The 115,343-nt window shown below is 69.5% G+C and carries 98 protein-coding genes, 1 tRNA gene and 1 pseudogene (2 of these 100 cut by a window edge); 33 read left to right on the forward strand and 67 right to left on the reverse strand.

The window, feature by feature from the left end:
* From PFX91_RS00490 to PFX91_RS00525, 8 genes are all read left to right on the forward strand, one after another.
* Positions 1-31, forward strand: the 3' portion of a protein-coding gene (locus PFX91_RS00490; protein WP_285728586.1) for a C40 family peptidase. The gene continues 971 nt to the left of window position 1, outside the view; only the last 31 of its 1,002 coding nucleotides appear in the window; the start codon falls outside the window, past its left edge; the stop codon is at positions 29-31.
* Between the two features lie 463 nt (positions 32-494).
* Complete coding sequence (locus PFX91_RS00495) at positions 495-1,535, forward strand: C40 family peptidase (RefSeq protein ID WP_285728588.1); 1,041 nt, start codon at positions 495-497, stop codon at positions 1,533-1,535.
* A gap of 168 nt (positions 1,536-1,703) precedes the next feature.
* The gene (locus tag PFX91_RS00500; protein ID WP_285728589.1) at positions 1,704-2,867 is read left to right on the forward strand and encodes a glycosyltransferase family 4 protein; all 1,164 of its coding nucleotides are present in this window, start codon (positions 1,704-1,706) and stop codon (positions 2,865-2,867) included.
* 219 nt (positions 2,868-3,086) lie between these two features.
* Entirely contained in the window at positions 3,087-6,803 is a 3,717-nt protein-coding gene (locus PFX91_RS00505) for a nitrate reductase subunit alpha (protein ID WP_285728591.1), read from the forward strand.
* Positions 6,803-8,521 carry a nitrate reductase subunit beta gene (gene narH, locus PFX91_RS00510; RefSeq protein WP_285728593.1) on the forward strand — a complete coding sequence of 573 codons (1,719 nt, stop codon included), beginning with the start codon at positions 6,803-6,805 and terminating at the stop codon, positions 8,519-8,521. The genes PFX91_RS00505 and narH overlap by 1 nt, the downstream gene beginning before the upstream one ends.
* Entirely contained in the window at positions 8,518-9,177 is a 660-nt protein-coding gene (narJ, locus tag PFX91_RS00515; protein ID WP_285728594.1) for a nitrate reductase molybdenum cofactor assembly chaperone, read from the forward strand. The genes narH and narJ overlap by 4 nt, the downstream gene beginning before the upstream one ends.
* Complete coding sequence (gene narI / locus PFX91_RS00520) at positions 9,174-9,917, forward strand: respiratory nitrate reductase subunit gamma (RefSeq protein WP_285728597.1); 744 nt, start codon at positions 9,174-9,176, stop codon at positions 9,915-9,917. The genes narJ and narI overlap by 4 nt, the downstream gene beginning before the upstream one ends.
* 49 nt (positions 9,918-9,966) lie before the next feature.
* Positions 9,967-11,169: an MFS transporter gene (locus PFX91_RS00525; protein ID WP_285728599.1), complete on the forward strand. Its 1,203-nt coding sequence runs from the start codon at positions 9,967-9,969 to the stop codon at positions 11,167-11,169.
* 79 nt (positions 11,170-11,248) lie between these two features.
* Here the strand turns inward: PFX91_RS00525 and PFX91_RS00530 are convergent, their stop codons facing one another.
* From PFX91_RS00530 to PFX91_RS00585, 12 genes are all read right to left on the reverse strand, one after another.
* A complete protein-coding gene (locus PFX91_RS00530) occupies positions 11,249-12,574 on the reverse strand; it encodes a L,D-transpeptidase (protein ID WP_285728600.1) in 1,326 nt (441 codons plus the stop codon).
* Positions 12,575-12,778: 204 nt separating this feature from the next.
* Positions 12,779-13,204, reverse strand: a complete 426-nt coding sequence (locus PFX91_RS00535) for a cytochrome c oxidase subunit 4 (RefSeq protein WP_285728601.1) — start codon at positions 13,202-13,204, stop codon at positions 12,779-12,781.
* Positions 13,205-13,210: 6 nt separating this feature from the next.
* Positions 13,211-14,884 (reverse strand): aa3-type cytochrome oxidase subunit I, encoded by a 1,674-nt coding sequence (ctaD, locus tag PFX91_RS00540; protein ID WP_285728603.1) that lies wholly within the window; start codon positions 14,882-14,884, stop codon positions 13,211-13,213.
* Positions 14,884-15,852 carry an aa3-type cytochrome oxidase subunit II gene (ctaC, locus tag PFX91_RS00545; RefSeq protein ID WP_502888220.1) on the reverse strand — a complete coding sequence of 323 codons (969 nt, stop codon included), beginning with the start codon at positions 15,850-15,852 and terminating at the stop codon, positions 14,884-14,886. The genes ctaD and ctaC overlap by 1 nt, the downstream gene beginning before the upstream one ends.
* A gap of 901 nt (positions 15,853-16,753) precedes the next feature.
* A complete protein-coding gene (gene rpsD, locus PFX91_RS00550) occupies positions 16,754-17,365 on the reverse strand; it encodes a 30S ribosomal protein S4 (protein ID WP_285728604.1) in 612 nt (203 codons plus the stop codon).
* 369 nt (positions 17,366-17,734) lie between these two features.
* Entirely contained in the window at positions 17,735-18,706 is a 972-nt protein-coding gene (locus PFX91_RS00555; protein ID WP_285728605.1) for a carbohydrate kinase family protein, read from the reverse strand.
* A 246-nt stretch (positions 18,707-18,952) separates the two neighbouring features.
* On the reverse strand, positions 18,953-19,300 hold the full coding sequence (locus tag PFX91_RS00560) for a HesB/IscA family protein (protein ID WP_285728606.1): 348 nt from the start codon (positions 19,298-19,300) through the stop codon (positions 18,953-18,955).
* A 344-nt stretch (positions 19,301-19,644) separates the two neighbouring features.
* Positions 19,645-20,493, reverse strand: coding sequence for an ABC transporter ATP-binding protein (locus PFX91_RS00565; protein WP_285728608.1), 849 nt, complete (start codon positions 20,491-20,493; stop codon positions 19,645-19,647).
* The gene (locus PFX91_RS00570; protein WP_285728609.1) at positions 20,486-21,352 is read right to left on the reverse strand and encodes an ABC transporter ATP-binding protein; all 867 of its coding nucleotides are present in this window, start codon (positions 21,350-21,352) and stop codon (positions 20,486-20,488) included. The genes PFX91_RS00565 and PFX91_RS00570 overlap by 8 nt, the downstream gene beginning before the upstream one ends.
* Positions 21,342-22,331, reverse strand: a complete 990-nt coding sequence (locus PFX91_RS00575) for a branched-chain amino acid ABC transporter permease (RefSeq protein ID WP_285728610.1) — start codon at positions 22,329-22,331, stop codon at positions 21,342-21,344. Before PFX91_RS00575 ends, PFX91_RS00570 begins: the two co-directional genes overlap by 11 nt.
* A 12-nt stretch (positions 22,332-22,343) precedes the next feature.
* Positions 22,344-23,903, reverse strand: coding sequence for a branched-chain amino acid ABC transporter permease (locus PFX91_RS00580; protein ID WP_285728612.1), 1,560 nt, complete (start codon positions 23,901-23,903; stop codon positions 22,344-22,346).
* 388 nt (positions 23,904-24,291) lie between these two features.
* Positions 24,292-24,870: an ANTAR domain-containing response regulator gene (locus PFX91_RS00585; protein ID WP_285728952.1), complete on the reverse strand. Its 579-nt coding sequence runs from the start codon at positions 24,868-24,870 to the stop codon at positions 24,292-24,294.
* A gap of 145 nt (positions 24,871-25,015) precedes the next feature.
* Here PFX91_RS00585 and PFX91_RS00590 point away from each other — a divergent pair.
* From PFX91_RS00590 to PFX91_RS00600, 3 genes are all read left to right on the forward strand, one after another.
* Positions 25,016-25,098 (forward strand) — tRNA-Leu (locus tag PFX91_RS00590).
* A gap of 119 nt (positions 25,099-25,217) precedes the next feature.
* Positions 25,218-26,003, forward strand: coding sequence for a transcriptional regulator (locus PFX91_RS00595; RefSeq protein WP_285728614.1), 786 nt, complete (start codon positions 25,218-25,220; stop codon positions 26,001-26,003).
* Between the two features lie 212 nt (positions 26,004-26,215).
* Entirely contained in the window at positions 26,216-27,175 is a 960-nt protein-coding gene (locus PFX91_RS00600; RefSeq protein ID WP_285728615.1) for a DUF1266 domain-containing protein, read from the forward strand.
* A 107-nt stretch (positions 27,176-27,282) separates the two neighbouring features.
* Here PFX91_RS00600 and pyk read toward each other — a convergent pair whose 3' ends face one another.
* A complete protein-coding gene (pyk, locus tag PFX91_RS00605) occupies positions 27,283-28,716 on the reverse strand; it encodes a pyruvate kinase (RefSeq protein ID WP_285728617.1) in 1,434 nt (477 codons plus the stop codon).
* Positions 28,717-28,878: 162 nt separating this feature from the next.
* On the opposite strand from pyk, the gene PFX91_RS00610 reads away from it, so the two are divergent.
* Positions 28,879-29,589, forward strand: coding sequence for a maleylpyruvate isomerase family mycothiol-dependent enzyme (locus PFX91_RS00610; protein ID WP_285728619.1), 711 nt, complete (start codon positions 28,879-28,881; stop codon positions 29,587-29,589).
* Positions 29,590-29,697: 108 nt separating this feature from the next.
* On the opposite strand, the gene PFX91_RS00615 is transcribed toward PFX91_RS00610, so the two are convergent.
* The 4 genes from PFX91_RS00615 to gltB form a co-directional block, all read right to left on the reverse strand.
* Positions 29,698-30,597, reverse strand: a complete 900-nt coding sequence (locus PFX91_RS00615; RefSeq protein ID WP_285728954.1) for a prenyltransferase — start codon at positions 30,595-30,597, stop codon at positions 29,698-29,700.
* A 74-nt stretch (positions 30,598-30,671) separates the two neighbouring features.
* Complete coding sequence (locus PFX91_RS00620) at positions 30,672-31,055, reverse strand: DUF2784 domain-containing protein (protein WP_285728620.1); 384 nt, start codon at positions 31,053-31,055, stop codon at positions 30,672-30,674.
* Between the two features lie 202 nt (positions 31,056-31,257).
* Positions 31,258-32,712: a glutamate synthase subunit beta gene (locus tag PFX91_RS00625; RefSeq protein WP_285728621.1), complete on the reverse strand. Its 1,455-nt coding sequence runs from the start codon at positions 32,710-32,712 to the stop codon at positions 31,258-31,260.
* Between the two features lie 31 nt (positions 32,713-32,743).
* Positions 32,744-37,348 (reverse strand): glutamate synthase large subunit, encoded by a 4,605-nt coding sequence (gene gltB / locus PFX91_RS00630; protein ID WP_285728622.1) that lies wholly within the window; start codon positions 37,346-37,348, stop codon positions 32,744-32,746.
* 491 nt (positions 37,349-37,839) lie between these two features.
* On the opposite strand from gltB, the gene PFX91_RS00635 reads away from it, so the two are divergent.
* The gene (locus tag PFX91_RS00635) at positions 37,840-39,516 is read left to right on the forward strand and encodes a bis-aminopropyl spermidine synthase family protein (RefSeq protein ID WP_285728623.1); all 1,677 of its coding nucleotides are present in this window, start codon (positions 37,840-37,842) and stop codon (positions 39,514-39,516) included.
* Between the two features lie 60 nt (positions 39,517-39,576).
* Here PFX91_RS00635 and PFX91_RS00640 read toward each other — a convergent pair whose 3' ends face one another.
* The 14 genes from PFX91_RS00640 to hisI form a co-directional block, all read right to left on the reverse strand.
* Positions 39,577-40,557, reverse strand: coding sequence for a hypothetical protein (locus PFX91_RS00640; protein ID WP_285728624.1), 981 nt, complete (start codon positions 40,555-40,557; stop codon positions 39,577-39,579).
* A 146-nt stretch (positions 40,558-40,703) separates the two neighbouring features.
* On the reverse strand, positions 40,704-41,915 hold the full coding sequence (locus PFX91_RS00645; RefSeq protein WP_285728625.1) for a hypothetical protein: 1,212 nt from the start codon (positions 41,913-41,915) through the stop codon (positions 40,704-40,706).
* 97 nt (positions 41,916-42,012) lie between these two features.
* Positions 42,013-43,122: a prolipoprotein diacylglyceryl transferase gene (gene lgt / locus PFX91_RS00650; RefSeq protein ID WP_285728626.1), complete on the reverse strand. Its 1,110-nt coding sequence runs from the start codon at positions 43,120-43,122 to the stop codon at positions 42,013-42,015.
* Between the two features lie 55 nt (positions 43,123-43,177).
* On the reverse strand, positions 43,178-44,155 hold the full coding sequence (locus tag PFX91_RS00655; RefSeq protein ID WP_285728627.1) for a DsbA family protein: 978 nt from the start codon (positions 44,153-44,155) through the stop codon (positions 43,178-43,180).
* Positions 44,156-44,197: 42 nt separating this feature from the next.
* Positions 44,198-44,710, reverse strand: a complete 513-nt coding sequence (locus PFX91_RS00660; RefSeq protein WP_285728628.1) for a MauE/DoxX family redox-associated membrane protein — start codon at positions 44,708-44,710, stop codon at positions 44,198-44,200.
* 311 nt (positions 44,711-45,021) lie between these two features.
* The gene (gene trpA, locus PFX91_RS00665; RefSeq protein WP_285728630.1) at positions 45,022-45,840 is read right to left on the reverse strand and encodes a tryptophan synthase subunit alpha; all 819 of its coding nucleotides are present in this window, start codon (positions 45,838-45,840) and stop codon (positions 45,022-45,024) included.
* The gene (gene trpB / locus PFX91_RS00670; RefSeq protein WP_285728631.1) at positions 45,837-47,054 is read right to left on the reverse strand and encodes a tryptophan synthase subunit beta; all 1,218 of its coding nucleotides are present in this window, start codon (positions 47,052-47,054) and stop codon (positions 45,837-45,839) included. The genes trpA and trpB overlap by 4 nt, the downstream gene beginning before the upstream one ends.
* Before the next feature lie 230 nt (positions 47,055-47,284).
* Complete coding sequence (gene trpC, locus PFX91_RS00675; protein ID WP_285728632.1) at positions 47,285-48,091, reverse strand: indole-3-glycerol phosphate synthase TrpC; 807 nt, start codon at positions 48,089-48,091, stop codon at positions 47,285-47,287.
* 198 nt (positions 48,092-48,289) lie between these two features.
* Positions 48,290-48,706: a CD225/dispanin family protein gene (locus PFX91_RS00680; protein WP_285728633.1), complete on the reverse strand. Its 417-nt coding sequence runs from the start codon at positions 48,704-48,706 to the stop codon at positions 48,290-48,292.
* Positions 48,707-48,801: 95 nt separating this feature from the next.
* On the reverse strand, positions 48,802-49,314 hold the full coding sequence (locus PFX91_RS00685) for a DUF2752 domain-containing protein (RefSeq protein WP_502888221.1): 513 nt from the start codon (positions 49,312-49,314) through the stop codon (positions 48,802-48,804).
* Positions 49,315-49,402: 88 nt separating this feature from the next.
* Positions 49,403-49,744, reverse strand: a complete 342-nt coding sequence (locus PFX91_RS00690) for a CD225/dispanin family protein (protein ID WP_285728634.1) — start codon at positions 49,742-49,744, stop codon at positions 49,403-49,405.
* A 271-nt stretch (positions 49,745-50,015) separates the two neighbouring features.
* Positions 50,016-50,282, reverse strand: coding sequence for an HGxxPAAW family protein (locus PFX91_RS00695; RefSeq protein WP_285728635.1), 267 nt, complete (start codon positions 50,280-50,282; stop codon positions 50,016-50,018).
* Positions 50,282-50,989 (reverse strand): Trp biosynthesis-associated membrane protein, encoded by a 708-nt coding sequence (locus tag PFX91_RS00700; protein WP_285728636.1) that lies wholly within the window; start codon positions 50,987-50,989, stop codon positions 50,282-50,284. The genes PFX91_RS00695 and PFX91_RS00700 overlap by 1 nt, the downstream gene beginning before the upstream one ends.
* Positions 50,986-51,330, reverse strand: coding sequence for a phosphoribosyl-AMP cyclohydrolase (hisI, locus tag PFX91_RS00705; RefSeq protein ID WP_285728637.1), 345 nt, complete (start codon positions 51,328-51,330; stop codon positions 50,986-50,988). Before hisI ends, PFX91_RS00700 begins: the two co-directional genes overlap by 4 nt.
* Before the next feature lie 193 nt (positions 51,331-51,523).
* On the opposite strand from hisI, the gene PFX91_RS00710 reads away from it, so the two are divergent.
* On the forward strand, positions 51,524-52,519 hold the full coding sequence (locus tag PFX91_RS00710; protein WP_285728638.1) for a phosphoheptose isomerase family protein: 996 nt from the start codon (positions 51,524-51,526) through the stop codon (positions 52,517-52,519).
* A gap of 30 nt (positions 52,520-52,549) precedes the next feature.
* Here PFX91_RS00710 and PFX91_RS00715 read toward each other — a convergent pair whose 3' ends face one another.
* The 9 genes from PFX91_RS00715 to hisD all read right to left on the reverse strand — a co-directional run bounded on the left by PFX91_RS00715 (position 52,550) and on the right by hisD (position 62,315).
* On the reverse strand, positions 52,550-54,397 hold the full coding sequence (locus PFX91_RS00715; RefSeq protein ID WP_285728639.1) for an ABC transporter ATP-binding protein: 1,848 nt from the start codon (positions 54,395-54,397) through the stop codon (positions 52,550-52,552).
* A complete protein-coding gene (locus tag PFX91_RS00720; RefSeq protein WP_285728642.1) occupies positions 54,394-56,394 on the reverse strand; it encodes an ABC transporter ATP-binding protein in 2,001 nt (666 codons plus the stop codon). The genes PFX91_RS00715 and PFX91_RS00720 overlap by 4 nt, the downstream gene beginning before the upstream one ends.
* Positions 56,395-56,747: 353 nt before the next feature.
* Positions 56,748-57,521, reverse strand: coding sequence for an imidazole glycerol phosphate synthase subunit HisF (gene hisF, locus PFX91_RS00725; protein WP_285728644.1), 774 nt, complete (start codon positions 57,519-57,521; stop codon positions 56,748-56,750).
* Positions 57,518-58,279 carry a bifunctional 1-(5-phosphoribosyl)-5-((5-phosphoribosylamino)methylideneamino)imidazole-4-carboxamide isomerase/phosphoribosylanthranilate isomerase PriA gene (gene priA, locus PFX91_RS00730; RefSeq protein WP_285728645.1) on the reverse strand — a complete coding sequence of 254 codons (762 nt, stop codon included), beginning with the start codon at positions 58,277-58,279 and terminating at the stop codon, positions 57,518-57,520. The genes hisF and priA overlap by 4 nt, the downstream gene beginning before the upstream one ends.
* A 48-nt stretch (positions 58,280-58,327) precedes the next feature.
* Positions 58,328-58,990, reverse strand: coding sequence for an imidazole glycerol phosphate synthase subunit HisH (gene hisH, locus PFX91_RS00735; RefSeq protein WP_285728646.1), 663 nt, complete (start codon positions 58,988-58,990; stop codon positions 58,328-58,330).
* A gap of 15 nt (positions 58,991-59,005) precedes the next feature.
* Complete coding sequence (locus PFX91_RS00740; RefSeq protein WP_285728649.1) at positions 59,006-59,167, reverse strand: CG2302 family histidine operon protein; 162 nt, start codon at positions 59,165-59,167, stop codon at positions 59,006-59,008.
* Between the two features lie 2 nt (positions 59,168-59,169).
* A complete protein-coding gene (gene hisB, locus PFX91_RS00745; protein WP_285728651.1) occupies positions 59,170-59,763 on the reverse strand; it encodes an imidazoleglycerol-phosphate dehydratase HisB in 594 nt (197 codons plus the stop codon).
* A gap of 65 nt (positions 59,764-59,828) precedes the next feature.
* Entirely contained in the window at positions 59,829-60,911 is a 1,083-nt protein-coding gene (locus tag PFX91_RS00750; protein ID WP_285728653.1) for a histidinol-phosphate transaminase, read from the reverse strand.
* Between the two features lie 108 nt (positions 60,912-61,019).
* Positions 61,020-62,315, reverse strand: coding sequence for a histidinol dehydrogenase (gene hisD, locus PFX91_RS00755; protein ID WP_502888222.1), 1,296 nt, complete (start codon positions 62,313-62,315; stop codon positions 61,020-61,022).
* Between the two features lie 248 nt (positions 62,316-62,563).
* Here hisD and PFX91_RS00760 point away from each other — a divergent pair, with 248 nt between their 5' ends.
* The 4 genes from PFX91_RS00760 (at position 62,564) to PFX91_RS00775 (ending at position 66,729) form a co-directional block, all read left to right on the forward strand.
* Positions 62,564-63,124 (forward strand): ferritin, encoded by a 561-nt coding sequence (locus tag PFX91_RS00760; protein ID WP_285728654.1) that lies wholly within the window; start codon positions 62,564-62,566, stop codon positions 63,122-63,124.
* A gap of 181 nt (positions 63,125-63,305) precedes the next feature.
* A complete protein-coding gene (locus PFX91_RS00765) occupies positions 63,306-64,079 on the forward strand; it encodes an LON peptidase substrate-binding domain-containing protein (RefSeq protein WP_285728655.1) in 774 nt (257 codons plus the stop codon).
* Between the two features lie 208 nt (positions 64,080-64,287).
* Entirely contained in the window at positions 64,288-64,767 is a 480-nt protein-coding gene (gene ybaK / locus PFX91_RS00770) for a Cys-tRNA(Pro) deacylase (protein WP_285728656.1), read from the forward strand.
* Positions 64,768-64,860: 93 nt separating this feature from the next.
* A complete protein-coding gene (locus tag PFX91_RS00775; protein ID WP_285728657.1) occupies positions 64,861-66,729 on the forward strand; it encodes an AMP-dependent synthetase/ligase in 1,869 nt (622 codons plus the stop codon).
* A 7-nt stretch (positions 66,730-66,736) separates the two neighbouring features.
* Here PFX91_RS00775 and PFX91_RS00780 read toward each other — a convergent pair whose 3' ends face one another.
* On the reverse strand, positions 66,737-67,438 hold the full coding sequence (locus PFX91_RS00780; protein WP_285728660.1) for a hypothetical protein: 702 nt from the start codon (positions 67,436-67,438) through the stop codon (positions 66,737-66,739).
* Between the two features lie 79 nt (positions 67,439-67,517).
* On the opposite strand from PFX91_RS00780, the gene PFX91_RS00785 reads away from it, so the two are divergent.
* Positions 67,518-68,057: a DinB family protein gene (locus PFX91_RS00785; protein ID WP_285728661.1), complete on the forward strand. Its 540-nt coding sequence runs from the start codon at positions 67,518-67,520 to the stop codon at positions 68,055-68,057.
* Positions 68,058-68,124: 67 nt separating this feature from the next.
* On the opposite strand, the gene dnaE is transcribed toward PFX91_RS00785, so the two are convergent.
* From dnaE to PFX91_RS00805, 4 genes and pseudogenes are all read right to left on the reverse strand, one after another.
* The gene (dnaE, locus tag PFX91_RS00790) at positions 68,125-71,685 is read right to left on the reverse strand and encodes a DNA polymerase III subunit alpha (RefSeq protein ID WP_285728662.1); all 3,561 of its coding nucleotides are present in this window, start codon (positions 71,683-71,685) and stop codon (positions 68,125-68,127) included.
* Between the two features lie 248 nt (positions 71,686-71,933).
* Positions 71,934-73,130, reverse strand: coding sequence for a globin domain-containing protein (locus PFX91_RS00795; protein ID WP_285728663.1), 1,197 nt, complete (start codon positions 73,128-73,130; stop codon positions 71,934-71,936).
* Between the two features lie 180 nt (positions 73,131-73,310).
* A complete protein-coding gene (locus PFX91_RS00800) occupies positions 73,311-73,751 on the reverse strand; it encodes an RrF2 family transcriptional regulator (protein WP_285728665.1) in 441 nt (146 codons plus the stop codon).
* Positions 73,752-73,839: 88 nt separating this feature from the next.
* Positions 73,840-75,476, reverse strand: a pseudogene (locus PFX91_RS00805) (MFS transporter).
* Between the two features lie 368 nt (positions 75,477-75,844).
* On the opposite strand from PFX91_RS00805, the gene panB reads away from it, so the two are divergent.
* A complete protein-coding gene (gene panB / locus PFX91_RS00810; RefSeq protein ID WP_285728667.1) occupies positions 75,845-76,696 on the forward strand; it encodes a 3-methyl-2-oxobutanoate hydroxymethyltransferase in 852 nt (283 codons plus the stop codon).
* Positions 76,697-76,919: 223 nt separating this feature from the next.
* Positions 76,920-77,960, forward strand: coding sequence for an LLM class F420-dependent oxidoreductase (locus tag PFX91_RS00815; protein WP_285728668.1), 1,041 nt, complete (start codon positions 76,920-76,922; stop codon positions 77,958-77,960).
* Between the two features lie 75 nt (positions 77,961-78,035).
* On the opposite strand, the gene npdG is transcribed toward PFX91_RS00815, so the two are convergent.
* Together npdG and PFX91_RS00825 are read right to left on the reverse strand one after the other, a co-directional pair.
* Positions 78,036-78,731: an NADPH-dependent F420 reductase gene (gene npdG, locus PFX91_RS00820; RefSeq protein ID WP_285728670.1), complete on the reverse strand. Its 696-nt coding sequence runs from the start codon at positions 78,729-78,731 to the stop codon at positions 78,036-78,038.
* Positions 78,732-78,803: 72 nt separating this feature from the next.
* A complete protein-coding gene (locus PFX91_RS00825; RefSeq protein WP_285728672.1) occupies positions 78,804-78,995 on the reverse strand; it encodes a hypothetical protein in 192 nt (63 codons plus the stop codon).
* Positions 78,996-79,139: 144 nt separating this feature from the next.
* On the opposite strand from PFX91_RS00825, the gene map reads away from it, so the two are divergent.
* From map to PFX91_RS00860, 7 genes are all read left to right on the forward strand, one after another.
* On the forward strand, positions 79,140-79,991 hold the full coding sequence (gene map, locus PFX91_RS00830) for a type I methionyl aminopeptidase (RefSeq protein WP_285728674.1): 852 nt from the start codon (positions 79,140-79,142) through the stop codon (positions 79,989-79,991).
* Positions 79,992-80,073: 82 nt separating this feature from the next.
* Entirely contained in the window at positions 80,074-80,907 is an 834-nt protein-coding gene (locus tag PFX91_RS00835; RefSeq protein WP_285728675.1) for a M55 family metallopeptidase, read from the forward strand.
* 189 nt (positions 80,908-81,096) lie between these two features.
* Complete coding sequence (locus tag PFX91_RS00840; RefSeq protein ID WP_285728677.1) at positions 81,097-82,476, forward strand: M20/M25/M40 family metallo-hydrolase; 1,380 nt, start codon at positions 81,097-81,099, stop codon at positions 82,474-82,476.
* Positions 82,477-82,577: 101 nt separating this feature from the next.
* A complete protein-coding gene (locus tag PFX91_RS00845) occupies positions 82,578-83,555 on the forward strand; it encodes a S66 peptidase family protein (protein WP_285728957.1) in 978 nt (325 codons plus the stop codon).
* 200 nt (positions 83,556-83,755) lie between these two features.
* Positions 83,756-85,726: an acyl-CoA dehydrogenase family protein gene (locus PFX91_RS00850; RefSeq protein WP_285728678.1), complete on the forward strand. Its 1,971-nt coding sequence runs from the start codon at positions 83,756-83,758 to the stop codon at positions 85,724-85,726.
* A 128-nt stretch (positions 85,727-85,854) separates the two neighbouring features.
* The gene (locus PFX91_RS00855; protein ID WP_285728680.1) at positions 85,855-87,132 is read left to right on the forward strand and encodes an MFS transporter; all 1,278 of its coding nucleotides are present in this window, start codon (positions 85,855-85,857) and stop codon (positions 87,130-87,132) included.
* Between the two features lie 50 nt (positions 87,133-87,182).
* On the forward strand, positions 87,183-88,511 hold the full coding sequence (locus PFX91_RS00860; protein ID WP_285728681.1) for a GH1 family beta-glucosidase: 1,329 nt from the start codon (positions 87,183-87,185) through the stop codon (positions 88,509-88,511).
* Positions 88,512-88,546: 35 nt separating this feature from the next.
* On the opposite strand, the gene PFX91_RS00865 is transcribed toward PFX91_RS00860, so the two are convergent.
* Positions 88,547-89,110, reverse strand: a complete 564-nt coding sequence (locus PFX91_RS00865; protein ID WP_285728683.1) for a hypothetical protein — start codon at positions 89,108-89,110, stop codon at positions 88,547-88,549.
* A gap of 263 nt (positions 89,111-89,373) precedes the next feature.
* On the opposite strand from PFX91_RS00865, the gene PFX91_RS00870 reads away from it, so the two are divergent.
* Positions 89,374-89,838, forward strand: coding sequence for a hypothetical protein (locus PFX91_RS00870; RefSeq protein WP_285728685.1), 465 nt, complete (start codon positions 89,374-89,376; stop codon positions 89,836-89,838).
* A 50-nt stretch (positions 89,839-89,888) separates the two neighbouring features.
* Positions 89,889-90,398, forward strand: coding sequence for a hypothetical protein (locus tag PFX91_RS00875; RefSeq protein ID WP_285728687.1), 510 nt, complete (start codon positions 89,889-89,891; stop codon positions 90,396-90,398).
* 31 nt (positions 90,399-90,429) lie between these two features.
* On the opposite strand, the gene PFX91_RS00880 is transcribed toward PFX91_RS00875, so the two are convergent.
* From PFX91_RS00880 to PFX91_RS00925, 10 genes are all read right to left on the reverse strand, one after another.
* A complete protein-coding gene (locus PFX91_RS00880; protein WP_285728688.1) occupies positions 90,430-91,719 on the reverse strand; it encodes a thymidine phosphorylase in 1,290 nt (429 codons plus the stop codon).
* Positions 91,720-91,826: 107 nt separating this feature from the next.
* On the reverse strand, positions 91,827-92,255 hold the full coding sequence (locus PFX91_RS00885) for a cytidine deaminase (protein WP_285728690.1): 429 nt from the start codon (positions 92,253-92,255) through the stop codon (positions 91,827-91,829).
* Complete coding sequence (locus tag PFX91_RS00890; protein WP_285728691.1) at positions 92,234-93,496, reverse strand: ABC transporter permease; 1,263 nt, start codon at positions 93,494-93,496, stop codon at positions 92,234-92,236. The genes PFX91_RS00885 and PFX91_RS00890 overlap by 22 nt, the downstream gene beginning before the upstream one ends.
* Positions 93,493-95,061: an ABC transporter permease gene (locus PFX91_RS00895; protein ID WP_285728692.1), complete on the reverse strand. Its 1,569-nt coding sequence runs from the start codon at positions 95,059-95,061 to the stop codon at positions 93,493-93,495. The genes PFX91_RS00890 and PFX91_RS00895 overlap by 4 nt, the downstream gene beginning before the upstream one ends.
* Positions 95,054-96,631 (reverse strand): ABC transporter ATP-binding protein, encoded by a 1,578-nt coding sequence (locus tag PFX91_RS00900; RefSeq protein WP_285728694.1) that lies wholly within the window; start codon positions 96,629-96,631, stop codon positions 95,054-95,056. Before PFX91_RS00900 ends, PFX91_RS00895 begins: the two co-directional genes overlap by 8 nt.
* A gap of 180 nt (positions 96,632-96,811) precedes the next feature.
* Entirely contained in the window at positions 96,812-97,861 is a 1,050-nt protein-coding gene (locus PFX91_RS00905; protein ID WP_285728696.1) for a BMP family lipoprotein, read from the reverse strand.
* A gap of 300 nt (positions 97,862-98,161) precedes the next feature.
* Positions 98,162-98,944, reverse strand: a complete 783-nt coding sequence (locus PFX91_RS00910; RefSeq protein ID WP_285728697.1) for an alpha/beta fold hydrolase — start codon at positions 98,942-98,944, stop codon at positions 98,162-98,164.
* A gap of 136 nt (positions 98,945-99,080) precedes the next feature.
* Positions 99,081-99,425, reverse strand: coding sequence for a biotin/lipoyl-containing protein (locus PFX91_RS00915; protein ID WP_285728698.1), 345 nt, complete (start codon positions 99,423-99,425; stop codon positions 99,081-99,083).
* A 6-nt stretch (positions 99,426-99,431) separates the two neighbouring features.
* Entirely contained in the window at positions 99,432-100,451 is a 1,020-nt protein-coding gene (locus PFX91_RS00920; protein ID WP_502888223.1) for an alpha-ketoacid dehydrogenase subunit beta, read from the reverse strand.
* On the reverse strand, positions 100,448-101,485 hold the full coding sequence (locus PFX91_RS00925) for a thiamine pyrophosphate-dependent dehydrogenase E1 component subunit alpha (protein ID WP_285728699.1): 1,038 nt from the start codon (positions 101,483-101,485) through the stop codon (positions 100,448-100,450). Before PFX91_RS00925 ends, PFX91_RS00920 begins: the two co-directional genes overlap by 4 nt.
* A 722-nt stretch (positions 101,486-102,207) precedes the next feature.
* Here PFX91_RS00925 and PFX91_RS00930 point away from each other — a divergent pair.
* Entirely contained in the window at positions 102,208-102,699 is a 492-nt protein-coding gene (locus tag PFX91_RS00930) for an Lrp/AsnC family transcriptional regulator (protein WP_285728700.1), read from the forward strand.
* 6 nt (positions 102,700-102,705) lie between these two features.
* On the opposite strand, the gene PFX91_RS00935 is transcribed toward PFX91_RS00930, so the two are convergent.
* From PFX91_RS00935 to deoC, 5 genes are all read right to left on the reverse strand, one after another.
* Positions 102,706-104,376, reverse strand: a complete 1,671-nt coding sequence (locus tag PFX91_RS00935; RefSeq protein WP_285728701.1) for a phospho-sugar mutase — start codon at positions 104,374-104,376, stop codon at positions 102,706-102,708.
* Between the two features lie 12 nt (positions 104,377-104,388).
* Positions 104,389-105,186, reverse strand: a complete 798-nt coding sequence (locus PFX91_RS00940) for a purine-nucleoside phosphorylase (RefSeq protein ID WP_285728702.1) — start codon at positions 105,184-105,186, stop codon at positions 104,389-104,391.
* Positions 105,187-105,615: 429 nt separating this feature from the next.
* Positions 105,616-106,560, reverse strand: a complete 945-nt coding sequence (locus tag PFX91_RS00945; RefSeq protein WP_285728703.1) for an aldehyde dehydrogenase family protein — start codon at positions 106,558-106,560, stop codon at positions 105,616-105,618.
* Positions 106,553-107,983, reverse strand: coding sequence for an aldehyde dehydrogenase family protein (locus PFX91_RS00950; protein WP_285728704.1), 1,431 nt, complete (start codon positions 107,981-107,983; stop codon positions 106,553-106,555). Before PFX91_RS00950 ends, PFX91_RS00945 begins: the two co-directional genes overlap by 8 nt.
* A gap of 6 nt (positions 107,984-107,989) precedes the next feature.
* The gene (gene deoC / locus PFX91_RS00955) at positions 107,990-108,937 is read right to left on the reverse strand and encodes a deoxyribose-phosphate aldolase (protein ID WP_285728705.1); all 948 of its coding nucleotides are present in this window, start codon (positions 108,935-108,937) and stop codon (positions 107,990-107,992) included.
* Positions 108,938-109,296: 359 nt separating this feature from the next.
* Here deoC and PFX91_RS00960 point away from each other — a divergent pair, with 359 nt between their 5' ends.
* Both PFX91_RS00960 and PFX91_RS00965 read left to right on the forward strand, forming a co-directional pair.
* Positions 109,297-110,016: a GNAT family N-acetyltransferase gene (locus tag PFX91_RS00960; protein WP_285728706.1), complete on the forward strand. Its 720-nt coding sequence runs from the start codon at positions 109,297-109,299 to the stop codon at positions 110,014-110,016.
* Positions 110,017-110,050: 34 nt separating this feature from the next.
* Entirely contained in the window at positions 110,051-110,737 is a 687-nt protein-coding gene (locus PFX91_RS00965) for a hypothetical protein (protein ID WP_285728707.1), read from the forward strand.
* Here the strand turns inward: PFX91_RS00965 and PFX91_RS00970 are convergent.
* The 4 genes from PFX91_RS00970 to PFX91_RS00985 form a co-directional block, all read right to left on the reverse strand.
* A complete protein-coding gene (locus PFX91_RS00970; RefSeq protein WP_285728708.1) occupies positions 110,715-112,022 on the reverse strand; it encodes a heparan-alpha-glucosaminide N-acetyltransferase domain-containing protein in 1,308 nt (435 codons plus the stop codon). The two genes, PFX91_RS00965 and PFX91_RS00970, sit on opposite strands and share 23 nt — an antisense overlap.
* 127 nt (positions 112,023-112,149) lie before the next feature.
* Positions 112,150-114,141: an acetoacetate--CoA ligase gene (locus PFX91_RS00975; RefSeq protein WP_285728709.1), complete on the reverse strand. Its 1,992-nt coding sequence runs from the start codon at positions 114,139-114,141 to the stop codon at positions 112,150-112,152.
* A gap of 308 nt (positions 114,142-114,449) precedes the next feature.
* Complete coding sequence (locus PFX91_RS00980) at positions 114,450-115,121, reverse strand: HAD family hydrolase (RefSeq protein ID WP_285728710.1); 672 nt, start codon at positions 115,119-115,121, stop codon at positions 114,450-114,452.
* A gap of 42 nt (positions 115,122-115,163) precedes the next feature.
* Positions 115,164-115,343 carry the end of a DUF4126 domain-containing protein gene (locus PFX91_RS00985; protein ID WP_285728711.1) on the reverse strand. The gene runs 504 nt beyond the window's last position, so only the last 180 of its 684 coding nucleotides appear in the window; its start codon lies beyond the right edge, outside the window; it ends in the stop codon at positions 115,164-115,166.

Below are 115,343 nucleotides of genomic sequence, written 5' to 3' on the forward strand. Positions count from 1 at the left end.
GGGGCAGTTCGAGTTCGCCGTACGCCCCTAGCGGCGGGCGCCCGGAACGGGCTCCCGTCGGACCCTCGCTTCGTCTTGGGCCGTCCCGGGGGCGAGGGCATTCCGGCTCCGCGCGCCCCGCGATCGAGCGTGGCGTCCACCACCCGTCCCGCGTTCTCGGAAGGCCGTCAGCCGTCGGTTGACGGCCTTCGTGCTGTTAAGGACACCCGAGCGGTTTTCGGACACACCGCACCTGCCGGTGGAACATCACGAAAAGGTTGAGAGTGGCCTGGCGCATGCACTAATGTTCATCGCCGAGCGTGGTCGTTCCTCTTCACCGCCCCCTGGTGGTGACGGCCGCGCCCGGGTCCACCGATCCCGTTCCCGGGCCATGGGCCCTCGCTTCCTCGAGCCGCACCACCCCGCCCCCGGGCCCGCGGCCCGAGACCTCCACCCCCACCCGGTGCATCCCTTGCTCCCGTACGACCGGGGACGAGGAGAGAAAGGTGCTACACGTGTTCGCATCCCGCCACAGCGGGCGTCGCACAGCGGTCGTCGCCTCCCTCACCGCCGTTGTCCTCCTCCTGCCCTGCGCAGTGGCCCACGCCGACCCCACGGCCGAGGAGGTCCGCGAGGAGATCGAACGCCTCGAGGAGGAGTACATCTCCCTCAACGGGACCTACAACGAGGCCAAGGAGATCCACGAGGCCGCCGAGGAGAAGCTCGAGGAGGTCCTGGAGGAGGTCGAGGCGGCCCGGGAGAAGGTCGAGGAACTCGGCCTGGGCGCACGCCGACTCGCCAGCTCCACCTACACCGGTGTCGACCTGACCTCGTTCCACCAGCTGCTCGGCTCCACGGGGCCCGAGGACGCCCTGGCCCACCAGGCCGACCTGGACTTCCTGGCGGGACAGCACGACAGCGGCCTCGAACAGTACATGGCGGAGCTGGAGAACCTCGAAACGTTGGAGGCCGAGGCCACCGCGACCGAGGAGGAGGCGGCCGAGGCCCTGGAAGAGGCCGAGGAGGCGGCCGAGGCGGCTGAGGAGGCCATCAGCGAGCAGGAGGCGATCCTGGAGGAGCTGACCGCCGAGGAACAGGCCGCGGCCACCGAGAACATCGGCCAGACCAGCGGCGGCGCCAGCGGCGGCAGTGGTGGCGGCGGTGGCGGTGGCAGCTACACCGGCCCCGCCTCCGGCAACGCACGGGTCGCGCTGGACTTCGCCTACCAGCAGGTCGGCAAACCCTACGTCTGGGGAGGCACCGGCCCCAACGGCTACGACTGCTCCGGACTGACCCAGGCCGCCTGGGGCGCCGCCGGCGTGAGTCTGCCGCGCACCACCTACCAGCAGGTCAACGTCGGCCAACGCGTCTCCTGGGAGAACAAGCAGCCCGGTGACCTGTTGTTCTTCTACCCCGGAGGCAGCGGCCCCGACCACGTGGGCATCTACGCGGGGAACAACATCATGGTGCACGCCTCCACCTCGTCCCGCCCCATCGGCGAGGTCACTCTGAGCGACTACTACCGCGCCAACTTCGTCACCGCCGTACGCCCCTGAGCGACGGACGGCCCAGGTGCCCCGCGACGCCCACCGTCGCGGGGCGCCGTCGTCCTCGGGGCCGGTACCGTGCCTCGGCGGCAGAGGCCACGCGGCCCCGTTCGTAGGCACCCTCACGGTGTGTCGCACGAGCGGGCACGTCCACGGCCGAGTCCTAGACTTCCCCTTGTGTCGCGAACCCTGATCATCACCAACGACTTCCCTCCCAGGCCCGGAGGCATCGAGTCCTTCGTCCACGAGATGGCGCTGCGCCGCCCCGCGGGGTCGGTCGTGGTCTACTGCTCCTCTCCCTCCCCCGCCGACGCCGCCGCCGATCCGCACTTCGACCTGCGTCAACCCTTTCCGGTGGTGCGCGACGCCGCGCGCGTCCTGCTGCCCACCCCCCGCGTGGCCGCTCGGGCTCGCGCCATCGCCGAACTGGAGGGCTGTGACTCCGTCGTCTACGGCGCCGCCGCCCCCCTCGGTCTGTTGGCCGGCGAACTGGGGCGACGTGGCCCGATCAAGCGACAGGTCGCCATCAGCCACGGTCACGAGACCTGGTGGGCGGCGCTGCCCGGCTCCCGGGAGGCGTTGCGCCGTATCGGCCGGGACACCGACGCCCTCACCTATCTGGGCGAGTACACCAGAAGTCGCATGGCCCGGGCCCTGACCCCCGACGCCGCCTCGCGCATGCGTCAGCTCGCCCCCGGGGTGGACGCCGAGCAGTTCCGCCCCGACTGCGGTGGTGAGCGGATCCGGCGACGTCATGGGCTGGGCGACCGTCCCGTGGTGGTGTGCGTGTCCCGCCTCGTGCCGCGTAAGGGACAGGACATGTTGATCCGTGCCTGGCCGCGGATCCTGGCCGACGTACCCGACGCCGCCCTGCTCATCGTCGGCGACGGCCCCGACCGCCGTCGGCTGCGTTCCGCCGCGCGGGGCATGGACTCCGTCGTCTTCACGGGACCGGTGCCCCGCGAGGAACTGCCCCTCCACTACGACGCGGGGGACGTGTTCGCCATGCCCTGCCGCACCCGGTTGGCAGGTCTGGAGGCCGAAGGGCTGGGGATCGTCTACCTGGAGGCCTCGGCCTGCGGCCTGCCCGTGGTGGCGGGCGACTCCGGCGGCGCCCCCGACGCGGTCCTGGACGGCCGGACCGGCCTGGTCGTGGACGGTTCCCTGCCCGGACCCACGGCGCGAGCCGTCATCCGGCTGTTGAAGGACCCCGAGCGCGCCGCCCGGATGGGCGCACACGGCCGGGAGTGGGTGACCCGGAACTGGAGCTGGGAGCGTGCCTCCGAGCGTCTGGACGACCTCCTGAACACTCCCCGCGGCCGGAAGGAGCGGGACGCCTGACGCCACACGAGGGACCTTCGGATCAAGGAGTTCGGCCCGAAGGTCCTTGTCGTCCCCCCTGCTCTACGTGATGGACTCGGACCACAGGTGATCCGGCCTACGGTCGACACCCGCGACCTTTGACTACAGTGGGTAGCGGACCATGCACATTGAGAGCATGTCGGTCGAGGCGCCGTCACCGGCCGTACCCGGCACCCTCGCTCACCGGAAGGGCTTCCCGTGGCAGACGAACCGACTTCCCGAAACGACCCGACCCACCAGAGCACCCCCGGCCTCGACGGCGCCCTCACCGAGGCGCTGCTGCGCACACGCAGGTACCTGCGTCCCCGCCAGGTCTCGTCCGACCTTCGCACACTGCACCAGATCGGGGGACGCGACTCCGACGCCTTCTACCGGGACCGGTGGAGCCATGACAAGGTGGTGCGTTCCACCCACGGGGTCAACTGCACGGGTTCCTGTTCGTGGAAGGTCTACGTCAAGGACGGGATCATCACCTGGGAGGGACAACAGACCGACTACCCGTCGGTGGGTCCCGACCGTCCGGAGTACGAGCCGCGCGGCTGCCCGCGGGGAGCGGCCTTCTCCTGGTACACCTACTCACCGACCCGGGTGCGCTATCCCTATGTGCGCGGTCTGCTGCTGGAGATGTACCGCGAGGCCAAACGGCGTACCGGCGACCCCGTCCTGGCCTGGGCCGACATCGTCTCCGACCCCGAGCGTTCCCGCCGCTACAAGGCGGCTCGCGGCAAGGGCGGTCTGGTGCGGACCTCCTGGGAGGAGGCCGTGGAGATGGCCGCCGCCGCCCATGTGCACACCGTCAAGGAGTTCGGTCCCGACCGCGTCGCCGGGTTCTCCCCGATCCCCGCCATGTCGATGGTCTCTCAGGCGGCGGGCTCCCGGTTCTACTCGCTGATCGGTGGAACGATGCTGTCGTTCTACGACTGGTACGCCGACCTGCCGGTGGCCTCGCCCCAGGTGTTCGGCGACCAGACCGACGTGCCCGAGTCCGGGGACTGGTGGGACGCCGGTTACCTCATCATGTGGGGCTCCAACGTGCCCGTGACCCGCACGCCCGACGCCCACTGGATGGTCGAGGCACGCTACCGCGGACAGAAGGTGGTCGTGGTCTCCCCGGACTACGCCGACAGCACCAAGTTCGCCGACGAGTGGCTGCCCGCCCGCCCCGGTACGGACGGTGCCCTCGCCATGGCGATGGGCCACGTCGTGCTCAGGGAGTTCTTCGTCGACCGGAGCACGCCCTACTTCGACGACTACGTCAAGCGCTACACCGACCTGCCGTTCCTGGTCCGCCTGGACCGGCAGGGCGACTCCTACCGGCCCGGCAAGTTCCTCACCTGCGCGGACCTGGGCGGCACGGAGGACAACGCCGCCTTCAAGACCGTGCTGCTGGACGAGCACACCGGCGAACCCACCGTGCCGAACGGCTCCCTCGGCTTCCGCTACGGCGAGGAGGGCAAGGGCCGGTGGAACCTCGACCTGGGCGACACCGCTCCGCTGCTCAGCCTCCACACACCCGACGGCGAAGCGGTCACCGTCGAACTGCCCCGCTTCGACGACCTCACAGGCGCCGCCGAACCGCTGTACCGGGGCGTTCCGGTCCGCCGCGTCGGCGAGCACCTCGTCACCACGGTCTTCGACCTCCTGCTCGCCCAGTACGGCGTCCCCCGCGACGGGCTCCCCGGCACCTGGCCGAGCGGATACGACGACGCCACCCAGCCCTGCACGCCGGCGTGGCAGGAGCCGATCACCGGGGTCTCCGCCGAACGGGCCGAACGCATCGGACGGGAGTTCGCGGCCAACGCCGAGGAGTCCCGAGGCCGTTCCATGATCATCATGGGAGCCGGCACCAACCATTGGTTCCACTCCGACACGATCTACCGGGCGTTCCTGACCCTGACGACACTGACCGGTTGCCAGGGGGTCAACGGAGGGGGGTGGGCGCACTACGTGGGGCAGGAGAAGGTACGGCCCCTCACCGGCTACAACCAGGTGGCCGCCGCGCTGGACTGGTCACGTCCACCGCGACAGATGATCCAGACCGCCTACTGGTACCTGCACACCGACCAGTTCCGCTACGACCCCTTCGGCGCCGACGCCCTGGCCACGGCCAACGGTCGGGGAACGTTCTCGGGAAAGTCCACGGCGGACGTGATCGCCCAGTCCGCGCGGCTGGGCTGGATGCCCTCCTACCCGACCTTCGACCGCAACCCGTTGTGCCTGGCCGAGGAAGCGGAACGTGCCGGGCTGCCGGTGTCCGAGTACGTTCCACGGGAGCTGAAGGCCGGACGGCTGCGATTCGCCTGCGAGGATCCCGACTCCCCGGAGAACTTCCCCCGGGTCCTGACCGTATGGCGCGCCAACCTGCTCGGCAGCTCGGGCAAGGGCAACGAGTACTTCCTCAAGCACCTGTTGGGCACCGACTCCTCCGTACGGGCCCAGGAGGCACCGCCCCGGGCACGCTCCGCCGACGTCGTCTGGCACGACGAGGCGCCGACCGGCAAACTCGACCTGCTCTTGTCGCTGGACTTTCGGATGACCAGCACCACGGTCTTCTCCGACATCGTGCTGCCCGCCGCCACCTGGTACGAAAAACACGACCTCAACACCACCGACATGCACCCCTTCGTGCACCCCTTCAACCCGGCCATCGCCCCTCCTTGGCAGAGCCGCACCGACTTCGACGCCTTCACCGCCCTCGGGCGCGCGTTCAGCCGACTGGCCGTCGACCACCTCGGCGTGCGCAGGGACGTCGTGGCGGTCCCCCTCACCCACGACACCCCCGACGAACTGGCCACCCCGCACGGACGGGTCCGCGACTGGAAGACCGGAGAATGCGAACCGGTGCCCGGCCTCACCATGCCCAAGCTGGTGGAGGTGGAGCGCGACTACACCGCCATCGCGGACAAGATGGGAGCCCTCGGCCCCCTGCTGGACAGGCTCGGCGCGACGACGAAGGGCGTGACCTTCGACGTCGGAGGGGAGGTGGACCGACTCGGGCGCGAGAACGGGACCGTGCGCGGCGGCGTCGCCGACGGACGCCCCTCCCTGGCCCGGGCCACCCACATGTGCGAGGCCATCCTGGCACTGTCGGGCACCACCAACGGCCGTCTGGCCGCCCAGGGGTTTCGTACCCTGGAGGAGCGCACCGGCAGCCGCCTGGCCGACCTCGCCGCCGAACACGAGGGCAGGCGGATCACCTTCGCCGACATCCAGGCCGCCCCCGTCCCCGTCCTCACCTCACCGGAGTGGTCCGGAAGCGAGAGCGGGGGGCGCCGCTACTCCCCCTTCACCATCAACGTGGAGCGCCACAAGCCCTGGCACACCCTCACCGGGCGTCAGCACTTCTTCCTCGACCACGACTGGATGGCCGAGATCGGTGAGAACCTGCCCGTCTACCGGCCGCCCCTGAACATGCACGCGCTCTTCGCCGAGCCCCCGATCGGCGAGGTCGGTGAACTGGGCGTGACCGTGCGCTACCTGACCCCGCACAACAAGTGGTCGATCCACTCCGAGTACCAGGACAACCTGTTGATGCTGAGCCTGTCACGAGGCGGACCGACGATCTGGATGAGCGTCGAGGACGCCGCCAAGGTGGGGGTGTCCGACAACGACTGGATCGAGGCGGTCAACCGCAACGGCGTCATCGTGGCCCGAGCCATCGTCTCCCACCGGATGCCGGAGGGAACGGTCTACATGTACCACGCCCAGGACCGGCTCATCGACGTGCCGCGGTCGGAGACCTCCGGCAGGCGTGGCGGCATCCACAACTCCGCCACCCGCCTGCTCATCAAGCCCAGTCATCTCATCGGCGGCTACGCCCAACTCTCCTTCGCCTTCAACTACCTCGGTCCCACCGGAAACCAGCGCGACGAGGTCACCATGATCCGCCGCCGCTCCCAGGAGGTGCAGTACTGATGCGTGTCATGGCCCAGATGGCGATGGTGATGAACCTCGACAAGTGCATCGGCTGTCACACCTGCTCCGTCACGTGCAAGCAGGCCTGGACCAACCGCTCCGGGATGGAGTACGTGTGGTTCAACAACGTCGAGACGCGCCCCGGACAGGGATACCCCCGTACCTACGAGGACCAGGATCGTTGGGAGGGCGGCTGGGAGCTGAACCGACGGGGAAGGCTCACCCTGAAGGCCGGCAACCGCCTCAAGAACCTGCTGACCATCTTCTCCAGCCCCAACATGCCCTCCATCCAGGACTACTACGAGCCCTGGAGCTACGACTACGAGACCCTGACCGACGCCCCGTTGCAGGAGCACACCCCCGTCGCCCGCCCCCGATCCCTCATCAGCGGCGAGGAGACCGACATCTCCTGGAGCGCCAACTGGGACGACAGTCTCGCCGGGGCGCCCGAACTGGCCCCCGACGACCCGGTGCTACAGAAGGTCTCGGACAAGATCAGGCTCGAGTTCGAGCAGACCTTCATGTTCTACCTCCCACGCATCTGCGAGCACTGCCTCAACCCCTCCTGCGCCGCCTCCTGTCCCTCCGGAGCCATCTACAAGCGCAGTGAGGACGGCATCGTCCTGGTCGACCAGGATCGCTGTCGTGGCTGGCGCAAGTGCGTGACCGGATGCCCCTACAAGAAGGTCTACTTCAACCACCGCACCGGCAAGGCCGAGAAATGCACCTTCTGCTTCCCTCGGGTCGAGGTCGGTCTGCCCACCGTGTGCGCCGAGACCTGCGTGGGCCGGCTGCGCTACATCGGACTGGTGCTCTACGACGCCGACGCGGTCCTGGAGGCCGCCTCGGTCCAGGACGAGCACCGGCTGCTCGACGCCCAACGAAGCGTCCTGCTGGACCCCGACGACCCCCACGTCGTCCGTGAGGCGGAGCGCGCGGGCATCCCCCACGACTGGATCGAGGCCGCGCAACGCTCTCCCCTCTGGTCACTGATCAACCGCTACCGGGTGGCGCTGCCGTTGCACCCGGAGTACCGCACCATGCCGATGGTCTGGTACATCCCGCCGCTGTCACCCGTGGTCGACGCGGTCGCCGACACCGGTGAGGACGCCGAGGCGGGCGACAACCTCTTCGCCGCCATCGACAGCCTGCGCATCCCGGTGGAGTACCTGGCCGAACTGTTCACCGCCGGAGACACCGTGCCGGTCACCGACGTGCTCAAACGCCTGGCCGCCATGCGTTCCTACATGCGCGACATCAACCTGGGCCGCGAACCCGACGGGAGCATCCCCCAGGCGGTCGGCATGACGGAGGAGGAGGTCTACGACATGTACCGGCTCCTGGCTCTGGCCAAGTACGAGGAGCGCTACGTCATTCCGCCCGCCCACGCGGAGCAGGCGCACGGCCTCGAGGAACTCGCCACCGAATGCAGCCTGGACTACGAGGGCGGTCCGGGCATGGGCGGATGGGGCCCCTTCGGAGAGGGATCGGGAGGAGCCACCCCGATCGCCGTGGAGAACTTCCAGGCACTCAAACAGCGTCAGACCGCCAACACCTTCACCGATCCGGGGGACAAGAGCCGGCGCGTCAACCTCCTCAACTGGGACGGCAAGGGCAGACCCGAAGGTCTCTTCCCACCTCGACCAGGCCAGGACCGCGGCGCCCCCGAACTCATGGACGGCACCGACCCCGACGCCGAGACGGACCCCAAGCCATGAGCCGCCTGCTCCGCGCCCTGCGCCGCCACCCCCTCTCCGAGGACCAGCGCGCGCTCACCCACCGCATCGCCGCACTCGTCCTGGACTACCCCGACGAACGGCTCCTGGCCGACCTGCCACTGCTGCGCACGGCCACGAACGAGCTTCCCGACACCGTGCGCGGCGAGCTCGGCGGCGTCCTCGACCACCTCCGACGGACCCCCGGACGACGACTGGCCGAGGACTACGTCGCCACCTTCGACCTGCGCCGACGCTGCTGCCTGCACCTGACCTACTACTCCTACGGCGACACCCGCAAACGCGGAGCCGCGCTCCTGGGCTTCAGCGGTGCCTACCGCGCGTCCGGTTTCGAGATCGGCACCGGTGAACTCCCCGACCACCTGTGCGTCCTGCTGGAGTTCTCCGCCACCGTCGACCTTCGGGCCGGAACACGTCTGCTGGTACAGCACAGGGCCGGTCTGGAGTTGCTCCATCTGGCCCTGCGCGACGCCGGCTCCCCCTACGCGGGGGCCCTGACCGCGGTGAGCGCCACACTTCCTCCGCTCACCGAACGCCTGCGCGACGCCGTCGTCCGTCTGGCCGCCGAAGGCCCGCCGGACGAGGAGGTCGGTCTGGAACCCTTCGCCCTCGTGGACCACACAAAGGTGCGTACATGACCAGCACACTCGACACGACGCTGTGGGTCGTCATCCCCTACATCTGCCTCGCGGTGTTCGCCGTGGGCCACTACTGGCGCTACCGCTACGACAAGTTCGGATGGACGACCCTGTCCTCCCAGCTCTACGAGAGTCGTCTGCTGCGTTGGGGGAGCCCGCTCTTCCACTTCGGCATCCTCGCGGTCTTCCTCGGCCACGTCCTGGGCCTGGGCATACCCAAGAGCTGGACCGAGGCCGTCGGCGTCTCCGACGGGGCGTACCACGTCATGGCCGTGGCCATCGGAGCCGTCGCGGGATTCTGCACCCTGGTGGGAATGGCCATCCTCATCTACCGGCGACGCACCGTCGGCCCGGTCTTCAGCGCCACGACCCGCATGGACAAGTTCATGTACCTCGCCCTGGCCGTGGTGATCGTCCTGGGACTGGCCAACACCGTGGTCGGGAACATCATCAGCCACTACGACTACCGCGAAAGCGTCTCGGTGTGGTTCCGGGGCCTGTTCCTCCTCGATCCGCACCCCGAACTCATGGCCGGGGCCCCTCTGAGCTTCCAGGCCCACGGTCTCACCGCGTTCCTGCTCTTCGCCCTGTGGCCCTTCACGCGCCTGGTGCACGTCTTCAGTGCCCCCATCGGTTACCTGTGGCGTCCCTACGTCCTCTACCGCGGCCGGGACGGACTTCCCGCGGGGCGACCGCGCCGTCGGGGCTGGGATCCCGTCGGCGAGGAATACCGCAGATGACCAGGCGCCGAGGACACGTGGTGCGACGAACCGACCCTGGAGATCGACCGTGACGAGAAGCACAGCGGAGAGCCCGGTCACCGAACGCGGAGCCACGGCCAACCTCGCCCTGGCCACGGCCGCGTTCGCCCTGACGTTCTGGGCGTGGAACCTGGTGGGGCCACTGGCCCCGACCTACAGCGAGCGGCTGGATCTCGGTCCGACCGAGACCTCTCTCCTGATCGCCTTCCCCGTGCTCATCGGGGCGGTGGGCCGCATCCCCGTCGGCGCCCTCACCGACCGTTACGGCGGCCGGCTGATGATGAGCCTCATCTGCTTCGCGAGCATCGTCCCGGTCCTGCTCATCGGCTTCCTCGGGACCTCGTTCACGGCCCTGCTGGTGTTCGGCTTCCTACTCGGCATCGCGGGAACCTCCTTCGCGGTGGGGATCCCGTTCGTGAGCGCCTGGCACTCCCCGCAGCGCCGCGGACTGGCCACCGGTGTCTTCGGCGCCGGCATGGGGGGCACCGCACTGTCGGCGTTCCTCACCCCCGCTCTGGCGGGGGTCCTCGGGGTCACCGGGGTACACGTGGCCCTGGCCGTGGCCCTGGCCGCGATGGGAGTGATCATGTACGTGTTCAGCCGCGACGCGCCCGGCTGGAGTCCCGACTCCGCACCGGTCCCGCCACGTATCCGCGGAGCACTGCGCCTCAAGGCGACCTGGCAGAACATGGGGCTGTACGCGGTCGCCTTCGGAGGCTTCGTGGCCTTCTCCACCTACCTGCCGACCCTGCTGCACACGGCCTACGAGTACGCCCAGACCGAGGCGGGCCTGCGCACCGCCGGATTCTCACTGGTGGCGGTCTTCACACGCCCTCTGGGCGGGGCGCTCTCGGACAGGGTCGGCCCCGTACGGGTCTGTGTGGTCTCCTTCGTCGGCACGACGGTGCTGGCCCTCGCCCTGGCGTTCCAGCCCCCCGCGGAGTTCACCGCCGGAACGGTCTTCGTCCTGATGGCGGCGGCCCTGGGCCTTGGCACCGGCGGCGTCTTCGCCCTGGTCGCCCGACTCGTCGAACCCGCGCGGGTGGGGACCGTGACGGGGCTGGTCGGTGCCGCCGGAGGGCTGGGCGGCTACTTCCCTCCCATCCTCATGGGCGTCACGTTGCAGCTGACCGGCGCCTACACCATCGGCTTCGTGCTCTTGGCCCTCTGCGCGCTCGTCGCGGCGGTCTACACCGCACGTGCCTTCCCCCACGTCACCAGGGGAGGATGACGCGTACAGCCACGGCCCCGAAGGGCCGGCCTCCTGCCCCGGCCGGAGAGAGGAGGCGAAGGCTCCGGTACGGAGAAGGTCAAAGGCCCTCTCCGTGCACCGGACCGGGCGTCCCCGAGCCGTCGGTCACCTGCGGCTCGCCCGTGGCACTGGCCGCCAACCACTCCTCCCAGGAGCGCTGGTAGAAACCCCACCCGTTGTCCCACTCCAGTTCACGGTCGGTCCCGGTGGTCTCCAGCACATCGCCCATCAACACGTGGTCGTAGAACCACCGGGCCTCCTCCACCGACATGTTCGTGCACCCGTTGGAGACGTCGGCCGAACCGATCTGGTCGTTCCAGGGCGCGGCATGGGTGAACTCACCGCTGTGGGAGGTACGCACCGCCCAGTCCACCTCGAGCTTGTAGTAGTCGGGTGAGTCCTCGGGGATGCCGACGGTGGCCGCGTCCATCACCAGTGACTCGTACTTCTCCATCGTCAGGTGCACGCCGGAGGTGGTGGTGTTGAAACGCTTGTCGGCCGTGCCGTTGCTGACCGGGATGGTGCGCACCGGCTCCCCGTCGATCTCCACCCTCATCTCGTGGTCGGGCACGTGCATGGTGGCGATCATCCGGCGGCCCACCTCGAAGTCGATACGGTGTCGACCGACACCGTAGACGCCCTCGGAGGCCTCCACTCCGTCCAACCGCAGGTCGACTCTGACCTTCTGGTAGGGCTGCCAGTACTCACGGGGACGGAACACCGCCATCTGGTCGCTCACCCAGTTCCAGGCGCCCTCGACCTCATGGTCGGAGGTGACCTCCATGGAGTTCTCGACCTGGGTCTTGTTCTGCACGGGCAGGTCGAAGTTGACGATGACGGGCATGCCCACACCCACGGTGTCCCCGGAGGCGGGGAAGTTGGAGACCAGTTCCAGACGCCGTCCGGGCACCGCCCGCAAGGTCTCGAACTCCACGGCGGCCTCGGACTCCACACCGTCCTCGTCCTCCGCGGTGGCGTGCACGGTGACCGACGAGCCCGGGGCCATGTTCCAGTCGCTCACCCACGCGGTGCCGTCCTCACTCAGGGTCCCCTCCAGCTCGTCGCCGGCCTCCCCTTCCGAGACGACCTGTTCCGTCCCGGCCTCGTCGGCGCTCTCGCTCTCCGAGGGGATCTGTTCGACCTGGACCCCCGTGATGACGCCCTCGTCCACCACGACCCGTACGGGGGTGTTCGGCGCCACGTCCGAGGAACCCTCCTCGGGGGTGATGGTCACCCGCGGCCCACTGGGCTCCTCCGGGGTGGGGGCGGGAGCCGCCTCGGGGACTCGCTCCTGGGTCGTGGTGCAGGCGGTCACCGCCAGGGCAGCCGCGGTCGCCGCGACCGCCAGGCGCCACGTCACCGACCGGGAAACACGTCCTTTCACGCCAACGACCTCCAGAGTCCGTTGTGACGGGTCCAGCTCGTGTGCCACGGGCACACGCCAACGGACCGCTGTCGGTTCGGTCCTGCGCAGCAGCCTACCTTCGCGCCCGACCTCGTCAGGGAGTGCCGACAATGCCCCTGACGACGGCCGGCCCCGGTGTCCTGGTGGACACCGGGGCCGGAACCGTCGAACGACCGAGGTCGGCTAGTGCTGGAACTCCTTGCGGTAGTACTCCATGACCCAGCCGATCACGCTCAGGATGACCAGGAAGGCACCGATGAGCGCCATCCACCATCCGATGGCCACGCCCACCACACCGAACGCCACGGCCAGTGCCACGAACAGCGGCCACCAGCTGTGCGGGCTGAAGAACCCGTACTCACCGGCGTTCTCCTGGATCTCACCGTCCAGACGTTCCTCCGCGGGAAGCCCGTGGAAGTGCTCGCTGCGGCGAGCCGCCTGCCAGAGCCAGTAACCGACCATCCAGCCGAAGCCGAGGGCGATCACCAGGGCGGTGGTACCCGTCCACTCGATGGTGCCGGTGTCCTGGTAGGACCAGAAGATGTACAGGGCGGCGACCAGACCGAAGAAGGTCGAAACGCCCATGAACATGTAGGCCTGCGTCTTCATACGCCCTTACTCCTTCGTGGCGCCCGCGGCGACCGCGCCCGGAGCCGCGGCGTGCGGGTGGTTCAGGTCGAACGCGGGACGCTCGGAACGGATCCGCGGCAGCGACGTGAAGTTGTGCCGCGGCGGCGGGCAGGAGGTCGCCCACTCCAGCGAGTTGCCGTAACCCCACGGGTCGTCCACGGTCACCTTCGGCGCCTTCTTCGCGGTGACGTAGATGTTCCAGAAGAAGATCAGCGTGGAGGCGGCCAGGACGAACGAGGAGATCGAGGAGATCTGGTTCAGCTCGGTGAAGCCGTCCGAGGGCAGGTAGTCGGCGTAGCGACGCGGGAAGCCCGCCGCGCCCAGCCAGTGCTGCACCAGGAACGTGCCGTGGAAGCCCAGGAACAACAGCCAGAAGTGGAACTTGCCCAGCTTCTCGTTGAGCATCTTTCCGGTGAGCTTGGGCCACCAGAAGTAGAAGCCCGCGAACATCGCGAACACCACGGTGCCGAACACCACGTAGTGGAAGTGCGCCACCACGAAGTAGGTGTCGGTGACGTGGAAGTCGATGGGCGGGGAGGCCAGCAGCACACCGGTCAGACCACCGAAGAGGAAGGTGACCAGGAAACCGATGGTGAACAGCATCGGTGTTTCCAGGGTGATCTGGCCGCGCCACATGGTGCCGACCCAGTTGAAGAACTTCACCCCGGTGGGGACCGCGATGAGGAAGCTCATGAACGAGAAGAACGGCAGCAGGACGGCGCCGGTGGGGAACATGTGGTGCGCCCACACCGTCACCGACAGGCCGGTGATGGCGATGGTCGCGCCGACCAGGCCCTTGTAGCCGAAGATCGGCTTACGGCTGAACACCGGGATGATCTCGGTCGCGATGCCGAAGAACGGCAGGGCGATGATGTACACCTCGGGGTGGCCGAAGAACCAGAACAGGTGCTGCCACAGGATCGCACCACCGTGCTCCGGGTTGAAGATCTGGGAACCCACGATCCGGTCGGAGGCCAGCCCCACCAGGGCACCGGTCAGCACGGGGAACGCGATGAGCACCAGGATGCTGGTGAGCATCGTGTTCCAGCTGAAGATCGACATGCGGAACATCGTCATACCGGGTGCGCGCATGCACAGGCCGGTGGTGATGAAGTTGACCGATCCCAAGATGGTGCCCAGACCCGACATGATCAGGCCCAGCACCCACAGGTCGCCGCCCAGGCCGGGCGAGCGGACCGCGTCCGACAGTGGCGTGTAGGCGAACCAGCCGAAGCTGGCCGCACCGCCGGGGGTCAGGAACCCGCCGATGGCGATGAGGCTACCGAACAGGAACAGGTAGTAGCTGAACAGGTTCAGCCTGGGGAACGCCACGTCGGGCGCGCCGATCTGCAACGGCATGATCGCGTTCGAAAACCCGACGAAGAGCGGGGTCGCGAACATCAGCAGCATGATCGTGCCGTGCATGGTGAACATCTGGTTGAACTGCTCGTTGGACATGACCTGCATGCCCGGCTGGAGCAGTTCCACGCGCATGAGCACGGCCAGAACGCCACCGAAGAGGAAGAAGGCGAAGGAGGTGATCAGGTACATGTTCCCGATCACCTTGTGGTCGGTCGACGTCATCCATTTGACGATCGCCAACCCCTGACGCGACGGTGCCTTACCGTCGGTCCTGATAGAGGTGTCCGTCGTGGTCATTACTGGTCATTCTCCTCGGCGTCAGCGTCACCGAAGCCTGTGCCCTCTTCGTCGGTGCCCGAGCCGTCGGCGCCCGAACCCTCGGCACCCGAACCCTCACCGCTCTCCGGGTCGTCCCCGGTCTCGGCTGCGTCGGTCTCGGCCTCGGATGCGGCCTGCTCCTGCTCGGCTGCCCAGGCGTCGTACTCGTCCTGGGGAAGGACGACGACGTTGAAGAGCATGCGGGTGTGGTCCACACCGCACAGCTCGGCACAGCGGCCGATGTACTCTCCCGCGGTGCCCTCGTTCATGTCCACCTGGAAGGCGTTGTCGCGCCCGGGGATGACGTCCAGCTTGAAGCCGAACGCGGGAACCCAGAAGGAGTGGATGACGTCGGGCGAGTGCAGGTCGAAGTGGACCTTCGCACCCTCGGGCAGGACGAGCGTCGTCTGGGTCGAAGGATCGGCGGTGCCGTCGGGGTTGGGGATACCGGTCTCCGAGAAGAGCACCTCCCCGCCGTTCTCCTTCTTGTCGTCGAGGTAGTTGAACTGCCAGGCCCATTGGAAGGCCACGACCTCGATGTTGACGTCGGCGGGTTCGTCGGTGTCCATCAGGATCGCCTGGTCCCGGGCTGTGAAGAAGAACAGCACCGAGATGACGACGATCGGCAGAACGGTGTAGAGCGCTTCGATGGGCATGTTGTACCGCACCTGTGGCGGCAACTGCTCAGAACGCTTGCGGTGGAAGATGATCGACCACGCGATCAGTCCCCACACGAGAATGCCGACCGCGAAAGCCGCCACCCAGGAGCCCTGCCAGAGCGAAAGAACACGCTCGGCCTGGTTGGTGATCGGCTCCGGCATGCCCAAACGAGTGAGATCGTTCGACGCGCAGCCGGTCGCGGCCAGCCCCAGCACGGCGAGCGCGGCGCCGCGTGGTGCCCATCGGCGCAGTTGGGAGCGCCGATTCTCTTGGCGGGTCGGACTCACGGATTGCCTTCCCAGCGGTGTAGACCCGTGGATCCTTCCACGGGCGGCCTGATTCAAAGCTTTGCAGGGGGAAACATATCGCGAACCGCCCAGCACCCCGGCCCGGGGCTTGCCTGGTCAGCGTGTTGCCAGACGCCCGGTACGAAGTCCTCGGCGGTACACGGAGCCGGGCCCTTTCGCCCGCGGAGGTGACCCTCCCGGCTGGCTACGGAGCGCGGCCCGGCGTTCCCCGGAGTCTCCCTGATCGCTTCCCCTCCGGCCGCGGGAGCGGCACGGACGTTCCACGAGGAGAGACTAAGGTGAGCGTATCGCTGGGTTTACGGCGCCCTTAACCGGGTTCGCCTTAGCGACCCGATCCGGCCGGGATGGTGACCTCGGGAAGACCGACACGGGGGTGTTCCGCGTGTCCGGGCGCCCCGGCCCCGGACCCCCTCGGCGACGGTGGGGGCGAGGGGCCGCGAACGCCCCGGCCCCTCGTCGTTTCGGCCGTTCGCCTGCACCAAGTGCCCCTCGAGGAGGCCATCGCGGGCACCACCGATGATCCGGCGGTCCGCGCCGACCTCCCCGTCCGTCACCGGCGGAAGACCCGCGAGCCCGTCGCCGAACGGCTCCTGGCAAGGGGTAGCGCTTCTCACATCCGCCGTGAGCGCTGAAGCGGGGGTACGGGGGCTCCCCTGCTCCCCCCATGGCCGAAAACCCCGTAACCACAGGGGCGCACGAAGCCACAATTCCGAAAAGATAACAATGTGCGCCACATCGGAGTGTGGGCGTGGCCTGGGGCACATTCGGCCGTCCACACCGAAGCCCCACACCGAGGGGCACGGACGCCGAAGGCCGCGCGGACGGATCCGCGCGGCCTTCTTCTCGGACGGTTCCCGGTGGAACCCCCCGGGGCCACTCCCTAACGGGCGTAGAACTCCACGACGAGCTGCTCGTCGAAGGGCACGGGGATCTGCTCGCGCTTGGGACGGTCGGTGACCGCGATCCGCAGGTCCTGGTGGCTCACGGCGAGGTAACCGGCGATCTTGTCGTCGGCGTGGACACCCTCGGCGGCCTCGACGAACGGCACCATGTTGCGGGACTTCTCCCGAACACTGATGATCTGCCCCGGCTTGACCTGGTACGACGGAATGTCGACCTTCTTGCCGTCGACCAGGATGTGACCGTGGTTGACGAACTGGCGGGCGGCGTAGATCGAGGCGGCGAAACCGGCGCGCAGCACGACCGTGGCCAGCCGCAGCTCCAGCTCGATGAGCATCTCCTCACCGGTACGGCCCGCACGCTTCTTGGCGTTCTCGTAGACCCGCAGCAGCTGCTTCTCGGTCAGGTCGTAGTACCAGCGCACCTTCTGCTTCTCGGCCTGACGGACCGCGAAGTCACTGCTGTTACGACGGACGCGGCGGCCGTGCTCACCGGGCGGGTAGGGACGCTTCTCGAAGTAGCTAACCGCCTTACGGGTCAGCGGAGTGCCGGCGCGCCGGGACAACCGCACCTTCGGTCCGGTGTAGCGCATGCAATGTCCTTTCAGAATGAATCAGGGAATCCCAGGTAAGGCTGGCCTAGATCTGGGAGGCGCCCACAGGCGCCCGAGCCCGGAAGGGCGCACCACCGCGCACCGATCACGGACATGTTCCCCACCGTCGCGGCGACCCACGCTGACGGCTTGGGCTGGATACCCGGCACGCGTTTCAACGCACCGGAGAGCACGACGTTCCCACGCGGGACACCGACGGGCGGCCACGTGGGACACGGTCCGGTCGACGGACCAAGACGTGCGGGTCGCGACTCACTACTCTACGGGCTCCAGGGCACCGCCCCGACCACTCGGCCCCAGGGCGCGGACACCGGCCTCCCGCACCGGACCGCCCACCCGGTGACAGAACTACACGAACGGCTCGACCTCGGCGCGGACGTCGGCTCCGTAGGACTTCTCCAGACGCTCCAACAGCGACTCGGAGGTCAGGGTGTACTCCTGCGGACCGTCGGCCTCCAGGCAGTGCACCGCGGTGGCGTTGCCCACCTGCGCGGCGCGCTCCAACGACAATCCCCACGAGTGCGCGGCCAGGAAACCGGCCCGGAAGGCGTCACCCATCCCGGTCGGGTCCACGGCCTCGCCCACCACGGCCGCGGGCACGTGCACGCTGGGCTCGTCCCGCCTGTCGATACGGGCCCCCTTGGCCCCCAACGTCGTGATCCTGGTGCCCACCCGCGAGAGCACCTCCCCGTCCGACCATCCGGTCTTCTGCTCCGCCAGCGCCTTCTCGTACTCGTTGGTGAACAGGAACGAGGCGCCCTCGATCAGAGTGCGCACCTTCTCCCCCTCCATCCGCGCCAACTGCTGGGAAGGGTCGGCCGCGAAGGCGATACCGCGCGTACGGCACTCCTCGCTGTGCCGCACCATGGCCTCGGGGTCGTTCGCACCGATCAACACCAGGTCCAGCCCGCCCACACGGTCGGAGATGGGTTGCAGCTCGATGTTGCGCGCCTCGGCCATGGCACCGGCGTAGAACGACGCGATCTGGTTCTGGTCACGGTCCGTCGTACAGATGAACCGCGCGGTGTGACGCAGCTCGGAGATGTAGACCGACGAGGTGTCCACACCATGGCGTTCCAGCCAGGAACGGTAGTCCTCGAAGTCCGCTCCGGCGGCCCCCACCAGGACGGGCTCCAGACCGAAGCGGCCCATGCCGAAGCAGATGTTGGCGGCGACACCACCGCGTCGCACGTCGAGTTCGTCGATCAGGAAGGACAACGACAACTGCTGGATCTGTTCGGGGATGATCTGTTCGGCGAACCGACCCTCGAAGGACATCAGATGGTCGGTGGCGATGGATCCGGCAACCGCGATACGCACGGGACGAAGACTCCTCGGTCGGCAGGGTCGAGCAGGGACGGCACCGGGTACGGGCACACGCGCCTGACGCGGACCGCCCCAGGGTACCCACAGCCGTTCCGGCATGGGCTCCCGCTCCGCCCCGACCGACGCCCACGACGTCGAGGGGAGGGCGGTTCACCGCCCTCCCCTCGACCTCATCTCCTCCGAAGGCCCCGGCCCGAAGGCGTACGGGCCTCCTGTCCGGCGGCCCGCCGGACAGGACTCCTAGTTGAAGGAGTCACCGCAGGCGCAGGATCCCGTCGCGTTGGGGTTGTCGATGGTGAACCCCTGCTTCTCGATCGTGTCGACGAAGTCGATCGTGGCGCCCACCAGATAGGGAGAGCTCATCCGGTCGGTGACGACCTCCACACCGCCGAAGTCGGTGACGACGTCGCCGTCCAGCTCGCGCTCGTCGAAGTAGAGCTGGTAGCGCAGCCCCGAGCAACCACCTGGCTGAACGGCCACACGAAGACGCAGATCGTCCCGCCCCTCCTGCTCCAGGAGCGCCCTGACCTTGCTGGACGCCTCGTCGGTGAGGATGATGCCCTCGGTGGTCTCGCTCTGAACCGTCATGTCGTAAAGCTCCTCTGAAAGGGGTTGCGGCTGGCCTGGCGACCCCTCGGTCGCATCCGGGACCGGCCCGCCTGAGCGGACACAGGCCTCCTCAACGAAACCCAACACCCCGTCCCGGCCCGGCATTCCTGTACGGATCCGATGTCGCCGCACCACCGCCGTTGCGTGCCCGCCGCCCGCCCCCGAGGGGACCGGCGGCGCACAAACGTGCTCGTCCCCCCAGGGTAATTTGTCCAGCCCCGCTACGCCATCTCCCACCCGCGCACCGGAGCGATCCCGTGCCGGCTCTTCCCCGGCACGACGAGGGGCGGAGCCCCGAAGGACCCCGCCCCCGACCATCCGGGTCAGCCCTTGGCGAGCGTCCCCAGGTACAGCTCGATGACGTTGGGGTCGTTCAGCAGGTCGGCACCGGTACCCGTGTACGCGTTGCGGCCCTGGTCCAGGACATAGCCACGGTCGCAGATCTGCAGACACCGACGCGCGTTCTGCTCCACCATGATCACCGACACACCCGTACGGTTGACCTCCTTGACCCGCTGGAAGACCTCCTCCTGGTAGATCGGGGACAGACCCGCCGTCGGCTCGTCCAACAGCAGCACCGACGGGTCCATCATCAGCGCCCGACCCATCGCCACCATCTGACGTTCACCGCCCGACAGCGACCCCGCCTTGGCCTTACGGCGGTCGGCCAGCAGAGGGAACAGCCCCGCCACCACGTCGAACCGCTCGGAGAAGGTGCGCGGCCGAAGGAAGGCCCCCATCTGGAGGTTCTCCTCGATCGTCAACGAGGGGAACACGTTCTGCGTCTGTGGGACATAACCCACACCGAGCTCCACCAACCCGTGCGCGGGCAGGCCCGAGATGCTCGAACCCCGCAGCGTCAGACCGCCCTCACGCACCGGGATCAGACCGAAGATCGTCTTGATCAACGTCGACTTGCCCGCGCCGTTCGGACCGATGATCGCCACGACCTCGCCCTCGGTCAGCGTCAGCGTGCATCCGTTGAGGATGTTCACGCCCGGCACATAACCCGCGACCAGGTCCTTGGCCAACAGCAGGTAGTCCTGCGGACCGCCCACCACCGCCTCCGAACGGGCCTGATCCAGCACCTCCTCACGCTGCTCCTGGGCGACCGAGGCCTCCTCCGCCTCCACCGGAACCTCCTCCGGCTTCAGGCTCCCGTTCTCAGTCATCGTCACTCCCGCCGGTCGCCGCCGTCTCCTCCTGGGCACCCAGGTAGGCGTCGATCACCTGCTGGTTGGAACGGATGTCGGAAGGACGTCCCTCCGCGATCACCTGTCCCTGGGCCAACACCACGATCCAGTCGCTGATGCCCATGATCACGTCCATGTCGTGCTCGACGAACAACACCGTCTTGCCCTCATCGCGCAACGACGTGATGTGTGCCAGCAGCGACTGCACCAACGCCGGGTTCACACCGGCCATCGGCTCGTCGAGCATGATCATCGTCGGGTCCGTCATCAGCGCACGCGCCATCTCCAGCAGCTTGCGCTGACCGCCCGAGAGCGAACCCGCCATGTCGTCACGCTTGTCGACGAGCTTGAAGCGCTCCAACAGCTCCATGGCGCGCCGGGTGTTGTTCCGTTCCTGCTCCCGCCACACGGGCCGCAGGAACGCCCCGGCCATCCGTTCGCCGAACTGGCCACCGGCGCCCAACAACATGTTGTCCAGCACCGTCATACGCGTCAGAGCCTTGGTCAGCTGGAACGTCCGCACCATCCCGGCCCGCGCCACCTGGTGGCCGCGCCTGCCGTTGATGGCCCGTCCCTCGAACGTCCAGCGGCCGGCGTCCACACGGTCGAAACCGGTCAACAGGTTGAACAGCGTCGACTTGCCCGCGCCGTTCGGACCGATCAACGCCGTGATCGTGCCACGCTGCACCTGAAGGTGTTCCACGTCCACGGCCTTCAGGCCGCCGAAGGAGCGCCGCACGCCGTCGGCCACCAGAATCGGATCCGTCTTGGCCGACCCCGGCACCGGCTCCGCGCCGGCCATGCGTTCCACGGTGCCGCTCGTCTCGTCACTTGACATTGATCAGCATCTCCTTGCGGTCGCCGATGATGCCCTGTGGCCGGAAGACGATCAGCAGCACCAGCAGTACGCCGACGAAGGCCAGCTGGATCGCACCGTAGTCCGGACCCGACAGGAACGGCAGCCAGCCCATGGAGCCGAAACCCCTGAGCACACCGTCGGTGAAGGTCATCAGGAACCAGAACGCCATCGCGCCCAGGACCGGGCCGAACGCACGTCCGGCGCCGCCCAACAGCAGGATCACCCACAGGAAGAACGTCACCTGCGGCTTGAACTGGTCCGGCTGGATCGAGGCCTGGTACACCGCCAGCATGCAACCCGCCAGCGCACCGACCAGGCCACCCAGGACGAGCGCCTGCATCTTGTACGCGAACACGTTCTTGCCCAGGCTGCGGACCGCGTCCTCGTCCTCCCGGATGCCCTTGATCACACGTCCCCACGGACTGTGCATGAGCATCCAGGTCAGACCCACCATCAGGGCCACCAGGCCCCACGTCACCACCAGCACCCACAGGTGGTTGCCGTTGTAGGACAACGGGCCCACGCCGTACCGCGCGCCCCCGTCGAACGGGTTGATCGAACGGAAACCGGCCGACAGGTTCTGCATGCCGTACACGCCGCCGGTCAGCGGTTCGGCGAAACCCGCCCGGTACACCAGGCGCAACACCTCGGCCGCCGCGATCGTCGTGATGGCCAGGTAGTCCTCCCGCAGCCGCAGCGTCGGAATACCCAGCAGCAACGCCAGCACCAACGCACACAGCAGGCCGACGGCGAAGCCGACCAGCACCGGCAGTTCGAGTACCACCACACTGATGCCCACGCCGTAGGCACCCACCAGCATGAAACCGACCTGACCGAAGTTCAACAACCCGGTGTAGCCGTAGTGGAAGTTCAGTCCGATGGCGGCGAGCGCGTAGATCGCCGCGATCGGTCCGAGCGCCGACCGGGTGGACTCGGCGAGAATCGAAAGGATATCCATCGTTCGTCTCTCCTAGCCGACCCGCTCGCGCCGACCGAGCAGACCCTGAGGCCTGACCAGCAGCATGAGGATCATCAGGGCCAGAGCCCACGCTTGCATGAGCTGGGATGGGAACCACAGGGTGGACAACATCGCCACCAGGCCGACGGCCAGGCCGCCGACCATCGCGCCGTAGGCCGTGCCGAGACCGCCCAGGATCACCGCGGCGAACATCAACAGAAGCAGGCGGAAGCCCATCTCGTACTCCACCACCTGGTTGAGTCCGTAGAGGACGCCACCGAGCGCCGCCAGACCGCCACCCAGGCCCCACACGTACAGGGTGACCCGGTCGACGTCGATGCCGGAGGACTCCGCCAGGTCCCGGTTGTCCGACACCGCGCGCATCGCCTTGCCGATACGCGTGAGCTGCAACAGGCAGGCCACTCCCACCAGGATCAGCACCGCCACGACCATGATCACCAGGTCGCGGGGGGCCATCGAGATGGGGCCGATGTGCACCAGCTCCTGGACCTGGAATCCCGAGTAACGGGTACGGCCCGAGCCGAAGACCACCAGGATGACGTGGCGCAGTGCCAGCGCGATACCGATCGAGACGATGAACATCTGGATCATCGCGACGTTACGCCGCCGCAGAGGACGCCAGAGGTAGCGCTCCATCGTCGCGCCCAGCAGGGCGCCCATGACCACCGCGATGGTGGCGGCCGCCCACAGCGGAACGCTCCAGCCCACCGAGTCGCCCAGCACGCCCAGTACGGTCGCCAGCGCGATACCGGCGAAGATCGCCGTCCACTGCGCGACGATCAGCCCCGTGCGGGACAGCTTGTTCTCCATGAAGGCGCCGAGCAGGACCGCCACCCCCAGGCCGGCGAAGATCGCCAACAGGGAGTTGCCCAGTCCCGCCGCACCGCTGCTGAAGACCAGAGCGGCCATCGCACCGAACGTGACCATGTCGCCGTGGGCGAAGTTGATCAGTTTCGTGGTGCCGAAGATCAAAGAGAGGCCGATCGCGGAGACCGCGATGACCAGGCCGTACAGGAGCCCCGCCGCCGTGAGCTGGAGGAAGCGCCCGCCGAAGGAGTCGCTCCCGCCCACGGTGGGCTGGATCGCCTCTTCGTCCCCGGCCTCCGCCGCGGTGTCGGAGTCGTCGGTCTCCTCCTGCGAGGGCGAGGCGGAGCTCTCCGCGGACTCGCCCGGGCGCTCCAACGCGATGATGAGGGGGCGTCGGTCGTCGGCCTCCACCTCCACCTCGGTCTCGCCGTCGACCATGAGGCCCTCGCGTACGACGAACTCGCTGGGGACGGACTCCTGGTCCACCACTACGCGGTAGGTGCCCGGTTCGGGCAGCCCCACTTCCCATTTTCCTTCAGAGTCGGTCTCGGCCGCCCCGATCTCGTCCTCACCGGCCAGAACCGTGATCCCGATGCCTTCGACACCTTGATCCCGGTCGTCCGGGTTGAGGATTTGACCGTGCAGCGCCTCACCGCCCTGTTCGTCTGCCGTCGCCGCCGACCCGGGAATCACCACGATGGCGGTGATCAGGGCGAGCAGCACGGTCAGGAGACGTGTGCGCACGCGCGCTCCTTGCGCATCTGAGGGGTGACGGTGTCGAATGCGCGCATTCGGCACCGCTGTCCATTGCTGTTCGGTGCGGTGAGTTTAGCCCGATTTAGGCAGGTCATTCAGCTGCGCTAAAGCCACGTGATCCAAACGTCATCCCATTGTGCGAAAACGAGACCGAAACGGTACCCCTCACGGGTTGACCTTGACCATCCGTCTCGTTTCTCCCCCTCCACGTGCCCGTTCTGCGTGCTTCTCGCGCACACGGAGCAGCGGACTGATCACGCAGACCCCCGGCAGAGAAACAAGATGTCAACGGGCACAGAAGGAAGAGGAGCAACGGAAGGGGTCACACCCGGCGACCGGATGTGACCCCTTCCGCGGCTCGACCACGGAGGGAGGGTCAAGCCCCGCCGGCCCCTTTGCCCCCGAGCGTCTCCACGACCGTCTCGGCGACCTTGCGCATCGTCAGACGCCGGTCCATGGAGTTCTTCTGGATCCACCGGAACGCCTCGGGCTCGCTCATCCCATGGCGACTCTGCAACAACCCCTTGGCCTGCTCCACGAGCTTGCGGGTCTCCAACCGCTCCTGGAGGTTGCCGACCTCCGCCTCCAACGCGGTCAGCTCGGCGTAGCGGGAGGTGGCCATCTCGACCGCCGGGACGAGATCGGTCTTGTTGAAGGGCTTGACCAGATAAGCCATGGCCCCCGCGTCACGTGCCCGCTCGACCAGCTCGCGCTGGGAGAATGCGGTCAGGATCACCACCGGGGCGATGCGCTCGGCGGCGATGCGCTCGGCGGCGGACAGACCGTCGAGCACCGGCATCTTGATGTCGGTGATCACCAGGTCGGGTCTGAGCTCTCTGGCCAGGCGGACCGCGGTCTCTCCGTCACCGGCCTCGCCCACGACGGCGTAGCCGTCCTCTTCCAACATCTCCTTGAGGTCCAGGCGAATCAGGGCCTCGTCCTCCGCGATCACCACACGGCTCTGCGTCCTCGTCACGTACACGAGGTTACAGAGATCCGCTAGGATGCATGGCGTCGGGATCGGCGATACCCGTCAATCGTGATCCCACCGTTGACGGAGTGGCGCCGGAGCGACAGGTCCGGGAAAAACGGACAAACTAGCCGGAATGATGGAATGGTAGACATAGAGGACTCAAAATCCTCCGCTCGCAAGAGCGTGTGGGTTCGAATCCCACTTCCGGCACGAACAGCGCTCAGGACGAGGAGCCGCCCGGTCGGGCGGCTTTTGTCATTTCGGGCACATCACCCCCGCGTGGTCACGTCATCGACGAAATGTCACCGTGATGCGTGAACATGCACGTCATGTACCCACGCGAAGTCGTCGACGAGGCCCTCCGCCTCACCTTCCTGGGGCTGACCGACGAAGTCGTCGCGGCCCGGTGCGGAGTCTCCGCGCAGGCCGTCAGGCACTGGCGTCACGGTACCCGCCGAAGCCGGCGGGCGGAGGAGGGCCGTACCGCCTACTGCCCCGTCTGCGGAACGGGCACCCTCGACCCCCGGGCCTACTCCTACCTTCTCGGCCTCTACCTGGGCGACGGATACATCGGCGCCATCAGGAACGGTGTCGACTACCTCTCCGTCTTCTGCTGTGACACCTGGCCCGGCCTCATCGAGGAGTGCGCCGCGGCCATCTCCCAGGTCTTCCCCGTAGGCGTCTTCCGGGTCCCTCGCCAAGGGTGCACCGAGGTCAAGGCCGCATCCAAGCACTGGCGGTGCGTCTTCCCCCAACACGGCAGGGGAGCCAAGAACGAGCGGAGGATGACCCTCAGGCCCTGGCAGTCGGAGATCGTCGACGCGCACCCCGAAGCGTTCGTCCGAGGGCTCTTCCACTCCGACGGCTGCCGGGTCTCCAACCGCGTGCGCAAGCGGGTCGGAGGCCGGTGGAAGTACTACGAATACCCGCGCTACCTCTTCAGCAACACCTCACAGGACATCGTCGACCTCCTGACCGGGGCCCTTGACCTCCTGGGGATCCCGTGGCGGAGCAGGGTGGAGCCGAAGCCCCCGCACAGAGACGCCGTCATCGTCTCCGTCGCCAGGAGGGCCGCCGTGGCGCGGATGGACTCCTTCGTGGGACCCAAGTACTGAGGGATCGGACAGGCGGACCACAACCTCCGTAACCACCCGGCCGGTACCACCCTGAATAGGTCTTTTGTCACTTTATGCCGAGCCGACCAGGGAGAACCGATCACATCCCGGCCACAACCTGAGCACAACCCGTCGGTTCGGGCGTCCGTGCGGCCGCACGTCCCCGATCCTTGAAGGATCGGAGCAGGGAGTTCTCAGGAGAGGAGCAGCGGGTGCTGACCGCGGTGGCCGGGATCGTCGGCGCGCTTGTCATCGGCGCCTGGGTCGTGGTGGCCTGGGGCTCCGGGCGCCGCCAACCGTGGCTGCTGACCCCTTTCGCCCTCCTCATCGTCGTGCTCGTGGCCGTGGGCCAGGCGGGCTGGTCCTTTCTGCCCGCCGTGGCCCTGGCGATCGGTTCCTTCGTCGAACTGGTGATCGGCTCGTGGGAGTCCCCCGCCGTGCGCACGAAGGAGCCCGACGCCCCCCTCAGCACCGAACGTTGGGCGGCCGCGGTGGCGGCTCCGTTCCGGGTTGCGCTCGCCGAACCATGGGACGTGGTGGCCCGGCCCTCGCTGCGTCGCCGGTATCGGCGGATGTTGGAGCGGCAGTGGAACGTGACCGACCGCGAGTCGCTGCTGGAGGCTGTCGAGTCCCTGTTCGAGAAGTTGCACACGGGACCGAAGCTGGACCTGGTGGTGGATCTGCGTTCCGGGGTGGCGCGGTCGCGCCTTCCCCAGGACCAGGGCGGCCAGGTGACGGGGGCTCAGGTACGTCTGAGCGATGAGCAGGTGGCGCGGCTGCGGGTGGTCACCGGGGTGACCGAGGCCGACGAGACGGTGCTCATCGGGGCCTACCAGTGGTGGAAGTCGGTGCACGTGATCCGGCTGGTGTGCGGCGGGGCCTCACTGGACTGGCTGTCCCCGGTGGAGACGCAGACGCTGCTGCGGAGGGTGGCCTCGGATCTGCAACGGCGGTACTCGTCGTGGACGCAGTTGTCGATGGCCTTCCACGCGGGGTACCTGCTGTGGCCGGAGAGGGGCACACCGGAGGAGGACGGCGGTGCCGACCGGGTGTGGACGGCTCTGGGGCTTTTGACCGAGGATCCGCGCAGTCCGTGGAATCTGCTGCCGTGGGACATGCCCTTGGAGCGGGTGCTGCCCGAGGGGGGCGTGGCCTCGCAGTCCGATTCCTGAGCGGGTCCTGGGCCGCATCCGGTCCTGGCCGGGGCGGCGCGACTCGCGCGCCGTCTCCTGGCCGGACCTGATGCGGCACGTCGGTGGGCGCCCGGGGCGCCGTGGGGTCAGGGTGCGTTGAGCGCCACGGTGTCGCCGAGGCGGTGGACGCGCAGGGAGTTGGTGGAGCCGACGGTTCCGGGCGGACTGCCGGAGACGATGACGACCTTGTCCCCCTTGTGGTAGTCGGCGAGTTGGAGGAGTTCGCTCTCCACCTGGCGGACCATGTCGTCGGTGTTGTCGACCCAGGGCACGATGTTGCTCTCGACTCCCCAGGTGAGGGAGAGCCTGCCGCGGGTGGCGTGTTCGGTGGTGAAGGCCATCAGCGGGATAGGCGAGCGGTAGCGGGCCAGCCGTCGGGCGGTCTCACCGGACATGGTGAAGGCCACGAGCGCCTTGGCTCCGATGGTCGCGCCGATCTCGGCCGCGGCACGGGCGATCGCCCCGCCGGTGGTCTCGGGCACCCGGTTGAGGATGTGCGAGGCGCGCAGGGACTCCTGCTCGGCGGCGCTGACGATGCGGGCCATGGTCTCGACGGTCTCGACGGGGTACGCGCCGATGCTGGTCTCTCCGGAGAGCATGACCGCGTCCGCGCCGTCGAGGACGGCGTTGGCGACGTCGGAGGCCTCGGCGCGGGTGGGTCGGGGGGCTCCGATCATGGATTCGAGCATCTGGGTGGCGACGATGACCGGTTTGGCCTTGTCGCGGCAGCGTTCGACGGCGCGCTTTTGCACCATGGGGACGTTCTCGAGGGGCAGTTCGACTCCGAGGTCGCCGCGGGCGACCATGACTCCGTCGAAGACCTCGATGATGTCCTGGAGCCGTTCGACGGCCTGGGGTTTTTCGATCTTGGCGATGAGGGGGACGGTGACGCCCTCCTCGTCCATGATGCGGTGGCACTCCTCGGCGTCGGCCGGGCTGCGTACGAAGGACAGGGCGACCATGTCGACGTTGTTGCGCAGGGCCCAGCGCAGGTCCTCTTCGTCCTTGTCGGTGAGCGCGGGGACGCTGACGGAGACGCCGGGGAGGTTGAGCCCCTTGTGGTTGGAGACGGTGCCGCCGACGATGACGCGGGTGTGCACTTCGGTGCTGCTGGTCTTGGTGCACTCCAGCACGATGCGGCCGTCGTCGATGAGGACGCGGTCGCCGGGGCGGACGTCCGTGGGAAGCCCCGTGTAGGTGGTGGAGACGCGGGTGGCGTCGCCGGGGACGTCCTCGGTGGTGATGGTGAACTCGTCGTCGACCTCCAGGTCGACGGGGCCGTCGGCGAAGGTGCCGACGCGGATCTTGGGTCCTTGGAGGTCGGCGAGGACGCCGACGGCGCGTTGTGCGTCCTCAGCGGCCTGCCGCAGGGCGGCGAGGTTGGCGCTGTGGTCGTCGTGGGTTCCATGGCTGAGATTGAGGCGGGCGACGTCCAGTCCCGCGCCGACGAGCTTGCGGAGGACTTCCGGGCTCGATGTGGCGGGTCCTAGGGTCGCGACGATTTTTGCTCGACGTGTCACGTTCAACACTCTAGAGCTTTTGGGGGATGCAGTGGTCTAAACCAGGTTGCGACCGGGTGTGTGTGAGGTGGCGTCGAGGCGAATCCGGTGACCCTGGGTGGTGATCGGGGATGATGTGGTGGCCGGAATCGGCCTATTGACGTCATTGTGAGGAGTGTGCTGGTGTTCGACCGCGATGTAGTGGTTCGTGCCCTTTCGGCCGAGGTGGGCGTGTTGCGTCGGATGCTGTCGGGGGTGTCGGAGGAGGAGGCGGTGCTACCGACGCGGTGTCCGCCTTGGGACGTGGCGGCGTTGGCCGTGCACACGGTGGGCGCCCTGCACCGGGTCCTGGTGGTGCTGGACGCCGGCACACCGGAGGGGTCGGGTCCCCTGGTGTCGGCCGCGGGGTATTACGCGCCGGATGTGCGGTTCTCCCCCACGGTGAACGCCGACCGGGTGGAGCGGGCCGTGCGGGCGGCGGAGGGCAGGGCGGACGCGGCCGAGCCGGGAAGGGTGTTGGAGACCTGGTGGAAGGAACTGTCGACCCGGTTGTCCGTGGAACCGGTGGACCGGGTGGTGGTGACCCGGCACGGTGATCCGATGCTGTTGACGGATTTCCTTGTGACGCGGGTACTGGAGCTGGTGGTGCACGGGGTGGACCTGGCGGACGCGTTGGGCCGTGACCCGTGGACGACGGCGGAGGCGCTGGATGTGGTGCGGGATCTACTGTTCGGCGCGGCCGATCCGGTGGCGTTGGAGGGCGTGTTCCCGGGTGCGCTCTCCGAGCGCGGCGGGGGGCTCGCCGCGGTACGCGCGGTGACGGGGCGGGCCGGCGCCGCGCCGGACCGGGGCGCGTGGGAGAGGGCGGGGGTGCGGCTCCTGGCCCTGGGATAGACCGTGTTCGGCCTGCGTCGTCCGCCGGTTCACGCCGGGGCGCCCGAGCGTGGGGCCTTCGGCGCCTACGGTGGCGGCTGCCTTGTGCGTGGACCCGTTCCGAGATCGTCAGCGGTCGCTTCGGGGTCGGGGCAGGAGGCCTCCCACACGGCCGTAGGCGTACAGGACGCTCATGCAGTGGATGGTGCGCATGCCCTCGTGTTCGAGGGTGGCCGCCGCCCCCCAGTGCGGCGCCAGGGAGTCCCAACCCCCGTCGTCGCGTTGGGCCTTCTCGAAGAAGTCGAGGTTGCGTTCGATCTCGGCGTCGGTGAACAGGGGCCTGGCGATGTGGTCGGGCCTGGTGGCCAGGTCGAGCACGGTGTGGACGCGTTGGCGGGTCTCGAAGGCGGGATGGGTGCCGATGGACGCGCGGATCATGGGACGGAGCCGGTCGAGTGCCGCGGCGGCGCGCCGGCGGTCGGGGACGTTCTGGAGGAAGGTGCACACGCCGATGGCCTGGCGCGGTTCGGTCCAGTGCAGGGTGTTGATGCGTTTCCAGCAGTAGGCGGTGGCGCTGTCGCGCCAGGGGTGGGTGACGTGGTGCTTGTACAGGTACCCGGTGATGGAGGCGGTGAGCGCCAGGTCGCTGGAGAAGTCGTCGAGTTGGCGCCACCTGGGTGCGGCCTCGGTGTGGCGGACGCTGCCGTGGACGGGAGGCAGACCCCCGTCGGGGTTGGTGAGGGTGGCCAGATGGCGGCAGACGCCGTGGCCGAGGTCGAGGGGGATGTGACCTGACTCGTCGAGGTGGCTCAGGGCGATCGCGGTGGCGGTGGGTTGGCTCGCGTGTCCGCGTAGGTCGGGGTCGAGTCCGTTGCCGTAGCCGCCGTCGATGTTGCGGTAGGCGGCCAGCGCCGAGCGGGCGGGTTCGACGGACCCGTTCCGGAACAGGTGCTCGAAACGGTAACGATCCACCAGGCGGGCGCTGCGCATGACGAAGTGTTCCGCCGCACGTAAGGAATCCCAGGTCACAACGGTCATGTCTTCGACGGTACGTCCGAACGCGCGGCGGGGACATGGTCGGAGGGCGAATCCGTCCGGGACTTTTACGTGGAGCTGGGGGTCTTGTTTCGTCTGCGTCTGCCGGTGAGGGCGAGGTATCCCGCCCAGGACACGGCCACGGTCGCGGCGACGGCGAGCTGTGCGGTGAGCAGGTGGTCCTCGGGGTAGACGATGCCGGTGACGTAGTGGTCGATGAATCCGGCTTCGGGGAGTCCGGTCTGCCCTGCTTTTTGTCTGCCCCAGTTCTCCAGGTGGGTGAGGGGGCAGTTCCAGCCGATGACGGTGATGCCCAGTCCGTAGAGGGCGCAGGCGACGTGGGGCCAGATCATGCGGGGCAGGCGCCAGGCGAGGAAGCCGCCGAGCGCGACATAGGCGAGGAAGGCCAGGTGGACGACCATGGCGGTGTCCGCGATCAACCGGTAGAGCATCGTCTGGTTTCCTCGCTGTGGCCCGTCGTCGGCCGGGATGGGGTCCGGTGTTGCGCCCAGTATCCCCGTTCGTCTCTTCGAGGGCCAGGGGCGAAGTGGTCCGTGGGCGATGAGGTCCGCGATGCGCCCCGCCTCTCGCGTCCGTGGTCACCGTCGGGGTTCGACGGTGACCACGGGTACGCGACCCTCGTGTGCGGTGCGGCTAGGGTAGTGGGCGGTCGGTGGGCGCGACGGCGACCGGGAGGGCGCCGTCCTGACCGAGGTGGCGGTCGACCGCGGCGGCGGCGGAACGTCCCTCGGCGATGGCCCAGACGATGAGGGACTGGCCGCGGCCCATGTCGCCGGCGCAGAAGACGCCCTCGACGGTGGTCTGGTAGTCGGCGTCGCGTACGACGTTGCCCCGTTCGTCCAGTTCCACTCCGAGTTGTTCGAGCATGCCCTCCTTCCGGGGTCCGACGAAGCCCATGGCCAGGGTGACCAGTTCGGCGGGGATCTGACGTTCGGTCCCCTCCACGGGTGCGAAGCCGCCGTCGGTGCGTTCGACGTCGACGAGTTTCAACGCGCGGACGTCGCCGTGCTCGTCGCCGAGGAACTCGACGGTGTTGACGGAGTAGATCCGCCTTCCGCCCTCCTCATGGGCGCTGGTGACCTTGTAGAGCGTGGGCATGGTGGGCCAGGGCCGGTCGTCGGGCCGTGTGGTGGGCGGCTTGGGCATGATCTCCAGTTGGGTGACGCTCCTGGCGCCTTGGCGGTGGGCCGTGCCGACGCAGTCGGCGCCTGTGTCGCCTCCGCCGATGACGACGACGTGCTTGCCCCGGGCGTCGATGGCGGGGGTGTCGTGGTCGCCTTCCTGGACCCGGTTGGCCAGTGGCAGGTACTCCATGGCCTGGTGGACGCCGCCGAGTTCGCGGCCCTTGACGGGCAGGTCGCGCCACATGGTGGCGCCGCCGGTGAGGATGACGGCGTCGTGGTCGGCGCGTAGCCGGTCGGTGGTGACGTCGACCCCGATCTCGACCCCGGTGCGGAAGGTGGTGCCCTCGGCGGTCATCTGGGCGAGGCGGCGGTCGAGGTGCCGCTTCTCCATCTTGAACTCGGGGATGCCGTAGCGGAGCAGGCCGCCGAGACGGTCCGCGCGTTCGAAGACGGTGACGTCGTGACCCGCGCGGGTGAGTTGCTGCGCGGCGGCCAGGCCGGCGGGGCCGGAGCCGACGACGGCGACCCTCCTGCCGGTGCGGTGGGCGGGAGGCAGGGGTTCGACCCAGCCCTCCTCCCAGGCGCGGTCGATGATGGAGACCTCGACGTTCTTGATGGTGACGGCCGGTCGGTCGATGCCGAGCACGCACGCCGACTCGCAGGGCGCCGGGCACAGACGACCGGTGAACTCGGGGAAGTTGTTGGTGGCGTGCAGGCGTTCGACCGCCTCGGCCCAGTCATGGGTGTGGACGAGGTGGTTCCACTCGGGGATGAGGTTGCCCAGCGGGCAGCCGTTGTGGCAGAAGGGAATGCCGCAGTCCATGCAGCGCGAGGCCTGCTCGGTGACGGTCCGCCGGTCGAGGCCCTCGTGGACTTCGCGCCAGTCCTGGATGCGCACGTCGACGGGCCGGTGCGCGGGCAGCCGGCGTTCGGTGATCTTCAGGAAACCCTTGGGGTCGGTCATGTCTTCTTCCTCCTTTCGTGTGCGCCGGTGCTCAGGAACGCGACGAGGCCATGACGGCCTCGTCGACGTCGCGGCCCTGATGTTCGGCTTCGGCCTGGGCGAGCAGGACGCGTCTGTAGTCGCGCGGCATGACCTTGGTGAGGCGGTCGAGTCCGGTGGGGCCTTCGGCCAGGAGACGTGCGGCGACGGCCGATCCGGTCTCGGAGTGGTGGCGGCCGAGGAGGTCGGTGAGGAACGCGCGGTCCTCGTCGGTGAGGGGTTCGACGTCGACCATCTCGGGGTTGACGCGTTCGGTGCGCAGGTCCAGGACGTAGGCGATGCCTCCGGACATGCCGGCGGCGAAGTTGCGGCCGGTGGGGCCCAGGACGACCGCGCGTCCGCCGGTCATGTACTCGCAGCCGTGGTCGCCGATGCCCTCGACGACGGCGGTGACGCCGGAGTTACGGACGCAGAAGCGTTCGCCGACGACGCCGCGCAGGAGGATCTCGCCGGAGGTGGCGCCGTAGCCGATGACGTTGCCGGCGATGATGTGCTCCTCGGCGACCAGGGGCGAGGCGGGGTCGGGGGCGATGATGAGGCGTCCGCCCGACAGGCCTTTGCCGACGTAGTCGTTGGCGTCGCCGTACAGGCGCAGGGTGAGGCCGCGGGGAACGAAGGCACCGAAGGACTGTCCGGCGGATCCGGTGAAGGTGATGTCGATGGTGTTCTCGGGCAGGCCCTCCGCCCCGTGGCGCTTGGTGAGCTCGTGTCCGAGCATGGTGCCGACGGTGCGGTCGACGTTGCGTATCGGCAGTTCCAGCCTGACGGGCCGGCCGAGGTCCAGGGCGCCCTCGCTGAGCTGGACGAGGGTGTTGTCCAGGGCCTTCTCCAGTCCGTGGTCCTGGGAGCGTCGCCGTGCCCGGTGGTCGCCCGGCCGGGGACGGACCCGGTGCAGCATCGGTGACAGGTCCAGGTTCCGGGCCTTCCAGTGTTCGACGGCGTCGGTGGTGTCGAGGAGGTCGACGGCGCCGACGGCCTCGTCGAGGCTGCGCAGGCCCAGTCGGGCGAGGTGTTCGCGGACCTCCTGGGCGATGAACTCGAAGAAGTTCACCACGTACTCGGCCTTGCCGGAGAAGTGTTCCCGCAGGACGGGGTTCTGGGTGGCGACGCCGACGGGGCAGGTGTCCAGGTGGCACACCCGCATCATGACGCAGCCGGAGACGATGAGGGGTGCGGTGGCGAAGCCGTACTCCTCCGCACCGAGCAGGGCGGCGACGACGACGTCGCGGCCGGTCTTCATCTGTCCGTCGGCCTGGACGACGATGCGGTCGCGCAGGCCGTTGAGCAGCAGGGTCTGCTGGGTTTCGGCCAGTCCGAGCTCCCAGGGCGTCCCGGCGTGCTTGAGGGAGGTCAGCGGTGAGGCTCCGGTGCCCCCGTCGTGGCCGGAGATGAGGACGACGTCGGCGTGGGCCTTGGAGACGCCCGCGGCGACGGTGCCCACCCCCGCCTCTGAGACGAGTTTGACGTGGATCCGCGCGGTGGGGTTGGCGTTCTTGAGGTCGTGGACGAGTTGGGCGAGGTCCTCGATGGAGTAGATGTCGTGGTGGGGCGGCGGTGAGATGAGGCCGACCCCGGGGGTGGAGTGCCGGGTTCGGGCGACCCAGGGGTAGACCTTGTGGCCGGGGAGCTGACCGCCCTCTCCCGGTTTGGCGCCCTGGGCCATCTTGATCTGGATGTCGTCGGCGTTGGTGAGGTAGTGGGAGGTGACGCCGAAGCGTCCGGAGGCGACCTGCTTGATGGCGCTGCGGCGCAGGTTCCCGTCGGGGTCGGGGGTGAAGCGGGCCGGGTCCTCGCCTCCCTCTCCGGTGTTGGACCTGCCGCCGAGGCGGTTCATCGCGATGGCGAGGGTCTCGTGCGCCTCGGCGGAGATGGAGCCGTAGGACATGGCGCCGGTGGAGAATCGTCCGACGATGGCGGAGACCGGTTCGACCTCGTCGAGGGGGACGGGTGCGCGTACGCCCTCCCTGAGGCGGAACAGGCCGCGCAGGGTCATGAGTCTTCGGGACTGGTCGTCGACCCTGCCGGTGTACTCCTTGAAGATCTCGTATCTGCGGCTGCGGGTGGAGTGCTGGAGTTTGAAGACGGTCTCGGGGTCGAACAGGTGCGGTTCTCCCTCGCGGCGCCACTGGTACTCACCGCCGCCCTCCAGGCGTCGGTGGGCGTGGGGGACGGCGGTGTGGGCCCGGCGGTGGCGGACGGCGACCTCCTCTGCCAGGACGTCGAAGCCGACGCCGTCCAGGCGGGAGGTGGTGCCGGTGAAGCAGCGGTCGATGACCTCCCGTCCCAGTCCGAGGGCCTCGAAGATCTGGGCGCCGGTGTAGGAGCCGACCGTGGACACGCCGGCCTTGGACATGATCTTCAGTACGCCCTTGCCGAGGGCCTTGACGGTGTTGTGCACCGCCTGGTCTGCGTCGACATCGCCGATACGGCCTCGTTCGACCATGTCCCGGACGGTGGCCAGCGCCAGGTAGGGGTTGACCGCGGAGGCGCCGTAGCCGAGGAGGAGGGCGACGTGGTGGCATTCGCGCACGTCGCCGGCCTCGACGAGCAGGCCGACCTCGGTGCGGGTCCTGTCCCGTACCAGGTGGTGGTGGACGGATCCGGTGAGCAGTAGTGAGGGGACGGGCGCGCGTCGGATGTCGGCGCCGCGGTCGCTGAGCACGAGGATGTGGGCGCCGTCGGCGATGGCCTCGGAGATCTCGGCGTTGATCTCGGTCAGGCGTGCGGACAGGGCGTCGCCGCCGCCGTCGACGGGGTAGGTGCCGTCGACGGTGAAGGTCTTGAGCGCCGGGTCGGTGCGGCCCGCGGCGGTGATGGCGGCCACGCGGGCCTGGTCGACGACGGGTGTGGGCAGCACGAGGCGCCGGGTGTCACCGGGGCGGGTGCCGTGCCGTGGGCGACCGTCGATGGTGGTGGAAGGTGACGGGTGGGGATCCAGGAGGCCGCGCTCGGCGCCGAGGAGGGTGGTCAGGCTGGTGACCATCTCCTCACGGATGGCGTCCAGGGGCGGGTTGGTGACCTGGGCGAAGTTCTGTGAGAAGTAGTCGAAGAGCGGGCGGGAGCGCTCCGAGAGCGCGGCCACGGGGGTGTCGGTGCCCATGGAGCCGAGGGGTTCGGCGCCGGTGCGCGCCATGGGCGTGAGGATGACGCGTAGTTCCTCCTCGGTGTAGCCGAACACCTGTTGGGCGCGGGTGAGGTCCTCGACCGGGGCGGGTTCGGCGGCGGGGAGGTCGTCGGGACGTAGGACGGCGGAGTCGACCCACTCCCGGTAGGGGTGTTCGGTGGCGAGTGCGGTCTTGATCTCCTCGTCCTCGACGATGCGGCCCTGGGCGGTGTCGACGACGAAGACGCGGCCGGGTTGCAGGCGGCCCTTACGGACGACGGTGGCGGGGTCGAGGTCGAGGACGCCCGCTTCGCTGGCGAGGACGACGAGGCCGTCCTCGGTGACCCAGTAGCGACCGGGGCGCAGGCCGTTGCGGTCCAGGACCGCGCCGACGATGGTGCCGTCGGTGAAGGAGACCGAGGCGGGGCCGTCCCAGGGTTCCATGAGGGTGGAGTGGTACTCGTAGAAGGCCCGGACGGCCGGGTCCATCTCGGTGTGGCCCTCCCAGGGCTCGGGGATCATCATGAGCACCGCGTGGGGCAGGGAGCGTCCGCCCAGGTGCAGTAGTTCCAGGACGTCGTCGAAGGAGGCGGTGTCGGAGTCCTCGGGGTCGACGACGGGGAGGATGCGGCCGAGGTCCCCCGGGATGAGGTCGGTGGCGAGCTTGGCCTCGCGCGCCCGCATCATGTTGCGGTTGCCCTTGACGGTGTTGATCTCGCCGTTGTGGGCGACGTAGCGGAAGGGATGGGCCAGGGGCCAGGACGGGAAGGTGTTGGTGGAGAAGCGGGAGTGGACCAGGGCCAGCCCGGAGGTGTAGCGCCGGTCGGACAGGTCGGGGAAGAAGGGTTCCAGCTGCGGAGTGGTGAGCATGCCCTTGTAGGCGATGGTGCGTGGGGACAGGCTCGCGAAGTGGACGTCGGTCTCGTGTTCGGCGCGCTTGCGCACGCAGTAGGCGTGACGTTCGAGGTCGATGCCGGTGAGTCCCTCGGTGGCGGTTCCGGGGGTGCCGGTGAGGAAGAGCTGCCCGAAGTGGGGCATGGACCGGCGTGCGGCGGGGCCGCTGTAGCGGGGTTCGACGGGCGGCTCGCGCCAGCCGAGGAGGGTCAGGTCCTCTTCGGCGACGATGGCGTTGACGTGTGCGACGACGGCGGCCCGTTCCTCCGCGTCGGTGGGCAGGAAGCCGATGCCGGTGGCGTAGGCGCCCGCTTCGGGTAGCGCGAAGTCACAGACCTCGGTGTAGAGGTCGTGGGGGATCTGGGTGAGGATGCCCGCGCCGTCGCCGTCGTCGGGGTCCGCTCCGGAGGCACCGCGGTGGTCGAGGTTGCGCAGTACGGTGAGCGCCTTCTGCACGGTGTCGTGGCTACGACGTCCCGTGAGGTCCGCGACGAAACCCACACCACAGGCGTCGTGCTCCAAGGCGGGATCGTACAGGCCCTGGGAGGTGGTCTTCGCGTCCGTCCGGGCGGACGAACGCCGTTTCTGTCCAGCAGGCATCTGGCCTCCTGTCGTCTTTCGTGGGCTTTGAAAAGCGCGTTCGGGACGACGTTGGCCCTGCTGCGTGCGGATGGAGTCGTGGTGCCGGGTGCGCGACGTGTCCGTCTTCCTCGTGCGCGGCCACGTCCTCGTGGTCGTCCGTGGCGGGCGGACACGCCCGTGACCGGCGGGTTCTTCCGTACGGGTCGGTCCGGCCGCGAGGGTGGTCGCGGGGTCCGGGCCCATGTGGCGCCACTGCCCGTGGTGCCCGTGCGGAAGGCGGAACGCTCCTCCGGGGTTCCCGGGGAAGGTCGGCGTAGCGGGTTTTTCCACGGGGGGACCACGCTAAACCTCTCACCGCGGTCGCAGCGACGATGGTGGGAGTCGGGGATGTCACACCGGGTGTGCGGGGGCGGTGCGGGGAAGGCCTCCGCAGACCCGGTGCGGGCCCGTCCCCCACAGGCGTCCTGGTGAGGCCACGGTGGTCGGGGCGTACGTGGGACGATCGGTGCATGCACCCGAACTCCGTGGGCGAGAACGCCCCTTCCCTTCCCGAGCCCGCGCTCAGGTCGTTGTCCGAGCACGGTGTGGACGCGCCCCGGCTGCGCCGCGTGTTGGCGCTGTTGTCCGACGGGCGCTCGTGGGACGCCAACGGCCTGGTACGCGCCACCGGGGTGGCCCATTCCCTGGTCTCCTCCCTGGTCGAGGCGTTGTCGGAGGAGGGCGAGGTGATCGCCGAGGACTCCGGCGGACCTGGTCGGGTGCGACTGGCCCGGCCGGCGGACTACGTCGGTGCGGTCGTGGAGGATCTGGCCGATCCGGTGGCGCACCTGGTCCCCCGGTACGCCGAGGTCCTGTCCGAGTTGGAGCGCGCGGTGGCCGAGGGGCCGGTCTCGGACCTGGATCTGGACCATGTGACCGCGACCGCCGAAACGGCGCTGCGGCGGGCTCTGCTGCTGTCCACACGTTTCGACCTGAGGGATCGCACGGTGTTGTGCGTGGGCGACCATGATCTGACCTCGGTGGCGCTGACCCTGGTGTGCCCACGGGCGCGTGCGGAAGTGGTCGACATCGACGAGCGCGTGCTGTCCCATGTGGACGCCCTGGCCGATTCCCTGGGGTCGAAGGTGCGCACCCATTTCGCGGATCTGCGTCTGGGCCTGCCGCACGCGGTGCGGGGACGCGCGGACGTGGTGTTCACCGATCCGCCCTACACACCCGACGGGGTGGAGTTGTTCGTGCGGCGCGGTGTGGAGGGGATGGTCGATCCGCGACGGGGTCGGGTGCTGGTGGCCTACGGAGCCAGTGAGACCACACCGAGGTTGGCTGCGGCCGTTCAGGCACGGCTGGTACGGGCGGGCCTGCTGATGGAGGCGGTGTGGCCCGACTTCAACCGCTACCACGGGGCCGAGTCGATCGGCGCCGCGTCCGACCTGTACGTGTTGCGGCCTTTGGCGCGTACGTTGCCCGCCCCCTCGGGGGAGGTCGCGCGTGTGTACAGCCAGGGGGTCAACGCCAAGGAGGCCCGGAGCGGGTTGGACGTCGGACGGGCCGAGGCGGTGCTGGCCCGGTTGGCGCGGGAGCCGGTCGGGGACGCGGAGCCGACTTTGGTGGGAGAGTGGCCGCGGCAGGTGGCCGGGACGGGCCGGGTGCGCCTGTCCACGTGGATGGAGGCGCCCGTGCCCGTGGGTCAGGGGTGCGCCGTGGTCAACCTCACCGGGGGGTGGGAACGCCTGGCGGCGCGCGCCGCTCTGGCCTGTCCTGGGGAGACGGTGTACCTGGTGGTGCCCTCGTCGGCGGCGTGTGTGCGCGACGAGACGGGGCAGCGGGCACTACGTGCCATGGTGGAGCCCCGTTTCGAGGTGCGTTTCCTGCGCGGCTTCGGGTCCTCGGACCTGACGGCGGTGCGGTTGAACCGACGCCCGGAGGGGGCCTCGGCGGTGGAGCGTCTCCTGGTCCACGTGCAGGAGCGCGCGCACGGTCGCCTCACCGCGACGCTGCGCGCGGGGTTGGTGGAGGTCGCGGCGTGGAGGGGGAGTCCGATCAACAAGCGCACCGCGCGTCACGCGGTGTCCGGGGTCGCCTCGTGGGTGCCCGATCACACCCTGCTGGATCTTCCCGAGCATCGTTTCGAGGGGTTGTGGGCGGTGGCCCGGGATCTGGTCGCGAGGATCTCGGAGGGCGTGTGACGGCGACGGGGCCCGCGAAGGTGGTCCGCGGGCCCCGTGTGTCCGTCGTCATGGGGGGCGTCAGCCGGTGCCGACCTGTCCGTCCTGGGTCTGGCCGAGGCCGTTCTCCTCGGTGCCGACGTCGTCCGGGCTCTGTCCCGTGTTCTCCTCGGGTGCCTGCTCGGCCTCGTCGTCGGAGACGTCGAGCTGCACCATCCTCCGGTAGAGGGGGTCGCGGAAGTTGGCCAGGGCCACGAGTGGACCGGAGAGGCTGACCCGGTCCTCCACCGACTCCGACCCGGTGGGCTGGACCCACACGATGACCAGGTAGTGGCCGCTGACGATGGCGTCGCTGGCGCTGTAGCCCTCTCCCAGACGGTCGAAGGGCTCTTCTCCCGAGGGGTCGAGCACGAACCCGGGGTCGGGAGCGGTGGCCTCTCCCCCTTCGTCCTGGGGTTCGGTCAGGGCCGCGGCCAGGGCCCGGCTGCTCTCGACGTCGGCCAGGTTGAACACGGCCGCCACACCGAAGTAGTCGTCGGAGACGTAGGTGGCGCGTCCGGCCTGGGTGCAGTCGGCCTCCGCCAACGCGTCCCGCGCCTGCTGACCCCACACCGCCTCGGCACAGTCCTCGGTCAGGTGCGAGTCGCGCAGGGTGAAGTCGATGCTCTGACTGGAGATCTCGGCGTTACGGTCACCGAACAGCTCGCCCTCGTTGAGGGGGCGGCTGTCGTCCTCGCGCGTGGCCAGGACCTCGTTCATGCCGCCGGTGTCGATGATGCGGTACACGACGGGACGGGCCTGGCGGGCGTCGGCCCCGCCTCCGTCCTCGTCCTGGCCGAGTTGCACGTACAGCACGACACCGAGAACGATCAGGGCCACGACCAGTACGGCGGACAGGAGAGCGATCAGGCGGCCGAAGCGCTTGGGCTCCTTCTTCCTGCGGCCTCCGGCCCGTCGGCGTCCCTCCGCCCGGGAGGAACGCCCTGAGGGCGCGTCGTCGGACTCACTGCTCTTCCTCCGACGCCCCGCGGGACCGGACGCCGACGGTTCAGAAGGGGACACCCAGGAGACCTTTCCTCGGATGGGTCCGACCCGCCCGGGGTGGGCCGGACCGATGACGTTCGCAAGCGGCCCCCGGCCGCTTCATGTTGCGGCCGGGGGCCGATCTGTCCGAGATCATATCGGGGCGTCCGACAGGGTCGGACAGGCTACTCCTCGGTGCCGCCCACCGCGACGACCTCCTCGTAGACGTAGCGGGCGGCGTTCATGGACGCCACGCTCAGCGTCGCCATGTCGGTGTTGTCCCCGGGCGGTGAGCCGTCGGTCTCGGCCACCCAGAACACGGCCAGGTAGTGGCCCATGACCTGGGCGTTGGCCTGGCTGTAACCGTCGCGCAGACCCGGGATCTCCTCACCGGTCTGGCTCAGCAGGAAACCGGCGCCGCCGTCGGCGTTGGTGGGGTCCAGGGCCCGCTCGACCTTGGCGGCCTCCTCGGCGTCGGCCAGGTCGAACAGGGTGAACTGCGCGACGTGCTTTTCGTCGGCGTCGGTGTACACACCGGAGGCCGCTCGGATGCAGTTGGCGTCGATGAGGCTCTGGCCGAGCTCGTCGCCCCACACCAGGGAGGTGCAGGAGTCGGTGACCTCACCCTGGCGCAGCTCCAACTTCATGTCGTCCAGCCCGATCTCGTCGACCGAGGCGAAGACGGTGTCCTCGGTCATGGGCTCGACGCCTTCGGGCCGCTCGTTGATGGGACCGAACACGTCCTCGCGGTTGGGCTCGGACAGGTACAGGTCCGGTGTGAGGGTGCTGTGCCCCTCCGGGGGCGCCACGACCGAATCGTCACCGCCGGCGACGTTCGCGCCTCCTCCGGCGAAGAGCTGGTAGGACAGCAGGCCGAGGAGGGTCACCAGGGCGAGGCTGAACGCCCCCAGCAGCAGGCCCAGTACGGCGGTGCCGCGCTTGCGCTTGCTCTGTTCGGCGAGGGTGTAGACGATCTGGTTGGGGCGGTCACCCAGGACCGACACCTTCTTGATCGCGGCGGCGGAGAAGGCGGAGACCCTGTCCGTTCCGAGTCGGGAGGCGCCGGAGGCCCGGCGACGAGGGGTCCCGGAGGCGCGGCGGCCGCCGCGTCCTCGGCGGGAGGAGCGTCCTCCCCGTGCGGACTCCGGTCCCTCGTCGCCGTCGTCGGCGAGGTCCTCGTCCGCGTGGTCGTCGTGGTCGTGGTCGTCGTAGGAGCCCGCGCTGTCGGCACCGGGACGGGTGTGACCGTACTCCTCGGAGAAGTCCTCCTCGGGGTCGTATCCGTCCTCGTGCTCGTCGCGTCCGTAGTCGTCGGTGTGGTCGTAGGTGAACTCTTCGGCACGGCGGGCTCCGCCTCGCCGGGATCTACGGCCGTACCCGGACTCAGCTCTGGTCACGGTCTTTCTCAATCGTCAACCCGTGGTCTGCTCGAAAGGTACGGGGTGGCCCCGATACGTGTTCCGGACACAGCCGGTCCACGTGGCTTCCCCGTGTCTACTCGGGCTTCGCACCGGGGTCTGTGTCCTCGCCGGTGTCCTTATCGGTTGAGCCCTCGCTACTAGATCGCTCAGGACGGGGATGGTATTCCGTCCCCGCCTCCTTCGATCCGGACTCCACCGTCCCGACCCGGGATTCCTCGCTGTCCAGAGCGCTGTAAACCGTGCTGTCGCCGGTGTTCTCACCCTCGGATGTGGGACCGAACACCTGGGTCCCCGCGTCGTGGCCGTGGGGGACCACGGCGCTGGAGAAGGAGTCCATACGGCGGCCGGCCCACAGGAAGTAGGCCAGGGCGCCGGCGAAGACCAGGACCGAGGTCCAGTTGTTCAGGCGCAGACCCAGGAAATCGTTGGCGGGGTCGACGCGCAGGTACTCGATCCAGAAACGGCCCACGCAGTAGCCCATGACGTAGAGGGCGAACAGGCGTCCGCCCCGCAGGGCGTTCTCGTAGCGACGGCCCGCCCAGGCCAGCAGTACCGCCAGCAGCAGGCACCACAGGGATTCGTAGAGGAAGGTGGGGTGGTAGGTGGTCACGCCCAGTTCCATGCCGGGGCGCAGGTGGCCCTCGGGGTAGGGCGTGATCTCCACGGCCCAGGGCAGGTCGGTGGGTCGTCCGAACAGTTCCTGGTTGAAGTAGTTGCCCCAGCGTCCGATGGCCTGGGCCAGGGGGATGGTGGGGGCGATGGCGAAGGAGAGCCTGCTCATGGACAGGCCGCGTTTGCGCGCCACCAGCCACACGCCCAGGGCGCCCATGGGGATGGCTCCCCAGATGCCCAGGCCGCCCTCCCACACGTACAGGGCGCGGATGGGTTCGCGTCCCTCACCGAAGTACAGCTGTGCGTCGCTGATGACGTGGTACAGACGTCCGCCGATCAGGCCCAGGACCACGGCCCACACGGCCATATCCATGATGGTGCCCTTCTCGCCCCCCATCGCGGCCCAGCGGCGTTCGCTCCACAGCACGGCGACGATGACACCGGCGAGGATGCACAACGCGTAGAAGTGGATCTGCAACGGCCCGATGGGGAGGGAGTTGACCTGCGGGCTGGGGAAGGCCGCGAGGGCGCGGCCGACATCGACCGCACCCTCGGAGGCTGTCAACGACAATGTCACTGGTCTGCTCTCGGGTTCGCCCCGCGTGCGGGGGGTGTTTTGTGGGATCCTACTCCGCGCCACCCCCGTCGCCCAGTGGGGCGCTGTCGACCTCTCCCGGCTCGGCCGAGGCGATCGCCTCGTTGAGGCCCCGGGCGGTCATGGCGGTGTCGTTGTCGAGCAGCTCGCCGTTGACGTAGACGGAAGGCGTACCGCGGAACGCGTTCTCTCCGCTGTAGCGAGTGTAGGCGTTCCCGGTGGCCTCGATGATCTGACCCGTGTAGGTGCCCTCCAGGAACGAGGGGTCGTGGCCGTTGTCGGCGCCCCAGGTCATCAGGTCGGCCAGCACCATGGTGTTCAGAGTGTCCTGACCGATCTGCTCCGCGGCGTCCTGGGACAGGGCGGGCAGGTAGTCGCCGGTGAACTCCTCGACCACGGCGCTCTCCTCGTCCACACGCCGGTCGAACTGCTCCTGCTGCTGTTCGGAGGGGTCGGTCTGGGCGAACCACTCCTTGAGTTCGTCGGGGGTGAAGCCCTCCCTGCCCTCGGTGGGCTGGTTCTGGAAGAGGAGGTCGTTGAACTCGACGAAGCGGTCGTGGTCGGCCGCGGCGCGGGCCGCGACGCCCGCCCTCAGCGAGTTGCCGCTGATGGGCTCGGGCCGCTGGGCGAAGATGCTCACCGGACGGTACTGGACGATGGCCCGGCCCTCGGCGGCGTTCTCCTTGAGCACGTCACCGTTGAGCAGTTCGAACTGGCGGCAGGCGGGGCACTGGTAGTCGGCGTAGACCTCCACCACCGGTGCCTGGGCGCCCTCCTGGGCCATGACGACGCTGCCGTCCTCCTGAAGGACCTGGGGGGCCAGGGCCCCCTCGTAGCCGTCCCCGCGGTCGGCGTTGAGCACGAGGTAGCCGATACCGACGATGGCGACCACGACCAGGGCTGCGGCGCCCAGAACGAGAAGGGTCTTGTTGCGTTTGGCCGCCCTCTTCTCCTTCTCTCGTATTTCCCTGATCCTCTCGCGGGAGCGCTTGCGCGCTTCACTCCCCATGCTTCCCTCTGTTTCTCATGCTGGACGATGCGGTCGGTCCGGCTACCGGAACAGGCCGATGACGCGGTCGATGGCCAAGGGCGAACGCGGCCACACCGCGATGAAGGCGCCCATGGCCGCGAAGGCGACGTCGCGGGCGATGGAGACGCCGTAGGTGGTCTCCCCCGGTTCGACCTGCCCGCCGCCGCCGAAGCAGCCACAGTCGATGTTCAAACCCCGGACCATAGCCGAGACGATCCCCGCGATGAAGATCACCATGAGCAGTGCGCCGACGGCACCGCTGTAGCGGGTGGCGAGTCCGGCCAGAAGCAGGACCGCCAGGGCGAGTTCGAACAAGGGGAGGGTGTAACCGATGAGACGGGCGATCTCCACCGGGAAGAGGTCGTAGGCCTCCACCGCCTGGACCGACAGCGCCGGAGGGAACTTGGTGACGGCGGCGGTGATGAGCACCGCCGCGAGTCCGACCCGGCAGGCGAGGGTGAGCCAGGGCTGGACGGATTCCCAACGCGATCCGTGCGCGGATGCGGGAGTGAGGGTGTCGCCGGTTGTGTCCATCACGTGTGCCTTCGAGGAGATAGGGGGCAACGCGTCGCTTTCGGTGTTCGCATTGTCGCTCTGGGTTCCGCGTCAGATCCTACTCGTTGCGACGAGTGGGTGATGCTCGGGTTCCGACTCCGGTCTCCGGTCGGATGTCGGGAGGTCACGGACGTTCCCATCACATCACCCGTTCCTCGGGCGCGGTGGGTTCCCGGGTGACTCTCACCTGATTCTCACGGTCTTGACCGTGTTCTCACCGTGGGTCGGGACGTGACGGAGCGGGAGGCCGTCCCACGTGGGACGGCCTCCCGCTTCGGTCTCGGCAGGGCTCAGTCGCGGCCCGAACGCACCCCGTGCGCCAGTTCCTGGGCGAAGGAGCGGACCGCCGTGAGGCCGGTCTCCAGGTCGGGGGCGTCCAGGATCCGCTGGCAGAACCCCGCACCGACGATCACCCCGTCGGCGTAGGAGGCCACCTCCGCGGCCTGGGCTCCGGTGGAGATGCCCAGGCCCACGCAGACGGGCAGTCCGGAGTCGCGGGTCGCCTCGCGTGTGCGCCGCACCAGCGTGGAGGCGGTGTCGGCGACCTGGGCGCGGGTGCCCGTCACGCCCATCAGTGAGGCCGCGTACACGAATCCGGTGCAGGCGCCGGTGGTCAGGGTCAGACGGTGGTCGGTGGAGGAGGGCGCGATCAGGAAGATCCGGTCCAGTCCGGTGGAGGTGGAGGCCGCGATCCACTCCTCGGCCTCCTCCGGGAGGAGGTCGGGGGTGATCACCCCCGACCCGCCCGCCTTGGCCAGGGCGGTGGCGAAGCGTTCCACCCCGTAGCGTTCGATGGGGTTCCAGTAGGACATCACCACGGCGACGGCTCCCGTGGCGGCGGTGGCCTCCACCACACGGAACACGTCGTCGGTGGTGGTGCCGGCGTCCAGCGCCATGTCCGCGGCCCGCTGGATGGTGGGGCCGTCCATCATGGGGTCGGAGTAGGGCAGACCGACCTCGATGACGTCGCAGCCGCCCTCCACCATGGCCTCCACGACCCTGATCGAGGACTCCACGTCCGGGAAGCCGGCCGGCAGGTAGCCGATGAGCGCGGCACGTCCCTCCTCACGGGCGAGGGCCAACCTGGTCTGTAGTGCGGTGGTGGTCACGACCGTCCCTCCGAGTTCACGAGGCCGAAGTAGGCGGCCGCGGTGTCGACGTCCTTGTCGCCGCGCCCGGAGAGGTTCACCAGGATGACGGCTTCCGGGCCCAGACGCTCGCCGAGTCTGCGCGCGCCCGCCAGGGCGTGCGCGCTCTCGATCGCCGGGATGATGCCCTCGGTACGGCACAGAAGCCGGAAGGCCTCCATGGCCTCGGCGTCGGTGACCGGTTCGTAGGTGGCGCGGCCCGTGTCGGCCAGGTAGGCGTGCTCGGGTCCCACGGCCGGGTAGTCGAGTCCGGCCGAGATCGAGTGGCTGGGCAGGGTCTGCCCGTACTCGTCCTGGAGGACGAAGGTACGCGCGCCGTGGAAGACGCCGGGGCTTCCGGCGGTGATGGAGGCCGCGGTGCGGGTGGTCTCGGCGCCCTCTCCCCCGGCCTCGAAGCCGTACAGGGCCACCTCGTGGTCGGGGATGAAGGCGGCGAAGACGGCCATGGCGTTGGAGCCTCCGCCCACACAGGCGGCCACCGCGTCGGGGAGCCCTCCGGTGCGCTCCAGCACCTGTTCGCGGGCCTCCTGTCCGACGACGAAGTGCAGGTCGCGCACCAGCTTGGGGAAGGGGTGCGGACCGGCGACGGTACCGAACAGGTAGTGGGTGCGGTCGACATTGGCCACCCAGTCCCGGAACGCCTCGTTGATGGCGTCCTTGAGGGTGCGACTGCCGATGGTGACGGGAACGACCTCGGCGCCGAGCATGCGCATGCGGGCGACATTGAGCGCCTGGCGCCGGGTGTCCTCCTCGCCCATGTAGATCACGCACTCCAGGCCGAGCAGGGCGCAGGCCGTGGCGGTGGCCACGCCGTGCTGTCCGGCACCGGTCTCGGCGATGACGCGGGTCTTGCCCATGCGCTTGGTGAGAAGGGCCTGTCCCAGCACGTTGTTGATCTTGTGGGAGCCGGTGTGGTTGAGGTCCTCGCGCTTGAGCAGGACGCGGGCGCCGCCGCAGTGCGCGGAGAAGTTACGTGCCTCGCTCAAGGGACTGGGACGTCCGGTGTAGTCCTTGAGCAGTGCGGCGAGTTCGGCCTGGAACTGTGGGTCCTGTCTGGCCTTGTCCCATTCCGTGGCGACCTCGTCGAGGGCGGCGACGAGTGCCTCGGGCGCGAAGCGGCCACCGAATCGGCCGTAGTGCCCGTGTGCGTCGGGCGTCGGTTGGTCCTGGCTCATGGAAAGCTCTCCTGACGAGGGCCGGCCGCGGGTCGTTCCCCGGGCCTGGCGCCGCAGGGATCCGCGCGCCGACCGGCTGCGCGCCGCCTTCTCCGGCGGCGCGTTCTGACTGTGGGTCAACGCGGCGTCGGGAACCCGCGGCTCACGCCCGCGGGCTCCCTAGAGCCATCGCCCGCCGGGGAGCGCCGCCCCGGTCACCGGTACCCGTGTCGTTGTCGCCACACCCGCTCCTAGCTACGGTCCCGCAGGGCCGGATGGGCTCCGGCGGTCACCAGATCGGCCACGGCCTCGCGCGGGTTCCGACCGCGGACGAGGCTCTCACCGACGAGGACGGCACCGGCTCCGGCGCCGGCGTAGGCCAGCAGGTCGTGCGGGCCTCGGATCCCGGATTCGGCGATCTTGACGATGTCGGAGGGGATGAGGGGGGCGAGCCGGGAGAAGGTGTCCCGGTCCACCTCCAGTGTCTTGAGGTTACGCGCGTTGACGCCGATGACGGTGGCACCCGCGTCCAGGGCGCGGGAGACCTCCTCCTCGTCGTGCACCTCCACCAGGGGCATCAGACCCAGGGAGCGGGCTCGCTCGACCAGGGAGACCAGGGCCTCCTGGGACAGGGCGGCGACGATGAGCAGCGCGGCGGAGGCGCCGAAGGCGCGGGCCTCCCACAGCTGGTAGGAGCTGACGATGAAGTCCTTGCGCAGCAGGGGGGTGTCGACGGCCTGGCGGACGGCCTGTAGGTCGGCGAGGCTTCCGTTGAAGCGACGCTGCTCGGTGAGGACGCTGATCAGGGTGGCGCCGCCCGCCTCGTAGTCGCGGGCCAGCGCCGCGGGGTCGGTGATGGAGGCGAGGGGTCCCTTGGAGGGGCTGGCGCGCTTGACCTCGGCGATGACGTGCACCCCCGGGCGCCGCAGGGCGGCTTCGGCGTCCTGCGGGGTGGGCACCGACCCGGCCTGTTCCTTGAGGCGGTCCAGGGGAAGGGCCTCCTGCCGCTGCGCCAGGTCGGCGCGTACTCCGTCGAGGATCTCGTCGAGCACGCTCACCAGTTCCTGCTCCCTCGTGAAAGTGGCCGGTCACGGTGGTGGCCGCGTGGGCGGGCCTCCAGCTGTGGGGCGGGACCGGACGCCGCCGCCGCACCGTGTTGCTGCCTCATCGTATCCACCCGTCGGCTCTGGGACGTCGCCGCCCCACCCCCCTCCGTGTTTTCTCGTCGGGGGGCGGGACGGGAGTCCCCAAGGAGCTCACGTCTCCGACACGATGGCGAAACCGACGCCGAAGATGAGGAGAAGGACGTAGAGGACGACCGGGACGAACAGGACCACACCGATGATGCCCAGGATCTTGGCGGTGTTCGCCGCGGACTGGGCTCCCATGTAGTCGCCGACGGACCACTTGCTGTTGACCTGGATGGCGAAGATCAGACCGATGATGCCGATCAACGGGATGCAGCTGAGGATGCCCAGGATGTTGTGCACCAGATAGTTCTTGGGCGCCTCACCTGGTGGCGGGGGCGGCGCTCCGTGGCCGTAGCCGTATCCGTAGCCGCCGGGAGGACCGTAACCACCGGGACCGTAGCCACCCGAAGGGTCGTGACCGCCGGGAGGACCGTAGCCGCCGGAAGGGTCGTGACCGCCGGGGGGCGGAGGGACGTGGCTCATGTGCGCACTCTCCGAGATCTGTCATGGCGTGTCCGCCACGAGAAGGGAACGCGTCCGCAGGTCCCGGGCTCGGGGTTCTGCGTGTTCGCGTGGGACTACCGCCCGGGGAACAACGGGGTCCCGGGGGCGAGGAAGGAGAACCAGGGCAGGTTGCGTAGGACCCAGTGCCCGGTGATGACGATGAGCATCCCCCACAGGAACCATCCGGGCGTGAGCCTGGGAGGGCTCTTGGGCGGCCGGAGGCAGTGGTGGAGCCAGCGCACGTACGTCCAGGCCACGTAGGGGGCCAACAGCCACAGCAGCGGGTTCATGCTGAGGGAGCCGAGGACGTCACCGTGGGTGAGCAGCGCGATCGCGCGCATGCTGCCGCAGCCGGGGCAGAAGGTACCGGTGAGCAACAGCCAGGGGCAGGTGGGGTAGTTGCCGGGCTCGTTGGGGTCCACCAGGTGCAGGAGCGCGGCTCCCGCCATGCCGAGCACGCCCAGTCCCGCGGGCCACACCACCGGAGGCAGGGACATGATCCGACGCCTGAGCCGGTCGGTCGGGGAGAGTCTCTCCGAAGGGGCGGGCACGGGGCCGACCGGAGGTTCTTCGTGGTGTGGATGCACGTGATCAGCCTAGTGTTCGGGGTCGACAAGGGTTCTGCCCCCGAGCACCGGAGCGTTCGGGGGCAGAGGTCCCACGACGACAGGCGTCCTAGTAGTACATCATCGGGGCACTGGCCGCCGCGACGATGGCGAGCACCACGTAGAGGCCGATGCTCAGCACCCATCCGATGCCGCCGAGGATGAAGGCGATCCGCGTCCACTTCTTGGCCTGGGCCTGGGCTTGCAGGGCGCCGCCCTGGTCTCCCCTGTTCCACAGGTCGTTGACCTTACTGGCGTTGATGATGGCCGGAATGGCGAAGGGCCAGCAGCAGAAGATCGCGACGATGGCCCAGACGAGGCCGTTGTCCGGAGGGGTGGCCCCGGGCGGAGGGCCGTAGCCGCCGCCGTGGGGTGGGCCTGGGTTTCCGGGGGGTGGGGGACCATAACTCATGCTCGACACAACTTTCGAAAAGAAGGACAAGGGATTTGGCACGACGCGCCGACGGCACGCCGGTCGTCCGACATGGGGCAGGGTCGGATCACCGGGTCGCGCGCACCGCAGGCAGGAGCGGATGGTTCCTCTTCGATGAACTCGTCACCGGCCGGAACCAACGCGGCCGACAGCGCCGGTGGGGTGAATCTACCTGCCCCATGGGACGTTAGTCCATTTTCAGTTGTCCATCCGCTTTGAGCTGCGGTTTCGGGAAAGTCCCCAGCCCAGGTCAGACCGTCGTCTTACGACCGGCCTCCCACTCCTCACGCGTGGGCGGGACCGGGCGGGGCTCCTTGCGTCCCAGACCGGCCTTCTTCATGACACCGGCGATGATGGCGAGCACGATGCTGACGCCGAAGGTCACGGCGAGCCAGGTCATCAGGGCACCGCCGAGAACGATGGCGGTGGCCGCCACGGTCCACACCACGATCCAGGAGATGGCGAGGAACCATGCGGAAACGGTGTTGCCGTGGTCCTCGTGGTGTTCGTCGGCCATCAGGGTTTCTCCTTCGGTTCGGCCGGCCGTTCGGCCGGCGGTGCGTGTGCGGTGCCGTCCCCGTCCTTTCGCACGGCGCGCTCGGGACCGGTGCCCTCAGGGGCGTCAAGTGTGGGGTCGTCACCGGCGTCCAGCGATCTCCACAGGTCAGAGGGTGTTTCGGACCGGTTCGCGCTCGGTGCGGCGTCTCGATCGTACCTGGTGCCCATGCCCGGCCAGGCGGGGGCCCGGAGCACGGCCAGCAGCCCGACCACGACCAACGACGCCGCGCCGGCCACGGCCATGGCGGGGCCGAGGAGGGACGGCTCGGGCCCGGTGGCCGCCTGCACGGTTCCGGCCATGTCGGAGGTGTTCTTCGTCACCGCGTCCAGGAGCGCCTGCGGACGGGTGGCGGCCCAGACCCCGTGGAGGGCGATCGCGCCGCCGACGGCGATGAGGAGGCCGATCAGGCGGCGGGCCGCGCCCTTGGCCGCGTAGAGGCCCGCGACACCGGCCAGGGCGGCCCAACCGATACCGCTCGGGAGTCCGGTGAGATCGCCTCCGGTCAGGTCCACCGGGGCCGGTGCGACCGGCCCGGGCGCGCTCAACAGACCGGTGACCCAGGTGCGTCCGGCCGCGACGAGCAGCAGGGCGGCCCCGGCGGCCAGGACGAGCATGGCGATGCCGTACTCCCGACGCACGCGGGGTGGTGTGGTGGCCGAACTCACAGGATCCCCCCGGCGTCGAAGCACGTGCGGTCGCCGGTGTGGCAGGCGGCGCCCTTCTGGTCCACACGCACCAACAGGGTGTCCCCGTCGCAGTCCAACGCGACCGACACCACACGCTGTGTGTGCCCCGAGGTCGCTCCCTTGACCCAGTACTCGCTCCGGCTGCGCGACCAGTAAGTGGCGGCGCCGGTGGTCAGGGTGCGGTGCAGCGCCTCGTCGTCCATCCAGGCGAGCATGAGGACCTCTCCCGTGTCGTGTTGTTGCACGATCGCGGGGACGAGGCCGTCCGGGTCGCGCTTCAGGCGGGCGGCGATGTCCGGGGCGAGGCTGCTGTCGCTCATGGGTCCAGGTTATGGCCGTCCGCGCGGCGCCGCGCACCGGGTGGTGCGCGGGGAGGGGCCCGTCACGGGACCGCCGGGCGTACGCTCCCACCGGGGAGGGTCCGCGAACGTCACCACCCGCGACGTCGGCCTCCGGTCCACTAGAGTTCCTGCGTCCCCTTCCGCCGTCTTCTCCTCGTACGTGGAGGTCGACTTGACCGCCGAGTCCCTGGCCGCCGATCTCGCGGGCAAGCCCGACGCCCTGATCCGGCTCGCCGACCGTTTCCCTCGGTGGGATCCCTACGCCGCGCTGCCCGCGCTGTTGGAGGACGAACCCGCCTCGGTGCGGTTCCTGGGGCTGGGCGCGGCACGGCACGCCTGCGAGGTGGCGGCGGCCCGCCTGCGCAGGGCGGGGATCGCGGCGAACGCGGATTTCTCCTCCTCCGTCGAGGAGCCTCCCGCCGGAGCGGAGACGCTGGTGGTGGCGGTGAGTCTGGGAGGCGGGCAGCGGGAGCTGTACACGGTTCTGGACCGCTATGTGACCCGTTCCCCGGTGATCGTGCTGGCCCCTTCCGTGGACGCCGTGGTGGGACGCCAGGCGGACCTGCTGGTGCCGCTGCACGCGGGTGAGGAGGCCAGTGGACTGGGCTGCCGTGCCTACCAGCACGCGCTCGCGCTGCTCCTGTTGTTGGGGCACCACCTGGGCGCTCCGGTCGTGGGCGGCAGCCAGAGCTTCCCCGGGTTGCTGCGCAGGGCGGCCAACGCCACGGTGTCACTGTTGGAGACCGCGCCCGAGTGGGTGCCCCGTGCGGCCGGGATCGTGGACTCGCCGCACGGAGTGCACCTGGTGGCCCCGGCCGAGCGCATGGCCTCGGCGTGGCAGGGTGCGCAGGCGCTGCGCAAAGGGCCGGTGCGGGTGGCTCACGCCTGTGAGACCGGGGAGTGGTCGCACACCGACCGCTATCTGGCCGCGGTGACGGACTATCGAGCGTTGCTGTTCGCGGGCTCGGTGTACGACGACCGGTTCGCCGAGCACCTGGGGCAGTTGCGGGGAGCGTTCGTGGCGGTGGGCCCCACCCCCGGCCGCGAACGCGTGCCGGGGGCGGGGATGACGGTGCGCTATCCGGGTGACGCCGACCCCGACGTGAGCCTGTTGGTGGAGCCCCTGGTGGCGGAGTTGTTGGCCGCTCACTGGTGGCGCGACCGTTGATCCGACGCGCCGTCCCCGGGTGGGGCGGCCTCACGCCGAGGAGCGCGCCCAGGAGGCGTACAGGTCGGCGTACACGCCCGGTTCGTCGACCAGTTCGGTGTGCGAGCCGCTCTGTACGATGCGCCCGTCGTCGAAGACCAGTACCCGGTCGGCGGACTCGGCCGTGGACAGGCGGTGGGCGATGGTCACGGAGGTACGTCCCCGTGTGAGCCGGTCCAGGGCGCGTTGGATGCGCATCTCGGTGTGCGGGTCCACCGCGGAGGTGGCCTCGTCCAGCACGAGCAGGTCCGGGTCGGCGATGTAGGCACGGACGAGGGCGACCAACTGCCGCTCCCCCGCCGAGAGGGACTCGCCGCGCTGGCCCACGGGGGTGTCCAGTCCGTGCGCGAGGCTGTCCAGCCACTCCGAGAGTCCCAACTCGGTGATGGCGGCCTCCAGTTCGGCGTCGGTGCTCTCGGGGCGGGCGAAGCGGATGTTGTCGCCCAGGGAGCTGTCGAAGAGGAAGCCCTCCTGCGGGACCATGACCACGCGGCTGCGCAGGGAGGAGAAGGCCACCTCGCGCAGGTCCACGCCGTCGAGTCGTACGCTGCCGTGGTCGGGGTCCATCAGACGGGTGAGCAGCTTGACGAAGGTGGTCTTGCCCGAGCCCGTCTCCCCCACCACGGCCACGCGGGTGCCGGGGGTGATCTCGACGTCGACGTCGTCCAGGACCACGGGTCCCTCGGGGTAGGAGTAGGTGACGCGGTCGAAGCGGACGTCGACGGGACCGCGCGGCAGTTCACGGCCCGCCTCCCCCGGGTCGGCGATGTCGGGGACCGTGTCGAGCACTCCCAGGACCCGACGCCAACCGGCGATGGCGTTCTGCGCCTCGTTGAAGATCTCGGTGGCCATCATCATCGGCTGGACGAACAGGGTCATCAGGAACAGGAAGGCGATGAGCTGTCCCGCCGTCAGGTCCCCGCCCAGCCCCAGCCAGACGCCGACGAGGACCACCGCGGTGTTGCCGATGGCCGAGACGATCTCGGCGAAGGGGGAGACGGCCATGGACAGGCGCTGGGCACGAACCTGGGCCCGGCGGGTGGCCAGGACGGTGGTGTCGATGCGCCCGGCGGTGCGTCGCTCGATGCCGTGGGCCCGGATGACGGCGGCTCCCATGACGGTCTCGCCGATGACACCGAGCATGTCCCCGGTGGTCTCCCGCACCTTCAGGTAGGCCTTGGACAGCAGCCTCTGTAGCCAGCGCACGCCGAGCAGCAGGGGCAGGAAGCAGATCCACACCACGAGGGTGAGCTGCCAGGAGTAGATCGCCATGAGGGTGGTGGCGACCATGAGCTGGCCGCTGCTGACCAGCAGGAGCAGACCGCCCCACTGCATGAAGGTGCTGATCTGGTCGACGTCGCTGGTGACACGGGAGACCAGGGCGCCCTTGCGTTCGCTGTTCTGGGTGAGCACGGACAGGTCGTGCACGTGTCGGAACGCCTTACGGCGCAGTGTGGCCAGGCCGGACTCGGTGGCCCGGTACAGGCGCAGGTTCATCAGGTAGGAGCAGATCATGGTGACCACGAGCAGGGCGGCGCAGACGGCCACCATGCGGGTCACGAAGCCCAGGTCGGGCCCGTCCGGAGCGGCCAGGCCGTTGTCGATGATCTGCTGCACGGCGATGGGCACGATGACCTTGCCCGCCGTGGCCACGACCGCGAACACCAGGGTCAACCACAGGCCCTGCGCGAACTCCGGGGAGAGCCGTAGGCCGCGTTTGATGGTGGCGATGGCGCCGTCGGAGGAGCGATGCAGGGCCAGGACCGGGTCGGTGGCGGCGTCCGTCGGCTGCTGCGCGCCGGTACCGGAGCGCTGCTCGGTGCGGGCGGGTGCGCTCATCGGCTGGTCTCCTCTGCGGCGGGGTCGTCATGGCGAAGGGGTTCGATCGGGCCCGGTTCCTCGGGCACCGGTGCCTGCCCGGCCTCGGCCGACGCCCGTTCGTAGGCCGTGACGAGCCTGGTGTAACCGGGGGACGCGGCGAGCAGTTCCTCGTGGGTGCCCCGTGCCAGGACGCGTCCGCGCTCCATGTAGACGACCTCGTCGGCGAGTTCGATGGTGGCACGCCGGTAGGCGACCACGACCACGGTGGCGGAGTCGTCGCGTTCCCGAAGGCCGGCGAGGATCTGCGCCTCGATCTGTGGGTCGACGGCGGAGGTGGCGTCGTCCATGATGAGCAGCCGTGGCCGGCGCACGATGGCCCGGGCCAGGGCCAGACGCTGGCGTTGGCCGCCGGACAGGGTGGTGCCCTTCTCCCCGAGTCTGGAGTCGAGCCCTCCCTCCAGGTCGCGGATGAAGCCGTCCGCGCGGGCCAGCCTCAGCGCAGCCCAGACCTGTTCGTCGTCGACCGGCAGCCCCAAGGTGATGTTCTCGCGGACGGTGTCCTCGAACACGAAGGTGCTCTGGGGCACCAGGGCGGCGTGGCGTGGGATCTGGTCCCGGTCCAGGTCGCGCACGTCGATGCCGTCGTAGGCGACGGTGCCGGTGTCGGGGTCGACCAGTCGCATGAGCACGGTGGTGAGCGTGGACTTGCCCGCTCCGGTGGGGCCGACCACGGCCACCGTGCGTCCGGGGGCGATGTCCAGGTCCACACCGTTGAGGACGGTGGTGCGGGCGGTGCCGAAGTCCTCGTCCATCAGGTCGCGTCCGCCGCCCTCGGCGTCGTAGGAGTCGGCGTAGGAGAAGGTGACGTCGCGGACGCTCAGGGCGATACCGGTCGGGGTGTCGGTCAGGGAGCGGTCACCGTACTCCATGGTGCCGCCCGAGCGCAGGACGGACTGGACCCGGTCCCAGCCCACGACACTGCGGGGGAGGTCGCCGAGGATCCATCCGAAACTGCGGATGGGCAGGGCCAGCAGCGTGAACAGGAAGGCGATCTGGACGAGGTCACCGGGGTCGATGGCACCGGTGGTGAGCCGCCACATGCCCAGGAGCAGGACCGCGAGCACACCGAAGTTGGGAAGGGCCTCCATGACCGGGTCGAACATCGAGCGCATGCGCCCCACCTGGATGAGCGCGTCGCGCAGACGGTGTGCGGCGTGGGCGAAACGGTCGGTCTCGGTGTCCTCGCGTCCCAGGGTCTTGACCACGAGGGCGCCGTCGAAGGACTCGTGGGCGACTCCGCTGACCTCGGCCCGCAGTGCCTGGGCATGGGAGGCCATGGGCGAGACGCGGCGTTGGAAGACGAAGTTGGCGGTGGCCAGGACGGGGAAGACGACGAAGGCCACCAGGGCGAGCACCGGGTCGGTGACGAGCATGGCCACGGCGGCGATGGCCAGCATGAAGACGCTGCCGACCGCCATGGGCAGGGGCGCCAGTGGCTGCCACGCGGCCTCGACGTCGGCGTTGGCGTTGGACAACAGCTGTCCGGTGGGGTGCCTGTGGTGCCAGGCCAGGGGCAGTTCGAGGTACTTACGGGCCACGGCGCGGCGGTAGCGGGCCTGCATGCGGAACTGCATGAGCGCGGCGAGCATGCGGCGCATGGCGATGCCGACGGCCTTGCCGACGCCGACCGCCATGAGCAGGACCGCGGCCGCGGTGAGGGCGGCCGTGGTGGTGCTGCCCTGCGCGAAGGCCGGAAGGATGGTGGCGTCGGTGAGGTAGCCGAGCACGGAGGCGGAGCCGACGTTGACGGCGGCGTGGAGCATGGCGCCGATGACGGCGGCGAGGAAGATCCACGGTTCGGTGCGGGCGGCGACCCAGAGCACGCGCATGCCGCGTGTGAAGACGCCGGTGTGCGCTTCCTCGGGGGTTCGTCCCCGGGGGCGAGCCTCTCCGGAGGCGACGCCGGGCGGGGCCGCACCCTTCCCCGAGTCCTTGGTGTTCGTGCCCTGCGCCATGCGCCCCCCGTTCTCTTCCCTGGCCGGTGAAGACCCGGCACGGCACGGCAAGCGCACGACGACTCCCGGGCATGCCGAAGGGGCGTCGGGTGCGCATATCGTGCCAACCTATCCAGCTGTGCGGACAAGTTCCACCAGATTGTTCCAGCGTCGAGCCCCGTGGTGCTATTCCGTCCAGTTCAGGGGCGCGGCGGCGGCCCGATCCGACAGGCGTGCGCACGAGAGCGTCGGGGCCGGCGGATGAACGTTCCCGTCCTCCCGCCGGCCCCGGTCGACACCGTCCGGTGAGGTTCCGCTCACCGTGGGCATCAAAGGGTCCCGTTCGGGGCGCTTCCGATCCTGGAAGGGGCCGCCTAGCGTACGGGGTGGCCCGCCCGGCGCAGGCTCTCCTTCACGTCGGCGATGGTGAAGTGTCCGAAGTGGAAGACCGTCGCGGCCAGTACCGCGTTCGCGCCCGCCTCCACGGCGGGCACGAAGTGCTCCACCTCGCCCGCGCCACCGGAGGCGATCAGCGGTACCTCCACCCGGGCGCGCACGGCACGGATCAGTTCCAGGTCGAAGCCCTGCTCGGTGCCGTCGGCGTCCATCGAGTTGAGCAGGATCTCTCCGGCGCCCAGTTCGGCCGCGCGTTCGCACCATTCCAGGGCGTCCGTCCCGGTGCCCCGTCGCCCGCCGTGGGTGGTGACCTCGAAGCCGCTCGGGGTCGGCGGTCCGTCCTCACGCACCCTGCGCACGTCGGCGGAGAGCACCAGTACCTGCCTGCCGAAGCGTTCGGCGATCTCACCGATGAGCTCGGGACGGGCGATGGCGGCGGTGTTCACGCCCACCTTGTCGGCGCCGGCGCGCAGCAGCCTGTCCACGTCCTCGACACTGCGTACCCCGCCTCCCACCGTCAGCGGGATGAACACCTGGTCGGCGGTGCGGCGCACCACGTCGTAGGTGGTCTCCCGGTCGCCGCTGGAGGCGGTCACGTCCAGGAAGGTGAGTTCGTCGGCGCCGCCGTCGCCGTAGACCCTTGCGAGTTCCACGGGGTCGCCCGCGTCGCGCAGGTTCTCGAAGTTGACGCCCTTGACCACCCGTCCGGCGTCCACGTCCAGGCAGGGGATGACGCGTACCGCGACGCTCACTGTCGCGCCCCCTTGTGCTCACGCACCAGGGCCAGGGCCTCGGGCAGGGTGAAGGCCCCCTCGTACAGGGCGGTGCCCATGATGGCGCCCTCCACGCCCAGCGGCACCAGGTCGGCGATGGCCCGCAGGTCGTCCAGGCTGGACACGCCGCCGCTGGCCACCACGGGTTTGTCGGTGCGCTCGCACACGGTACGCAGCAGGTCGAGGTTGGGACCCTTGAGGGTGCCGTCCTTGTGGACGTCGGTGACGACGTAGCGGGCGCAACCCTCCGACTCCAGGCGTTCCAGGGTCTCCAGGAGGTCGCCGCCCTCCCGGGTCCAGCCGCGCGCGGCCAGGGTCGTGCCGCGCACGTCCAGGCCGATCGCGATCCGGTCGCCGTGCTCGGCGATGATCCTGGCGCACCACTCGGGGTTCTCCAGTGCGGCGGTGCCGATGTTGACCCGCGTGCATCCGGTGGCCAGGGCGGCCTCCAGGGACTCGTCGTCACGGATGCCGCCGGACAGTTCGACCTTCACGTCGAGGCGCCCGACGATGTCGCGCAGCAACTCGCGGTTGTGGCCACGGCCGAAGGCGGCGTCCAGGTCCACCAGGTGGATCCACTCGGCGCCGGCCTCCTGCCAGGCCATGGCCGCCTTGTGGGGGTCGCCGTACTGCCCGCCCGAGTCCGCCCTGCCCTGGACGAGCTGGACGGCCTGGCCGCCCGCCACGTCCACGGCGGGCAGCAGTTCGAGTACGGGGGTGGTGGTCTCGCCGGTCATGAACTCTGTCTCGTTCCCGTTGGTCGATCGAAGGTACTCGGGCCGTGCTCACGCAAGGGCGGCGACCCAGTTGGCCAGGACGCGGGCGCCCGCGTCGCCGGACTTCTCAGGATGGAACTGGGTGGCCCACAGGGGCCCGTTCTCCACCGCCGCCACGAACGGTTCTCCATGCTCGGCCCAGGTCACCTTGGGTGCGGGGATGCGCTCGTTGGTCACGGTGAACTCCCACTCGCGTACGGCGTAGGAGTGCACGAAGTAGAAGCGCTCCTCGGGGTCGACCCCCGCGAAGAGCTCGGTGTCCTCGGGCGGACGTACGGTGTTCCAACCCATGTGCGGCACGATGGGCGCGTTCAGACGGTCCACGGTGCCGGGCCACTCGCCGCAGCCCTCGGTCACCCCCTCCCCGTGCTCGGGGGTGGGGCCGGTGCGTTCCACCCCCCGTTCGAAGAGCACCTGCATGCCCACGCAGATGCCCAGTACGGGGCGTCCTCCCGCCGCGCGCTTGCCGATGATCCGGTGACCACCGGCGGCCTTGAGGTCGGACATGCAGGAGCCGAAGGCTCCTACCCCCGGAACGACGAGACCGTCGGCGTTCAGGGCGGCGTGCGGATCGGAGGTCACGGTGACGTCGGCACCGGTGCGTTCCATGGCGCGCTGTGCCGAGCGCAGGTTTCCGGAACCGTAGTCGAAGACGACCACACGTGAGGCCATGAAGTCGCCCTCCTCTCAGAAGTAGCCGAGCCGGAGGACACCGGAGGCGGCGGCCAGGGCCGTGCACACGGCCAGGGCCGCGGCCAGGACCTTGTTGACCTTCCACAGCGCGTAGACGCCTCCGGCCAGGAAACCGCTCAGGACGATCAGGAGCACCCCCCACATGTCGGTGTCCATCGCTACAGGGCTCCCTTGGTGGACGGGATGCCGCTGACGCGCGGGTCGCTCTCGGTGGCGGCGCGCAGGGCGCGGGCCAGGGCCTTGAACTGACACTCGACGATGTGGTGGGCGTTGCGGCCGTAGGGCACGTGCACGTGCAGGGCCACACGGGCCTGGGCCACGAACGACTCCAGGATGTGGCGGGTCATGGTGGTGTCGTAGTCGCGACCGATCACCGGGGCCATGCCCTCGGGTTCGCTGTGCACCAGGTAGGGGCGGCCGGAGACGTCGACGGACACCTCGGCCAGGGCCTCGTCCATGGGCACCTTGACGTCGGCGAAGCGCCGGATGCCGCTCTTGTCGCCGAGGGCCTCGCGGAAGGCGGCGCCCAGGGCCAGGGCGGTGTCCTCCATCGTGTGGTGGGCGTCGATGTGCAGGTCGCCCTCGGTGCGCACGGTCAGGTCGAACAGGCCGTGCTTGGCGAGTTGGTCGAGCATGTGGTCGAAGAAACCGACCCCGGTGGAGACGTCGGCGACGCCGGTGCCGTCCAGGTCGATCTCGACGTGGACCTTGGTCTCCTTGGTGGTGCGTTCGACGCGTCCGGTGCGGCTCATGGTGATGTGACTTCCTCTGTGATGCGGGTGGGTTGGCGGGCTTCTCCCGGCCTGCGGTCCACGGTTCAGCGGCCGGTGACCTGGAGCAGGGCCCGGCGGAAGGCGTCCATCTCGTCGGGGGTGCCGACGGTGACGCGCAGCCAGCCGGGCGGGCCGACCTCGCGGATGAGGACCTGCCGGTCCAGCATGTCCTGCCAGATCTCGGTGCGGTCCTCGAACTCTCCGAAAAGGACGAAGTTGGCGTCGGACTCGGCGACGGAGAAACCGTGTTCGCGCAGCCAGGCGACCAGGGCGTCGCGTTCGGCGCGAAGGTCGGCGACGGCGGACAGGAGTTCGCCGGCGTGGTCCAGTGCGGTGAGCGCGACCGCCTGGGTGACGGCGGACAGGTGGTAGGGCAGGCGGACCAGCTGGAGTGCGTCGACCACGGCCGGGTGGGCGGCCAGGTAGCCCACGCGCGCTCCGGCCAGGGCGAAGGCCTTGGACATGGTACGCGAGACGATCAGCCTGGGGTGGTCGGGCAGCATGCTCAGGGCGCTGGGCGTGCCCTCGCGTCGGAACTCGGCGTAGGCCTCGTCCACGACCACGACCCCGGGCGTGGCCTGGCAGACACGGGCGATGTCGGCGATCTCCAGTGCGGTGCCGGTGGGGTTGTTGGGCGAGGTGAGGAAGACGACGCTGGGTCGGTGTCGGGCGATCGCGGCCAGGGCGGCGTCCATGTCGATGCGGAACTCCTCGTCACGCGGCACGGACACCCAGGAGGTGCCGGTGCCCCGGGAGATGATCGGGTGCATCGAGTAGGACGGTTCGAATCCCATGGCGACCCGTCCCGGGCCGCCGAAGGCCTGGAGGATCTGTTGGAGGATCTCGTTGGAGCCGTTGGCCGCCCATACCTGGTCCACGCCCAGGTCGTGTCCGAGGTAGGCGGCCAGCCCCTCGCGCAGCCGGACCGCGTCCCGGTCGGGGTAGCGGTTCAGCCCCAGTGCGACCTCGGTGACCGCCTCGGCCATGGCCTCGGCCAGGCGGGACGAGGGCGGGTACGGGTTCTCGTTGGTGTTGAGCACCACCGGGACGTCCAGCTGCGGGGCGCCGTAGGGCGACCGGCCGCGCAGGTCGTCGCGGAGGGGCAGATCGTTCAGGGTGAAGCTCACAGGTCCACGCTCATGGTCGGTTGTGGGCGGGCGGGTGCGGCTTTGGCGGCCTGTGCGGCCACGAAGGCCCGGACGCACCCCGCTCCGCCGGGTGGGCGGCCGTCGGGCTCAGGCCGGGTCCGTACGCGCGGCGACGGCCTCGCCGTGCGCGGGCAGGTCCTCGGCGTTGGCCAGGGTGATGACGTGATGAGCGACCTCGGCCAGCGCGTCCCGGTCGTAGTCGACGATGTGCACTCCGCGCAGGAAGGTCTGCACGCTCAGGCCTCCGGTGTGGCAGGCACAGCCACCGGTGGGCAGAACGTGGTTGGACCCCGCGGCGTAGTCGCCGAGGGAGACCGGGGAGAAGTCACCGACGAAGATCGCGCCCGCGTTGCGCACGCGCGCGGCCCGGTCGGCGGCGTCGGCGGTCATGATCTCCAGGTGTTCGGCGGCGTAGGCGTTGACGACGGCCAGGCCGTGGTCGAGGTCGTCGACCATGACGATGCCCGACTGGGGTCCGGACAGGGCCTCGCGGACGCGCTCGCCGTGCTTGGTGGCGGCCACGCGGACGGCGAGGCGCTCGACGACGGCCTCGGCCAGGGTCTCGTCCGGGGTGACCAGGACGGAGGCGGCGACGACGTCGTGCTCGGCCTGGCTGATCAGGTCGGCGGCGACGTAGTCGGGGTCGGCGGTGGCGTCGGCCAGGATCGCGATCTCTGTGGGGCCGGCCTCGGCGTCGATACCGATGACGCCCTTGAGCAGGCGCTTGGCCGCGGCGACCCAGATGTTGCCCGGGCCGGTGACCATGTCGACGCGCTCGCAGGGGCCCGCGCCGTAGGCGAACATCGCGACGGCCTGGGCCCCGCCGACGGCGTAGACCTCCTCGACGCCGAGCAGCGCGCAGGCGGCGAGGATCGTCGGGTGCGGCAGTCCGCCGAACTCGCGCTGGGGCGGGGAGGTGACCGCCAGGGAGCGCACACCCGCCTCCTGGGCGGGGACGACGTTCATGATCACGCTGGAGGGGTAGACGGCCCGGCCACCGGGGACGTAGAGGCCGACCCTGTCCACGGGGATCCACTTCTCGGTGACGGTGCCGCCGGGCACGACCTGGGTGGTGTGGTCGGTACGACGCTGGGCGCGGTGGACCACGCGGGCCCGGCGGACGGACTCCTCCAGCGCGGCTCGCACGGCGGGGTCCAGGTCGGCCAGGGCCGCCTCCAGGGCGTCCTTGGGGACGCGGACGTCGGTCAGGCGCACCCCGTCGAAGCGTTGGGTGAGTTCGATCAGCGCCTCGACTCCGCGATGGCGCACGTCCTCACAGAGGGGCCGTACGCGGTCGACTGCGGCGGCCACGTCCAGTTCCGCTCGTGGAAGTGCCTGGCGGGGGTCGCCCTGGGTGCCTCGAAGGTCGATTCGACTGATCACGCTCCACAGTCTAGGCCCACCGTCCATTCCGTGGGTGAGGGCGTCCGGATGACGGACACCACACCCGCGCGACCGGCGGGTACGCGTCGCCCGGGCGTCGGCGCGCTGGAACCGAGAAAAGGCCGGAATGAAGCCTGACCTTACTTTGGAATACCTAACCTTATTGATCTTGGGAAAGGCTTACCTAACAATTTTGGACATTACGTGTCGTTTTTCGCAAAAGGTTTTTTATGCGCTACAGTGAGGCCATGAGTTCGAACAAGAGCAGCGATATCGGCCTTTCCAAGTTCCACCGACTCCTGGTCGACCAGGTGCGGCACGAGTTCACGGCCTCCCACCAGTACGTGGCCATCGCCGCATGGTTCGACGACCAAGACCTTCCCCAACTGGCGCGAGTCTTCTACGAGCAGTCGCTGGAGGAGCGCGACCACGCGATGATGATCGTGCGGTTCCTCCTGGACAACGACGTTCCCTTCGCCCTTCCGGGGGTGGACGAGATCGAGACCGACTTCTCCGCTCCACGCGACCTGGTCGCGCTGGCCCTGCGCCAGGAGCGTGCGGTGACCGCCCAGTTCCACCGGCTGGCCAAGGTCGCCCGTGACGAGGACGACTACACCGGTGAGCAGTTCCTCCAGTGGTTCATCCAGGAGCAGACGGAGGAGGTCGCCAAGATGTCGACCCTGCTGAACGTGGTGGACCGCGCCGACGGCAACCTGTTCGACGTGGAGACCTTCGTCGCCCGCGACATGCCCAGTGAGGACGGTGGCGGCCTGGGCGCCCCGGGCACCGCCGGTCCCGCCGTCTCCTGACCTTCGGCGGCGGACCGCCGGGAGGCGACCCGCTTCCTCCGGCCCGGACCCGGCCCCGTGGCGGTTCTCCGCGACGGGGCCGGGTCCGGGCCGTTGCCGTTCGGGCACCGCCCCGTTCCCCGGACCGAGGACACGCAACGCCCAAAGCCGTCGGCGCCCCGGGGGACGGCATACTGGAGCCATGCCCTTGTCCCTGCCGATCTTCCCGTTGAACACCGTGCTCTTTCCCGGCATGACCGTTCCCCTGCACATCTTCGAACGGCGTTACCGCCGCCTGATCTCGGAGCTGCTGGGACCCACGGACACGCAGGACGATCCGGTCGACACCGGGCACGGAACGCGCCGGTTCGGCGTGGTGTGGATCGAGCTGGGTCACGAGGTGGCGTCCGAGTCCGGTCAGGGCGCGGGAGGCGCGGACACCGGCACACCCCACACCGGTGACACCGGCACCTCGCTGCCCCGGGTCAGCACCGTCGGCTGCACCGCGTTGGTCCGCGACGTGCGCCCCTACGAGGACGGCCGCTTCGACCTGGTCATCGAGGGCGGCACACGGTTCTCCATCATCGACCTGGCGGAGGCCGACCCCTCCTCCGAGGAGTACGCGACCGCGTCGGTGTCCCTGCTCCCCGAGCCGTTGGGGTCCGAGGCCGACGGACGGGCCGAGCGGGTACGAGACCTGTTCGCCACCTACTCCCAGCGTCTGGCCTCGATCGGGATGTCGCCGGACGCCTCACCGGAACTGCCCAAGGACCCCATCTCCCTGTCCTACACGGTGGCCGCCGCCACCGTGCTGGACCAGGCGGAGAAACAGCGGCTGCTGGAAGCGAGGGACGCGGCGGAACGGTTGGCCCTGGCGACCCGCTTTCTGCGTAGGGAGAACCGGATCGTGGCCGCTCCCACACTTCCCAATCTTCCCGCGGGACCCTTCCTCAATAACGGCGTCTCATTCAACTGACGGTGTTCTCCATCACGCAAGAGCACGATCCGCATTCCGGTCCCGAGCCGAGGAAACACCTCCGGTTCCGCATGCCCCCGAGCTCTCGTGCCCGGGGTGGCCTAGCCTGCTGTGCGAACCGATACCGCGTGGCCGGAGAACGCAGACCGGAGCGTGTCCGCGACGCGGACACCAGCGCGTTCGCGCGCAGGAGGGAGAGCGGTACTCGATGAGCGCGAAAGCCACCCCCGCGACCGTGGCCGCCGGACGGACCAAGACGACCTACACCTTGCATCCCTACGAGGTGGACGATGCGGGACACTCCTACGGAACGGACGCCGCCGACGCGCTCGGCGTCCCCCGTGAGCACGTCTTCAAGACCCTGATCGCCGAGGTGGACGGACGGTTCACCGTCGGGGTCGTCCCCGTCAGCACCACACTCGACCTCAAGGCGCTGGCCGCGGCCGTGGGCGGCAAGAGGGCGATCATGGCCGACCCCGCCAGGGCGGAGAAGGTCACCGGATACGTGCGCGGCGGGATCAGCCCGCTGGGCCAGCGCAAGCGACTGCGCACGGTCATCGACGCGTCGGTGACCGCCCTTCCCACGGTCTACGTCTCCGCCGGACGGCGGGGCCTACAGATGGAACTGAAGCCACAGGACCTCATCACGCTCACCGAAGCGCTCACCGCGCCCATCGGCACCCCCTGAAACCGGTCTCGGAGAAGGACCGGCCGGACGACCGGAGACCAGGGGACCGTGGACACTATTGCCGGTTCACCCACCCAAGGATAATTTTGTGACATGGGTAACACTTCATCCCCCTTTCGGTCTGTTCCCGGAATGTTCCTCTCCCGTGTCGCCGAGTCCGGGGACGCCGAGGCCTTCAGCCATCCCGTCCCCGACCCCGGCGGCGCTCCCGAGACATGGGAGACCCTCACGTGGTCCCAGACCCGCGACCGCGTCCGCGACCTGGCGCTGGGTCTGCACTCCCTGGGGGTGACCTCCCAGGCCCGATGCGCGATCGTCTCCAGCACCCGGATCGAGTGGATCCTCGCCGACCTGGCCGTGCTATGCGCGGGCGGCGCCTCCACCACCGTCTATCCCTCCTCCACCCCACCCGACTGCGCCTACATCGTCTCCGACTCGGGCAGCATGGTGGCCTTCGCGGAGAACGACGAGCAGCTCGCCAAGCTGGTCGACCAACGCCCCCAGATGCCCGGGTTGTCCAAGGTGATCGTCTTCGAGGGCACCTCGCGCGACGATGACGACTGGGTGATGACCCTCGACGAACTGGCTTCGCGGGGGGCCGCCCTGCACGCGGAGAGGCCCGAGCTGTTCGAGGAGCTGGTGTCGGCGGTCGAGCCCGACCACCTCGCCACGCTGATCTACACCTCCGGCACCACCGGAAGACCCAAGGGCGTGCGTCTGGACCACGCGAACTGGCTCTACGAGTCCCAGGCCATGCAGGACCTGGACAACGAGCTGCGCGCCCAGGGCTGGGAGCTGCTGACCGCCGACGACGTGCAGTACCTGTGGCTGCCGCTGGCCCATGTGTTCGGCAAGTACATGCAGGTCAGCCAGTTGCGCATCGGGTTCAAGACCGCCGTGGACGGGCGGGTGGACAAGATCGTGGACAACCTGGCCGTCGTGCGGCCCACCTTCATGGCCGCCGCTCCGCGCATCTTCGAGAAGGTCTACAACCGGGTGGTCATGCAGGCCAAGGAGGGCGGAGCGGCCAAGTACCGCGTCTTCCGGTGGGCCGCGGGCGTGGGCGACCGCGTGGCCCGACTCAGGGAGGAGGGCCGGGAGCCCACCGGGATACTGGCCGCCCAGCACAGGCTCGCCGACAGGCTCGTGTTCGGCCGGCTGCGAGCGCTCTTCGGTGAGCGTCTGAAGTTCTTCATCTCCGGCAGCGCGCCCCTCTCCCCCGACATCGGCCGGTTCTTCTACGGCGCGGGTATCACCATCCTGGAAGGCTACGGGCTCACCGAGACCAGCGCCGGCACGTTCGTCAACCGCCCCGGTGACATCAGGTTCGGCACGGTCGGACTGCCCATGCCGGGTACGGAGGTCAAGATCGCCGAGGACGGCGAGATCCTCATCCGCGGCGGTGGTGTGATGCGCGGTTACCACAACCTGTCCGGCGCCACCGAGGAGGTCCTCACCGAGGACGGCTGGTTCGCCACCGGCGACATCGGTGTGCTGGAGGGCGGACGCCTGCGCATCACCGACCGCAAGAAGGAACTGATCAAGACCTCGGGCGGCAAGTACGTGGCGCCGCAGAGCATCGAGAGCCGCTTCAAGGCCCTGTGCCCCTATGTGAGCAACCTGGTCGTGCACGGCGACCAGCGACCCTACTGTGTGGCGCTCGTGGCCCTGGACGCCGAGGCCATCGGCACGTGGGCCGCCGACAACGGGTTGGGGGACCTGGACTACACGGAGTTGACCCGCGCACCACAGGTCCGGGAGATGGTGCAGGAGGCCGTGGACGAACTCAACAAGGACCTGCCCCGGCACGAGACCGTCAAAAAGTTCACCATCCTGCCCAATGAACTGACGGTGGAGGAGGGCGAGATCACGCCCAGCCTGAAGATGCGGCGGCGGACCGTCGAGGAGAAGTACCGCGATCTGCTCGACGGGATGTACGAGAACACCGTCCAGAGCCTGTGAGGACCTCTCAGGAAGAGGGGTCCTCCGGCCGCGCCCGGTCTCGGTCGACCGTGCCCCCTTCCCCGGGGCCCGAAGGCGGCTCCTGAACGCGACCGGGCGCGCGGTCGGCCCCGGGGCCGACCTCCTCCGCCGGCGGAGTGTCCGTGCCCTTGTCCTCGGGCGGGGGCAGCCCGGGCTGGTCGCGCCGCAGGAGACTGATCGCGTCGAGCAGTCCGTACTGCAAGACGAAGACCATGGGCCAGATCAGCAGGAAGGCGGTCGCGTCGAGTTGCAGACCGGTCTGGACGGTGGTTCCGGGCTCGGCCGCGGCGACGGCGGCGTGGGCCGGTCCGTCCAGGGCCACACCGATCCGCCAGGCCAGTGTCGCCCCGCCCAGGGAACCGAGGAAACCCGCGAGCAGGAAGACCATGCGCAGGTCCTGGAGCCGGCGGGCGGCCAGGGGGAACTGGACCATGTAGGCGGTGTAGCCGGTGAGCAGACCGAGCAGGGCGGTCATGAGGGCGAAGTAGCCCTCCCCCGCGAACACGGCCTCGGTGGTGCCGGTGAAGACCTCGCCCTCGCCCAGCGCGGTGCCCTCCGCCCGGGGCGCGACCGACCACCACAGGGGTCCCAGGAGCGCGCCCAGTACGAGCAGACCGCCGAGGAGGCATGCTCCCGCGACCGGTCGACGCGTCCCCGCCGACATCCGTGACCGTCCCTGGTCCGTCATCTTCCCTGCTCTCCGTGCCCGTCCCGTCCCGCGTGAAAACCAGTGGATACGGGACATAGCCGGAACGGAGAATACCGGTATGAACGACGACAACGGTCCTTCGCCGGTTTCCGTGCCCCAGCGTGTCGATCCGCCCATGGCCGCGGACGAACGCACCATGCTCACCAGTTGGCTGGACTGGCACCGGGCCACGGTCCACGCCAAGTGCGCCGGACTGGTCCCCGAACTGTCCTCGAAGGCCCCGTTGGCGACCTCGCCGATGATGACGGTGGGCGGTGTGGTCTCGCATCTGCGCTGGGTGGAGGCCTTCTGGTTCGAGACGGTCATGTTGGGCCTCCCCGAGAAGGGCTACGCCACGCCCGAGGACCCCGACGCCGAGTGGCGCCGGGGCGCCCAGGTCCCGTTGACCCTGCTGCTCCAGGAGTACGAGGCCCAGTGCGCCCGCTCGCGTGAGATCACCGCGAGGTTGGAGACGGGTACGGGCTCGCGACGCGCCCATCACGGGACGGGCCACACCACACTGCGCTGGGTGCTGGTGCACATGATCGAGGAGACCGCCCGCCACAACGGTCATCTGGACCTGCTGCGCGAACACGCGGACGGGGTCACCGGAGAGTAGGAGGCGACGCTCCCGGACGGATCGCCGCCCGGGAGCGCCCTCCGGGTTCCGCCGAGACCCCGACGGTTCAGTAGTCGACCGCGTACGCCCCCAGCAGGCTCTTGACCTCACCGTTGAACTCCGGGGAGATCCGCACCGAGTAACGGTCCACCGCGTAGATCCGGGACCGGACGGGGTTGTCCACCCGGATCCGTACCGGGGTCTCACCCTTGTGCATGGCCAGCACCTGACGCAGGTCGCCGACCAACTCGGGGGTGAGGCGTTTTTCGTCCACGGTCAGCAGGACGGGGGGTTCTCCCTCGGTGACGTGTGAGATGTCCAGGATCGACATCTCCGAGGCGAACATCGACCACGTGCCGTCCCGGTCGTTGAGACGGCCCTTGACCGTGACCGCGGTGTCCTCCAGCAGGGCCTCCACGTACAACGGGTAGGTCTTGGGGAAGAACAGCACCTCCATCGAGGAGTCCAGGTCCTCCACCGTGGCGATCGCCCATTGGTTTCCGGCCTTGTTGGTGCGCTTCTCCACCTTGGAGATCAACCCGGCGATACGCACCTCCCCCCGCTCGCGGCTGAGCTCACCGGCCACGATCTGGGCGATGGAGGTGTCGCGTGAGCGGGCCAGCACACGCTCGGCACCGGCCAACGGGTGGCTGGACACGTACAGCCCCAACATCTCGCGTTCGAAGGCCAGCTTGGTCTTGCGGTCCCACTCCTCGTCGCCCCAGTCGATGTTGAGACCGATGGGGGTGGAGTCGCCGTCGTCACCCCCGCCGAACAGGTCGAACTGTCCGTGCGCCTCCTGCTTCTTGGAGCTGATCATGCCGTCGACCGCCGTTTCGTGGTGGCGGTACAGCTCGCGGCGCGGCTGCCCCAGGGAGTCGAAGGCGCCCGCCTTGATGAGGGACTCGATGACGCGCTTGTTGCAGGCCGCCAGTTCGATCTTGGACAGGAAGTCGGTGAAGGAGGTGTACTTCCCCTTCTCCGTCCGGGTCTTGAGGATCGAGTTGACCACGTTGGCGCCGACGTTGCGCACCGCGCCCATACCGAAGCGGATGTCCCTGCCGACCGGGGTGAAGCGCAGACCCGAGTCGTTGACGTCCGGCGGCAGTACCTTGATCCCCTGGGCCCGGCACTCGGCCAGGTAGACCGCCATCTTGTCCTTGTCGTCACTGACCGACGTCAGCAGCGCGGCCATGTAGGCGGCGGGGTAGTTGGCCTTGAGGTAGGCGGTCCAGTAGGCGACGAGGGCGTATCCGGCCGCGTGGGATTTGTTGAACGCGTATCCGGCGAAGGGGAGCATGACGTCCCACAGGGCCTGGATGGCCTCCTTGGAGAAGCCGCGCTCCATGGCGCCGGGGAAGAACTTGGCCTCCTCCGCCTCCAGGGCCTCCTTCTTCTTCTTTCCCATCGCCCGACGCATCAGGTCGGCGCCGCCCAGGCTGTACCCCGCCAGCTGCTGGGCGATGGCCATGATCTGCTCCTGGTAGACGATGAGGTGGTACGTCTCCCCCAGGATGGGTTCCAGGGCGTCCTTCAGCTCCGGGTGGATCGGGGTGATCTCCTGGCGTCCGTTGGAGCGGTCGGCGTAGTCGTTGTGGGCGTTGGCCGCCATCGGACCCGGTCGGTAGAGGGAGATGACGGCGGTGAGGTCACCGAACTGCTTGGGCTCCATCCGCTTGAGCAGGTTGCGCATCGCACCACCGTCGAGCTGGAACACGCCCAGGGTGTCACCACGGCCCAGAAGGGCGAAGGTCTTCTTGTCGTCCAGGGGGAGTTTCCCCAGGTCGATCTCGACTCCCTCGGACTCCCTGATGCTGTTGACCGCGTCGTCGATGATGGTGAGGTTGCGCAGTCCCAGGAAGTCCATCTTGAGCAGGCCCATGTCCTCGCACTGAGGGTAGGGAAAGCCCGTGATGATGGCACCGTCGGTGTCTCGCTTGTGCAGGGGGATGACGTCCAGCAGGGGGTCCCTGGACAGGATGACGCCCGCCGCGTGGACACCGGTGCCCCGCGTCAGTCCCTCGATACCCTGGGCCGTCTCCATCACCTTGGAGACCTGGGCGTCGTTCTCGACCAGGTTGCGCAGCTCCGTGGTCTCCGGGTACCTCGGGTGCTCGGTGTTGAACACCGCGTCGAGCGGGATCTCGTTGCCTCCGACGGGGGCGGGGAACGCCTTGGTGATCTGGTCGCCCACGGAGTAGGGCATGCCGAGGATACGGGTGGCGTCCTTCACCGCTGCCTTGGCCTTGATGGTGCCGAAGGTGAGGATCTGGGCGACCCGCTCCTCGCCGTACAGATTGGTGACGTACTCGATCATCTCCCCGCGCCGACGCTCATCGAAGTCGAGGTCGATATCGGGCATGGAGACGCGTTCGGGGTTGAGGAACCGTTCGAACAGCAGCCCGTGTTCGAGGGGGTCGAGGTCGGTGATGCCCAGGACGTAGGCGACCATCGAACCCGCGGCGGAACCACGGCCGGGTCCCAGCGCGATGCCCGACCTGCGCGCGTACTGGCAGATGTCGGCGACCACCAGGAAGTAGGCGGGAAAGCCCATCTCGTTGATGATGCCGAGTTCGTACTCGACCCTTCGCCGCGCCTCCTCGGTGGGGCCGTCGGGGTAGCGGTCGTGGAGTCCCTTGTCGACCTCCTTGGCCAGCCAGGAGGCCTCGGTCTCTCCCTCGGGGATGGGGAAGGCGGGCATGAGGTCGCGGTGGGCGAACACCGCGTCATAGGCGTCGGGGGCGACGCGCTCGGCGATGAGCAGGGTGTTCCTGCACCCCTGCGCCCACTCCTCGAAGTCGAGGATGGCGCGCATCTCCTCGCCGCTCTTGAGGTAGTAGCCCGAACCGTTGAACCGGAACCGGGTGGGGTCGTCCAGGTTCTTGCCCACGCCCACGGCCAGCAGGGCGTCGTGCGCGGCGGCCTGGTTCTCGTAGACGTAGTGGGAGTCGTTGGTGACCAGCGGCGGGATCCTCAGCTCACGGCCGACCCTGAGCAGACCGTCGCGGACCTCTTTTTCGATGTCCACGCCGTGGTCCATCAGTTCGAGGAAGACGTTGTCCCTGCCGAAGATGTCCTGGAGTGTGGCCGCGTACTCGACGGCCTCCTTCTCCTGGCCCAGTCGCAGCCGCGTCTGCACACCGCCCGAGGGGCAGCCGGTGGAGACGATGACGCCCTCGCTGTGCTCCGCCATCAACTCCAGGTCCATGCGGGGCTTCATGTAGTAGCCCTCCATGGACGCCAGCGACGACATCTTGAACAGGTTGCGCAACCCCGTCTCGTTCTCCGCCAGCATCGTCATGTGCAAAAACCGTCCGCCACCGGAGATGTCCTTGGCACCCTCGGCCGCCACGTCGTCGGACCCGCTGGCCCGCCCCCAGAAGACCCGCTTCTTGTGGAAGCGCGACTCCGGTGCGACGTAGGCCTCGATACCGATGATCGGAGTGACGCCCGTGCCCTTGGACTGCTGGTAGAACTCGTAGGCCCCGAACATGTTGCCGTGGTCGGTCATGGCGACCGCGGGCATGCCCAACCGCGAAGCCTCCTTGAACAGGGGCTTCAGCTTCGCGGCCCCATCGAGCATCGAGTACTCGGTGTGGACGTGCAGATGGGCGAAGGAGTCGGCCATGGCTCAGGTGCCCCCCAGAGGGTCGATGGACGAGTGATGTCTCCTGAGCCTACGCCCGTCCCACGACGCTCGGGCCTGCTGTGGACAACCATGTGGTGAGGGAACGGCAAGGGTCGGTGGAGGCCGGGGCGCTCGGTCACGCCCCGGCCCTCCACCCTCTCCAAGGTTCACTCACAGGAGCATGGGATCATCAGAACGTCGGATCATCCGATCATCGAACCGCTTTCGTCCCACGGGCCCGTCGTCCCTCACACGGTGGCCAACCACAGGTCGGGGCCGAACACCTCGTAGTGGACGAGGCGGGCGGGCACACCGGCCTGGAGCAGCTGCGCGCGCACTCCGCGCATGAAGGGGAGCGGGCCGCACAGGTAGGCTTCGGCGCCCTCGGGGATCTCCACGCCGCCGAGGTCCATCAGTCCCCGCCCGCTCCGCCCGTCCTCCGGCGCCCCGTTCTCGTACCAGGTGCGCAGGGTCGCGTCGGGGAGCGCCTCGACCAGCTCACGGACCTCCTCGCGGTGGGCGTGGGTGTGCGGGTCGCGATCGGCGTGCAGCACGAGGACCTTCCGGTCACCGCCCTGTTCCACGAGGTGGTGGAGCATGGCGACCATCGGCGTGCAGCCGATCCCGGCGGAGGCCAGCACCACGGGGTGGGTGCCCTCGCGCAGGGTCACGTCGCCCGCGGGCGGGGACACCATGAGGGTGTCGCCGGGGGCGACGGTGTCGTGCAGCAGGGTGGAGACCTCTCCGTCGGGGGCGGAGTCCTCCGCCCGTACGCGCTTGACGGTGATGCGGCGGCTTCTGCCCTCCCCTCCGGTCAGTGAGTACTGGCGGGCCTGACGGACACCGTCGGGCATGCGCACACGGACGCTGACGTACTGGCCGGGCAGGAAGACGGGGACGGGGGTGTCGTCCGTGGGTTCGAGGGTGAGGGAGACGGTGTCGGGGGTCTGTTCCCGCCGTTCGGTGACCCGCCAGGGGTGCCAGACGTCGTGACCGCCGCGCCCCTGCGTGGTGTACAGACGGGCCTCCAGGGCTATGAGGGCTCCGGCCATGAGCCAGTAGACCTCGTCCCAGGCGCTGACGACGTCGGGGGTGGCGGCCTCTCCGAGCGTGTGGGCGATGGCGCCGAAGAGGTACTTGTGCACGATCACGTACTGGTCCTCGGTCACCCCGAGGGAGACGTGCTTGTGCGCGATGCGGGAGAGCAGGGCGTCGGGGCGTTCGTCGGGGCGTTCCAGGAGCAGGGAGGCGAAGGCCGCGATCGAACCGGCCAGGGCCCTGCGCTGTTCGCCCGAGGCCTGGTTGCCCCGGTTGAACAGGCCGTCGAGGAGTTCGGGGCGGTCGCCGAGCATCGTCTCGTAGAACCTGGCGGTGATGGTGTCCAGTGCCTCGGCCACCACGGGGAGGGTGGCTCGTACCGTGGCGGCGGACTCGGTGGAGAGCATGCGTGCTCCTTCTCGACGTACTGCCCCCGTAGGACGTGTCGCCCCCGCGGGCAGATAACTAGCATCTAAAATGCATATTAAATCCGCCCCCAAGAGGGCCCCATCCGGGTACCCCGTAAGCGCGGGAGCGCGGGTCACGCCGGGTTCGGGAGGGACCGTGAGGGCCCGTCGTGATCCGGTCTACTCGGGTCCGAAGCGCAGCAGGGTGAGGGTGTCCCGGGTGGGAGAGGAGACCAGGGACTCCACCGTGACGGCGTCGAGGGAGGCGTAGAAGGCCTCACGCGCCTGGTCGAGAGCGGTTCTCAGACGACAGGCGGCGCGAAGCGGACAGGGCGGATCGTCCTCGCATCCGGCGAGGTCCCCACCGCCCTCCAACTCGCGCACGATCGATCCGACCGTGGCCCGCCTGCCGCTCTCCGTCAACCGCAGACCGCCGTTGCGTCCGCGCCTGGCCTCCACCAGCCCCATGTCGGCCAGCCGGGCCACGGCCTTGGCCATGTGCGTGTAGGGCACGCGGAGCATCCCCGCGACGGTCCTGGTGGTGAGGAGCTCGTCGCCCTCCGCGACCGCGAGTCGCATGACCAGACGCAGGGAGACATCGGTGAAAACAGTCAGACGCATACCCCAAAAGTAGGCGACCGGGCATGACGGACGCCCCCGAATCCGCGACATCGGGCCGGACCTCGCCTCGTGCCGGCCCCGCTCCGTCTCAGGAGTGCCGCTCGTCTCCCCGTCCGGTATCGCGACGCTTCTTCGAGGTGTCCTTCTCCTCCTGCTCGACCGCCTCGCCGGGGCCGTCCACGGACCGGTGTCCGTCGATCTCGCGCGGCATCCAGATCAGGATCACGATCAGGCCGAGGACACCGAAGCACAGCGACACGGTGGCCGCCGTGTGCAGCCCCGACATGAAGGCCTCCTTGGCCGGGGCCACCAGGGCCGTCCCCTCCTCCCCCAGAGCACGGGCGAGGGCGAGGGTGGCCTCGATCGACTCGCCGGCGGAGTTCAGCTCCCCCTCGCCCATGTCTGCGCCGCTCTTGTCGACGGTCTCCTCCAGGACGGGGGTGATGGCGTTCCGGTACCGGAAGGAGAGGACCGCGCCGAGGACCGCGACGCCCATGGCCGTGGCCACCTGACGGACCGTGTTCTGCACCGCTGAGGCGGCACCGGCCTTACCCGGCGGTACCGAGGACATGATCGCGTTGGTGGCGGGTGTCAGGACCACCGCCATCGAGGCGGCCTGGAGGAAGAAGAAGGCGATGACCAGCGGCAGCGGCGTGTCCTCCGCCAACCGGGTGAAGAACACGAAGGTCGCGCACACACCCAGCACGCCGACCGCGGCTACCACGCGCGGGCCCGCCCAACGCACGAGCGTCGGGCTCAGCGGAGCCATGATCATCTGGCCCGCGGCGGCGGGCAGCACGAGCAGGCCCGCCACGAACGGGCTGAACTCCCGCACGCTCTGCCAGTAGAAGCTCAGGAAGAAGATGATCCCCGACATGCTGAAGAACAGCACCATGATCGTGGCGACGGAGACGCTGAATCTCGGGTCGCGGAAGAAGCGCACGTCCAGGGACGGCGAGGGGGTGCGCGACTCGTGCCACAGGAAGAGCCCGAGCACCAGCAGGCCTCCGAGGAGCGCGCCGAGTACGTCCACGTCCGTCAGTGAGGCCCTCTCCCCCGCGGTGATGATGCCGTAGATGAGCAGCACCAGACCCGGGATGGACAGCAACACGCCCAGGATGTCGGGCCGTCCGGGGTCGGGGTCCCGCGACTCGGGGATCAGGAAGCGGACCAGCGCCAGGCCCAGTACCACGAAGGGCACGTTGATGAGGAAGATCGAGCCCCACCAGAAGGTCTCCAGTAGCAGGCCCCCGCCCACGGGCCGATGCCCATCGCCATCCCGACCGCGCCCGCCCAGATCCCGATGGCCCGAGCGCGCTGCTCGGGCGGAAAGACGTTCGTGATGATCGACAGGGTCTGGGGTGTCACCATCGACGCGCCGAGTCCCATCACCGCGCGGGCCCAGATGAGGTGTTCGGGTGTCTGGGCGTAGGCCGACAGCGCCGAGGCCGCCCCGAACACCGTCAGTCCCGCCACGAGCAGACGGCGGCGCCCCCAGCGGTCACCGAGCACACCGAAGGTGAACAGCAGCCCGGCGAAGACCAGGGTGTAGGAGTTGATCGCCCAGGCCAGCTGTGACTGGCCGGCGCCCAGCCCCGCCTCCGGATCGGACAGCACCCGCAGCGCCACGTTGAGGATCGTGTTGTCGGCGACGATCACCAGCAGACAGATGATGAGCACCGCCAGCCCGCCCCACCTGCGCCGATAAGCCGTCTGCGCGTCCACGAACCACCTCCACCGCCGGAATGTCCGCTCGAGAACCCCGAGTCGTCCCCACGGACGGTCGCACCGCCACCCCAGTGTCGCGGACGGCACGCCGACACCCGTCACCGGTCCCTGTGCCCTCACGACCATCCGGAAACATCCGGCGACGCGTCCCCGTTACATCCCGAGAGGAACGACACGGTGCGGGCATGCGATGATGCTCGTGCGGCCGCGGTCCTCCCTGCGCCGAGCACCGCACCGCGCGCGCCCGGTCCCCGAGGACCGCTCACGGCCCAGGCCGTCCCGCGTGCGAGCGCGGACCACATCAATCCGTCCACACGTCCGGAGACACCCACGAGGTGCTTCGAGACACTGGAGGAACATACATCATGAGCACGACAGGCAACCCCTCCGCAGGCAACACCCTCTACGGCGGGATCACCAACCGGCGTGTCACCATCCGAGACCTGGCCTCCGCCAAGGAGCGCGGCGAGCGCTGGCCGATGCTGACCGCCTACGACGCGCTCACCGCGCGGGTCTTCGACGAGGCAGGCATCCCGGTCCTGTTGGTCGGTGACTCGGCGGCCAACGTCGTTTACGGCTACGACACCACCGTCCCGGTCACGGTGGACGAACTGGTCCCGCTGACCGCGGCCGTGTCCCGCTCCACCAAGCGCTCCCTGGTCGTGGCCGACCTGCCGTTCGGCTCCTACCAGGCCTCTCCCCAACAGGCTCTGGAGTCGGCCTCGCGCTTCATGAAGGAGGGCGGGGCACAGGCGGTGAAGCTGGAGGGCGGCCACGCGGTGGCACCCCAGGTGGAACTGCTGGTGTCGGCGGGGATTCCGGTGATGGCCCACGTCGGCCTCACCCCGCAGTCGGTGAACACCCTGGGCGGCTACCGGGTCCAGGGCCGCGGCGAGGCCGCGGCGGACCTGCTCAACGACGCCAAGGAGTTGGAGCGCGCGGGCGCCTTCGCGGTGGTGCTGGAGTGTGTGCCCGCCGAGCTGGCCGCACAGGTGACCGAACAGCTGTCCATTCCGACCGTGGGGATCGGCGCCGGCCCGTCCACCGACGCCCAAGTGCTGGTGTGGCAGGACATGGCCGGGCTCAGCCCGCGGGTGGCCAAGTTCGTCAAGACCTACGCCAACCTGCACGAGACGCTGCGGGAGGCCGCCTCCGCCTACGCCGACGAGGTCGTCCGGGGGACGTTCCCCGAGGAGCGGCACTCCTACACCGGCTGAGGCCCGCCTCTTTCGACGTCCGCCTCCGCAGGCCGCCCGGTCGGGTCCGGACCCGACCGGGCGGTCTGCCGCGTGAAGACGCCTCCCCGCATGTGGGGGGCCGCTGGGCGAGGCGAGGGGAGCCGTGTGTGAGGCGGACGACAGGCCGAACCGTACTCGGGAGTAGAGTCGCACCGTATCCAGCGCCGACGGGCCGGGGGTTCCGGCCCTCCCGGGAGGACAGATGCGCATCTCGATGCCGCTCCAGTACGCGGGCGAGCCCAAGGCCGCCGTCGACCAGGTGGTCGAACTGGAGAAGGCCGGACTCGACACGGTGTGGGTCGCCGAGGTCTACGGGTTCGACAGCCCCACCCTCATGGGCTACATCGCGGCCCGTACCGAGACCGTGGCCATCGGCTCGGCCATCCTGCCGCTGTACAGCCGTACGCCCGCGCTCATCGCGATGACCGCCGCCGGCCTGGACGACCTGTCCGGCGGACGCGCCATCCTGGGCCTGGGCGCCAGCGGCCCCCAGGTCATCGAGGGCTTTCACGGCGTGCCCTACTCCAAGCCGCTCGCCCGTACCCGCGAGACCATCGAGATCTGCCGCAAACTCTGGGCCCGCGAGGAACGACTGACCCATGACGGGACCGTCTTCCAGTTGCCCCTCCCCCCGGAGAAGGGCACGGGCCTGGGCAAGCCCCTCAAGCTCATCAACCGCCCCGTGCGCCCCGACATCCCGGTCTACGTGGCCTCGCTCGGCATGAAGAACGTGGCCATGACCGCCGAGATCGCCGACGGCTGGCTGCCACACCTCTTCATCCCCGAGAAGGCCGATCAGGTGTGGGGACGTTCCCTGGCCGAGGGCAAGGCCCGCCGTGACCCTTCCCTGGGCGAACTGGAGGTCTCCGCGGGCGGCCTGCTCGCCATCGGCGAGGGCGAGGACACCAAGAGGCTGCTCGACCTCGTGCGGCCGATGATCGCCCTGTACGTCGGCGGCATGGGCGCCAAGGGCAAGAACTTCTACAACACGGTCGCACGCCGGTACGGCTACGAGGAGGCGGCGGAGAAGATCCAGGACCTGTACCTGGACGGGAAGAAGGACGAGGCCGCCGCGGCGGTGCCCGAGGAATTCGTGGAGCTGACCAACATGGTCGGTCCGGAGTCCTACGTGCGCGAGAGGGTGGAGGCCTTCCGGGCCGCGGGGGTCACCCAGCTCAACGTGACGCCCGTGGGCGAGGACCCGGCCGCACTGATCGGCAAGGTCAAGGAGTGGGTGTCCTGAACCCCGGTCCGCGGTGCCGGTCGGCCGATGCGACCGGCACCGCGGGCGCCTCCGTGGGGCGGGCGGCGGCCACGGTCACAGACCGGTGATCCGGATGCCCGAGTGGGTCTTGTAGCGCCGGTTGATCGCGATGAGGTTGGCGGTCAACGCCTCGACCTGGTGGGCGTTGCGCAACCGTCCCCCGAAGACGCCGCGCACCCCGGGGATGCGCTCGGCCAGGGCCCGCACCACGTCGGTGGCCTCACGGTCCTCCCCCAGTACCAGGACGTCGAGGTCGACCTCCTCGACCTCCGGATCCAGGAGCACCACCGCGGAGACGTGGTGGAAGGCGGCCGTGACCCGGCTGTCCGGGAGCACCTCGGCGGCCTGTTGGGCGGCGCTTCCCTCGGCGACGTCGAGGGCGTAGGGGCCCCGCTTGTCGAAACCGAGCGGGTTGACGCAGTCGACGACGATCTTGCCCGACAGCGGCCCCGCCAGTTCCTCCAGCAGCTCCCTGTGCCCCTCCCAAGGCACGGCGATGATGACGATGTCACCGGCTTCGGCCGCCGCGGCGTTGTCCAGGCCGCGCACGTCGATCGGAGCGGCCTCACCCTCCGAGAGGGTGCGGGCGACCTTCTCCGCTCGCTCGGCGTTACGTGAACCGAGGTGGACGGTGTGCCCCGCCAGGGCGAAGCGCCGGGCCAGCCCGCGCCCCTGATCGCCCGTACCGCCCAGGACGGCGACGGACAGTCCGGCGATGTCCGTGGCCTCGGATGTACTGTGTTCGCTCATACCCCGATCTTGTCAGAGGCCCCGAAACGGGATACGCCCGACCCGGCCGCGGCCGCCGGCTCCCTCCCCTGGTCAGCGCTCCTCCTCCTCGTCCTGGAGGTCCCACGCCTCGTTGCGCTCGGCCGCGATGTTCATCGCGTCGGCGGCCGTGGCCTCGTCCGGGTAGGGACCCATGCGCACCTTGTCAGGGCACCCCGGACCGTGTTCCACACGCCCGTGCTTGAGGCAGTACCACCAGTCGCCCTGCGACTTCTCCCGGCTCACCGTCACTTCCTTCCTCTCGGCGGCGTCCGCGGTGCAGCCGCCCGGCCGTCCCGTGCGGTCTACCCACGCGGAGTGTCCCCTCACACCCGGCGGCGTCCCTCGCGCAGACACCGTGGCCCCACCCACGAACTACAATCGGTGTCCATGAGTACTCCGCTGGTTCCTGGGCGAATTTCGCCACAACGTTCGGTTCCCTCCCACATCGTCCGGCCGGAGTATGTCGGACGGAAGCACCCGGTGGAGGGGGTTCTGGGCGACGTACAGACCCCCGAGACCATCGAGCGGATGCGGGTGGCCGGCCGGATCGCGGCCCAGGCCCTGGAGGAGGTCGGCAAGCACGTCGCGCCCGGGGTGACCACGGACGAACTGGACCGGATCGGTCATGAGTTCCTGTTGGACCACGGCGCCTACCCCAGCCCCCTCGGCTACAAGGGCTATCCCAAGTCGCTGTGCTCCTCCCTCAACGAGGTGATCTGCCACGGCATCCCCGACGACAGGGAGATCTCCGACGGCGACATCGTCAACATCGACATCACCGCCTACAAGGACGGCGTGCACGGTGACACCAACGCCACCTTCCTGGCCGGGAACGTCGAGGAGGAGCACCGGCTCCTGGTCGAGCGGACCAGGGAGGCGACCATGCGCGGCATCAAGGCGTGCCGTCCGGGACGCCGGATCAACGTGATCGGCCGGGTCATCGAGTCCTACGCCAAGCGCTTCGGTTACGGCGTGGTCCGGGACTTCACCGGCCATGGTGTGGGACCGGAGTTCCACTCCGGCCTGGTGGTGCCGCACTACGACGACCCGCGCGCCGACACGGTCATGGTGCCGGGGATGACCTTCACCATCGAACCGATGATCACGCTCGGGGGCGTGGACTACGAGATCTGGGAGGACGGCTGGACCGCGGTGACGGCCGACGGCAGGTGGACCGCCCAGTTCGAGCACACCATCGCCATCACCGAGTCCGGGGCCGAGATCCTCACCCTGCCCTGAGCCCTCCCCGCCCGGCGCGGATCCGCCGGAAGGCGCGTGCGGTCCGTGGATAACCCGGCGGCGGAGGCGTAGGGTCGTGCGGGTGAAGATCCTCATCTCCGCCGACATGGAGGGCGCCACCGGCGTCACCTGGCCCGCCGACGTCGAACCCGGCACCGAGCAGTGGCAACGCTGCCGGTCCATGTTCACCAGCGACGTCAACGCCGCGATCGAGGGCCTGTTCGAGGGCGGCGCCACCGAGGTACTGGTCAACGAGGCGCACGCGACCATGCGCAACCTGCTGCTGGAGGAGCTGAACGGCGACGCCACCATGGTCACCGGACGACACAAGGAGTTGTCCATGGTCGAGGGCGTCCAGTCCGGCGACTGTGACGGCGTGGTCTTCCTCGGCTACCACTGCGGCGCCGGTGAGGAGGGCGTGCTCGCGCACACCTACCTGCCCAACGCGGTGACCGGCGTGTGGCTGGACGACGAGCCCGCCGGCGAGGGACGTCTGAACGCGGCCGTCGTCGCCGAGTACGGCACCCCGGTCATCCTGGTGACCGGGGACGACCGTGCCTGTGAGGAGGCCTCCACCTACGCCCCCCTCGCGCGTACGGTCGCGGTCAAGGACCACGTCAGCCGGTACGCGGCGCGCTGCCGGCCTCCGATCCGTACCGCGGTGGACATCCGGGAGGGCGCGCGCTCCGCCATGCTGCTGGCGGGTCGACTGGAACCGGCCCGACCCACACCCAAGACCGTCGAGGTCGAGATGGACTCCGCGCACCTGGCCCAGGCCGCGGCCATCGTCCCCGGTGTGACCCGTACGGGAGTGCGGCGTGTCCGGTACACCTCCCCGAACGCCTACGAGATGATCCGCTGCTTCAAGGCGGTGACCACCCTCGTCTCCAACGCCATGGAGGACCACTACGGCTGACGCCGCGGACCGGCCGACCGACGGCGGCGACACGCCGGACCTCCACGGCGGGCGCCCGTAGTAGGCCCTCCCGCGCCGAATGTCCGGGCGGTTTCGCCCAGGACTGGTAGAACTGTGCCGGGGGACTTTCACGAGCCATCACGGCCTTCCCCGTCCCGAGCCCTTCCGGTCGAGAGCGAGGCCGCGCGCATGGCCACCACATCCTTTCCCGAGAGAATCGACGGCCTGGCCGCGGCCGGGGACGACGCCGTCCGCCTGACCCGCGCCCTCATCCGCCGCGACTCCACCAACCGTGGGAACGGCGAGGGCGACGAGCGGGCCGCCGCCGAGTACGTCGCCGAGGCACTCGGCGACGCCGGACTGGAGCCCCGGATCCTGGAGTCGGCGCCCCGCCGCGCGAACGTGGTCGCGCGCGTTCGCGGTACCGACCCGACGGCGCCCGCGCTGCTGGTGCACGGTCACCTGGACGTCGTCCCCGCCGACGCGGCGGACTGGACCTTCCCTCCCTTCTCCGGAGAGGTCGCCGACTGTCCCGTCACCGGCGCGCCCGCCGTGTGGGGGCGCGGTGCGGTGGACATGAAGAACACCATCGCCATGGTCACCGCCGTCGTGCGTCACTGGGCCCGGAACGGGATCCGTCCCCGGCGCGACGTCGTGCTGGCGTTCGTCGCCGACGAGGAGGACAGTGCCGCCTTCGGCGCCGACCACCTGGTCCGTGAGCACGCGGACCTGTTCGAGGGGTGCACCATGGCGATCGGCGAGGGCGGCGGCGAGACCGTCCACGCCCGCACCTCCTCCGGTAAGCCGGTACGCCTCTACCCGGTGGGCGCGGCCGAGCGCGGCAGCGCCTGGCTGACCCTACGGGCCCGGGGCACGGCCGGACACGGGTCGCGGCCTCCACGCGACAACGCGATCGGTGCCCTGGCGGCGGCGCTCGCCCGTATCGACCGGCACACCTGGCCGCTGCACCTGACCCCCGTGACCGAGGCGTCGATCGACGCGATCGCCGCCGCCCTGGAGGTGGAGCGCGTTCCCGGTGACACCGACACCGTCGACGCGGTGGACGCCTTGGTGTCGGGGTTCGGGGCGGCGGCGCCGTTGATCGGTCCGACCATCCGCAACAGCGCGACTCCCACGATGTTCTCGGCCGGGTACAAGGTCAACGTGGTGCCGGGCGAGGCCGTGGCGGGTGTGGACGGCCGTGTCCTGCCCGGTGGCGAGGAACAGTTCGCCTCCACCATGGATGGGCTCGTCGGCGACCGTGTGACCTGGGAGCACGCGCACCGTTCGCCTCCGGTCGCCGCCCCGGTGGACTCCCCCGCCTTCGCCGCGTTGCGTGAGGCCCTGCTGTTCCACGACCCCGCCGCACACGTGGTGCCGGTGTGCCTGGCCGGAGGAACGGACGCCAAGGTGTTCTCCCGGCTCGGTGTCGACTGCTACGGCTTCTCCCCCCTGTTCCAGCCCGAGGGGCTGGACTACACCGGTCTGCTGCACGGCGTGGACGAGCGGGTGCCGTTGGAGGGACTGCGTTTCGGCGTGCGGGTGCTGGACTCGTTCCTGCGCGCCTGAACACATGAGCGGCTCCTCCGACCGGCGAGGCACCGGCGGACGGCGGGCGCGGGGACCGTACGGAGGATGGGCGAGCCGAGGAGGCGAAGGTGGCGGAGGCGATGACCGGGGTGGCGGACGCGGTGGTGCGCGCTCCCGACGCGCGCGGGGTGCGTGAACTGGTCCGACCGCCGCGTCTGCGGGAAGGCGACCGGGTACGCCTGGTCGCCCCGTGCAGTCCGGTTCCACGGGAGCGTCTGGAGGCGGCGGCGGGGACACTGCGCGGTTGGGGGTTGGAGGTGGAGCAGGCCCCGCACGTGCACGAGCGGCATCCTCGCCTGCCCTACCTCGCCGGACTCGACGAGACGCGGGCCTTGGACCTGCAGGAGGCCTGGTGCGACCCGTCCGTGGACGCGGTGTTCTGCGTCCGCGGCGGCGACGGGGCGCACCGGACACTGGACCTGGTGGACTTCGACGCGATGCGCCGGGGCGAGCCCAAGGCGCTGATCGGGTTCAGCGACATCACGGCGCTGCACGAGGCGTTCGCGGTGGAGCTCGGCGTGGCCACGGTGCACGGTCCGGTGGTCGGCACCCGTTACTTCGTGGGCGACGCCACCGCCCAGAAGGAGCTGTACACCACGCTGTTCCATCCCGGGCGGCGGGTCCTGCTGACCTCACCCGGCGCGCACGCTCTGGTGCCCGGGCAGGCCGAGGGCGTGACCTTCGGCGGAAACCTGAGCCTGCTCAACGACGGCCTGGCCACCCCTCACAGCCGCCTGTCGGCATCGGGCGGCATCCTGCTGCTGGAGGACGTCAACGAGGACGTGGCCCGGCTCGACCGGATGCTCACCCACCTGTTGCGCACGGGGTGGATGGACGGGGTGGCGGGTGTGGCTCTGGGCACGTGGACCGACTGTCCGCCCGATCTCGGGGTGATCGCCGAACTGATGCGCGACCGCCTGGAGCCGTTGGGGATCCCCGTGCTGTGGGGTCTGGAGTTCGGGCACTGCGCGGCCCAGCTCAGCATCCCGCTGGGCGTTCCGGCGCTGCTGGACGCCGACCGCGGCACCTTGGAACTGGCCGTTCCCGGGCTCGCCTAGGCAGCGCCCGCCTCGCGGGGTACGTGCCCGGTTCTCCGGTCACCGCGTCCGTACGCCGTCATCGGCACGGACCCGACCGGGCCGTCCCCTACGGTGGTCGTACCTTCGCGGCCCGGGCGGGTGCACGCTGTTTCCGTCCCGCGGTCCGGTGGTAGGCACGGGAACAGGGCCGTGTCCACGAGGACCCACAGGGGGAGCACATGAGCGAACAGGCATTGCGGTTGGACGAGGCCGAGCTACGCGGTCTGCTCGACGGCCGCTGGGCCCACGTACGCGAGCAGGTGCGCGACCTGCTCCGCGGAGAGCAGTTCGCCCCCGTTCACGGGCTGTCGCTGGAGGAGCATCGCGACCGTACGTTCACCCAGCTCAAGGCCCTGGCCAAGACCGATCTGCCCACCTACGGATTCCCTGAGTCCGTCGGTGGCAACGACGACGTCGGTGCCTCCGTGGTCGGCTTCGAGATGTTGGTCAACGACCTGTCCCTCATGGTGAAGATGGGGGTGCAGTGGGGGCTGTTCGGTGGGGCGATCAACGCCCTGGGCACCGAACGCCACCACGCCGAGTACCTGCCCGACGTGATGTCGCTCGAACTACCGGGCTGCTACGCGATGACCGAGACCGGTCACGGGTCGGACGTGCAGAGTCTGGGCACCACGGCCACCTACGATCCCGACACCGAGGAGTTCGTGGTCCACACCCCCGACGAGTCGGCGCGCAAGGACTACATCGGCAACGCCGCCCGGGACGGTCGCATGGCGGTGGTGTTCGCCCAACTGCGCACCCAGGGCCAGGAGCACGGGGTGCACGCCCTGCTGGTGCCGATCCGGGACGAGCAGGGCGAGCCCATGCCGGGTGTGCGCATCGGGGACTGCGGTCACAAGGCCGGACTCAACGGGGTGGACAACGGCAGGCTGGAGTTCGACCACGTGCGCGTGCCGCGCGCCAACCTGCTCGACCGATACGGGAGCGTGGCCCCCGACGGCACCTACTCCAGCCCCATCGAGAACAAGAACCGGCGCTTCTTCACCATGCTCGGCACGCTCATCCGGGGCCGGATCAGTGTCGCCGGTGGGGCCGGCAGCGCGGCCAAGGCCGCGCTGGCCATCGCGATCCGCTACGGCGACACCCGCCGGCAGTTCACCCGCCCCTCCGACGACGGCGGCCCCGAGCGCGAGGTGCGCATCCTGGACTACCTGGCGCACCAGCGCAAGCTCCTGCCCGCGCTGGCGCGCACCTACGGGCTGCACTTCGCGCAGGAGGAGCTGGTGAGCCGACTGCACGAACTGTCCTTGGCCCCCGAGCGCGACGAGCACGCCCAGCGGGAGCTGGAGTCGCGGGCGGCCGGGCTCAAGGCGGTGGCCACCTGGCACGCCACGAGGACCATCCAGACCTGCCGCGAGGCCTGTGGCGGTGCCGGATACATGTCGGCGAACCGTCTGCCCCAGCTCAAGGCCGACTCCGACATCTTCACCACCTTCGAGGGTGACAACACGGTCCTGCTACAGCAGCTGACCAAGGCCCTGTTGACCCACTTCAAGGACTCCTTCGGTGACCTGGACCAGTTGGGTCTGGCCCGTTTCATGGCCGGCAAGGTCTTCGAGACGGTCATCGAGCGCACCGCCGCCCGGCCGCTGATCGACCGGCTCATCGCGGCCTCCCCCGGGCGCGGGGAGGAGGTCAGTCTGTACAACCGGGGCTGGCAGCTGGAACTGCTGGAGGACCGGGAGAAGCACATCGTCGAGGGCCTGGCCGGGCGGCTGCGCAAGGCCCGCAAGGACGGCGGCGACGCCTTCGAGGTGTTCAACCACGCCCAGGACCACGTGCTCAACGCGGGTCGGGCCCACATGGACCGTGTGGTGCTGGAGGCGTTCGTGGCGGGGATCGACCGCTGTGGGGACTCCTCGACGGCCAAGCTGCTCAACCGCGTGTGCGACCTGTACGTGCTCTCGGTGGTGGAGGAGGACCGCGCCTGGTTCCTGGAGCACGAGAGGCTCTCCACCTCCCGGGCCAAGGCCGTCACACAGGCGGTGAACGAACTGTGCCGGGGGCTGCGTCCCTACGCCGTGCAGTTGGTGGACGCGTTCGGTCTGCGCGACGAGTGGCTGGCCGCGCCGATCGCGCTGGGCGACGAACACGCCCGCCAGGGCGATCCGCTCCCCGCCCGCGACTGATCCGGCCCGCCGGAGCCGTGGTCGGGGACCGACACCCGACCGCCAGGGGCGGCGCACGCCCCGAAGGGGTTCCCCCCCGTCGGCCGACCTGCCTAACATGAGAGGAATCCATGTGAGGCAGGTCACGCGTGCGCCCACCCCCCGCACAGTCCTCCCCCGAAACCCCCGCCGCGCTCACCGAACCCACCCGTCCGGTGGGTGGCCTGTGGGTGGCGGGGATCAGCCTGGCCAACCTGGGCCTGTGGACGGCCTTCTTCGGTCCCCTTCAGGTCCTGCTGCCCGAGCAGGTCGGCCTGCTCGCCCCCGGCGCCAAGGAGACCACCTTGGCCTGGGTGACCGGGGCGGGGGCGCTCTGCTCCACGCTCGGCACCCCTGTGGCCGGGGCGCTGTCGGACCGCACCACCGGCCGCTTCGGGCGCCGCCGCCCGTGGATCCTGGCCGGAGCGCTCCTGGGCTGCCTCGGTCTGGTGGTGCTCGGTCGGCAGAACAGCGTCCTCGGTGTTCTGCTGGGATGGTCCTTCGTCCAGGCCGCCCTGTCCTGCCTGAACGCCACCCTGCTCGCGGCCGTACCCGACCACGTACCGGTCCGTCAGCGGGGCGTGGTCTCGGGCTGGGTCGGCGTCCCCCAGTCCGCGGGCGTGGTGGTCGCCGTGCTCCTGGTGACCGTGGTGGTCTCCGGGACCGCCCCCGGCTACACCCTGATCGGTGTGCTGACCCTCGCCTGCGCGCTGCCCTTCGCCCTGCTGGCCCCGGATCCGCCGCTGCCGCGTGGGGCCCGTCCCCCCTGGCGGGAGTTCACCCGGGGGCTGTGGGTGTCCCCGCGTCGTCACCCCGACTTCGGCTGGGCCTGGCTGACCCGTTTCCTCATGCAGACCGGCAACGCCATGTTCACCCTCTATCTCCTCTACTTCCTGACCGACGTCGTCGGCTACGAGGAGCTCTTCCCCGGTTCCTCGGCGACGGACGGCCTGCTGGTGCTGATCGTCGTCTACACGGTGGCGGTGGTGGCCACGACCGTGTTCGCCGGCCTGGTCTCGGACCGCATCGGCCGACGCCGGGGCATGGTGTGCCTGTCGGGGGTGGTGACGGCCGTTCCCGCGTTCGTGATCGCCGTCTTCCCCACGTGGCCGACGAGCCTGGCGTGCGCGGTGGTGCTGGGGGTCGGCTTCGGCGTCTTCCTCTCGGTGGACAACGCCCTGGTCACCCAGGTGCTGCCGAGCGCCCGGGGAAGGGCCAAGGACCTGGGGATCGTCAACATCGCCAGTGCCGGTCCACAGGTGATCGCCCCGGCCTTGGCCGGACCGATCGTGGTCCACCTGGGCGGGTATCCGGTGCTGTACACCGTGTGCGGCCTGCTCACCCTCCTCGGAGCCGCGCTGGTGTGGCGGATCCGGGGCGTTCCCTGAGACGGCCCGTGTGGACCCGCGTACACCCTCACGAAAGGCAGGTAGTGCTCATGTCGTCACCGTTCCTGTGGGGGGTGGCCTCCGCCGCCTTCCAGGTGGAGGGCGCCCTCGACGAGGACGGACGCGCCCCCTCGATATGGGACGTCTTCGCCTCGCGCCCGGGTGCCGTCCGTGGCGATCACAGCCCCGCCGTGGCCTGCGACCACTACCACCGCTGGGAGCAGGACGTGGAACTGCTGGAGCGGCTGGGGGTGAACTCCTACCGGTTCTCCCTCGCCTGGCCCCGGGTGCTGCCCGATGGACGTGGCGTCGTCAACAAGGCGGGCCTGGACTTCTACGACCGGCTGGTGGACGCCCTGCTGGACCGCGCGATCACGCCCTTGCCGACCCTGTTCCACTGGGACCTGCCTCAGGTACTGGAGGAGGAGGGCGGCTGGAGCACCCGGGCCACGGCGCACGCGTTCGCCGAGTACACGGCCGCGGTGGCCGACCGTCTGGGGGACCGGGTGGGCCGATGGATCACCCTCAACGAACCGCTGGTGCACACCACCTACGGCCACGCCCTCGGCGTCCACGCACCCGGTCGGACGTTGGGGGTGGAGGGGGTTCTGGAGGTGGCCCACCACATGCTGCTCGCCCACGGCCTGGGCGCGGCCGAACTGCGCGCACGCGGCCTGGAGGTGCTGCTCACCAACAACTACTCCCCCGTCGATCCCCTCGGTGAGGCCGACACCGAGGCCGCGGTGGCCTACGACGCCCTGCACAACCGTCTGTTCACCGAGCCCGTGCTGACCGGCGCCTATCCGGACATGTCCGCGTTCGGCGTCGACCGGATGCCCGGCGTACGGGAGGGCGACCGGGAGCTGATCGCGGGCAGCGTCGACGGAATCGGGATCAACTACTACAACCCGACCCTGGTCACCGCACCGCGGGAGGGTTCCGAACTGCCGTTCGACTTCGCCGAGATCACGGGGGTGCCGACGACGGCGTTCGGGTGGCCCGTCGTACCCGAGGGACTGGGTCGGATGATCGACCTCCTGCGTGAACGCCACGGCGACGCCCTGCCCCCGCTGTACGTCACCGAGAACGGCTGCTCCTCCTCCGACCGGGTCCGCCCCGACGGCCGGATCGCCGATCCCGAACGCATCGCCTATCTGGAGGGGCACATCGCCGCGATGGAGTCCGCCAGACGCCGGGGCGCGGACGTGCGCGGGTACTTCGTGTGGACGCTCACCGACAACTTCGAGTGGGCCGAGGGGTACCACCAGCGTTTCGGCCTGGTGCACGTGGACCACGACACCCAGGCACGTGTCCCGAAGGACTCCTTCGCCTGGTACCGGGACCTGCTCTCCACCCGGACCCGCCCGGACCACGCGTGAGAGGGGGCGTCACCATCGACCTCCCCGTGGGGCGGTCAGTCCCCGACCACGTCCAGGGTGCCGTTCCCCTGGCGCCGGGGGGCCTCCCCGCCTCGCCGGCGCTCCGGTTCCCACCACCACCAGTGGGACCTCGGTACCCAGTCGGGCACGTCCTCTCCCTCGACCGCGCTGTCGGCCACCGCGGCGAGGGCCTCGTCGATACGCGGAACGGCCTCCAGGTCGACCGGGCGCAGGAAGTCCCCCCAGGGCACGAACTCCTCACCCAGGATCTCCAACATGGACCTGCGCCAGCAGGCGGGCCGGTAGGCCTCGTAACGGGCGTTCTCGGCCGCGGTCTGGGTGCGCACCACGTACAGACTGAGCCGGTCGGGATTGTTGCCGCTCACCAGGAGCTCGGCCAGGGTGCCGCTGAAGGTCCGTCCCGCCGGGGAACGCCGCTCGGCGGGCGAGGTCCGACGGTACAGCTCGAAGAGCGCGGCGAAGGCGTCGTCCATGAGCGCGTCACGGTCCCTTCGACGCGAGGCGCTCTCCGCGAAGGCGTCCAGCGCCCGTCCGGCCAGACTCGGAAGGTCCCTGCCCGCGTCCGCACCCACCGTCACACCGCCTTGTCCGCTCGGGCTCCCCTACGGCCGTCCCTGGGCCCGTGGTCGACCGGTTCCGATGATAATCACCTCGTCCGCGCACGAACATCCGGTGTCGCCGCTCGGCGTCCGCGCGCGGTGATGACGCTCACCTCGTGGGGACGGACAGCACGCGCTCGCTCCCACGATGAAGGAGATCTGTCACGATATGGCCGAAAGCGGCCACGGAGCGTACGTTGTTCCCCCGGATTCGGGGATACACCAGCGGTAGCTTTGGCCCCATGACCAACGACGCGACCCCCTCCGAGAAGACGGACACCGGGGCCCCGGACACGCAGGACGCGGACGAGCGTGCGCGGACCGGAGCCGGCGGCGCCTTCCTCTCCGGCACCCCCCTTCCCTCCAACGGAGGGCTGTTCTCCGCCGAGACCTTCGCCATCACCGGCCTGATGCTGTTCGCGGTCACCGCGATGAACACCCGTGTACTACAGCTCTTCGGCCTGCTCGCCATGGGACGCGGCTCCCAGGAGGGCTTCGTGGAGAACGCGGGCGCCTTCTCCGCCGAGGTCATGGTCGCGGGCGGATCGAGCGCCTTCTCCGTGCTCGCCGGAGCACTGTCGCTGTTCCTCGGCGGGCCCGCCACCCGCGCCTGGAGTCGGTGGGTCGCCGCCGCGACCGTGATCGTGGGCACTCTCCTGCTCCTGGCCTCGGTGCTGACCTACATCAGCCTGCCCAGCGGGACCTGACCAGGCGTTTCCTCCGGCCCTTCACCCGGTGCGGCGGGTACGTTGGCCGCGTGAGCACATCACCGGAAGACAACGAACCCACCGGACGTGAGCCGGACACGGGCGACGTCTCGGGCACCGGGGCCGCGCCCATGGCCGAGGCGGCCGGGTCGGAGCGGCCGGACCCCCGGGAGGTCGAGCACACCGAGCCCGGCCCCGGCGGGGCCTTCTCCGCGGAGACCTTCGCACTGACCTCGCTGATCCTGCTCGCCGTGCCCATCGTCTCGGGGCAGATCCTGCAACTGCTGACCGCGGTGCTCCTCATCCGGGACCAGACCGTGGCCGTCGAACAGGTGTCGCAGATGTCCATCCAGGCCGCCGTCAGCGGTGCGCCCGCCTTTCTGGCGGCTCTGGCCGCGGCCCTCTCGCTGGTCCTGTCCCGCCGTGGAACCCGGCGCTGGGCGCGCTGGGTGGCGTTGGCGTCGCTGATCATGAGCCTGCTGTTGGTGATCGCGGCGATCATGACGTTCGTCCTCATGCCGACCGGTACCGATCTTCCACCGCCCGCGTTCCCGAACTGATCCCGCGGACCGCCCTCGCCCTGGCCGGTCCTCAGGCGATCCGGTCGATCACCAGGGGCCGGGCCCGGTACCGGGGGTCGGCCTCGATGTCGAAGGCGCCCTCCAGGGCCCGGGCCGCGCGGTCGAAGCGTTCGGCCTCGTCGGCGTGCAGGGTGAACAACGGCTCTCCCGCCTTGACGGGCTCGCCCGGCTTGGCGTGCAGGGTCACGCCGGCGCCGAAGGACACCGCGTCCTCCTTCCGGGCCCGCCCCGCGCCCAGGCGCCAGGCGGCCAGTCCCACCTGGTAGGCGTCCAGGCGGGTGAGCGTGCCCGAGGTCGGGGAGAGGACCACCCTGCGTTCGGCGGCCACGGGCAGGGGCGCCTCGGGGTCACCCCCCTGGGCCCTGATCATCTCTTTCCAGCAGGCCAGCGCGCTGCCGTCCCACAGTGCCTTGGCCGGATCCTTGATCCCCCCTTCCCCGGGGGTGAGACCGGCGGCGACCAGCATCTCCCGGGCCAGTGCCACGGTCAGTTCCACCACGTCCGCGGGACCGCCTCCGGAGAGCACCTCCACCGCCTCGGCCACCTCCAACGCGTTGCCGACCCGGCGCCCCAACGGGGTGGCCATGTCGGTGAGCAACGCGACCGTGCGCACCCCGTGGTCGTTGCCGATGTCGACCATCGTGCGGGCGAGTTCACGGGCCGAGGCGAGGTCCTTCATGAACGCCCCCGAACCGACCTTGACGTCCAGGACCAGTGCGCCGGTGCCCTCGGCGAGCTTCTTGCTCATGATGGAGGCGGCGATCAGGGGGATCGACTCCACGGTCCCCGTCACGTCGCGCAGCGCGTACAGCTTGCGGTCGGCCGGGGCCAGCCCGCTCCCCGCCGCGCAGATCACCCCGCCCGTGGAGTCCAGCACCCGGCGCATCTCGTCGGTGGACAGCGAGGCGCGCCACCCGGGGATCGACTCCAGCTTGTCCAGTGTGCCGCCGGTGTGCCCCAGCCCCCGGCCCGACAACTGGGGCACCGCCGCGCCGCACGCCGCGACGGTCGGGGTGAGCGGCAGGGTGATCTTGTCGCCCACCCCGCCCGTGGAGTGTTTGTCGGTGGTGGGTCGGTCCAGGTCACCGAAGTCCAGGCGTTCCCCCGAGGCCAGCATCGCCTCGGTCCACCGACCCACCTCGGCCCGGCTCATCCCTCGCAGGAAGATCGCCATGGCCAGCGCCGACATCTGTTCCTCGGCCACTTCGCCTCGGGTGTAGGCGTCGATCACCCAGTCGATCTGTGCGGGGGTCAACTCCCGCCCGTCACGCTTGGCGCGGATGACCTCGATGACGTCCATGTCATGCCCTTCTTGGTCGGAGAACGGATCTCCCCGGTCGCCGCCGATCGGGCGATGGCCGGGGAGGTCGGGGGCGTTCGGGAGCCGTGGTCCCCGGAGAGCACTGACTATGTGAGGTTGTGCGGACCGAAGGCCTGTGGCAGGACCTGGTCCAGGGTGCGGATGCCCTCGGGGGTGTCCACCAGCATGTGCGGACCACCGTGTTCGAACAGCAGCTGGCGGCAGCGTCCGCACGGCATGAGGGCCCGTCCCTGGCCGTCCACGCAGCTGAACGCCCTCAGTCTGCCTCCACCGGAGGCGTGCAGGGCGCTGACCAGGCCGCACTCGGCGCACAGACCCACCCCGTAGGAGGCGTTCTCCACGTTGCAGCCGCTGACCACCCGGCCGTCGTCGACCAGTGCCGCCGCCCCCACCGGGTAGCCGGAGTAGGGCGCGTAGGCACGGGACATGGCCTCGCGGGCCGCGTCCCGCAGCGCCGCCCAGTCCACGTCCTTGGGGTCCATCGGGCTGTCGGTCATGACCTGCTCGCCCTCCACTGCTTGCCGACTCCGGCCGGTGGACGCAGGCGTTGCGAGGCCAGCGAGAGCACCAGCAGGGTGGTGATGTGCGGACTGTAGGTGGCCAGTTCACGGGGCAGCGAGTCGGTGGAGAAGTACCACACCAACAACAGGACCGCGGTGATCACACCGGCCGCGGCCAGGCCCTTGCGGTCCTTGCGCACCTGCCACAGCGCCACGGCCAGCAACGCCACGGCCAGGAGCAGCAGCAGGGCGTGGATGGCCGCGCCTCCGCCCCGCACCTGTAGGGCGTCGGTGTAGCCGAACAGGCCCGCGCCCATGGCCAGCCCGCCCGGCCTCCAGTTGCCGAAGATCATCGCGGCCAGGCCGATGTAGCCGCGACCGCCGGTCTGCCCCTCCTGGTAGATGTGCGAGGCCACGGTGGCCAGGAACACACCGCCCATCCCGGCCAGGCCTCCGGAGACGATGACCGCGACGTACTTGAGGCTGTACACCGGCACTCCGAGGGACTCGGAGGCGTCGGGGTTCTCACCGACCGAACGCAACCGCAGACCGAAGGAGGTCCGCCACAGCACCAGGTAGGTCAGCGGGATCATCATGATGGCGATGAAGGTGAGCGCCGACATGCGCATGGTCAGGCCGACGATGAGCGAGGCCACGTCACTGAGCAGGAAGATCCCGCTGTCCATGACCGGAGCGAACAGGTCGGCGACGAAGGGCAGGCCCACGTCGGGGAACGAGGGGGCCTTGGGCGACTGGGCCGCGCCCGCGCCGGGGACGTCGGAGTAGACCAGGATCGACAGGTAGCGCATCGCACCGAGCATGAGGATGTTGATCGCCACGCCGGAGACGATGTGGTCCACCGCGAAGGTCACCGTGGCCACCGCGTGGATCAGCCCGCCCGCCATACCGGCGAGCACGCCCGCCAGCAGACCCAGCCACGGGTTGTCCGTGGACCAGGCGAAGTAGGCACCGAACCAGGTGCCCAGGATCATCATGCCTTCCAGGCCGATGTTGATGATGCCCGCGCGTTCGGCCCACAGTCCTCCCATGGCGGCCAGGCCGATGGGCACCGCGAAGATCAGGGTGGTGCGAATCGTGCCCGCGTCGGTGAGCATGTCGTGCCCGGTGACGGCCCGCAGGCCCGCCAGGGACACCAGCACCGCCCCGAACAGGGTGAGGAAGCGCCAACGCGCCCATCCTCTGGGCCGCAGCGGCGGCTTGGCCACCGGCTGCATCACGTTGATCTCCTGACTCACTGCGCCTCCCCTCCGCGCTTGCCGTCGGACTCGGGGGCGGTGTCGTCCCCGCCTTCGGCGATGGTGCCCTCGGAGGCCGAGGGGACGGTCTGTGGGTCCTTCCCGGCGGTGGTGCCGAGTTGCTTGCCGATCTGCTGCTGTTGGTAACGGCGACCCCAGCGGTGCACGACCTCGTAGACCACCACGACGGTGAGCACGATGGTCGCCTGCGAGATGACCGCGATCTCCTGCGGGATGCCGTCGAAGGGCAGGATGCCCGACGCCTGACTCAGGAAGGCCCAGAACAGGGAGGCGAAGACGATGCCCACCGGGTGGTTGCGTCCCAGCAGGGCGATGGCGATGCCGATGAAGCCGATTCCGGTCGGGAAGTCCAGCGCGTAGTAGTGGGAGCTGCCCAACAGCTGAGGCAGCCCCACCAGGCCGGCGACCATGCCCGAGAAGAGCATGGACAGGAACACCATCTTCTTGACGTTCACACCGCTGGCCTCGGCCGCGGTCTGCGACTGGCCGGTGGCCCGCAGTTCGAAGCCGAAGCGGCTGCGGTTGAGCATCACCCAGTAGCCGATGCCCACGGCCACGGCCAGGAAGACGAAACCGAAGATCTTCTGGTCGGAGCCGAGGAAGGTCGCCGGAATGCCCGGCACCCACGACGACTCGGGCATCGGCGGGGTACCGATGTTGTTGGTGCTGATCTCCACCGCCAGCCGGTCGGTGCTCAGCAGGTAGGCGGTGATGCCGGTGGCGATCGCGTTGAGCATGATCGTGGAGATCACCTCGGACACGCCCCGGGCCACCTTGAGATATCCGGCGATACCTGCCCACATCCCGCCCACGGCCACGGCGGTGACGACGATGAGGATCTGGCTGAGCACGGGGGGCAGCATGACGTAGCCGCCCACGGCCGCGGCCAACAGTGCGGCGAGCCGGTACTGTCCGTCCACACCGATGTTGAACAGCTTCATCTTGAAGCCGATCGCCACGGCGACGGCGGCCAGGTAGTACGTGGTGCCGTCGTTGACGATCCGCACCAGGCTGTCGGGCCTGCTGCCGTACTCCAGCATGCGTTCGAACGTGGCCAGCGGGGGGATGCCGCTGAAGTGCAGCACGGCGGCGGTGACCACGATGGCCAGGATTCCGGCGGCGAGCACCGCCGCGAAGGACAGCGCGAGCATCGCCGAGAGCCGGTGGAAGAGCACGAACGCCAGGACCGAGCCGAGCAGGGCGCCCAGCGCGGCGGCGACCGGCTCCACCAGGGACAGGTCCAGGAACCAGGCGGTCAGCAGACCCGCGAGCACCGACAGCACCAGGGCGGTCGGCACCACGAGGGTCTCGTGCAGGACCGTGCCCTCCTCGCGGGCCCCGCCCGCACCGGCGCGGCGCTCGTCGGGCACCAGGGGCCCGCTCCAGACCACCAGGGCGAAGGCCGCCGCCACACCGATGATCAGCGCCACCCACCACAGCAGCGCCATGTCCAGGGCGACGGTCAGCACGGTGCCGAGGACGGCCGCGGCGGCCAGTGCCCCGGGGGCGGGCACGGTCATGTTCGGACGGGGAAGCCTACTCATGCGCTCCGCCCTCACCTTCGGTACTCGCGTCGTCCCCGCCCAGTCCGGCCCCGGTCATGGCCGAGCCCAGCTGTTCGGGGGTGACGGTGGTCGGATCCGCCTGGGCGACCAGACGACCGCGCAGGATCACGTGCAGGGTGTCGGACATGCCGATCAGTTCGTCCAGGTCGGCGGAGATCAGGAGCACCGCCAGGCCCGCGGCGCGGGCTTCGCGCAACTGCTCCCAGATGGCGGCCTGGGCGCCTACGTCCACACCGCGTGTGGGGTGTGCGGCCACCAGGAAACGCGGGGAACCGCTCATCTCCCGGCCGATGATGAACTTCTGCTGGTTGCCACCGGACAGGGCGTCGGCGATCACGTCGATGTCGGGGGTGCGCACGTCGTACTCGGCCACGATGCGCTCGGAGTCGGCGCGGGCCCCGGCCCTGTCGATCCACGGGCCGCGCACACTGGGCTCCTTGGTCTGGTGACCCAGGATGCGGTTCTCCCACAGAGGGGATTCCAGGAGCACGCCGTGGCGGTGCCGGTCCTCGGGGATGTATCCCACGCCCGCCTCACGGATGCGCAGGGTGGACCAGTCGCTGATGTCCTGACCCTCCAGCAGGAGGCGCCCGGAGACCAGCGGACGCATGCCCATGATGGCCTCGATCAGCTCGGACTGGCCGTTGCCCTCCACGCCGGCGATGCCGACGATCTCACCCCGGTGGATGTCCAGGCCGACCCCGTCCACGACGGTCCGGCCCTCGGAGGAGTGCACGGTGACCCCGTCGAGGGAGAGGACGACGTGGTCGGTGACGGTGGACTCGCGCAACTCGGGCACGGGAAGCTCACCGCCGACCATCAGGGTGGCCAGCTCCCGGGCGGTGGTGGTGCCCGGGTCCGCGGTGGCCACGGTGGTGCCGCGGCGGATGACGGTGATCTCGTCGGCGACGGAGAGCACCTCGTCCAACTTGTGGGAGATGAAGATGACGGTCAGACCCTCGCGCTTGAGTTCGCGCAGGTTGTCGAAGAGTTCGTCGACCTCCTGCGGGACCAGGACCGCGGTGGGCTCGTCCAGGATGATGGTCCGCGCGCCGCGGTAGAGCACCTTGAGGATCTCCACGCGCTGGCGCTCGCCCACGCCCAGGTCCTCCATCAGTCGGTCGGGGTCGACCCCCAGGCCGTACTGGTCGGACAGCTCTCGGATCTTGGCCCGGGCTCGGCCTCCGATGCCGAAGCGGCGCTCCGCCCCCAGGACGACGTTCTCCAGGACGGTGAGGTTGTCGGCGAGCATGAAGTGCTGGTGCACCATGCCGATGCCGTGTCGGATGGCGTCGGAGGGCGAGCCGAAGCGCACCTCCTGGCCCTTGACGTGGATGTGTCCCTCGTCCGGCTTGTGCATGCCGTACAGGGTCTTCATGAGCGTGGACTTGCCCGCGCCGTTCTCGCCGACGATGGCGTGCACGGTACCGGAGGCCACGGTGATGTCGATGTCGTGGTTGGCCACGACTCCGGGAAAACGCTTGGTGATCCCGCGCAGCTCGACGGCGGGAGGCTCGGGTGCCCCACCGCCCGATGGCGTGCTGCTCATCTGTCTCCTTGTGAACTTGCGGCGCGGTGCGGGCCGGCGGGGCCGGGTCACGGCCGCCGCGGAACGCCCCCGCCGCCTGAGGGCAGCCGAGGCGGCACCGGGCCGGGGTTCACCGGCTCGGTGCCGCCCGTGGGCGTGGCCGCCGCGGATCACCTCCGTGGCGGCCACGCCGTGACGAGGTCACGGCTCGGACGGGACCTCGATCTCGCCGTCGATGATCTGCTGCTTGATCTCGTCCAGCTGATCCTGGATCGGGCCGATGGCCTCCGCGTTGGACAGCGTGTAGTCCACACCGCCGTCGGCCAGCTCGAAGCGCTGGATGCCACCCTCGACATCACCCTCGGTGGCGGCCTGGATCAGCTCGAACACGGCCACGTCCACCTGCTTGATGGCGGAGGTGAGCACGTAGGGCTTCTGCTCCTCGTCGGCGTTCTCGTACTGGTCGCTGTCGACGCCGATGAAGGTGAAGTCGTTGGCCACGGCCGACTCCAGGACACCGTTGCCCGAGGCTCCGGCGGCGTGGTAGATCACGTCCGCGCCACGGTCGTACTGGGCCTGGGCGAGTTCGCGGCCCTTGGCCGGGTCGCTGAATCCGCTGAAGTCCGGTGGCTGGCTGAGGTAGTCGACCTCGACGTTGATGTTCTCGTCGACGTGCGCGACACCGGCGACGTACCCGGCCTCGAACTTGTTGATCAGCGGGGTCTCGACACCACCGATGAAGCCGACGTGGTCCTCCTCGGTGGTCAGCGCCGCGGCGGCACCGGCCAGGAAGGAGGCCTGCTCCTCGGCGAAGACCAGGCTCGTGACGTTGTCGATCTCGGGGATCTCGGAGTCCACGATCGCGAAGTCCACGTCCGGGTACTCGGGAGCGACCGCCTGGATGGCGCCGTCGTAGGCGAACCCGACGGCGATGACGACGTCGTAGCCCTCCTCGGCCATCATGGCCAGGCGCTCCTCCTTGGCGGAGTCGGCCTCCCCGTCGGTGGGCTCGAAGTCGGTGGTCTCGACGCCGAGCTCCTCCGCGGCCTGCTCCAGACCACGGTAGGCCGAGTCGTTGAAGGAGCGGTCACCACGACCGCCGACGTCGTAGGCCAGACCGACCTTCACCTCGGAGGCCGAATCCTCGCCGCCGCCCCCGGCGCCTTCCTCACCCGCGTTGTCACACGCGGTGAGGGCGAGCGCACCGGCCGCCGCGATCGCGGCGAACCTGACTGCGTTACTGCGCTTCACTTCTCACTCCCCTTACGCCCTCTCAGCGGTCAGCATTCGCGTGTGACCGAACTGAGTTCTGCAGCCGGACGATATCTGTTGGTCGAAACCACATCGAACTCACGGGCGGAGTTGTTATGAAGGCGAGAGCGTAGCGACATGGGCTCTTACTCGGGAGTCGCCCGGCACACACCGAATGTGGTCGAGATGGCTCGCTCATTGTGCCCTGCGTCTCTCCGTTCTCCCTCCCCACACGGCATTATCACGTTCGGCTTCTGATCCTTCACCCACGGCGACAAGCGCACATGGGGGCATCCCGGTCTAGACCGGCTTGACCACCCCGGGCTCCACGGGCGTGCCCGAAGATCCGCCTCGGTCGGTGAGGAAGTCGAGCACGGCCTGTTTGAAGGCCTTGGAGGAGACGGCGTTGGCGTGGTCGCGGCGGGGGATCTCCACGTACTCGCCACCACAGCGCTCGGCGAGCTCGGCGGCACCCCTGGCCAGCGCGTCCCGCTCACCGGAGACCAGCAGCACGGGCGACCCCGAGAGCGGGGGGTCGGGCTCGAAGGGCCGTGCGGCCTGCCCCCGCGCGCAGGCGGCCAGTGCGGCGGCGTCGTTGCCGGGCAGGGCCGCGACCGTGCGGTAGACCACGTCGAAGGCGGTGTCCCCCGAACCGGGGTCCGCCAGGTCCGTTCCCTCGAAAGCGTTCTTCGGGCCGAAGCCGCCGAGGACCACGCGTCCGACGCGGTCGGGTTCGCTCCGCGCCAGTTCCCAGGCAAGACGCGAACCCATGGAGTAACCGACCACGTCGACCCGCTCCACGCCCGACTCGTCGAGCATGGCGACGAGGTCGGCGACGAAGTGTTCGGGCAGGTACGCGTCGCTTTCCCGTGGTTTGTCACTGGCGCCGTGCCCACGCAGGTCCGGGCCGATCACCCGCAGGCCGGCCGACTCCAGGGCCTGTGTCCATCCGGTGGCGCGCCAATTCATATCGAAGTCGGTTCCGAAACCGTGCAGCAATAGCACGGGAACCGTGTTCTCCGGTGTCTGCGCGGGAGCATCGAAATAGCGCATCGTCACACCGTCGGCAAGATTCACGGACATGAAACCCCTATCCCTGTCACTGTGGAATGCTTTGTGATCACCAAAGGCCCGTTCAGAGGTTTCTCCCAAAGCCGAAAGACAATGGACTTCGGCTTTTGTCTCTTCCTCCGAGCGGGCCTTCGGTGAGCGGCCCCCGTCAGTCCGTCGGAGGCTTGAGGCGCACCCGACGTGCGGGACGGGCCTCCTCGGTGGGCACCCGGCCGACGATGCCCGCCTGGGGCGCGTCGTCGGAGGTCTCCACCGTGAAGGTCACCAGAGGCTCGCCCACGGGTACGACCTGGTCCTCCTCGGCGTGCAGTTCGGCGACACGGCCGGCCTGGGGCGAGGGAATGACCACCGCGGACTTGGTGGTCTCCACCTCCACCAACGGCGCGTTACGCTCGATCACGTCCCCCACGGCGACCTGCCATTCCAGGACGGTGGCCTCGACCAGGCCTTCTCCCAGGTCGGGGAGGGTGAAGGTGATGTTCTCCTGTGCCATGTCTTCCTAGTACTCCAGGGTCCGCTGCACCGCGAGCAGGACGCGGTCGATGGTCGGCAGGTACTGCGGCTCCAAGGGACCCGCGGGATAGGGGACGTCGAAGCCGGTGACGCGCTGGACCGGGGCGGCCAGATCGCCGAAGCAGTTCTCCGTGACGAGGGCGGAGACCTCCGCCCCCAGCCCCGCGGTCAGCGGCGCCTCGTGCACGACGACGGCGCGCTTGGTCCGCGAGACCGACTCGGCCAGGCCCGCGGTGTCGATGGGCTTGAGCCAGCGCAGGTCCACCACCTCCAGCTCGACGCCGTCCTCGGCCGCCAGCTCGGCCACCCGCACACACCGCTGCACCATGGCGCCCCAGGCGATGAGTGTGGCGTGACGTCCGGGACGCACGACGCGGCTGGCGCCGATGGGGCTGCTGGGTTCGCGCAGTCGTACGGGCCTACGGTCCCAGTAACGGGACTTGGGCTCCATGTAGACGACCGGATCGTCGGAGCGCACCGCCTGTAGCAGAAGGCCGTAGGCCTCCTCGGGGTCGGAGGGCACCGCGACCTTGAGGCCCGGGGTGTGCGCGAAGAGCGCCTCCAGGCTCTCGCCGTGGTGCTCGGGCGCCTGGATCCCTCCGAAGGAGGGCAGACGCAGGGTGATCGGCATGGGCGCCGCGCCTCGGGTGCGGTAGTTCATGCGTGCCACCTGGTTGACGATCTGGTCGATCGCGGGATAGGCGAAACCGTCGAACTGCAACTCGGGGACGGGCCTCCAGCCGTTCATGGCCAGGCCGACCGCCATGCCCATGATCGCCGACTCGGCCAGCGGGGTGTCGAAGACGCGCTTGTCGCCGAACTCCTTCTGAAGACCGTCGGTGACCCGGAAGACCCCGCCCAGGGCACCGACGTCCTCACCGAAGACGAGCACGTCGGGGTCCTCGGCCAGCAGCTCGCGCAGGGCGCGGTTGATGGCCTGCTGCATGGAGAGCTCGACCACCGGGACGTCGGTGGTGGTGGCGGTGCGTTCGATCAGCTCTGTCACAGCTCGACCTCTTCCTGCCAGGTGCGGTGCTGCCGGGTCAGCTCCTCGGTGGTCTCCCGGTAGACGTGGGCGAACAGTTGCGACCCGTCGGGCTCGGGTGCGGTGGCCACACCGTCGCGGATGCGCTCGGCCTCCCGTCGGGCCTGGGCGTCGACCTCGGCGAGCCGGGCCTCGTCGGTGTGTCCGGCGGCCAGCATGGCCTCGCGCAACAGGCGGAGGGGGTCACGGTCACGCCAGCGCAGGGTCTCGGTCTCGTCCCTGTAGCGGCCGGGGTCGTCGGAGGTGGAGTGGGGCTCGACCCGGTAGGTGAGCGCCTCGATGAGGGTGGGGCCCTCTCCTCTCCGGGCTCGGGCGACGGCCTCGGTGGTGGCCTGGTGGACGGCACCCGCGTCGTTGCCGTCCACCAGGACTCCGGGCATGCCGTAGCCCGCGGCCCGTGCCGAGATCGAGCCGCCGGCGATCTGGCGGTCGTTGGGCACCGACAGCGCCCACTGGTTGTTCTGACAGAAGAAGACCACGGGTGCGCCGAAGACCCCGGCGAAGTTCATCGCCTCATGGACGTCGCCCTCGGAGCTCGCGCCGTCCCCGAAGTAGGCCAGGGCGACCCCGTCGTCGCCACGCAGACGCTCGCCCACGGCCCATCCCACCGCGTGCGGCACGGGGCCGCCGACCACGGCGTTGATGGCTCCGAACCGGGAGGCCATGACGTCGTAGAGACCGCCGTGCCACAGGGCGCGGTGGGTGGCCATGTAGCCGACCATCTCCACGCCGTAGGCCAGGGCCGAGGCCATCTCGCGGTACGTGGGGAAGACGAAGTCGCGCGTGGGGTCCAGCGCCGAGGCGCTGGCCACCTGGGCGGCCTCCTGTCCACGCACCGACACGTAGGCGGGGAAGACTCCCTGGCGTTGCAGGGCGATGGCCTCGGTGTCCAGGTCGCGCGCGGTCCTCATGTCGCGGTAGAGCGCGCGGGTGAGCTCGGGTGGCAGGTGGTCCACGGTGATCGTGTCCCGGCCCGCCGACTCGCGGGTTGTCATGTCGAGCGGCTCCCAACGTGGCCCTGGCGCGTGTGGGGTGACGCGGATCGGGCTCTGGATGGTTACTGTCCTGCCATGATTCTCTGGAATGTTCGACACTTACGCTAGATATAGGCGAATACTTGATACGTATGAGAACCAAACAGCCAGAACGACCCTTATTCGTCTAAGACTGAGCCCGCCCTACCCATGAAAACGACACACAGCTCTATACACCGCGAAACACCACCGACCTCCTGTCCTGAGAGCCGCGCACGCCCGCTCGCCGCCTCCACGTCCACGGCACCCCGGGACCACGGGTACGGATCTCGGCCGCACACGACCTTCAACACTCGGGGGTCACGTGGGACGGGAGTCGACCATCTCGTCGAAGAAAACACGTGAATCCACGACATTTGAGAGCTGAACCAGCTCTCTGGAAAGAAGTTCTGCCGTGTTCCGGAGAGCTCGGTGTAGTTACCACCCAGTCGGGGAAACCACCAACCCATCGGCTGCGTCGACCATGGGTACAGTCGGACACCCCGACGCGCCCTCTGTCCACCGGCCCCAGGGGCCCACCCCCCACGACCCCCTCGGTCCCCCACACGGTGACCGGACCATCGGTCTCGCCGACTGAGACCCGGATGGACGAGAACGACGTTTACCTGGTACTTCGTTAGCCCCGGCGATCAACAACGACGCAAGGGGCTCCCCCTTGAACAAGAGCACACGAGGAGCACGCAATGGCCATGGGCGACCAGCGTAGGAACGGCCGGCGGCCGGACACGACCGACCAGACGATCCTGAGCGCCCTAGCCAAGGACGCGCGAACCGGGATCACCGAGATCGCCGCGCTCGCCAACGTCTCCCGGGCGACGGCCTACAACCGGATCAAGCGGCTCACCGACGAGGGCGTCATCCGCGGCTACTCCGTGGTCACCGACCACTCCAAGATGGGGTTGGGCGTCACCGCGCTCGTCCTCATCTCGGGTAGTCAGCCGGACTGGCGTGCCAACCGGGAGATCCTGTCCTCCTACCCCGAGATCGAGTACTGCTGGTACGTCGTGGGCTCGGCGGACATCGTCCTGCTCGTCCGCGTCGCCAACACCAACCAGCTACGCGACCTGATCCTGACCCGGTTGCAGTCCCTTCCCGGTGTGACGTCCACCCAGACGCTCACCGTCATCGACGAGGTCGTACACCGGCCCGTCGTGGAACCGCCCGAGAGCGGCTGAGACCCCTCAGCCGCCGACCTTTCTCGCGACCGAGGCCACCAGCTCGGCGAGCAGTTCCGAGCCCCGTGCGCGGGTGGCCGCGACGTCGCCGTCCACGTCCATCACCACCTCGACATAGGCCTTCAGCTTGGGCTCGGTCCCCGAGGGCCGCAGCGTCACACGTCCCCTGCCCTCCAACCGGAAGCGCAGGGCGTCCGTCGGCGGCAGACCCGCGTGTCCGACGGAGAAGTCGTCGACCCCGGTCACCTCCCAGGGTCCGAACGCGGCGGGCGGTTCGGCGCGCAACCGCCGCATCGCCGCGGAGATCACCGCGGTGTCCTCCACCCGTACCGACAGCTGGTCGCTCAGGTGCAGACCGTAGCGGCGCGCCTGGTCGTCGAGCAGGTCGAGCAGGGTCCGCCCCTCCCGTTTGGCGTGGGCCGCGAGCGCCGAGGCCACGAGGGCCGCGCTGATCCCGTCCTTGTCCGAGACGGGACGGCCGTCGTCGCCTCCCACGCAGTAACCCAACGCCTCCTCGAACGCGAACACCCGCCGCAGGCCGGGTCCGCCCGCGCGTGCCAGCCACTTGAAACCCGTGAGGGTCTCCTCGTAACGCACACCCCGGTCCCGGGCGATCTTGCCGAGCAGACCGGAGGAGACGATGGAGGTCGCCACCACCCGGTCGGGGCCGCTGGTGTGGTCCAGGACGTACTCGGCGAGCAGCCCGCCCACCTCGTCGCCCGTGAGCAGACCGTGCCCGGGAACCGCGAGCGCGAGACGGTCGGCGTCCGGGTCGTTGGCGATCACCAGGTCGGTGCCGTCGACGGTGCCGGTCGCCAGCGCCATGTCCATGGCGCCGGGTTCCTCCGGGTTGGGAAAGTCCACCGTCGGGAAGTCGGGGTCGGGCTCGAACTGGGCGGCGACCACCGAGGGGCGGGGGAAGCCGGCCCGTTCCATGGCCTCCAGCAGTACACGGCCGCCCACACCGTGCATGGCGGTGTAGGTGGTGGTCAGATCCCGGTCCTCGCCCGGGACCAGGGCGGTGACCGCCTCCAGGTAGCGGTTCACGATCTCCTCGCCCAGAACGGTCCAGTCACGGCCCAGGGGCAGGTCGCCGACCGGACCGACCGTGTCGATGGCCGCGGAGATCTCCGTGTCGGACGGAGAGATGATCTGGCTGCCCGCGTCGGCCTCGTCCTCGACCTTGGAGACCCCCGCGTAGACCTTGTAACCGTTGTCCTGAGGAGGGTTGTGGCTGGCGGTGACCATGATCCCGGCGTCAGCGCCCAGTTCCCGCACGGCGAAGGCCAGGACCGGGGTGGGCAGGGGCCTCGGCATGAGGGACACGCGGTGTCCCGCCCCGGTGAGGACGGCGGCGCTGTCACGGGCGAAGTCCGCCGACCGGTGCCGAGCGTCGTAGCCGATCACCACGTGCCCGGGCCCCTCGCCGAGCCAGGCGGCGATCCCCGCCGCCGCACGCATGACCACCACACGGTTCATGCGATTGGGTCCGGCCCCCAGCGCACCGCGCAGTCCGGCGGTGCCGAACTCCAGGCGTGCGCCGAAGCGGTCGGCCAGGTCGGCCAGGGCCTCGGCCCCGCCCCGCTCGGCGCGTTCCACCAGGGCCGACAGTTCCGCGCGGGTCCGGGGGTCGGGATCCTGGGCGAGCCACTGCTCGGCCTGGGCGATGACGGTCATCGACTGTTCCCCTCAGAGCGCGGTGACGATATCGGCGAGCAGGCGTCCGACGGTGTCGGAGGCCGCCCGTCCCGTGGCCAGGACGTCCTCGTGGTCGAGGTTGGCGTCCTGGAGTCCGGCGGCGATGTTGGTGACCAGGGACAGTCCCAGGACACGGGCGCCCGCGGCCCGGGCCGCGATGGCCTCCAGCACGGTGGACATGCCCACCAGGTCGGCGCCCATCGCACTGAGCATGCGGATCTCGGCGGGGGTCTCGAAGTGCGGCCCCGGCATGGCCGCGTACACGCCCTCGGGCAGGGTGGGGTCGACGGAACGGGCCAGTTCGCGCAGTCCGGGATCGTAGGTCTCGCTGAGGTCGACGAAGGCGGGGCCGGTCAGCGGAGAGCGCGCGGTCATGTTGAGGTGGTCGGAGATGACCACCGGTGAGCCGACGGAGTAGGCGGGGTTGATACCGCCCGCGGCGTTGGTCAGCACGACCGTCCCGACCCCGGCCGCCACGGCGGTGCGAACGCCGTGCACGACGGCGTCGGTGCCGTGGCCCTCGTACAGGTGCGTGCGGCCCAGGAAGGCGAGCACGTTCCGCTCCCCGACCCTGATGCCGCGCAGGGTTCCGCTGTGTCCCTCCACCGAGGGCGGTACGAAGCCCGGCAGGTCGGAGAAGGGCACCTCGTGCCCGGCCTCACCGAGCAGATCGGCCGCGGAGGCCCATCCCGATCCCATGACCAGGGCGACGTCGTAGGTGTCCACACCGGTGCGTGAGCGCAGTTCGGCGGCGGCCTCCTCGGCGGCGGCCTGGGGTGTGCCAGTCACAGTGCGATACTCCGTTCGTTGGTGCCCGGTGCTCTGACCGGGAACGTTGTGGACCTGACGGGCGGGGTCCTGCCGGCAGGACCCCGCCCCTGGAGCCCGTCTGCGGCTCCCAGAGGACGGGAGCGCCACCATGGGGTGTGCCCGGGAGGGTCTTGGCTCCCACCCTCCTGGACGGTGCCCCCGCAGGACTCCGGTCTCTTCGCCCACCCGGCGCGACCCTCGGCGTCCGAGCCCGGGCGGCGGACCGTACCCGACCGCGGCACGTCTAGGGAGTGTTTTTTAGAAGGCTTTCGGGTCAGCGAGCGGCCGTCCAGGCAATCTCTCGCAAGACGATGTGCGAAGTTCAGCCTGGTTGTGCTTCACGAGCGCAGAGGCGTAGCGAGAGGCAGCCTGGTGGACGCGAGCCCGGAATGATGCAAAAAACACTCCCTAGGTCCCGATGGGGTGCCAGACCGTCTTGGTCTCGAGGAAGGGGGTCATGCGGGAGGTGCCCGGGTCGGGGTCGAGCCAGGCCTCCTCGCCCCCGTCGGCCTCGGGCGTGGGACGCAGGACCCGGGTGAGCGTGGCGGCGGCGGCCTTCTCGAACTCCACGGCCGCCTCCCCCGCACCGGTCAGATCCAGAGCGTCGACGTCGGCGTGCGCGGCCAGATGGGGCCCCAGCTCGGGCACCCGGCCGGTGAGCAGGTTGACCACCCCTCCGGGCAGGTCGGAGGTGGCCAGCACCTCGGCCAGGTCGATCGCGGCCAAGGGCGCCTTCTCGGAGGCGACCACCACGGTGGTGTTGCCCGTGGCGATCACCGGTGCGATCACGCTGGTCAGACCGAGCAGTGGCGCGTTCGGGGGAGCGAAGACCACGACCACTCCGGTGGGTTCGGGAGCCGAGTGGTTGTAGTAGGGGCCCGCCACCGGGTTGGCTCCGCCGATCACCTGGGCCACCTTGTCGGTCCAGCCCGCGTAGTACACCCAGCGGTCGATCGCCGCGGAGACCACGCGGTCGGCCTCATCGGCGGACAGTCCTTGGGCGGCGACGGCCTGGGCCGCGAACTGGTCGCGCCGGCCCTCCATCATCTCGGCGACGCGGTACAGGATCTGGCCGCGGTTGTAGGCGGTGCGCGCCGACCAGCCGCCGAAGGCCTTGCGGGCGGTCGCCACGGCGTCGCGGGCGTCCTTGCGGGAGGCGAGCGCGGCGTTGGCCAGGTGCCGGCCGTCGGCAGAGGTCACGGGATAGCTCCTGCCCGACTCGGAGCGGGGGAAGGCCCCGCCCAGGTAGAGCTTGTAGGTCTTGCGGACCGCCAGGCGCACGGGTGCGGCGCCCTCGCCGGTCGCCCTGGTCGCCGCCCTGGTGGCCTTTCCGGTGTCGCGCCGCTCAGCCAAGGTAGGCCTCCAATCCGTGTCGCCCGCCCTCGCGGCCGTATCCCGACTCCTTGTAGCCGCCGAAGGGGCTGGTCGGGTCGAACTTGTTGAACGTGTTGGACCAGACCACCCCGGCGCGCAGGCGCTCGGCGGTCCAGAGCATGCGCGAGCCCTTCTCGGTCCACACGCCCGCGGACAGACCGTAGGGGGTGTTGTTGGCCTTGGCCACGGCCTCTTCCGGGGTCCGGAAGGTCAGGACCGAGAGCACGGGACCGAAGATCTCCTCGCGTGCCACCCGGTGGGCCTGACTGACACCGGTCAGGATCGTGGGCGCGAACCAGTAACCGCTCCCGGGCAGGTCGCAGACGGGCGACCAGCGCTCCGCGCCTTCGGCCTCGCCGGTGTCGGTGAGCTCGCGGATGCGTTCCAGCTGTTCGGCGGAGTTGATGGCGCCGATGTCGGTGTTCTTGTCCAGGGGGTCCCCGAGGCGCAGCCGGGAGATACGGGTCTTGAGCAGGGGCAGCAGCTCCTCGGCGATCGACTCCTGCACCAGCAGTCGGGAGCCGGCGCAGCACACGTGCCCCTGGTTGAAGAAGATACCGGAGACGATGCCCTCGACCGCCTGGTCGATCGCGGCGTCGTCGTAGACGATGTTGGCCCCCTTGCCGCCCAGTTCCAGGGTCGCCCTCTTGTCGGTGCCCGCGACCGCCCGGGCGATCTGTCGACCCACCTCGGTGGAGCCGGTGAAGGCCACCTTGTCCGTACCGGGGTGCTCCACCAGGGCGCGTCCGGTCTCGCCCGCTCCGGTGAGGATGTTGACCACCCCCGGGGGCAGTTCCGCCTCCTGACAGATCTCCGCGAAGGCGAGCGCGGTGAGCGGGGTGGTCTCGGCCGGCTTGAGGACGACGGTGTTCCCGGTGGCCAGGGCCGGGGCGATCTTCCACGCGAGCATGAGCAGCGGGAAGTTCCACGGAATGACCTGGGCCGCCACTCCGAGGGGGCGCGGATCGGGACCCAGGCCCGCATGGGCGAGCTTGTCGGCCCACCCCGCGTAGTAGAAGAAGTGCGCCGCCACCAGCGGCAGGTCGACGTCGCGGGTCTCCTTGATCGGCTTGCCGTTGTCCATGGACTCCAGCACGGCCAGTTCGCGTGAGCGTTCCTGGAGGATGCGGGCGATGCGGAACAGGTACTTGCCGCGTTCGGCGCCGGGCATCCGGCTCCACACGGTGTCGTAGGCGCGGCGGGCCGCGGTCACCGCCTTGTCCACGTCGGCGGCCCCGGCCACGGCGACCCGGGCGAGTTCGCTCTCATCGGCGGGGTTGACGACGGTGAGGTGCTCGCCGCTCTCCGCCGGCGTGAAGGCGCCGTCGACGAACAGCTCGTAGGTCTCGCGCAGGGTGACGACGGAGCGGGACTCCGGTGCGGGCGCGTACTCGAAGATCACGACGTTTCAGTCCAGCGTGTAGTAGTCGGGGCCCGGGTAGGTGCCGGTGGACAGCCTGGTGCGCTGCATCAGAAGGTCGTTGAGCAGGCTGGAGGCGCCGATGCGGAACAGGGCGGGGGTCAGCCAGTCGGGGCCGACGACTTCGTTGACCAGGACCAGGTTGCGGATGGCGTCCTTGGTGGTGCGGATACCGCCTGCGGGTTTGACTCCCACGCGTCGTCCGGTGGCGGCGTGGTGGTCGCGGACCGCCTCCAGCATGACCAGGGTGACCGGCAGGGTGGCGGCCGGCGAGACCTTGCCCGTGGAGGTCTTGACGAAGTCGGCTCCCGCCCTGATCGCCAGGTGGGAGGCCCGGCGCACGTTGTCGTAGGTGGCCAGTTCGCCGGTCTCCAGGATGACCTTGAGGTGGGCGGCACCGCAGGCCTCCTTGATCGCGACGATCTCCTCGAAGACCTTGAGGTAGTCGCCGGACAGGAAGGCGCCACGGTCGATGACCATGTCGATCTCGCCCGCGCCGTCGGCGACGGCGCGGCGGGTGTCGGCGAGTTTGGCCTCCATGGGCGCGCGGCCGGAGGGGAAGGCGGTGGCCACCGAGGCCACGGCGACACCGGTACCGCGCAGTGCCTCCACGGCGGTGGCGACCATGTCGGGGTAGACGCACACCGCGCCCACGCGGGGCACGGTGCGGTCGGCGGGGTCGGGGCCGACGGCCTTGGCGCACAGGGACCGGACCTTGCCGGGGGTGTCGGCTCCCTCCAGCGTGGTCAGGTCCACCATGCGGATGGCCAGATCGATGGCCTCGGCCTTGGCGGTGGTCTTGATGGACCGGGTGGACAGATCCTGGGCGCGGGCACGCGCACCGACCTCGTCCACTCCCGGGAATCCGTGCAGGAACGCCCGGAGGGAACGGTTGCTCATCGCCTCGGGCGCGAATGCGGTGTGGGGCACGGGCACCTACAGCTCGATCGGATCGTGGGTCACTCCGTCCGCCGGGGCCGGCGGGAACGGTTCGTGTGCGGTGCGGCGTGGGGAGGTGGTCCCCTCGACCGCCAGGCAGTCACCCTAACGCCGGGCGAAGGTGGCGTCAGCATCTGCGCCGACCGCGCCGCCCAAGGTTGGAGAAGCCTCCAAGGGAAGGCGAGGGCCATCCCCGTACTTTCCGCCATACAGAACCCGAGAACGCCAGAGAACAGGCGTTTTCTCCATCTCACGTTCTTCACAGGAGACACCACCGGTCTAGACCGGACCACTCCCCTGCGCGGACCCGTGGGGGTGCCAGACTGGGTCGTGAGGCCGAGGGAGACGGAGGCACGGTGGACGACGGGAGGTCGACCGGACGTCGGGGCCATGGCCCCGACGAGGGCGCCGTCGCCCCCGGCCCGGTACGCCTGGTGCGGTTGGACCGAGAGACCCCGGAGACGATCCTGCTACGGCAGGCCGTGCTGCGGCACCGCCTGCCGCCGGGACAACGCGCACACGCGAAGCCGCCGGTGGCCACCCTGCCCGCGGCCGACGCCGACCCCGCCCGTGTCCCCTTCGCCGTACGCGTCCTCGCCTCGCCCGTGACCGACGCCGCCCAGGCCCGGGCCGTCTGTGCCGGGTTCGGTGTCCTGGACCGGGCCGTACACGCCCGTGACCTGGTCCCCGATCCGGCGCGTGCGGTACTGTTGCGCGCCTTCCACGTCACCACCGCCTGGCAGGGCAGGGGCGTGGGCCGGGCCGCGTGCTCGCCTCCGTCACTGGACCGGCTGGTCGCCGAGGTGGCACCGCACGCCGACACGCTGGTGCTGTGCGTCGACGAGGCCAACCACGCGGCGGCGCGTGTCTACCGGCGCGCCGGATTCTCCTTCACCGGGCACCGCCGTCTGGACGAGGTCGGACGAGCACAATCGGTGATGACCCGCCCCGTGGTCGTGCCCCGTACCGCCCTCGGTCCTTCGTCGTCGGGCGACGACGAGGGACCGGACGTGCCTTCCGACGATCGCGCCCCACACCGTCACCACCGGTCTCCCCACGACCTCCGAGGGGGATGAGCGGGATTCCACGCGACCGGCCTAAGCTGGGGCCATGGCGGAGTTCCGGATCAGCAGCGATGACGAGCGGGTCGATCTGCGCAGGTTGGCGACGGCCCTGATCGAGTCACAGGGGTGGGCTCGCGAGGACGTCGGTGTCTGGGACAACCGTCACGGTGAGGTGATCGTGACCGTGGACGACGCCCTGCTGCACAAGCCCGAGGCCGACCCCCTGCACCGCCCCCGGCACACTCCGCGAGCGGTGCACGAGGCCTGTGAGTCACTGCGTCGCGAGGACGGCTCCCTGCGACGGGTGGATTTTCGCGTGCTGCGCGAGGAGACCGCCCGGTTCTTCTCGGCCGGATGGACGGTCGCCGACGTTCTGCACGCGCTGGCCCACAGGCCCGACGGCGTGCCGTGGCCGAGCGGCCCGGACCACCAGGGCACCGAATGGCTAGGTGTGCGGATGAGGGCCTGGCGGACCCCCGACGGCGACATCCGCCCCTCCAAGTCACAGGAGGCCGCCCAACTGAGGGTGATCAGCAAGGCGGGCCTGCCCATGGACATCGGTCTGCCCGAGGATGCGGAGGTGTCCCAGCGGCCGGTGGCCAGCCCGTCCGTGGCCCGGTCCGCCGCCGACGATGCGCGCCGGCTCATGAGGCAGAACTCCCGGACCACCGTCGACTCCCTGACCCACCGCGACCGCACCTCGGCCCACTTCAGCCGCCGGGACGGCCGGTAGGCCCGTTCCCCCCGGAGGAGGAGCCGGGAAGACCGCCCGCGGCCCTGCGCTCCTCCCACAGGGCGACCGCCGCGGTCGCCGCCTCGCCCAGGGCCGTCTCGGCCGGGCCCCGACCCACGAACCGTCGCCACAGGGTGGCGAAGACCAGGGAACCGAGGATGAACTGCTCCAACAGCCAGGGCTGTTGCCAGTCGATTCCCGAGGCGGAGATGACCACCGCCAGGACCACGATGTGCCCGCTGTAGATCGTCAGCGGCATGCGTCCGACCGAGGTCAGCGGGTAGGTCAGGACACGGAGACGGTCGCACAGGAACATGCACACCACCAACACGACCAGTCCCTGGCCGATCGCCTCGGCGATCTCGAAGGTGGTGCCGGTGTGGGGCGCGCCGGTCGCCAGCCACCACCAGGAGTCGGTGGGCACCTGGCCGGAGACCGACTCCATCTTGTCGGTCACCGCGTAACGCACGTCGTCCACCACCGCCGGGTCGGTGACCATCTCCGGAGGCAGGCCGGTCAGGGCGGGACCGCGCGTCTCCACCAGTCGGTCCAGTCCGCCCAGGGGGTACAGCATCAGCCAGGAGCCCACGTAGCCGAACACGGCCAGGACCAGGCCCGTGGCCGCCAGGCGCCACCGCACCGCTGTGGCGGTCAGGTCCAGGCGACCCACCGCCATCCCCGCGATCACGTAGACCATGAAGGTGATCGCGGGGTAGTAACCGGTCAGGAAGAACTCGGTGAGGGACGTGACCGCGCTCGTGCGGGGGGAGGCCGGGAAGAAGCCGTCTCGCAGCAGGAACGAGAGCGGTGGACCGACCACCGCCAGGACGCCCGCCACCGTCCACAGCATGGCGGGACCGAACCTGGCCAACGGCAGTGCCAGCACGAAGAAGCCCGCGTAGTAGGTGAGGATGACGGCCACCGGGACTCCCAGGAGGTCCAGCACCAGGCCGAGAACACCGATGAGCAGGGCGCGGGTGAGGATGCGCACCGCCGCTCTGCGCAGCGGTTCTCCGCCGACCGGCCGGGTGCGTCCGGTCATGATGGCCAAAGAGACCCCCGCCAGCAGGGCGAAGAGCGCCGAGGAGTTGCCGCGCACCACATCGTGCACCGGCCAGGCGTAGTCCTCGGGCGAGAGCAGGCCCATCGAGTCCACCCCGAGGTGGACGATGAACATCCCGAAGACCGCGAGGGCGCGCGCCGCGTCTATACCGTCGATACGGGTTCCGCGGGCGGGCACGTTCGTGGCCGCGGCGGAGGTGTCGTCTGACTGGTTCTGTGCCACGACCGTCAGGCTATGCCCCCGGGGGCGACCACGCCCGGAACCTCCACCGTGTGGCCGAAGACGGCCACGTACGACGCCGGTTCCCGCGGGCGCGGAACGTCCTTGGCGTCCGCGCCCGCGAGGTCCCCTACCCGTCCTTCAGGGTGCTGAAGTAGTCGAGTGCCTCGGGGTTGGCCAGCGAGTCGCGGCTGGCGACCTTCTCGGGGCTCTCCCCCATGAGGATGCGCTTGACCGGCACCTCCAGGACCTTGCCCGACAGGGTGCGGGGCACGGACCTGATCATGCGGACACGGTCGGGGACGTGTCGGGGAGAGCAGTCGGTGCGGATGCGTCGGGCGATCTCCTTGGGCAGATCGCCCTCCAGGTCGGCGCCCTCGCGTAGCACGGTGAACAGCTCGATCCGGGAGGAGCCGTCGGGCTGGGGGACGTCCACCACGAGGGCGTCGAGGACGTCCTCGATCGCGAGCACGGCGCGGTAGATCTCGCTGGTGCCCATGCGTACCCCACCACGGTTGATGGTGGAGTCGGAGCGTCCGTAGATGACGGCGGTGCCGCGGTCGGTGATCTCGATCCAGTCGCCGTGACGCCAGATGCCCGGGTAGACGGAGAAGTAGCTGTCGTGCAGACGCTCGCCGCTGTCATCGCCCCACAGGAACAGGGGCATGGAGGGGGCGGGCCGGGTGACGACGAGTTCGCCGACCTCGTTGACGAGTTCCTTGCCGTCGGGGTCCCAGGAGGCGACGGCCATGCCGAGGGCACGGGACTGGATCTCGCCCTCGTGGACCGGCAGTGTCGGGGTGCCGCCGACCAGGCAACTGCACACGTCGGTACCACCGGAGGTGGAGAACAGCCACAGGTCCCGGTCGAACTCCTCGTAGACCCAGGAGAAGGCCTCGGGACTGAGCGGGGAGCCGGTGGAGCCGATGGCCTTGAGGGCGGACAGGTCACGGCCCTGACGAGGGTGGACGCCCTCCTTCATGCAGGAGGAGAGGAAGCCTGCGCTGGTGCCGAAGACGGTGACCCCGGCGTCGGCGGCCAGGTCCCACAGCGCGCCCAGGTCGGGCGCGGCGGGACTGCCGTCGTACAGGACGATGGAGGCGTCGGTCAGCAGGACGCTGACCAGGAAGTTCCACATCATCCAACCGGTGGTGGTGAACCAGAAGACCCGGTCGTGCTCCTGGGCGTCCAGGTGCAGGTGGAGGTTCTTGAGCTGTTCGAGGAGGATGCCGCCGTGTCCGTGGACGATGGCCTTGGGCAGACCGGTGGTGCCCGAGGAGTAGAGCACCCACAGGGGGTGGTCGAAGGGGACGGGCGTGAACTCCAGTTCGGCCCCTGCGCCGGACTCCTCCAGCCGCTCCCAGGACAGGGTGCCCTCCAGGGGCCGACCCGGGTGGAGCTGGTCGAGCAGAACGGTGTGCTCGACGGTGGGCAGGGCCGCGCGCAGCTCCTCCACCACCGGGCGGCGGTCGAAGTCCTTGCCTCCGTAGCGGTAGCCGTCCACGGCGAGCAGGACCTTGGGTTCGATCTGCGCGAAGCGGTCGATGACGCTGCGCACCCCGAAGTCCGGGGAGCAGGAGGACCACACGGCCCCCAGGGAGGCCGTGGCGTAGAACGCGGCGACGGTTTCGGGAAGGTTGGGCAGGTAGGCCACCACGCGGTCGCCGGGGCCGACTCCGAGTTCGCGCAGTCCTGCGGCGATGGCGGCGGTGCGCCGGCGCAGCTGTCCCCAGGTCCACCCGTCCAGGGCGCGTAGTTCGGTCGCGTGTTGGATGGCGAGCCGGTCGTCGTCACGGCCCTCGAAGATGTGCTGGGCGTAGTTGAGGGTGGCTCCGGGGAACCACTCCGCACCGGGCATGGTCCGCTCGCCCAGGACCCGCTCGTAGGGCGTCTCGGCGCGGACGCCGTAGTACTCCCAGATCGACTCCCAGAAACCGTCGATGTCGGTGACCGACCAGCGCCACAGGGAGTCGTAGTCGAAGGTTTCGGCCGCGTCCCCTTCGCCGAAGGTCCGGACCCCCTTGTTCCGCTCGGCCCACTGGGCGAACGCGACGATGTTGGAGGAGGCGATCCTCTCCTCGTCGGGCTGCCAGAGCACACGCGGCACGCTGCTCTTCGTCATTGGCCCGCCTTCCCGTTTGCGTGGCTGAGTCTTGCTGTGAGTCCCATCTAACAACACACCAAAAAGCCGGAGGTGCCCCGGCCTCCGGCTAACCGAGTCCGGGACCGAGGAAGATAGCGCAGGTCACAGCCGAGAAGGTTCGGATTGTGGCCGTCCCACCCAGGAAGGTGTCGAAGGAGGTGGGGAGCCCCCATTGACACGGGCATCGAAGGACGAAAGATCCGATGATCGGATGTCCATGTTCCCGGTGTCGCCCCACCGAGCCGAGGTTCGAAGGGGCGACACCGGGCCGCCGCGTCCACCCGGGGTCAGGCTCCACGCAGTACGGCGACGGCCTCCTCCGGGGAGTCGACCACGAGGGAACCCGTCGCCCGGAGCCGCTCGGGGGACATCAGGCCGCTGGTGACCAGGATGGAGTGCGCGCCGGCACCGTGGGCGGCGCGGGCGTCGTCGTCGATGTCGCCGATCAGCACGACCCGGGAGGGGTCGACGTCCTGGTGCTCCAGGTGGCGCAGCAGGTGTTCGGCCTTGGAGTCGTGCTCGGTCTGGAACCGACGACCGTCCACCCGGGTGAAGTGGGGGATCAGGCCTCGTTCCGTGACGAGCGGCACCAGATGGTCGTGGGAGGCCATGGACAGCAGGGACTGGGTGCCCCCGTTCCGGGCCCACTCGTGCAGTACCTCGGGGACGCCCGGTGTCAGCTCGCAGGAGGGCAGGTGGCGCAGGTAGCTGCTGTGGTAGAGCTCCTCGACCCGTTCCCAGTCCTCCTCCAGGGCGCGGCCGAGGAGTTCCTCGTAGCAGGGGAGCAGAGGACGCCGGAAGAAGGAACGCCAGTGGTCCAGTTCCACGGGGTCGCGTCCGAACATCTCGCACACGGCGTTGACCGCCGCGAGGTTGGCGTGGTTGTCGTTGAGGAGGGTGCCGTTCCAGTCCCAGACGATGTGGGTGATCTCGTGTCGGTCGAAAGTCGTCTCAGTCATCAGTCGCACTTTATGCTCACTCTCCCGGACCGGGTACGCGTTCTACGCCACCCTGTCCCCGGGATCGCGCGGTCCCACCGGCCCCTCCCCCGCCCTCGTGCCGCCCGCACCGCCTTCCGCGTGCCCACGCCACCACCGGCGCGGGCGCCGACCGCGCCGCACCGCCCAGACTCCGCCCAACACCATGAGCGGGAACACGACGAGGATGACGACGGGCAGCAG

Origin of the sequence: Nocardiopsis sp. ATB16-24 (assembly GCF_030271535.1) — a bacterium.
Lineage (GTDB): Bacteria > Actinomycetota > Actinomycetes > Streptosporangiales > Streptosporangiaceae > Nocardiopsis.

Bases quoted from the DNA above. Each gene is read 5' to 3' on its own strand.
- narH (WP_285728593.1), top strand. From the start codon at position 6,803: ATGCGTGTCATGGCCCAGATGGCGATGGTGATGAACCTCGACAAGTGC.
- narJ (WP_285728594.1), top strand. From the start codon at position 8,518: ATGAGCCGCCTGCTCCGCGCCCTGCGCCGCCACCCCCTCTCCGAGGAC.
- narI (WP_285728597.1), top strand. From the start codon at position 9,174: ATGACCAGCACACTCGACACGACGCTGTGGGTCGTCATCCCCTACATC.
- PFX91_RS00535 (WP_285728601.1), bottom strand. From the start codon at position 13,204: ATGAAGACGCAGGCCTACATGTTCATGGGCGTTTCGACCTTCTTCGGT.
- ctaD (WP_285728603.1), bottom strand. From the start codon at position 14,884: ATGACCACGACGGACACCTCTATCAGGACCGACGGTAAGGCACCGTCG.
- rpsD (WP_285728604.1), bottom strand. From the start codon at position 17,365: ATGCGCTACACCGGACCGAAGGTGCGGTTGTCCCGGCGCGCCGGCACT.
- PFX91_RS00560 (WP_285728606.1), bottom strand. From the start codon at position 19,300: ATGACGGTTCAGAGCGAGACCACCGAGGGCATCATCCTCACCGACGAG.
- PFX91_RS00565 (WP_285728608.1), bottom strand. From the start codon at position 20,493: ATGACTGAGAACGGGAGCCTGAAGCCGGAGGAGGTTCCGGTGGAGGCG.
- PFX91_RS00570 (WP_285728609.1), bottom strand. From the start codon at position 21,352: ATGTCAAGTGACGAGACGAGCGGCACCGTGGAACGCATGGCCGGCGCG.
- PFX91_RS00575 (WP_285728610.1), bottom strand. From the start codon at position 22,331: ATGGATATCCTTTCGATTCTCGCCGAGTCCACCCGGTCGGCGCTCGGA.
- PFX91_RS00595 (WP_285728614.1), top strand. From the start codon at position 25,218: ATGTACCCACGCGAAGTCGTCGACGAGGCCCTCCGCCTCACCTTCCTG.
- PFX91_RS00620 (WP_285728620.1), bottom strand. From the start codon at position 31,055: ATGCTCTACCGGTTGATCGCGGACACCGCCATGGTCGTCCACCTGGCC.
- PFX91_RS00625 (WP_285728621.1), bottom strand. From the start codon at position 32,712: ATGACCGACCCCAAGGGTTTCCTGAAGATCACCGAACGCCGGCTGCCC.
- gltB (WP_285728622.1), bottom strand. From the start codon at position 37,348: ATGCCTGCTGGACAGAAACGGCGTTCGTCCGCCCGGACGGACGCGAAG.
- PFX91_RS00635 (WP_285728623.1), top strand. From the start codon at position 37,840: ATGCACCCGAACTCCGTGGGCGAGAACGCCCCTTCCCTTCCCGAGCCC.
- PFX91_RS00655 (WP_285728627.1), bottom strand. From the start codon at position 44,155: ATGGGGAGTGAAGCGCGCAAGCGCTCCCGCGAGAGGATCAGGGAAATA.
- PFX91_RS00660 (WP_285728628.1), bottom strand. From the start codon at position 44,710: ATGGACACAACCGGCGACACCCTCACTCCCGCATCCGCGCACGGATCG.
- trpB (WP_285728631.1), bottom strand. From the start codon at position 47,054: ATGAGCCAGGACCAACCGACGCCCGACGCACACGGGCACTACGGCCGA.
- PFX91_RS00680 (WP_285728633.1), bottom strand. From the start codon at position 48,706: ATGAGCCACGTCCCTCCGCCCCCCGGCGGTCACGACCCTTCCGGCGGC.
- PFX91_RS00690 (WP_285728634.1), bottom strand. From the start codon at position 49,744: ATGAGTTATGGTCCCCCACCCCCCGGAAACCCAGGCCCACCCCACGGC.
- PFX91_RS00695 (WP_285728635.1), bottom strand. From the start codon at position 50,282: ATGGCCGACGAACACCACGAGGACCACGGCAACACCGTTTCCGCATGG.
- hisI (WP_285728637.1), bottom strand. From the start codon at position 51,330: ATGAGCGACAGCAGCCTCGCCCCGGACATCGCCGCCCGCCTGAAGCGC.
- PFX91_RS00715 (WP_285728639.1), bottom strand. From the start codon at position 54,397: ATGAGCGCACCCGCCCGCACCGAGCAGCGCTCCGGTACCGGCGCGCAG.
- PFX91_RS00720 (WP_285728642.1), bottom strand. From the start codon at position 56,394: ATGGCGCAGGGCACGAACACCAAGGACTCGGGGAAGGGTGCGGCCCCG.
- priA (WP_285728645.1), bottom strand. From the start codon at position 58,279: ATGACCGGCGAGACCACCACCCCCGTACTCGAACTGCTGCCCGCCGTG.
- hisH (WP_285728646.1), bottom strand. From the start codon at position 58,990: ATGGCCTCACGTGTGGTCGTCTTCGACTACGGTTCCGGAAACCTGCGC.
- PFX91_RS00740 (WP_285728649.1), bottom strand. From the start codon at position 59,167: ATGGACACCGACATGTGGGGGGTGCTCCTGATCGTCCTGAGCGGTTTC.
- hisB (WP_285728651.1), bottom strand. From the start codon at position 59,763: ATGAGCCGCACCGGACGCGTCGAACGCACCACCAAGGAGACCAAGGTC.
- PFX91_RS00760 (WP_285728654.1), top strand. From the start codon at position 62,564: ATGAGTTCGAACAAGAGCAGCGATATCGGCCTTTCCAAGTTCCACCGA.
- PFX91_RS00765 (WP_285728655.1), top strand. From the start codon at position 63,306: ATGCCCTTGTCCCTGCCGATCTTCCCGTTGAACACCGTGCTCTTTCCC.
- ybaK (WP_285728656.1), top strand. From the start codon at position 64,288: ATGAGCGCGAAAGCCACCCCCGCGACCGTGGCCGCCGGACGGACCAAG.
- PFX91_RS00775 (WP_285728657.1), top strand. From the start codon at position 64,861: ATGGGTAACACTTCATCCCCCTTTCGGTCTGTTCCCGGAATGTTCCTC.
- PFX91_RS00780 (WP_285728660.1), bottom strand. From the start codon at position 67,438: ATGACGGACCAGGGACGGTCACGGATGTCGGCGGGGACGCGTCGACCG.
- PFX91_RS00785 (WP_285728661.1), top strand. From the start codon at position 67,518: ATGAACGACGACAACGGTCCTTCGCCGGTTTCCGTGCCCCAGCGTGTC.
- dnaE (WP_285728662.1), bottom strand. From the start codon at position 71,685: ATGGCCGACTCCTTCGCCCATCTGCACGTCCACACCGAGTACTCGATG.
- PFX91_RS00795 (WP_285728663.1), bottom strand. From the start codon at position 73,130: ATGCTCTCCACCGAGTCCGCCGCCACGGTACGAGCCACCCTCCCCGTG.
- PFX91_RS00800 (WP_285728665.1), bottom strand. From the start codon at position 73,751: ATGCGTCTGACTGTTTTCACCGATGTCTCCCTGCGTCTGGTCATGCGA.
- panB (WP_285728667.1), top strand. From the start codon at position 75,845: ATGAGCACGACAGGCAACCCCTCCGCAGGCAACACCCTCTACGGCGGG.
- PFX91_RS00815 (WP_285728668.1), top strand. From the start codon at position 76,920: ATGCGCATCTCGATGCCGCTCCAGTACGCGGGCGAGCCCAAGGCCGCC.
- npdG (WP_285728670.1), bottom strand. From the start codon at position 78,731: ATGAGCGAACACAGTACATCCGAGGCCACGGACATCGCCGGACTGTCC.
- map (WP_285728674.1), top strand. From the start codon at position 79,140: ATGAGTACTCCGCTGGTTCCTGGGCGAATTTCGCCACAACGTTCGGTT.
- PFX91_RS00840 (WP_285728677.1), top strand. From the start codon at position 81,097: ATGGCCACCACATCCTTTCCCGAGAGAATCGACGGCCTGGCCGCGGCC.
- PFX91_RS00845 (WP_285728957.1), top strand. From the start codon at position 82,578: ATGACCGGGGTGGCGGACGCGGTGGTGCGCGCTCCCGACGCGCGCGGG.
- PFX91_RS00850 (WP_285728678.1), top strand. From the start codon at position 83,756: ATGAGCGAACAGGCATTGCGGTTGGACGAGGCCGAGCTACGCGGTCTG.
- PFX91_RS00860 (WP_285728681.1), top strand. From the start codon at position 87,183: ATGTCGTCACCGTTCCTGTGGGGGGTGGCCTCCGCCGCCTTCCAGGTG.
- PFX91_RS00870 (WP_285728685.1), top strand. From the start codon at position 89,374: ATGACCAACGACGCGACCCCCTCCGAGAAGACGGACACCGGGGCCCCG.
- PFX91_RS00880 (WP_285728688.1), bottom strand. From the start codon at position 91,719: ATGGACGTCATCGAGGTCATCCGCGCCAAGCGTGACGGGCGGGAGTTG.
- PFX91_RS00895 (WP_285728692.1), bottom strand. From the start codon at position 95,061: ATGAGTAGGCTTCCCCGTCCGAACATGACCGTGCCCGCCCCCGGGGCA.
- PFX91_RS00900 (WP_285728694.1), bottom strand. From the start codon at position 96,631: ATGAGCAGCACGCCATCGGGCGGTGGGGCACCCGAGCCTCCCGCCGTC.
- PFX91_RS00910 (WP_285728697.1), bottom strand. From the start codon at position 98,944: ATGTCCGTGAATCTTGCCGACGGTGTGACGATGCGCTATTTCGATGCT.
- PFX91_RS00915 (WP_285728698.1), bottom strand. From the start codon at position 99,425: ATGGCACAGGAGAACATCACCTTCACCCTCCCCGACCTGGGAGAAGGC.
- PFX91_RS00925 (WP_285728699.1), bottom strand. From the start codon at position 101,485: ATGACAACCCGCGAGTCGGCGGGCCGGGACACGATCACCGTGGACCAC.
- PFX91_RS00930 (WP_285728700.1), top strand. From the start codon at position 102,208: ATGGCCATGGGCGACCAGCGTAGGAACGGCCGGCGGCCGGACACGACC.
- PFX91_RS00935 (WP_285728701.1), bottom strand. From the start codon at position 104,376: ATGACCGTCATCGCCCAGGCCGAGCAGTGGCTCGCCCAGGATCCCGAC.
- PFX91_RS00965 (WP_285728707.1), top strand. From the start codon at position 110,051: ATGGCGGAGTTCCGGATCAGCAGCGATGACGAGCGGGTCGATCTGCGC.
- PFX91_RS00975 (WP_285728709.1), bottom strand. From the start codon at position 114,141: ATGACGAAGAGCAGCGTGCCGCGTGTGCTCTGGCAGCCCGACGAGGAG.
- PFX91_RS00980 (WP_285728710.1), bottom strand. From the start codon at position 115,121: ATGACTGAGACGACTTTCGACCGACACGAGATCACCCACATCGTCTGG.